Origin of the sequence: Streptomyces cacaoi, from assembly GCF_006539165.1 — a bacterium.
Taxonomy (GTDB): Bacteria; Actinomycetota; Actinomycetes; order Streptomycetales; family Streptomycetaceae; genus Streptomyces; species Streptomyces cacaoi.
In genome coordinates, this window is record NZ_BJMM01000009.1 from 55,911 (window position 1) to 171,253 (window position 115,343).

Consider the following 115,343-nt stretch of genomic DNA (forward strand, 5'->3'; position numbering starts at 1 on the left):
CGGACCGCGGCCGACGCCTACCGGCCCGTGGACAGGGAACGCGTCCGGCAGATCATCGGCGAGCCGCCGCAGTTCATCGTGGACAAGAAGGCGGACCACCTCGGCGAGCTGGCCATGCGGTTCATCGCGCACAGCACGTTCTTCCTCATGGCCACGGCCGACGACACGGGACAGATCGACAACAGCCCCAAGGGCGACCCGCCCGGCTCGGTCCGGGTGCTGGACCCGTGGACGCTGGCCGTACCGGACCGCCCCGGCAACAAGCTCGCCGACACCTTCGAGAACATCCTGCGCAACCCGGCCGTGGGCATGGCCTTCTTCGTGCCCGGCGTACGCGAGACGGTACGCGTCAACGGTGAGGCGTTCGTGACGGACGATCCCGAACTGCTGGACATGCTCGCGGCGGAGGGGAAACCCGCGGTGCTGGCCACCGTCGTCCGGGTGCGCGAGGTGTTCTCGCAGTGCGGGAAGGCGGTGATCCGGGCGAAGCTGTGGGAGGGCGACCAGCGGAGCCTGGCCGACGCCGTGCTGCTCGGCGGCGAGTTCGGCACCCTGGCGGTGACCGAACAGGCCGGCAAGATGAACGCGGCCCTCGGCGACCAACTCGACGGCCTCGGCGGCCTCCTGGAGCACGAGTACCGCCATGGGCTGTACTGAGGCCGTACGGACTCGCACCCCGCCCCCGGCGCGGTGCCGGCAACAAACCCCATGGGACGGTCGACGGTGAACAACCAGCGCCGGAAACGGCTCTCCCGCCGGCTGGCCGAGGCGGTCCTCGCGGGCGACGCGGCGCTGGTGGCGGCGCTCCTGCGGGCGGGGGCCGACCCGGCGCGCGGCCACGGCCGGGGCGCCACCCCGCTCTACACGGCCGCCGTGCACGGCGAGGCCGGTATCGCCCGGCTGCTCCTGGCGGCCGGGGCCGGGCCCGACACGGAGAGCGCGGGCGACGGAACGGAGGGCACGCCGCTGTGCGCAGCGGCGTGCTGGGGGCACACGGCGGTGGTGCGCGTCCTGCTGGAGTACGGCGCCGACCCGGACCTCCGCGAGGACCACGGCGCCGGCCTCTCGCCCCTCGACTGGGCGCACCACGGCCCGCACCCCGGCACGGTGGCCCTCCTCGTCGCGGCGGGGGCGAGGGAGACCACCTCCCGGTGACGACGGGCGGCACGGGGCCCGGGCCGCTCCCTCGCCCGGTCCCCGGCCCGCCCGGCACCCATGAGTTCAGGGTTTCCTGAATTCAGGATCATGTGTACTCTCGGGGCATGCTGGAACTCGCCGCCGACATCGACGTCCTGGCCCGGTTCGGCCGGGCGCTGGCCGAACCCCTCCGCTGCCGGATCCTCCTCGCCCTGCGCCGGGCCCCCGCCTACCCCGCCGAACTCGCCGAGGCCCTCGGTGTCTCGCGGACCCGGCTGTCGAACCATCTGGCCTGTCTGCGCGACTGCGGTCTGGTCGTCACCGTCCCCGACGGCCGCCGCACCCGCTACGAGCTGGCCGACGCACGCCTCGGGCACGCGCTGGACGATCTCCGGGCCGCCGTGGTGGCCGTCGAGTCGGGCCGCACCTGCCCGGACGCCGAGGAGAAGGGCTGCTGCTGAATGTCCGGCACGCCCGCGCTGCCCCCGGGGCCCGCCCGCCGTGACGTACTGGCCCGCCGGATACGGCTGTTCGTGGCGGCGACGATCACCTACAACGTGATCGAGGCCGTGGTCGCGCTCGCGGCCGGGTCCGCCGCCTCGTCCGGCGCGCTCATCGGCTTCGGCCTCGACTCCGTCATCGAGGTGTCCTCCGCCGCGGCCGTCGCCTGGCAGTTCTCCGCCGCCGACCACGCCACCCGGCAGGCCCGCGAGGCGCTCGCCCTGCGGATCGTCTCCTTCTCCTTCTTCGCCCTCGCGCTCTATGTGGGCGTCGACGCCGTGCGCACGCTGGCCGGCACCGGCGAGGCGGACCACTCCGTGACCGGCATCGTGCTGGCCGCCCTCTCCCTCGCCGTCATGCCGTTCCTCTCCGCGGCCCAGCGCAGGGCGGGCCGGGAGCTGGGCTCGGCCTCCGCCGTGGCCGACTCCCGCCAGACCCTGCTGTGCACCTGGTTGTCGGCCGTGCTGCTGGCGGGGCTGCTCGTCAACCTGCTGCTCGGCTGGTCCTGGGCCGACCCGGTCGCCGCCCTCGTGATCGCCGCCTTCGCCGTCAAGGAGGGCCGCGACGCCTGGCAGGGCAAGGGCTGCTGCGCGGCCCCCGGCCCCGCCGCACCGCCGCCGGGGACGGAGCGCGCCACCTGCGACTGCCGCCCCGGGCACGCCTGTTGCCCCTGACCCGCACAGCCGCACCCGCGCCGGGGCCGCCTGTCCGCCTGCCTGCCTGTCCGCCTGCGACCGTGCGCGCGACGTGTGCGCCGGGCCCGGGGCCGCGCCTGCGACGCCGGGCCGTGCGGCGGGAGTGCGCGGGTGCTGTCGTCAGGAGGGCCGGGCGGCAGGGGAGACGGTGCCTGCGGTGAGGCCGGCGGTGATGAAGGCGATGACGGTCCGGGTGTCCGGGAAGGGTGCCGTCTCCAGCGGAGACCTGGCCATGGGCCTGCCGTAGGTCTCCATGACGAGGGTGAAGGCCAGGCGGCAGCGCTCGGTGACCTCCTGCGGGCTCAGCTCCGTCAGGGCACGGCCGACCAGCACCTCGAACGGCGCGGGCCCGAACAGCGCGGAGACGTGCGGGAGTTGCCCCGTGGGCAGCGCCGCGCGGGCCAGCAGATGGCAGAGCATACGGCCGTCCCGGGTGGCGGCCAGCTCGGCGAACGGCTCGACCATGGCGGTCACGAGATCGTGCACGGCCGGCGCCGGGCCGGACGGCCGGGCCAGCTCCCGCATACGGTCCATCCACAGTGGCCGCAGCTCCTGTTCGAGGAGCGCGGTGACCAGCCCCTCCCGGGATCCGAAGTGGTAGTGCACCGCGCCCGGGTTGAGCCCGGCGGCGGCGTTCACCGCGCGGACCGAGACCTGGTCGGCCCCCTTCTCCAGGAACAGCCGCTTGGCGGCGGCGAGGAGGCGTTCTCTCGTGGGGGCGTCCGGGTGGCTCATGCACACATTGCACCACAGGATTCCGCCACCCCTATCGTCTTCCAATCAGTGATTGGTCTACGGTTGGCCGCATGACCGCCGTGCGGAGTCCGTAGGCACGGCCGGTGCCGCACGGCCGGACGCCGGGACGTCTACGGCTGGATCCCCGTCGTTCCCGTCGACCCCGCCGTCCTCGTCGTCCCCGTCATCCCTGTCGTCCTCCGTCGCCGGCCGGCCGGGCGGCCCGGGGCCCGACGGACCGACCCGATGGGCCGGTGGCCCGACGGTCGTACGGATCGCCGGAGCGGTACGGCCGGTCGGCCGGAGGGCGCCGCGCGGCAGCTGAACGCAAAGGAGAGCAGAAGTGGGCACCTTCGTCGTCACCGGATCCGCCTCGGGCATGGGCGCAGCGGGCGCCGAGCGGCTCCGCGCCGCCGGGCACGAGGTCATCGGGGTGGATCTGCGGTCCGCCGAGGTGAGCGCCGACCTCGGCACCGACGAGGGGCGGCGGCACGCCGTCGCGGAGGCGCTCGCGCTCAGCGGGGGCACCCTGGACGGGGTGGCCGCCGTCGCCGGTGTCGGCCCGTCCGTGCCGGACGCCGCCGCCGTCGCCTCGGTCAACTACTTCGGAGCCGTCGCCCTGTTGGACGGACTCCGGCCCGCACTGGAGCGGCACGGGGCCGGCCGCGCCGTGGTGATCACCTCCAATTCGGCCACGACCGTCCCCGCGGTCGACGAGACCCTGGCGGAGCTGCTGATCGCCGGGGACGAGGACGCGGCCCGTGCGCGGGCCGCCGCCGCGCAGCGCTCCCCGGCCGCGGCGGTACCGGGCAGCCCCTCCCTGTCCGCCTACGCCACCTCGAAGTTCGCGCTCGCCCGCTGGGTACGGCACACCGCCGTCACCCCGGAGTGGGCCCGCCGGGGCATCCTGCTCAACGCGATAGCGCCCGGCGCCGTACTGACCCCGCTGATGACCGGCGCCACCGGCGCGGCCGAGGACTTCGACCCCGACGCGTTCCCCACCCCCATGCCGCTCGGCACCTTCGGGCGGCCCGCGGACATCGCGTTCTGGATCGAGCAGTTCCTGCGCCCCGAGGCGCGCTTCACCACCGGTGCGGTGCTGTGCGTCGACGGCGGCACGGACGCCGCGATGCGCCCCGACGCCCAGCCGACGGCCATGAACCCCATCGGCCTCCGGCCCCGACGTGCCCCCTCGGCAGCCCGCTGATTCCCGCGGTTCCCGCCTGCTCGGCAGCTCCCGTGGCTCCGTGGCCCTCGTGAGCCCCTCGTGAACCTCACAGCACCCGAGTTCAGCTGAAGTACGCGCAGGTCAGCAGGTCAGCAGGTCAGCAGGTCGGCAGGTCAGCAGTACCCGAAGCATGCGAAACACCGAAGTGCCGCACCCCGTACGGAGGTTGGTATGACAGCGCCCGCACTCTTCGAGCCGGCCCGTCTCGGCCCGCTCACACTGCGCAACCGGATCATCAAGGCAGCGACGTTCGAAGGCATGACCAAGGGCGCCGTCGCCGGTGACGGGCTGATCGAGTTCCACCGTCGGCACGCCGCCGGCGGCGTGGCCATGACGACCGTCGCCTACTGCGCCGTCGCCCCCGAGGGCCGCACGGAACGCCACCAGATCTGGATGCGCCCCGACGCACTGCCCGGACTGCGCCGGCTCACCGACGCCGTCCACGCCGAGGGGGCGGCGGCCTCCGCGCAGATCGGGCACGCCGGGCCGGTCGCCGACGGGCGCTCCAACGGCCGCCCCGCGCTGGGCCCTTCGCCCATGTTCACACCGCAGGCCCTGGGCCGGGTGCGGCAGGCGAGCGAGGCGGACATCGCCCGCGTCACCCGGGCGCACGCCGATGCCGCGCTGCTGGCCATCGAGGCCGGATTCGACGCGGTGGAGATCCACCTCGGGCACAACTACTTCGCCAGCTCCTTCCTCAGTCCGAAGGTCAACAAGCGCAAGGACGCCTACGGCGGTTCGCTCGCGGGCCGCGCGCGGGTGGCGCTGGGCACGGCGCGGGCGGTGCGGGACGCGGTCGGCGACCGGATCGCCATCCTGGCCAAGCTCAACATGGACGACGGGGTGCCCGGCGGGCTGTGGCTGGACGAGAGCCTCCAGGTGGCGCGCCGCCTGGAAGCGGACGGCAGCGTGGACGCGCTCGAACTCACCGCCGGAAGCTCGCTGTTGAACCCGATGTACCTCTTCCGGGGCGACGCGCCGCTACGGGAGTTCGGCGCGGCCATGCGCAACCCCGTGGTGCGCCTCGGCGTACAGGCGGTGGGCAAGCACTTCATCCGCAGCTATCCGTACGAGGAGGCGTACCTCCTGGAGAGCGCCCGCCAGTTCCGGGCGGCGCTGGACCTGCCGCTGGTCCTCCTCGGCGGGATATCCCAGCGGGAGACCGCCGAGCGCGCCCTGGCCGAGGGCTTCCCGTTCGTCGCCATGGCCAGGGCGCTGCTGCGGGAGCCGGACCTCGTCGACCGGATGCGGCAGGACCCCGGCACCCGTTCGCTGTGCGTCCACTGCAACAAGTGCATGCCGACGATCTACTCCGGCACGCGCTGTGTCCTGGCGGACGACAGCGGACTCGGCTCTGCCGCGCCCCACGCACGCTGATCCGCCGGTCCCGGACGGGGGGCGGCGGGGACGGGCGAGGGGGCGGCCGGGGCCGTGCCCGGCGGGATCAGGACGGTACGGGCGAGGCCGCGGGCAGCTCCTTGTCGCCGCCGGGCTTCGTACAGCCCCGGTCGCCGGACTCCAGCTCCCAGCACGCCTTCACCTGCCGGGGGATCGGCGCGCCCAGCATGAACGTGAAGGCCGCGCGATTGGCGTCGTCCGGTACGACCTCGTCGTAGGTGCGGCCGTCCTCCCGGACGAGTTCGACGCGGTCGCCCGGCGTCGCGGACTTGATACGCGCCCACGCCGCGCGGCACGCGCTGCTGTACCGCACCTCCACATACGACTCCTCGGCCCGTTCGGCGGCCGACGTCCAGGCATCGCCGCCGCAGCCCTTGTCCACCGGGTCCTTGCCGTTGCAGGAGTCACCGTGGCACCGGGCCTCCACGTCCTCGACCGGCGCCTTGGACACCGCGGTTCCGCCGGTGCTTCCGCCTCCCGCGGGGGACGGCTCGTCCCGGGTCACCGCGAACGCGACGGTGGCGCCCACGACGACGAGGAACGCACCCGCCACGAGCACGGCGTTCCGCCTGCCCGGCCGACGCCGCGGCCCGCCCGCCCCGGAACCGGTACCGCGCCCCGGTTCCGCGGGCCCGCCCGAACTCCCGCCGCGCGCGGACCCGTTGGCGCCCACAGCGCAGTCGCCTTGCACTGGCCCACCGGACGCGCCGGACGCGCCGGACGCGCCGGACTCGACCGACGCATCGGGTTCACCGGGTCCACCGGGTTCACGGGGTCCGGAGAGCTCACCGGGGCCACTGGAGGCGACGGGCTCACCTGGCTCCGTGGATCTGCCTGTCCCGACCGAGCCGCCTGCCCCGTTGGGCTCACCGGCCCCGTCGGGCTCACCTGATCCGCCCGGCTCACCGGGCCCGTCGGTTCCGCCGGGCCCGGTGGTTGTGGTGCCGGTCCCGGAGTTCCGTGCGGTCTCCGCCAGCTCCCACAGGGCGACCATCCGCAGCGGATCCGTACCGGCCCGCACGGCGAGGGTCTCCACCGCCCGACGGGGCGGGAGTTGGCTGCCGTTGAGACAGCGTTCCCAGGACGACTTGCTGTAGGCGGTGACCGTGGCCAGCTGTGCGAGCGTGAGGCCCGCCGCGTCCTTGGCGCGGCGCAGTTCCTCCACCAGGCGCCGTACGTCGAGTTCGAGTGCCTCGGGTAGTGCCTTCCAGTCGCTCATCGCCCCCCTGATCCCCTTCCTCGGTCAGCTCGTCCGGTCGGACGGCCCGGCCGCTTCTTCCCCTGGCCCCTTCTGCCCTTGCCTCTTCCGCCACTTCGGCCGCTCAGCCCTTCAGTCCTTCAGCACTTCTGCGCTTCGGCCCTTCTGCGCTTCGGCACTTCTGCTCCTCGGCCGGGCCGGGCGGGTGCGCTCGCTCGGCCCGCACTGGTCCGCGCGGGCACCGGGCCGCTCCGCACGGCGGCGTCGTGACGATTGTCCCCGCGCACCGCCCAACTGTCCCCGTGGCGACGGACAGCGGTTACCGCGCGGGCCGGGGCGGGGGAGGATGGAGCCATGCCTCGACACACGGTGCGTGTCCTCGTCCTCCTGGCCGCGCTCGCGGCGACCGGCTGCGCCTCCGACGGCGGTGACGCCTCGTCCGACGGCAAGGCCGGTACCCCGTCCCCGGGCCCGACGGCGGATGTGGGCCACCTCCATGTCCGCGGCGGCGGCGCCCTCGCGGACGACTGGGACGACGAGGGGCTGCTCGGCGAGAACCTGCCCGTCCGCAGCGATCTGGCGGCCCTGTGGCAGACGGTCCTGTGGGCGGACGGGTACCTCGACAAGTCGCGTATCGACTGCCATTACTCCCGGGCGACCCGCCGGGCGACGCGCGCCTGGCAGAGCAACCACGCGCTGCCCGCCGACGGCATCGTCGGACAGCAGTCGTTCGGGAAGGCGGCGCGGCGGCTGGTGCGGCGGGACGGGCTGGTCGTCTTCGAGGGCAAGCGGCACGATGTGCCGCTCCGCCGGGCCGAGGACGGGCGGTATCTGGTGGAGGACGCGGGCCGGTACAAGCCGCTGCGGCGGGACACGACCACGCTCACGGTGTGTGCACGGGCCGCCCGTTGAACACCCCAGCCCCGTAGCCGGTCAGTCCGTCCAGGCGCGGTTGCCGGCGTCCACGCAGGAGTGCCGGCCCTCGATGACCGCGCACACCTGCACGTTCGAGCCGAGGTGGTCCGGAGCGGGGGCCATCGCCGTGCGCCCGGCACCCGAGCCCTCCCACAGCTGACCGGCACCGGGAGCGCTCAGCGAGATGCCGCGCACATCCTCGGCGGGTGTCACCGCGCCCCACACGGCGGAGCACGCGGCGCTGTGGAAGACGGTGATGCGGTGCGCCTTGATGCCGTAGCGGCCCACGGCGCGCTGGTCCGCCCGGCAGCCCGCGTCCTCGGGATCGCGCCCCGCGCACGCCGTGCCCCGGCACCGGGCGTGGTCACCGGCGGCCGGGCCGGTGGCGGGGGACGGCAGCGCGTACGGCCAGACCGGCCGTCCGGTCGTCCTGCCCGAGGCGTCCGGTACACACGCCAGCAGGACGAGCGACACGAGCGCGACCGCCCAGCGGAGCGCCCGCACCCTGCCGGTACCGCCGGACGCTTCGGCCGGGGCTCCGGAATCGGCGCCCGCGCCGGAGGCCGGGGCGGCGCCCGCGTCGCTTCCGGCACCGGCCCCGGAACCGGCTTCGGAACCGGCCCCGGAACCGGACCAGTTGGCGGCCTCCGCGCCCGTGCCGGGGCCGGTATCGGTGCCCGGCTCGGAGGAGTCGGGGGAGTCGGGGGAGTCGGAGGAGGCGGAGGAGGCGGCCGAGCGGGGTCCGGGCGTGGTGGCGTCCGGGCGCGGTTCCGTGGCCGTGGTCGTGGCCGCACGGTGCGTCAGCCCCCACGCCTCGTGCGCCGATTCCCACATCACATGCAGCCGGACCAACAGCTCACGCTCCGTGCCCGCGAACGTGGCGAGGGCTTCCACCGCCTCCCACGGCGGGAAGGTCACCGCACTCAGGTACCGCTGCCATGTGGACGCGCTGTAGGGCGTCTTGGCGGCGAGCGCGGTGTTGCTCAGACCGCTGCGGTCCTTCAGCTGCCGCAACCGCTCCACGAGCCGCCGCACCTCCGGCCGCACGTGTCCGGGCAGCGGACGCCGGCGTCCCATCAGTCGTCCTCCCCTCCCGGCGCCCGGTGGTGTGCACCCGGGTCCGCGCGCCTCCAGTGTCCCGTACCGCGGCACCCGGTCCGCCCCGGTGTCCCGCAGCGCTGTCACTCCGGAATGCATCTGCGCAGGTCACAGGTGTGGGTTTCCCGTCGTACCCCGGATCGGGAGCTTCGCGTTCCCCTTTCCGCGCGGGCGGTCCAGGCTGGAACAGCGGGCCGGGCCGGCACCCCGACCGGGACGGACGGGCCGGCCGCCGGGCAAGGACGGCACGACGCATCGGGGGGCACAGGTGCCAGAAGAACGACGGTTTCATGTGCGGGTGCTGGGACCGCTGGAGCTGGACCGCGACGGGGTGTCCGTGCCCCTGCCGAGGGGCGCCCAGCGCACCCTGCTGGCGACGCTGGCGCTGCGCCCCGGCCGGCCGGTCCCGGTCGGTGTGCTCGCCGAACGGCTGTGGGACGACCGTCCGCCCGCCAGCGCGCAGGTGACGGTGCGTAACCATGTCAAGCGTCTACGGCGCCTGTTGGACCCCTCGGGCCGGGCCCCCGCCGTCCACTTCGAGAACGGCGGCTACCGGCTCGATCTCGACGCCGACGCGCTGGACCTGCACCGCTTCCGGGCACGCACCGCACAGGCGGAGGCCACGGCCGACCCGGACGAGGAGGCCCGACTGCTGCGCGAGGCCCTCGCGTTGTGGCGCGGCCCGGCGCTGACCGATGTCACGAGCGACGCGCTGCACCGCGAGGTCGTCCCCGCCCTGGCCGAGGAGTACGCACAGGCGCAGCACCGGCGGATCAGCCTCGACATGCGGCGCGGCGCACACGCCGAAGTGATCACCGAACTGCGTCGGCTGGTCGGCGAGGACCCGCTGCGGGAGCGGTTCTGGGCGCTGCTGATCCGGGCGCTGCACCGCACCGGCCGACAGGCGGAGGCGCTCGCCTGCTACGAGGAGTGCCGCCGGGCCGTCGCGGACGCGCTCGGGGTGGACCCGAGCGCCGAACTGCGCGAGCTGCACCGCCGCCTGCTCGCCGACGGGGCCGCGCCTCCGCACCCGCCCGCCCGGACGAGTGCGCCGCCCGCGCACACCCGGACGCCCGCGCCCCCGTACGCGACGGCCCCGCGAGACACGGCACCGCGAGATACGGCACCGCCACACACGGCACCGCCACACACGGCACCGGACCGCCAGGCCCGATCGAATCACCGGGCTCAGCAGCCCCGACAGCTGCAACAGCCCCCACAGGTCCAACGGGCCCGGGCGATTCAGCAGCCCCGACAGAACCAGCAGGCCGGGCAGGCGCAACAGGTGCAGCCGGTCCATCAGGGGCGCCGGGAACGTCAGGAGCACGGCGAACACCGGCAACGTGCGGTACACGCCGTACCGGCGGCACGTGCGGCCCACCCGGCACCCGCGCTCCGCTCGGCGCAGTCGGCGCAGTCGGTGCCGTCGGTACGGCGGGCCGCCACCGCGTCGGCACAGCCGCCGGGAGGACCTCCGGCGAGCCCGGTGACGCGCCCGGCGGACACGCTGGTGCGTCCCGGTCAACTCCCGCCCGACGTACCCCACTTCACCGGCCAGGACCGCCTTCTCGCCGCGCTCGACGAGGGGTTCGCGCCCGCGCGGGGACGGCCCGCCGCACCCGCCGTGGCGCTGGTGGGCGAGGCCGGAGTGGGAAAGACCGCGCTGGCCGTGCACTGGGCGCACCGGATGCGCGGCTCGTTCCCGGACGGCCAGCTGTACATCGATCTCGGCGGCCACGGTCCGCACGCCCCGCTGACACCGGGCGACGCCCTCGCGATCCTGCTGGCCGGGGTGTACCCGGGCTCCCTGCCGGAGGGGACCGCCGCCCGCACGGCCCTGTGGCGCAGCGTCCTGGCGGACCGGCGGATGCTCGTCGTGCTGGATAACGCCCACGACTCCGGGCAGGTGCGCCCGCTGCTGCCCGGCGGTGACCACACCGTAGTCGTCACCAGCCGGAACCAGCTCAGGTCGCTGGTGGCCCGGGACGGCGCGCACCGTGTGCAGGTCGGCCGGCTGACCGCCGGAGCGGCGGCGGCCCTCTTCGGCGCGCTGGTCGGGCACCGGCGCTGTGCGGCGGAACCGGAGGCCGTCGCGGGCTTCGTGAGCAGCGCCGCCCGCCTGCCGCTGCTGCTGCGCGGCGCGGCGGAACGGGTGAACCGTCACCCCGGCGCCCTGTTGGCCGAGCTGTCCGGCACGGCACTCGACGGCCACGGGCGCCAGGACGGCCACGACGCCTACGACGGTTACCGGAACCACGACGCGTACGACGGCCACGAGGCTCATGATGCTGACGACGGTCACCGTGCCGACGAGAGCCACGGGAGCTGTGCGGGCCACGACGGTCACGACGGCCACGACGGTCGCGACAGCCGTCCCGCAATGTCGCGGCGAGCCGACGGCCAGGGCACGAGCGCGGCACAGGACGACCCGGACGAGGGCCACGGACGCCGAGCGGACGGGCACACCGGTTGCCAAGTACCTGGCGGAGGCGGCGGGTTGGGGCCGGATCCGACCGGCGGCGGAAGCGCCACCGGCGGGCCGCATGCGACGAGCGGGCCCGCGAGGGCGCCGGCGGGCGGGATGCCGACGGACACGGTGCAGGGGGCGGCACGGTCGCAGTCGGCTCCGGCGGGGGTTCCGCCGCTCGTGGCCCGGTCCTACCGTGCGGTGCCCGCCGAGGCGAGGCGGCTGCACCGGCTGCTGGCCGCGCGCCCGGGCAGAGGGATCGACGCCCGCGCCGCCGCGGCAGCCGCCGGCCTGCCGGTCCCGGAGGCCGCGCGGCTCCTGGACCGGCTGGCCGAGGTGCATCTGCTGCTCCAGCGGGCGCCGGACGCCTTCGAGCTCGACGCCCTGACCGCCGCCCGCTCCCGCCTCCGCACACCGCCACCCCGCCGTGCCGCGGTCGGACGCCCGCCGACCGGCGCCGCCACGGAGGGAGGCCCGGTGGCCGAACACACCGCGGCCGGACGCACGGTGGCCGAACACACGGCGGTCCGGCGCACGGTGGCCGAACACGCCGTGCCGGGGCACCCGTTGCTCGCCGCCGCGCCGGCACGGACGGTTCCCGGAGGCGGGATCCGCCCGCTGCCCGCCCGCGACGGCACGTCTCCGCAGCGGGCGGTCGCGATGCCGCACGACGGTGCCGGACGCTGAGATCCGAGGACGGGGGCGCGAAGGGAAGTTGCGGCTCCGCGACGGGTTCAGACGGTGAGGACGAGTTTGCCCTGGAGGTGACCGTCGTCGAGCAGCCGGTGTGCGTCGGCGACGCGCTCGAACGGGAACGTGCGCTGCACATGGACCCGGAGCCGCCCCTGTTCGACGAGGGCGACGAGACCGCGCAGGGCGACCGGATCGGGGTCCACAGCGATACCGCTGAAGCGTATGCCGGCCGCCTCGCACCGGTCCGCGAGCCGCTTATCGTCCTCGGAGGTCGCCGTCACCAGGTGGCCGCCGGGACGGAGCACGTCGAGTGACCGCGCGGCGGTGTCGCCCCCGATCGTGTCGAGCACGACGTCGACGCCGCGGACCGCCTCGGTGAAGTCGACAGCGCGGTAGTCGATCACCTCGTCGGCGCCGAGCGCCTCGACGAACTCCCGCTTGCCCGCGCCGGTCGTCGTGAGCACCTGTGCGCCGAGCGCCTTGGCGATCTGGATCGCGACATGGCCGACCCCGCCGCCACCGCCGTGCACGAGGACCCGATCGCCCTCGGTCACGCCGCCGATGTCGACGAGGCCCTGCCACGCGGTCAGCCCGACGACCGGCAGCGCCGACGCCTCGACGTGCGAGAGCGACGCCGGCTTGGGCGCCAGATGCAGCGCCGGCGCCGCCACGACCTCGGCGTACGCGTTCGCCGCCCGCGGGAACAGCGGCATGCCGAACACCTCGTCGCCGGGCCTGAACCGGCTCGTCTGCGCCTGTTCGACCACGCCGCTGATGTCCCAGCCGAGGACGAACGGGGGCCGGCCGAGCAGCGGGAACTCGCCGGCGCGCAGCCGCGCCTCCAGCGGGTTCAGCCCGATCGCCCGGACGCGGACGAGAACTTCGGTGGGGAGGGCCCGGGGCTCGGGTGCTTCCACGACGGTGAGCACCTCGGGGCCGCCGAGCGTCTGCTGGGTGATGGTTCGCATGATCTTCCTGACTTTCTCCGGGGAGACACCGAGGCTAGATTTCCGACAGGAACCGCCAGGTACCTTTGGCGCCATGAGCGGTTTCGGTCCCGGTGATCCCTTCCTTGCCGACTGCCCGGGGCGTCTGGCGGTCGAGTTGATCGCCGACAAGTGGACGGTGGTCGTGCTCTACGGCCTCAGCAGGGGCCCGGTGCGCCACGGTGAGCTGGCCGAGCTGATCGGCGACATCTCCCGCAAGATGCTCACCCAGACGCTCCGGCGGCTGGAGGCGCACGGCCTCGTCAGCCGCCACGCCTACGCCGAGGTGCCGCCCCGCGTCGAGTACGAGCTGACCCCGCTCGGGGCGACGCTGATCGAGCCGATCCACATGCTGACCGAGTGGGCGAGGGAGCACGGTGACGCGGTGCTCGACGCGCTCGACGCCGGTGCGGAGCCGTCCGCGCGCGCCGACCGAGGCCCCCGCCGGGACACATGACGGTGCGAAGCGGGCCACGGCACAGGCGACGCCGACGAGCCCGCGCCGACAGCTCCCGGCGCCGATGAGCCCCGGTGTCGACACGAGCCGCGCCGACGGGCTCCGGCGCCGACGAGCCTGGCGCCGATAAGCCCCTGCGCTGACGAGCCCCTGCGCCGACGAGCCCCTGCGCCGATAAGCCCCTGTGCCGACGAGCCCCTGCGCTGACGAGCCCGGCGCCGATGAGCCTGCGCCGACAGGTCCCGGTGCCGATGAGCCCCGGTGCCGGTGAGCCGAGCCGACGGGCTCCGGCGTTGACGAGCCGCGCTGACAAGCCGCGCTGACGGGCTCCGGCGCCGACGAGCCCGGCGCTGATAAGCCCCTGCGCCGATAAGCCCCTGCGCTGACGAGCCCCGGCGCCGTAGGCCCGCCGGGCGGGCCCGGATCACCGGGGGCGACCGCGCCGGTCGGCCCGCCGCAGTATCGGGCCCTCGGCGCCGGGCCCTTGGCGCCGGGACCCCGACACCGCGCCTCGGCGCTGGACTTCGACGCCGGGCCCCGGCCTCGTCCCCTCGTCCCCTCGTCCCCTCGTCCCCTCGTCGTCGGACCTCGGCCCGGGGCCGGGTGGCGCAGCCCCGGGCGCGGTTCCCCCGTGGGCGGGCCGGCGGCCGTGGAGTCCCCCGAGCTCCGTGGCCTGCCGGCGCCGCCGGGCCCCGGGTGCGGCAGGCCCCCCGTTCGCCCGCCGCCTGCCCGGCGCCCTGCCACCGCGACTGCCCGTCGGGTGCCGTGACGAGCACCGTGCCGAGGGCCCCCGTGCCCCCGGCCGGACCGGGTCGCGGTTGCGTCTTCGACGTTAGGGGGCGGCGGTAGCAGCCCCGTAGCACTCACGCGGGACCGTGCCTTTCCCGTGCGACGGCGCTGGACGGCCCCGGCCCCGGCCTCAGCCCCGGCCCCGGCCCCGGCTCCGGCTCCGGCTCACGGGCCTCCGGTCCGGCCGCACCGCCCCGATCACCCGGCCGGGCCCGCGCATGCCCCGCAGGAATGGCACAGGAACGGACGGATCTTGGACGCGCGCAGGGACACGGCCGTTCACTGGTGTGTGCCGCACGATGCGGAGATCGCGGCACGGGGCCCACCGATTCCCGCGGACCAACTCGACCGGTACCGCGGGGAGTCGGTCCGGCCGCGCGCCGCCGGTGCGCCCGGACGGTGCGGCGCGGCCGATGCCCGCCCCGCCCGCACGCCCGCCACAAGGAACGCACGCCTACCGGACCGGAGCCGGAGATGACCGACCAGCGCCTCATCGCCGTGGAAGAACACCTCACCACCCCCGCGTTCCTCCAGCGGGCCCACGCCCTGGACTGCTACCCCGGCGACCGTACCGAGGTGCGCCTCACGCGCGCGGTCGAGAGCGAGGACCCCACCCGGTCCCAACTCCTCGACCTCGACGCCCGCCTGGCCGTCATGGACGCATGCGGACAGGACATGGCCCTGCTCAGCCTCAATCCGCCGGGAGTGCAGCCCTACGGCCCGGCCGACGCGGTCCCGCTGGCCCGCGACGTCAACGACGCGCTGGCCCGGATCGTCCGCGACCACCCCGGCCGCTTCGGCGGACTCGCCACCGTCGCACCGCAGGCCCCCGACGAGGCCGCGGCGGAGATCGAGCGCGCGAAGCACACGCTCGGACTGCACGGCATCATGATCAACTCGCATACCGACGGGCACTACCTCGACGAGCCGCGGTTCGCCCCGCTGCTGCAAGCCGCCCAGGCACACCGCGTACCGCTCTATCTGCACCCGCGGGTGCCGAGCATGCTCGCCCCCTACGCTGCCCATGGCCTGTCCGGTGCCGTCTGGGGCTACGCGGCCGAGGCCGGGCTGCACGCCATGCGCCTCGTCATGAGCGGCACGCTGGACCGCTACCCGGACCTGAGCATCGTTCTGGGGCACCTCGGCGAAGGCATCCCGTTCCACTTGTCGCGCATCGACAACCGCTACGCCTTCGCCCGGCGCGTCTCCGGCGCGGCCACGCCCACCGCGCGGCTGGAGCTGACGCCCGGCGAGTACTTCCGGCGCAACTTCACCTTCACCACCAGCGGGATCGACGATCCCCACGTCCTGGAACTCGCGCTGCGCACGGTGGGCGACGACCGCATCATGTTCGCCGTCGACGCCCCCTACGAGGAGACGGCGGAGGCCGTCCGCTTCCTCGCGGCGGCGCCGCTCAGCGACACCCAGCGCGCGAACATCAGCCACCGCACCGCCGAACGCGTCTTCGGCCTGTAGGGACCCGTCTCCGTGCCGAAACGCTCAACGCCCCGCCAGGGACGGAGACTTGCTCACTTGCTGTCCACCCGTCCCAGCGGCTCCGGGTCCTCGTCCAGCGCGGTCACCGCGGCCTTCCACGCCGTCTCCTCGCCGAGCAGCGCGCCGCGCAGATAGGCGGTGGTGAGCCGCTGGAGCAGGGCGACCCGTGCCGGGCTCTCGTCCGTCGTCTCGGCGACCTCGTGGCCCGGGACGCCGCCGAGAGAGTGCTCGGCACCGAACAGCGTGAGCAGGCTCTTGCTGCCGGGGCTGTGGGTGTAGGGGTCGGTGAACCAGTCGGGGCCGCGGGTGGAGAGGGCGGAGTCGTCCCGGTCTCCGGCGACGACGAGCGCGGGGGCGGTCATGGCGGCGAACGACGGCCGCATGAAGGGGAGGTGCTCGGCCGCGAAGGGGGTGAGGGTGTCGCCCAGGCCGGGCGCGGCGAGCAGGACGCCCGCGGTGACCCGGGGGTCGGTCAGGTCCTCGCCGGGCACCCCGTCGGCGTCGAGGACGCGTGCGCCGAGCAGTGTGCTCGCCGTCTGGGCGCCCCAGGAGTGCCCGGCGACGGCGGCTCGGCCCGGGTCGGTGCGCCCGGCGAGCCCGGGCACGGCGGCTTCGAGCACGTCGAGGGCGTCGAGCACCCGGGCGAGGTCGTCGACGCGGATGCGCCATATCCGGGGCGTGCGGGGGTCGTCGGCGGGGAGGCCGAGCGTCCGGGAGTCGAGGTGGGTGGGCTGGACGACGACGAAGCCGTGCGCGGCCCAGTGGTCGGCCAGCGGGGCGTAGCCGTCCAGGGACCAGCCGAAGCCGTGCGAGAAGACGAGCACGGGCAGGCCCTCGCCGGTCGCGGGCGCCGACACCCGCACCTGGAGGTCCTCGCCCCGGCCCGGCGCGGGCAGGACGACCGGCTTCGCGGAGACCACGGTGGCGGGTGCGCCCGCGGCAGGGGAGGCGTCCGGCGCGGTGTGCGGGGTGTGCGGGGTGCCGGGGGTGTTCGGGCCGGGCATGGTGGTGCCTTCCGTTCGTGGCGGTGTCTCGTGGGGCGCGCTGCGTCCTCCGCTGTCCGTCGGCCGTGTCCTTCCGCAGGTACCTGGTGCCGTTCCCGACTGCCGTGTCCCCCCCCCGGGGTGTCTCCACTTCGGGAGGGGCGGCGGCGTGCGGGGGTCGGCGTGGGCCGGTGCGGCGGCGCGGTCGGCCCGGCCCCGGGGGCGTCCGGGCACACGTGGCCCGGGGCGCCGCCGGAGACGAGCAAAGCGGAACAGCGCTCCGGTAGGTTGTGTGAGAACTGTACGGAGCGTTGTTCCGCTTTGCAATGCCGGGCCGGCCGGGGCGCGGCGGAGGGGCGTCCCGGTGCGCCGTCCGGCTCCCGCGCTCAGTCCCCGTGGAGCGCCGTCCGCACCTCCTCGGACAGCTCGGGCGCGGGGGCCGGCACGGAGTCGAGGACGATCTCGTGCAGCACGCCCGTCCACGGGTGCGGCGGGCGGTAGGTGTCGTCCACGGGCAGCCCGCGGTCGTGGCCGACGCACAGCCCGGTGCCGCCGTGCTGGAAGACGAGGGGGAAGTCGCCGCCGAGCGGGACGGCCGCGACCGTGCGGCCGTCCTGGAGCAGGGCGAACTCCCGGGCCCGTGCGTCGAAGCGGAAGCCGATCCGGTGGCGGCCCGGCGGCAGCGGGTCGGGCGCCGTCACCCGGTCCAGGTCGCCGGCGCGGGAGCAGGCCAGGGTCAGCCGTCCGGCCAGGGCGTGCAGGACGAAGCCTCCGGTGCGGTCCCCGAGTGCGCACAGCACGCCCGCCGCCCCGTCCTGTGGGATCTCGGCGTCGGCGAGCAGGGTGAACCCGCCGGCCAGCGGCGGCAGCGCCTCGTCGTGCACCGGGCCGCCGCCCGGCCGGTAGACGGCGCGGCGGGGCTGCGGATGGCGCGGCGGTATGAGGGCGGTGAGCCGGTCCTGGAGGGTGTCGTCCAGGGGCAGGACGTTGTTGCGCTCCGCCTCGGCCTGCCACAGCTCCGTCAACTCGGCCACGACCTCGGGGTGTTCGCCGGAGAGGTCGCGTGCCTCGGCGAAGTCGTCGGAGAGGCGGAAGAGGGACCAGTGGTCGGTGGCGAAGTCGCGGCTGCCGAGCAGCAGCCGCTCCTCGTCCTGGACACCGCGCGAGACATGGTCGGTGGTGGCCTTCCAGTCCCCGTGGATGATCGAGCGCGAGCCCAGCATCTCGAAGTACTGCGTCGTGCGCGGGGCGGGCGCCCGCGGATCGTCGAACGTGGGCAGGAGGCTGCGGCCGTCGACCGGCTGCTGGGGTACGCCGTCCACGGTGTCGGGGGGTTCGACGCCGCACGCCTGGAGGATCGTCGGCATGAGGTCGACGGCGTGGGTGAGCTGGCCGCGGATGCCGCCGCGGTCGGTGATGGCGCGCGGCCAGTGCGCGATGAGCGGTGCGCGGGTGCCGCCGAGCCAGGTGTAGCGCTTCCACAGCCGCAGGGGCGTGTTGCCGGCCCAGGCCCAGCCCCAGGCGTAGTGCGGATAGGTGTCCGGGCCGCCCCAGTTGTCCAGCCGGGCGAGGTTGCGTGCGGTGGAGTCGCCCATGCGGGAGGAGAAGCGGTGCTCGTTGTCGGTGCCGAGCTGCCCGCCCTCGGCGCTGGCGCCGTTGTCGGAGAGGAACAGGATCAGGGTGTCGTCCAGCCGGCCGAGGCGTTCCAGGAAGGCGAGGAGCCGGCCGATCTGTGCGTCGGTGTGGGTGAGGAAGCCGGCGTAGACCTCCTGCATCCGCGCGAAGACGCGGCGTTCGTCGGCGCCGAGCGTCTCCCAGTCGGGGATCCACGGCGGGCGGGGCGGCAGTTCGGTGCCCGCCGGGACGGTGCCCTGGGCGAGCTGCCGGGCGAAGACCTCCTCGCGCCAGCGTTCCCAGCCGCCGTCGAACCGGCCGTGGTAGGGGCGCACCCACTCGGGCGCGACGTGGTGCGGGGAGTGCATGGCGCCGAACGGCAGATAGAGGAAGTACGGCTTGTCGGGTGTGGCCTGCTTCTGGTCGAGGATCATCCGCTGGGCCGTCGCCACCAGGTCCTCGCTGAGGTGGTAGCCGTCCTCCGGCCCGGCCGGAGGTTCGGTGTAGTGGTTGTCGCGGACGAGTTGGGGCGCCCAGTGGTTGGCGTCGCCCTGGAGGAAGCCGTAGAAGCGCTCGAAGCCGTAGCCGAGCGGCCAGCGGTCGAACGGGCCGGAGGCCGAACGCTCCCACCGGGGCGTGAGATGCCACTTGCCGACGGCCAGTGTCGAGTACCCGGCGTCCCGCAGGAGGCGGGGGAGCGGCGTGGCCGAGGGCGGTATCCGGGCGGTGTATCCCGGGCGGTTGATCGGCAGGTCCACCAGGAAGCCCATGCCGACGGCGTGGTGGTTGCGTCCGGTCAGCAGGCAGGCCCGGGTGGGCGAGCACATGGCGGTGACGTGGAAGCGGTTGTAGCGCAGCCCTCCGGCCGCCAGCCGGTCGATGTGCGGGGTGGCGATGTCCGAGCCGAACGCGCCGGTCTGTGCGAAGCCCAGATCGTCGAGGACGATGACGACGACGTCGGGGGCGTCCGGCGCGGGGCGCGGGTCCCGCAGATGCGCGGCGCCGGCGTCGTCCCCGCCGCCGGTGCGCGGGGCGGTCGGGCCGGGTGTGTGCGGCATGGGCTCTCCTCTCTGCGTGTGCGGCGGTCCGCCGTGTGCGGTGGGGCCGAAGCGGCGGTGCCAACCGCTGTGCACGGGCGCGGTGTTCACGCCTTGACACTCATTAAAGCAGCTGTTTTAGTCGCGGTGTCCGGGCGTATTCGCGCGCCTTCGCACACCGGGAGCCGGAGAAGATGTCCACCGAATTGCAGATCCTCTACGCGGGCGAACGGCTCTTCGCGAAGCAGGGGATCGACGCGACCTCGCTGCGTCAGATCAGCACCGCGGCCGGGCAGCGCAACACCGCTGCCGCGCAATATCATTTCGGGGACAAACGGAAGCTGATCGAGGCCGTCTTCCGTCATCGGCTCGGCGTCATCGACGCCCGGCGGCACGAAATGCTGGAATCCGCCCGGAAGGCGGGCCGTACCGCCGATCCGTGGGAGTTGACGGAAATCCTCGTACGGCCCCTCGCGGAACAGGCGTTGCGGCCCGGCAGCCACTATGTCCGCTTTCTCCAGCGCGTCTTCGAGTACACCGGGCTCGACGTGGCCGCGCTGCGGGAGATCGGCGGCGTCGACGAGGCGGTCGCCGTCGGCCGGTTGCTGGGCGACCGGCTGCCGCACCTGGCCGGCTCGCTGGTGCACCGACGGCACCGCTGGGCGGGGCAGTTGATCATCGCGGGCCTCGCCGATCTGGAGCGGCGGTCCGCCGAACCCGCGGACGGCGACGGCGCATCCGACACGACGGACCCCGAGGCCGACATCCTCGGTCTGATCGACGCGGTGACCGGGCTGCTGACCGCCCCCGTCTCCGAGCGATCCGCCGCCCGCCGCACCGCGCCGGACACCCCCGCGGCGGAGGCGGTCCGATGACGGGCGCTCCGACGGCGGGCCGGGCCCCCGGTGCCACGCCGGCCGCCCCCCGCACGGTCCGTCTCGCCTACACCGGCATCGGGCTGCTGATCGGGGCCGCGTGGCTGGTCGGCCGCGATGTGCCCCCGGTGGAGCACGCGTTGCGGCTGCTCGTCGTCGTGGTGGTGGTGCCCGCGCTGATGCGGCTGCTGCGCCGGTTCCGGGCGGTCGCCGTCAGCCATCCGCCGATGCGTCTGCTGATCGTGGCCAAGGTGCTGCTGGTCGCCGCCGCCCTCGGCCTCGATGTGCTGCTGGCCCGCTGGACCGACTGGGCCGCCGCCCTCACCGCCCTCGCGCTGGCCCTCGCCGTGGCACTCGGCGGCCCGGTGCTGCACACGAGGTTCCCGCCACCGGACGGGACGGCCTCCTCCACCGGGTGAGCCGGTCCGCGCGGTGCGGCCCCTCCCGTCCGTGAGCCGCACCCGTCGGGCATCGTGGAGGCGCCGGCCCGCCGGCCCGCCGGATCCCCGCGCTGCCGCGGGCGGCGGACGACGCACCGAGGAGGACGACCGTGACGCACGCCGAGCCCACCCCCGACGAGATGCGGCACCTGGAGCGAGCGGTGGAACTGGCCCGCGAGGCGCTCGACGCGGGAGACGAACCGTTCGGGTCGGTCCTCGTGGGTGCCGACGGCCGGGTGCTGGCCGAGGACCGCAACCGGGTGCGCACCGAGCAGGACCGCACCCGGCACCCGGAGTTCGCGCTGGCCCGGTGGGCGGCCGGCCGGCTCGGCCCGGAGGAGCGGGCCGCCGCCACCGTCTTCACCTCCGGCGAGCACTGCCCGATGTGCGCCGCCGCACACGGCTGGGCCGGGCTCGGCCGCATCGTCTACGCCCACTCCACCGAGCAGTTGACCCGGTGGCTCGACGCGCTGGGCGTCCCGCCGTCGCCCGTGCGCCCGCTGCCCGTCCAGGAGGTCGTGCCCGGACTGCCGGTCGAGGGCCCGGTACCCGCGCTCGCCGACCGCCTGCACGCGCTGCACCGCGCCCACCACCGGGGGGGGGATGGCGCCGACCGGGCGTGACGGCGACGCCTGCCGCTCCCCGGGCACGCCCCCGGGGGAGCGTGGTGGCCCGGGGCCCGTCAGCCGCCGGCGGGGGGACGGGCCATGAAGCCGCGTGCGGACAGCGGAGGAAGGCCCAGGCGGTCGCGGGTGTCCTCGTCGAAGTCGTCGAGGAAGTCGTGCAGCACATCGGCGAGCCGGGGCAGGGACGGGACGGCGAACAGGACCGGCTGGTATCCGGCCACCTGGTAGGGCAGCCGCACCAGGTCGGGGATGTCCCACGGCCGGATGTCCGCGTCCCGGAAGCGGTGCAGCTCACCGTAGGAGGACAGCAGGGCCGCGCCGTACGCCTTCGGCCGGCCCTCCTCCCACGCCACCCCGTACTCCAGCGTGTACCAGTAGACGCGGCTGATCAGGTCCAGCGCATCGGCGGACGCCACCCGCGCGGCGGCCCGTCCCACCGTCCGGTACAGCTCGGCGAACCACGGGTCGGCGAGATGGGTGCCGTGGCCGAACACGTCGTGCAGGACGTCGGGTTCGGGTGCGTAGAGCGGCACGGCGGGGTGGCGCACGTACTGCACGGCGTGGAACAGGCCGTCGGCCATGCGCCCGAGGAAGCGCTTGTTGGGCACGATGCCGCCGGCCAGGGTGAACCGGAAGCCCGACAGCGGCTGGAGGCGGTCGGAGACCTCCTCGTGCTGGGGCACATGGTCGGACGGCACCGGCGCCCGCTCGGCGGCCCGCAGTACGGCTTCGCACACCCGGCCGGGCTGCGTCTCGCGCAGGGCCGTGTGCACCGTGCGCCAGGTGCGGTGCTCCTCCTCGGTGTAGTCGACCCGGGGCGAGGGGGTGCCGGGCTCGTGCCCACGGGCCGGTGCGACCAGGGCGTTCCTGCGGCGCAGATATGCGGGGTCGGTGAATCCGGGGTGTTCGTCGGCCGTGCCGAGGCGGGTTCCCTCCGGGTCCAGCGGGGTCTGTCCCATCCAGTCGATCATGGGCCCAGTCTCCGGGCCCCCGGCGGCGGGCGCCGTTCCGGCGGAACCGGGACCACCTGCACGAGTGACCGGCGTCCTGCGCGCACGGCCGGACACCCCGGACGTGCCGCGTGGAGCGGTATTCGGCCATCCGTTCCCGGCGCGGCACACGTGCCGGACCGAGGCGTGCGCGGGCCGGAGGGAGAAGAACGAGCCACCGGGACGACCGGCCGTCAGCAGGCATCTTCTACAGTCCTGTAGGTTTTCGGCGTCCCCGTCCGCGACCGCTCGGGGAGGGCCCGTGCCGCGGCGGAAGCCCCGTGCGCCCCACCCTCCGCGACGGCACCGTCCCCGAGAAAGCCATGCCAGCAGAGCAGCTGCCACCCGCCGTGGGCCGCCTGGGTCCGCTGGCTGCCCGGTGCCGGCGGATCACCGGCGCGGGCTGGTTCGGCACGCTCGCCTTCGCGCTCATCCTGGGCAACGCGCTGCTGCTCGGCGTGGAGACCTATCCGGGCATCCAGGAGCGCTGGCACAGCCGGCTCAAGACCGCCGAACACCTCTTCGTCGCCGCCTTCACGGTGGAGATCCTGCTGCGCGCCGGCGCCTGCGCGGACCGGCCCCGGTCCTTCTTCCGCGACCCGTGGAACGTCTTCGATCTCGCGGTGGTGCTCAGCGCCTGTCTGCCCTTCGCGCAGGAGAACGCGACCGTGCTGCGCCTGCTGCGGCTCGCGCGCGTCCTGCGGGCCGCCCGGTTCCTGCCGCAGCTGCGCATCGTGGTGACCGCCGCCGTCAAGAGCCTGCCGGGGACGCTGAGTTTCCTGCTGCTGGGCGCGCTGGTGCTGTACCTGTACGCGATGACCGGCTGGGTGTTCTTCGCCGAGGAGGACCCGGAGCACTTCGGCTCCCTGGGTCGCGCGGGGCTGACGCTGTTCCTGCTGATGACGCTGGACGGCCTGGGCGACGCGGTCCGCACCGGCCTGGAGATCTCGCGCTGGAGCATCCTCTACTTCGCCTCGTATGTGCTGCTCAGCTCCTTCGTGCTGGTCAACCTGCTGATCGGGGTGGTGCTCAACTCCCTGGACGAGGCGCGCAGGGCGGAGGAGCGGGCCCACGCGGCGGGCGGCCGGCCACCGGAGGCGGGGGCGGAGGCCGGGACGGAGGCGGAGATCCGCGGCCGGATCGAGGCGGCCCGGCGGTCGCTGGACGAGCTGGAGCGCAGCCTCACCTCGGCCGGCCGGCCACCGTGAACGGGCGGCGGTGCACCCCCCGGCGGGGTGCGCGGAGCAGACCGGATCGGGGACGAGCGACGGAACGGAAGTGTGCGGTGAGGTTACGGGAACGGCTGCGGTACTGGTTCGACGGGACGATGGACCGCGGGACACCCGCGCTGATCGGCTGGCTCGGGCTGGCCTCCCTGGCGCTGATCGGCCTGGTGGCCACCCTCGTGGTGCTGCTGGACGGGGACGACACCGCGGCCAACGGCGGCTGGCTCGGCGTGGCCTGGATGAGCCTGCTGCGCACCCTCGACCCGGGCACCATGGGCGGGGACACCGGCCGCCCCGTCTTCCTCGTCCTGATGCTCGCCGTCACGCTCGGCGGGATCTTCATCGTCAGCGCCCTCATCGGTGTGCTGACGACCGGGCTCAACCACCGCATCGAGCGGCTGCGCAAGGGCCGTTCACGGCTGGTGGAGAGCGGGCACACGATCGTGCTGGGGTGGTCGGAGCAGATCTTCACCGTCGTCGAGGAACTGGTCGAGGCCAATCAGAGCGAGCGCAGGTCCTGTGTCGTCGTCCTCGCCGACCAGGACAAGGTCGCCATGGAGGACCAGCTCCGCGCCCGGGTGCCCGACACCGGCCGCACCCGCGTCATCTGCCGCTCCGGCGATCCGCTGCACCGGGCCGACCTGGAGCTGGTCAGCCCCGACACCAGCAAGTCGATCATGGTGCTGCCCCCCTCGGGACCGGACGCGGACACCCAGGTCATCAAGACCCTCCTGGTGCTCAACCACCGCTCCTGGCGCGGCGACCGGCCGCACGTGGTCGCGGCCGTCCAGGACTCGGGCAACCTCGCCGCCGCGCGCCTCGCCGCCGGCAGCCACGGGCTGGTGATCGACGCCGACGACATCGCGGTCCGGCTCATCGTCCAGTCGCACCGGCAGGCCGGTATCTCCACCGTCTGCAACGAACTGCTCAGCTTCTTCGGCAACGAGATCTACATCAGGCCCGAGCCGGAGCTGACCGGCAGCACCTACGGCGAACTGCTCGGCCGCTACGCGCTGGGCGTGCCCATCGGGATCCACACGGCCGACGGGCGCATCCTCGTCAACCCGGAGATGAGCACCGTGCTCGGCACCGGGGACCGTGTCATCGTCATCGCGGAGGACGATCTGCTCATCGAGCGGGCGCGCAGCGTGCCGCCGGTCGCCGAGCAGGCCATCGCCTCCGTGTCCGACCGGGCACGCGCGGCCGAGCGCACCCTGCTGATCGGCTGGAACTCCCGGGTCCCGCGCATCGTCGCGCTGCTGGACAGCTTCTCCGCGCCCGGCACGGAGCTGGACATCGCGGCACCGCCGGCGCCGGACGGCGAACCCCGCACGCTGGAGGGCGAGTTCCCCCACCTCGTCGTCGGCCACAAGCGGTGCGACCCGACGAACCGGCGGTCGCTGGAGGCGCTGGAGCCGGGGGAGTACCAGCACATCCTGGTGCTCTCGGACGAGGAGTCCGACCCCGAACAGGCCGACAACCGGACCCTGGTGACGCTGCTGCACCTGCGCGACATCGAGGAGAGGCTCGGCGACCCGTACTCGATCGTCACCGAGATGAACGACGACTCCAACCGCGAGGTCGCCCAGGTCACCAAGGCGGACGACTTCATCGTCAGCTCCAAGCTCATCAGTCTGATGCTGACCCAGCTGACCGAGAACCGGCATCTGTACGAGGTGCTGATCGACCTCTTCGACCCCGCGGGCTCGGAGGTCTACCTCAAGCCCGCCGCCCGCTATCTCCTGCCGGGCGCCGAGGCCGACTTCGCCACGGTGATCGAGGCCGCCCGCCGGCAGGGGGAGACCGCCATCGGCTACCGGCTGGGCCGCCACCGGGACGAGCCGCCCACCTACGGTGTCCGGCTCAATCCGCCGCGGACGGCGCCGCTGTGCCTGGGGGAGGAGGACCACGTCGTCGTCCTGGCCGAGGACGCCTGAACCACGGCCGCCGGCACGGGTATTGACACCCTCTTTGGTCTGGACCAGTTTGTGTGTGTCGCCCTCCACCCCCACACCGGGAGGCAGTTGTGGCACCACCCCCCTCCGGCCGCTTCCGGCCCCTGAGCCCCGCCCGCCCGCGGCGGCTACGCGGGCGCGGACCCCGACTGCGCGCCGCCGCAGCGGTGTTCGCGCTCGCGGCCTCCGCCGCGCTCACCGTCCCGGCCGCCGCGGCCCCCGCACCGCACCGGGCAGCGGACGCCCCGCGTGCGGTCGCGGGCGCATCGGGAAGTGCGGCCCTGCCGGAGCACGCCCTCGTCGGCTACCTCCACACGAGCTTCGCCAACGGCTCCGGCTACACCCGCCTCGCCGACGTCCCCGACGACTGGGACATCATCGACCTGGCCTTCGGCGAGCCCACCTCCGCGACCTCCGGCGACATCCGGTTCGGCCTGTGCCCGCAGTCCGAATGCCCGGACGTGGAGTCCGAGGAGGAGTTCAAGGCGGCCGTCGCGGAGAAACAGGCACAGGGCAAGAAGGTCCTGCTGTCCATCGGCGGCCAGAACGGCCAGGTGCGGCTCACCACCACCCAGGCCCGCGACACCTTCGTCTCCTCCGTCTCGTCGATCATCGACAAGTACGGACTGGACGGCCTCGACATCGACTTCGAGGGCCACTCCCTCTCCCTCGACGCCGACGACACCGACTTCCGGAACCCCACCACACCGGTGATCGTGAACCTGATCTCCGCCATCGAGTCCCTCAAGGCGAAGTACGGCGACGACTTCACCCTCACCATGGCCCCCGAGACCTTCTTCGTCCAGCTCGGCCACCAGCGCTACGGGCCGGGACCGAACGGCGGGGACGCCCGCGCGGGCGCCTATCTGCCCGTCATCCACGCGCTGCGCGACGATCTGACCCTGCTGCACGTGCAGGACTACAACTCCGGCCCGATCATGGGCCTCGACGGCCAGTACCACCAGATGGGCAGCGCCGACTTCCACATCGCCATGACGGACATGCTGCTGGCCGGCTTCCCCGTGGCCGGCGACGCCGACAATGTCTTCCCGGCGCTCCCGCCCGAGAAGGTGGCGATCGGCATGCCCGCGACCTCCCAGGCCGGCAACGGGTACGTACCGCCCGGCGAGGTGAACACGGCGCTCGACTGCCTCACCAAGGGCAGCGACTGCGGCTCCTACCAGCCGCACGGCACCTGGCCCGCGCTGCGCGGTCTGATGGCGTGGTCCGTCAACTGGGACCGCTTCAACGACTGGGAGTTCTCCAAGAACTTCACGGCGTACTTCGGCTGACGCCCGCTGCCCCGGCCGCCGCCCGGCCGCCGGGGCCCCGCGCCCGCCGTGGCAGACTGATCCCCCGATGAACCCGGTGCCCCTCGACTCCAAGGACCTCGCGCTCGTCCACCTCCTCCAGCAGGACGGACGGGCCAGCTACGAGGCGTTGGCGGCGGGCATCGGCCTCTCCCGGGCCGCCACCCGCACCCGTGTGCTGCGGCTGGTGGAGGAGGAGATCGTACGGATCACCGGCATCGTCCACCCGGCCGTCCTGGGCCGGACCGTGTGCGCCCACGTCGCGGTGGCCGTCGACGGTCCGGCGGCGCCCACGGCACACGCACTGGCCGCGCTGCCCGAAGCGGTCTTCGTCACGCTGGCCGCCGGCCGCCGGCCGGTGATGGCGGAGCTGCGCACCGAGAGCTTCGACGCGCTCGGCGCGCTGCTCGCCCGCCTCTCCCGGCTCCCCGGCGTCCGCGCCGTCGACACCACGCCGTACACCGCCGTCGTGAAGGACCCGTACCTGCCCACCGAACCCCCGGACGCCGTCGACCTGGACGAGACGGACCACGCGATCCTGCGTGCGCTCCAGTCGGACGGGCGGATGTCGTACGCGGTGCTCGCCGAGCGGGTCGGCATGTCGCCGGCCGCCGCACGCGCCCGGTCGCTGCGGCTGCTGGAAGCCGGCGTCTTCCGGGTCGCCGCGCTGACCCGCCCCGGCGTCGTCGGGCTCGGCCACCTCGCCGGCTTCGCGCTGCGCCGGGACGGCACCGGGCCCGGGGCGCGGGAGCTGGTGGCCGCCGACGCGGTGCAGTTCGCCGCCGAGTGCGTGGGCCGCGCCGACGTCATCGGCACGGTGGGCGGCGCCACCCTCGACGCGGTCCTCTCCGCGCTGGAGGAGCTGCGTGCCACCGAGGGCGTGCACTCCCTGGAGAGCTGGTTCCACCTCGAACTGGTCCAGGAACGCTACGACTCCGTCCCCCGCTGACGGCCCTCCCCCCTCCGCGGGACCGAACTCCCGCTGTCGCCCGGCACCTCCCGCTGCCGCCCGGCACCTCCCGCTGACGATCCGCTCGTGCGAGGGCCGTCCGTCCTGCCGAAAATTTGTCGACGGCTGCCCCTGGTAATTCATTCGCTCGATTCCTAGACTCGCCGCGAACGAAACGGTTGCGCATGCCACGCACGGCCATCGATGCGTCGGCGCGCTCGTCCTCTCCCCGCGCACCCCAGGAGCACCACCATGACTGCGGCCAGCACGCACGGCGCGCCCCCGAAGGAATCCGGCCGCGCCCGCACCCTCCTCGTCACCGGTGGCACGGTCCACACCCTCACCGCCGCCGGAGCCACCGAGGCGCTCGCCGTGCGCGGCGACCGCGTCGTGCACGCCGGGACGCGGGACGAGTGCCGTGCCGCGCTGGACGGACGCGTCGACGCACGGCTCGACCTCGCGGGCCGGCACATGCTGCCCGGCTTCGTGGACGCGCACTGCCACCCGGTGATGTACGGCCAGAACCTCGCCTGGGCGGATGTGCGCCCGGAGACCGTGCCGGACATCGACGCGCTGGTCGACGCCCTGCGCACGCACGCCGGGGCCCTGCGCCCCGAGGCGCCCGTACGCGGCTTCGGCTACGAGCACCGGCGGCTGGCCGAGGGCCGCCACCCCACCCGGCACGACCTGGACAGGGTGGCGACCGACCGCGAGGTGTACGTCATGAACGCCTCCGGGCACGGCGGCGTCGTCAACACCTACGCGCTCAACAAGTACGGCATCACGGCGGGCACGCCCGACCCGGCCGGCGGCCGCATCGGGCGCACGGAGTCCGGGGAGCCCAACGGCGAACTGTGGGACGGCGCCTGCGACCTGCTCACCGGCCCCGACGGCGTGAAGATCACCAACCACGGCCCCAACTTCCATCTGGACGACCCCGAGGACGTGATGCGCAGCCATCTGCTGCGCGCCCAGGAGAGGTTCCTGGCCGCCGGCGTCACCACGATCGGCGACGCGCAGGTCTCCCGCCGCGAGCTGGAGACCTATCTGCGGGCCCGGGACGCCGGCGCGCTGCGGATGCGTACCTCCGCCTACCTCACCTCGGCGCTGCTGGAGGACGCGCTCGCCCTCGGGCTGACCAGGACCCTCGGCGACGACACCCTGCGCATCCAGGGCGTCAAGCTGTACGCGGACGGCACGCTCGGCGGCTGGACCGCCTACTTCCCCGACGGCTACGCGGCCGACTGCTGCCACCACGGGCAGCTCTACCACTCCCCGGAGGAGTACGCCGAGTTGCTGATCCGGGCGCACCGGGCCGGGCTCCAGACCGCGACGCACGCCCAGTCCCCGTACGCGATCGGCATGGTCCTCGACACCGTCGAGAAGGCGCTCGCCGCCGCCCCGGCCGCCGGCCGGCGGCACCGGATCGAGCACTGCGGACTGCCCACCGACGCCGACATCGACCGCATGCGCGCACTCGGGGTGCACGCCGTGCTCCAGCCCCAGCACCATCTGCGCACCGGCGACGGCACCCTCACCGCGGTCGGCGACCTCGGCCACCGCTACAACCCGTGCGGTCTCCTCCGGCGCGCCGGGGTCGACTTCGCCCTCAGCTCCGACGCGCCCGTCGCCCCGCCCCGCCCCTTCGAGGCCGTGGCCGCCGCGGCACACCGGCGCACCGTCCTCGGCACCCGGCTCGGCACCCCGGAGATGCGGCTGGACGTGGCCGACGGGCTGCGGGCGCACACCGTCGGCGGGGCCCGCGCCCTGCACCGCGAACACGCCGTCGGCGCCCTGTTCGCCGGCGCGCTCGCCGACTTCGTCGTCGTGCCCGGGAACCCCTTCGCGGCCGAGGACCCCGACCGCCCGGCCGGTCCGATGGTCGACGAGACCTGGATCGGCGGCTCCCCGGCCTGGACCGCCTCGTCCTGAGCGCCCCCACCGCACCCGGCCGGCCCGCCGGCCCCGCCACCGCCCGCACGAGGATGCCCGGCGCGCCCGCGAAGGAGTACGACCGATGAGCACCACCGCCCCACCCCGTTCCGGCGAACCACCGGCGACCGGCACGCTCGAACAGCACGGCTACGACTTCATCCCCGAGTCCGAGCGCTACATGAGCCCCCGCCAACTCGGGCTCTTCTGGGCGGGGATCAACTCCTACCAGTTCTTCTTCGTCCTCGGGTCCGAGGCGATCGGGGTCGGGCTCTCCCTCGTCCAGGCCGTCGTGGCCGTGGTGCTCGGCAACGTGCTGTTCGCGCTCGTCGCCTACAGCTCGATCGCCGGGCCGCGCGCCGGGCTGCCCGCGCTGACGCTCAGCCGCGCCCCGTTCGGCGTGCTGGGCAACCGGGTCAACGCGCTGTTCACCTGGGCCATGTCGCTCGGCTTCAAGACGGTCAACGGGCTCCTCGGCGTCTTCGCCGTACTCGCCCTCTTCCAGCAGCTGGGCTGGCGGGAGCCGGGTGCGGCCGGGAAGATCCTCGCCACGCTGCTCGTGCTCGGCACCGCCATCGTCATCGCCGTCACCGGCCACCGGCTCCTGATCAGGGTGCAGCCGTACTTCGCCGTGGCGGTCGCCGCCGTCTTCGCGGTGCTGCTCGTGTGCACCCTCCCGGACGTCGACTGGTCCCGGCAGCCCGCCGGCGGGGCGCACGGCGGCCCGGCGGCCGTGCTGTCCGCCGCCGCGCTCGTCGCCTCCGGCTCGCTGTCCTACCTCGTCGTCTCGCCCGACTACGCCCGCTATCTGCCCTCCGGCACACCCGTGCGCAAGGTGTTCTGGCGGGTGCTGGGCGGCGGAGCGGGCATGGCGGTGTACCTCGGCGTCACCGGTGTCGTCGTGGCCACCCGCACCGATCTGTCGGACCCCGTCGCCGGGGTCCGACCCCTGGTGCCCGGCTGGCTGTTCGCGCTCTACATCGCCGCCTGCTTCCTCGGCTCCATCTCCAACAACGCCTCCGTCTTCTACTCCTCCGGACTCGCCGTGCAGGCCGTCGGAGTGCCCCTCCGCCGCTGGCTGGCCACCGCGCTCGACGCGCTGCTCGCCCTCGCCGCCGTCCTGCTGATCCTGTTCGTCTACGACTTCGAGACCGCGCTCAACGAGTTCCTCTCGCTGGTCAACGTCTGGGCCGGGCCGTTCGCCGCCGTCTGGATCACCGACGGGGTGCTGCGGCGGTGGCGGTACGACGCGCACGCCGTCCACACCGTCGGCCGTGACAGCCGCTACTGGGGCGTCGGCGGGGTCAACCTCCGGGGGATCGCCGCGCTCGCCTGCGGTATGGCCACGGGGCTGCTCACCATCGACTCGCCGCTGCTGCACAGCTGGTTGAGCACCCGGCTCGGCGGGGCGGACCTGTCCTGGATCCTGCCGATCGTGGTCTCCGGCGGGGTCTACGCCGCGCTGGCCGGGCGACGCGTACGGGGCGCTGCCGGCCGCACGACCGGTTGAGGGTCCGTCCACCGGCTCGACGACCCGGCGCCATGCTCCGGACGGCCTCCGTCTGAACGGCTACTGATACGCTTATGCCCCTCAGTGGCAATTCGTGGTCAGGGGTGTGCTGTGCAAGCCGTCATCGTGTCGTCGTTCGGAGGCTCCGACGTGCTCCAGGTCGTGGAGCGCGCCGAACCCGCGCCCGGACCGGGCCAGGTCCTGATCCAGGTGGAAGCCGCGGGGGTCGGCTACGTCGACGTCACGGCGCGCAACGGCGACTACCAGCCGCTCCCCGAGCCCGGCTTCGTCCCCGGCGTCGAGGCGGCAGGCACCGTCGTCGCCGTCGGTGCGGCGGTGGACGAACGCTGGGTCGGCCGGCGGGTCTTCGCGCTGGGCAGGAACGGGGCCTACGCCGAAGCGGTCGTCGCCGACCTGTGCGACGTCGTGCGCCTGCCGGACGGCGTCGGCGCGGTGGACGCGGTCGCGCTCGGGGTGAACGCGCTGGTCGCGCACTTGGCCCTGCGCAGGGCGCACGTCGAGGAAGGCGAGCGGGTGCTGGTCAGGGGCGCCGGCGGAGGCATCGGGCTGATGGCGGCCCAACTGGCCGCCGCGTCCGGGGGCGTGGTGACCGCGATCACGTCCTCGCCCGAGCGGGGAGAGCGCCTCCGGGGCCTCGGCGTCACCCATGTCCGGGACCGCACGGCGGGCCGGGACGGCGGTGCGGAAACCTACGACGTCGTCGTCGACCCGGTCGCGGGGGCGGAACTCGGCCGCCATATCGAGGCGTTGCGGCCCAACGGCCGGTATCTGCTGGTCGGAGCGGCAGGAGGGGCACCGGCCCCCGACGCCTTCGCCGGCATCATGACCACCTACCACAACTCGCCCAGCCTCTTCGCCTTCAGCCTCAACTCCGTCGACGCCGCCACGGTCGGCCAGGCGGCGGCCGAACTCTTCGGGCGAGCGGACCGGGGCGCGTTGCGGGCGGTCGTCGAGGAACGGATCCCGCTCGCCGAAGCGCGCCGCGCGCACGAGCGCCTCGAATCGACGCCGGTGTTCGGAAAGATCGTGCTGCGCCCCTGACACGGCCGGCCCGCCGCACGCACCTCGCCCCGGCTCCCGCTGGTCGGGGCCGGGGCGAGGCGGGCGAGGGCCCGGGTCAGCGCTGGGCGTGGGCGCGCTCGAAGGTGGTGAAGGAGGACTCCAGGCGCCACTGGGCCGCGGCCTTCGGGCTGTCGGCCAGAAGCCGGCCGCAGGCGCCGCCGGGCCTGCCGGCGCCGGGGCGTTCGGTCGCGCAGGCCGTGGTGGGCCGGTAGCCGTCGCGGGTCGGGTTCCCGCGCCACAGGCTGCGGCCGGGCAGGAAGGCGTACTCCAGCGAGGCGCGCGCCAGGTCCTTCAGCTCGGGGTAGCGCAGCCGGTAGGTGGTGGACGCGTACTGGTACTCGTGGCTGATGTCGGTGCGGGAGATGCCCGGGTCGTCGGTGGCGAGTACGACGGGGACGCCGTGGGCGCGGTAGGTGTTGAACGGGTGGTCGTCACCCTTCACGCCGAGGATCTGCGCGTTGCTGGTCAGCGGCACCTCGACGGCCGTCTCCCGGCGTGCCATGGTGCGGGCCAGCTGCCGCCAGTTCTTCTCGTGGACGAGGTCGACGCCGTGCCCGATGCGCTCGGCCTTCGCCACGTTCACCGCCTCGTCGATGTGGAAGGACAGGTCCTCCGGCTTGACCAGCCCGGGCCACAACTCCCCGGCGTGCAGGGTGATGTGGGCCTTCGGGTACTGCTTGCCCAGGTAGTTCAGCATCCGCATCTGGAGCCGGTAGTTGCGCAGCGCGCTCTCCCCGTCCTCGGGCTGGACGAGGTTGACGGCGACGAACCGGGAGTCGCGTTCGGCCAGCCGCAGGCCGAGCGCGATCTGGGTGAAGACGCGCTCCGGCGAACTGCCGCGGGATACCTGGGAGATCCACCGGACGGGCATCCGGCAGGCACGGCCGGGGTGTCCGGAGTCGCAGTGTGCCGCGGTGCGGAACTCGGCGTCGGTGCGGTCGGCCTCCTTCCGGGCCTGCGCCACCAGCCGGTCCAGCTTGCCCCCGGCGAGGAGCTTGCGGTGCATCCGTGCCGGGTCCGGGTCCCAGCCGACCTCTTCGGCGAGCTTCTTCGCGCCGTCGGAGGCGGGGGTCGCCATCGTCTCCAGGTAGGACTGGTTCTGCTCGGCGGCGTGTTCGGCGACCTGCGCGAGGAGCTTGCCGGGGTGGCGCCAGGTCACCTCGCCGAACTTGCCGAAGGCGGCGAAGAAGTGGTCGTGCCCGGACTCGCCCTGCGGGAAGTCCTCCATGGACCAGGCCCGCACCAGCTCCTTGTGGAACGCCTTGTCGGTGCGCGCGTCCGCGGCCGGGCGTGCGCCGTTCCTGCACGGTGGCTGCACCGCCGTCATCGTCTTCTTCTCGATGCACAGCCCGTCCTGCGCGGCGAGTTCGATGAGGTATTCGGTGGAGACGGCACCGGAGAGGTGGTTGTGCAGGTCGCCGCCCTTGGGCAGCTTCCGGAAGAAGTCCCGCAGCCGGCCGGGGTCCTTGCGGGCGGACTCCAGATAGGCGGCGGTGCGCGCCTCGGCGGAGCCGGCGGGCGGCCGGGCGGCGGGCCCGGCCCTGTCCGGGCGGGGCCCGTCGGGCTGGGCGGAGGCCGGCAGGGCGGACAGCGCGGTCAGCAGACAGAGTGCGGCGGCGCCGGCCGGGTACAGCATCCGGCGGCGGCCGATTCGGGATCGATGAGTCACCCCAGCATGATCAACGGATCGCGCGCCGTGCGAAGGCGGTCGCGGTGACGTCACTCGATCGTGGGATTGTCGTGGGAAGCGGTGGTCAGGTGTCAGCCGTCGCTTCCCGGGACGGACGAGCCCGGCTCCCGGCCCGGCGGCCGGCCGGGGTCGGCCGGCCGGGGCGGCGGGGGCACGGGGCGCTCCACGGGTTCGTCGGCGGTCAGCGTGAACTTCTCCCCGTGGTGGACCACTTCGAGCTGTTCCCCCACGCGCAGGCTGTAGCGCGCCGTGTCCTCGGTGACCTCGACGTGCAGGGTGCGGCCGCGCACCAGCACGGTGAAGGCGAGCCGGGAGAGCGCGTCGGGCAGCCGCGGGGCGAACCCGAGCCCGCCGGTGCCGGCGGCATCGGACGCCCCCTCGGCATCGGAGGTGTCGTCGGCTGAGTCGTCGGAGGGGCCGGGCTCGTACTGGCGCATCCCGCCGAAGCCGAGCACCAGCGCGATCCAGGTGCCGGCGAGCGAGGCGATGTGCAGCCCGTCGCGGGTGTTGTGCTCCAGGTTCGCCAGGTCCATCAGCGCCGCCTCCCAGGTGTAGTCCCAGGCGAGGCGCAGATGTCCGGTCTCCGCCGCCAGCACGGCCTGCCCGCAGGCGGACAGGGAGGAGTCGCGTGCGGTGATCGGCTCGTAGTAGGCGAAGTTGCGGGCCTTCTCCTCGGCCGTGAACGCCTCCGGGCAGGTGAGCATGGCCCAGACGAGGTCCGCCTGCTTGACGACCTGCTTGCGGTAGAGGTCGAAGTACGGGAAGTGCAGCATCAGCGGGTACTGCTCGGGCGAGGTGGCCTCGAAGTCCCAGCGTTCGAAGCGGGTGAAGCCGGCCGACTGCTCGTGCACACCGAGGGTCTCGTCGCGGTGCACGGCGATCCGCTCGGCGGCGTCCCGCCAGGCGCCCGTCTCCTCGGGGCCGACGCCCAGTTCCCTGGCGCGCTCGGGATGGCGCAGCGCGGCCCGTGCGGCGGCACGCAGATTCTTGCGCGCCATCAGATTCGTGTAGAGGTTGTCGCGGGCGACGGCGCTGTACTCGTCGGGCCCGGTGACGCCGTCGATGTGGAAGACGCCGTCGGCGTCACGGTGGCCGAGACCGTGCCACAACCGCGCAGTCTGCACGAGGAGTTCGAGGCCCTGGCCCCGCTCGAAGCCGTCGTCGCCGGTGGCGGCGGCGTACCGCAGGACGGCCTCGGCGATGTCCGCGTTGATGTGGAAGGCGGCGGTGCCGGCCGGCCAGTAGGCGGAGCACTCGGCGCCGGTGATGGTGCGCCACGGGAAGGCGGCGCCGGACAGGCCGAGTTGGGCGGCGCGCTCCAGCGCGGCGGGGAGGGTGTCGTGCCGCCAGCCCAGGATGGGGGCGACCGTCTGCGGCGCGGTGTGGGTGAGGACACGCAGTACGTACGACTCGGTGTCCCAGAAGCAGTGCCCGTCGTAGCCGGTGCCGGTCAGGCCCTTGGCGGGGACGGCGCGCCGCTCGGCACGCGCGGCGGCCTGGAGCACATGGAAGAGGGCGAAGCGCACGGCCTGCTGCACGGTGGCGTCGCCGTCCACCTCGACGTCGGCGCACTGCCAGAAGTGGCCGAGGTGCTCGCGCTGTTGGGCCAGCAGTCCGTCCCAGCCGGTGCTGCGCGCCGCGGCGACCGCGCCTTCGACCTGGTCGCGGATCGCGGGCAGCGAGCGCTGCGCCGACCAGCCGTAGGCGACGAACTTCACCAGGCGCAGCGGGCTGCCGGGCCGCAGCGTCGCCGTGACGACGAGCCGGCTGACGTCGGCTTCGCTCTCGGCGGCGCGGACGGTGTCCTCGGGGCCCTCGACGAGATGGTCGGCGGCGACGCCGACCCGCAGCCCGCTGTGGCCGGTGCGGTGCACCAGCCGCAGCCGGGTGTCGCGTGCGAAGTCCTCCTCGGGGCACAGCGGGGTGTCGAGGACGGCGGCCACCCGCGGGTCGTCGGCGGGGGAGGGGAGCGGCTCGTTGGCGACCAGTTCGGACTGGAGCGCCACGGTGACCGGGCCGCCGACGGGCTCCACCCGGTACTCGATGGCGGCGACGGCCCGCTGTACGAAGGAGACCAGCCGGCGGGAGGCGATCCGGACCGTGCAGCCGGCCGGTGAGGTCCACTCCAGGGTGCGGCTCAGCACGCCGGTGCGGAAGTCCAGCACGCGCTCGTGCCGGGCGAGATGGCCGTAGCGCAGATCGAAGGGTTCGTCCTCGACGAGCAGCCGGATGATCTTGCCGTCGGTGACGTTGACGACCGTCTGCCCGGACTCGGGATAGCCGTACCCGGCCTCCGCGTAGGGCAGCGGATGCACCTCGTGGAAGCCGCCCAGATAGCAGCCGGGCAGCCCGTGCGGCTCGCCCTCGTCGAGGTTGCCGCGCCAGCCGATGTGCCCGTTGGACAGCGCGAAGAGCGACTCGCTCTGCGCGAGCACGTCGAGATCCAGCTCGCTCTCGCACAGGCGCCAGGGTTCCGTGGTGTAGCAGTGGTGGGTGATCACCGGCGGTTCTCCAGGAGTTCGGCGAGATCGGCCACGACCAGGTCGGCGCCGTGCGCCCGCAGCGCCGCCGCCTGGCCCGTACGGTCGACGCCCACGACATGGCCGAAGCCGCCCGCGCGGCCGGCCTCGACCCCGGCCAGCGCGTCCTCGAAGACCGCGGCCTGCTCCGCCGGGACGTCCAGGGCGCGGGCCGCCGCCAGATAGCCGTCGGGTGCGGGCTTGCCGCGCAGGCCCTTCTCGCGTGCGGTGTTGCCGTCGATACGCACCTCGAACAGCTCCTCGATGCCGGCGGCGGCCAGTACCGCGCGGCAGTTGGTGCTGGAGGAGACGACCGCGCGGCGCAGCCCCGCGTCCCGGGCGGCCCGTACGTAGTCGACGGAGCTGTCGTAGCGGTCGACGCCCTGCTCCCGGAGCAGGCGCAGCACCAGGTCGTTCTTGCGGAGGCCGAGGCCGGTCACCGTCTCCTCGCCGGGCCCGTCCTCCGGGGTGCCCTCGGGCAGGGTGATGCCGCGGGCGGTCAGGAAGGAGCGGATGCCGTCGGCGCGGGGGAGGCCGTCGACGTAGGCGTCGTAGTCGGCGACGGAGTCGAAGGGTGCGAAGGTGTCGCCGGTGCGTTCGGCGCGGCGGCGCAGGAAGTCGTCGAACGTCTGCTTCCAGGCGGCCGCGTGGACGCGGGCGGTTCGGGTGAGGACGCCGTCGAGGTCGAACAGACAGGCGCGCACATGTTCGGGGAGCCCCAGCATCTTTCCGACAGTAGGTCAGCACGGGGCGGTGGCCCGGCGGTCCGGGGAGCGTGTCGTCCCGCACGGGCCGGGGACATATGCATCCGGAAACACTTGCAAAAGGCAAGAAAAATTACCTATAGCGGGCACCAATTCCCCGGAATCTCCTGCGTGTCACCGCTCGGGCCGAGTGAATCTGGTCCGGAAAGCGGAGCCCGTGCCCCGCTCGACGGATGGGCGGCGCACGGGCGCATCCGGGGAAGGAGCGCGAGCCGTGGCGCGACGGACAGGGCGCAGCAAGGCAGGGGACGCCGGGGGACCCGCGGACACCGGGGGCGGCGGGGGCGCCGGCCGGAGCACGAGGAGAGCGCGGTCGGCCGCGAGTGCCGAACGGGCCGCGGCTGCCGCGTCGGAGCGGCTGCTCGCGGTCGCCGGAGCGCTGCGCGGCGTTCCCACGACAGGCGATCTGCGGGCCGTCTACCGCACCGACCAGCGCGTCAACGACGAGCCGTACCGCGACCGGTGGGCGCACGACAAGGTCGTCCGCTCCACGCACGGCGTCAACTGCACCGGCTCCTGCTCGTGGAAGGTCTATGTCAAGGACGGGCTGATCACCTGGGAGACGCAGGAGACGGACTACCCCTCGGTCGGCCCCGACCGCCCCGAGTACGAGCCGCGGGGCTGCCCCCGGGGCGCCTCGTTCTCCTGGTACACCTACTCGCCGACCCGGGTGCGGTACCCGATGGTGCGCGGCGTGCTGGTGGAGATGTACCGCGAGGCCAGGGAGCGGCTCGGGGACCCGGTCGCCGCCTGGGCCGAGGTCACCGGCGACCCGGAGCGGCGGCGCCGCTACCAGTCGGCCCGCGGCAGGGGCGGCCTCGTCCGGATCGGCTGGGACGAGGCGCTGGAGATCGCCGCCGCGGCCCATGTGCACACCCTCGTCGCACACGGGCCGGACCGGATCGCCGGCTTCTCGCCGATCCCGGCGATGTCGATGGCCTCGCACGCCGTCGGGGCCCGCTTCCACGCGCTGATCGGCGCGCCGATGCTCTCGTTCTACGACTGGTACGCCGACCTGCCGATCGCCTCACCGCAGGTGTTCGGCGACCAGACGGACGTGCCCGAGTCGGGCGACTGGTGGGACGCGGCCTATCTGATGCTGTGGGGCTCCAATGTGCCCGTCACCCGCACCCCGGACGCGCACTGGATGACGGAGGCCCGCTACCGGGGCCAGAAGGTCGTGGTGGTCTCCCCGGACTACGCGGACGCGACGAAGTTCGCCGACGAGTGGCTCCACCCGCACCCCGGCACCGACGCGGCGCTGGCCATGGCCATGGGGCACGTGCTGCTGCGGGAGTTCCACGTCGAGCGGCAGGTGCCGTACTTCACCGACTACGTCAAGCGGTACACGGATCTGCCGTTCCTCGTCGAGCTGGAGGAGCACGAGCAGGGCGGCTTCGTGCCCGGCCCGTTCCTGACGGCCGAGCGCGCGGGACAGCCGGAGGCCCCGCGGTCCGGCGGGCCCCGGTCCGGTGAGCCCGAGCCCGGCGGTCCGCGGGCCGGTGACGCGGAGGCCCGGTTCCGGCCGGTGCTGCTGGACGCCGCGAGCGGGCGCGTCGTCGTGCCGAACGGGACGCTGGGGGACCGCTGGTCGGAGCAGGGCAAGGGGCGCTGGAACCTCGACCTCGGCGGGGTGGACCCGCTGCTCACCCTCTACGGAGGCGAAGACGGAGACGGAGACGGAGACGGAGCGGGAGGCGGCGCGGGCGGTGAGAGCGTCGAGCTGCTGCTGCCGCGGTTCGACGAGCCGGGCACGCTGCGCCGCGGCGTCCCCGTACGGCGGATCGCCGGCCGCACCGTCACCACCGTTCTCGATCTGCTGCTCGCCCGGTACGGCGTGGGCCGCCCCGGGCTGCCCGGCCGGTGGCCCGAGGGCTACGGCGACGCCGGGGAGCCCGGCACGCCCGCCTGGCAGGAGGCCCTCACCTCGGTGCCAGCGGGCGCGGCCGTGCGGGCCGCACGGGAGTTCGCACGGACGGCCGAGGCCACCGGCGGGCGCTGCATGATCGTCATGGGCGCCGGCACCAACCACTGGTTCCACTCCGACACCGTCTACCGGTCGTTCCTCTCCCTCCTGCTGCTGACGGGCTGCCAGGGCGTCAACGGGGGCGGCTGGGCGCACTACGTCGGGCAGGAGAAGGTCCGCCCGTACGCCGGGTGGCAGCACCTCCAGTCCGCCGCCGACTGGGTCCGTCCCAGCCGGCAGATGGCCGGCACCCCGTACTGGTACCTGCACACCGACCAGTGGCGGTACGAGAGCCACGGCGCGGAGACGCTCGCCTCCCCGCTGGGGCGCGGGCTGTTCACCGGGGCGCACACCGCCGACCTCGTGGCCCGTTCGGCCCGGCGCGGCTGGATGCCCAGCTACCCCACGTTCACCGGCAACCCGCTCGACCTCGGTGCGCGCGCACACGCCGCCGGACGCCCGCCGGACGAGTGGGCCGCCGACGAACTCGCCGCCGGGCGGCTGCGGTTCGCCTGCCAGGACCCGGACGACCCGGCCAACTGGCCCAGGGTGCTGACCGTGTGGCGCGCCAACCTCATCGGCTCCTCGGCCAAGGGCAACGAGTTCTTCCTGCGCCACCTCCTCGGCGCGAGCGACAACGCCGCGGCCGAGGAGGCCGCCCCGCGGGACAGGCCCCGCGAGGTCACCTGGCGCGAGGCCCCGCGCGGCAAGCTCGATCTGCTCCTCGCGCTCGACTTCCGGATGACCTCCACGACGCTCATGGCCGACCTGGTGCTGCCCGCCGCCACCTGGTACGAGAAGCACGATCTCTCCAGCACGGACATGCACCCCTACGTGCACGCCTTCTCGCCCGCGATCAGCCCCCCGTGGCAGGCCCGCACCGACTTCGAGATCTTCCACGGGCTCGCCGCCGCGCTCGGCCGGCTCGCCCGCGGACGGCTGGAGAAGACCTACGACCTGGTCGCCACCGCGCTCCAGCACGACACCCCGGACGAGACCGCGCACAGCCCCACCGCGCCGGGCCCGGGCGAGCGGGAACGGCCCCGCTGCACCCTCGTCGAACGGGACTACACCGCCGTCGCCGACCGGCTCGCGGCGCTCGGCCCGCTGGTGGAGGAGCGCGGCATCACCGTCAAGGGCGTCACCGTCGGCGCCGGGCCCGAGGTCGAGTGGCTGCGCGCCCGGTGCGGCAGTGCCGGCGACGGGGCCGCCCGGGGACGCCCGTTGCTGGACACCGATGTGAAGCTGTGCGAGGCCGTGCTCGCGCTCTCCGGCACCACCAACGGACGGATCGCCGCCGAGGGCTTCCGGCGGCTCGCCGAACGGTGCGGGCCCGGCAGCGGATTGGAGGCGCTGGCCGAGTCCGTCGCCGAGCGCCGGGTGGTCTTCTCCGACACCCAGCACGGGCCCGTGCAGGTCGGGGCCAGCTTCGAATGGTCCGGCAAGGAGGCGCCGGACCGGCGCTATGCGCCCTTCACCGTGAACACCGAGCACCGCAAGCCCTGGCACACCCTCACCGGCCGCCAGCACTTCTACCTCGACCACGCCTGGGTGGCCGAGCTGGGCGAGCAACTGCCTGTCTACCGGCCGCCGTTGGGCCCGTCCGTGGTGGGCACGGGAACGGGCCGGGGGAGCGGCGCGCGGGAGGTGACGGTGCGCTATCTGACGCCGCACTCGAAGTGGTCCATCCACTCCGAGTACCAGGAGAACCTGCTGATGCAGACCCTCGCCCGGGGCGGGCCCGTCATCTGGCTCTCCCCGCAGGACGCCGAGGCCATCGGCGCGGCGGACAACGACTGGCTCGAAGCCGTCAACGCCAACGGCGTCGTCGTCGCCCGCGCCGTCGTCTCGCACCGTATGCCGCCCGGCACCGTGTTCATGTACCACGTCCAGGAGCGCCTGGTGAACGTGCCGCGCTCCGAGACGACCGGCCGGCGCGGCGGCGTCCACAACGCGCTCACCCGGCTGCTCATCAAGCCCAGCCACCTCGTCGGCGGCTACGCCCAGCTGTCGTTCGCGCCCAACTACTACGGGCCCACCGGAAACCAGCGCGACGCCGTCACCACCATCCGGCGCCGCACCCGGAACGTGGAGTACTGAGATGCCCGACCGAACCCGCCGCACCCGGCGAGACCAGCGAGACCAGCGAGACCGACAGAACCAGCAGGAACAGAACCGGCAGGACCAACAGGACCAGCAGGGCGGGCAGAAGCGGAACGCCCGGCGGTCCCGGCGGAGCCGCCGCCCGGCCGCGCCCCGCGTCATGGCCCAGGTGGCCATGGTGATGAACCTCGACAAGTGCATCGGCTGCCACACCTGCTCCGTCACCTGCAAACAGACCTGGACCAACCGCGCGGGCACCGAGTACGCGTGGTTCAACAACGTCGAGACCCGGCCCGGCCAGGGCTACCCCCGCCGCTACGAGGACCAGGACACCTGGCGCGGCGGCTGGCAGCTCAAGCACGGGCGGCTCGTCCCGCGCGGCGGCGGCCGGGCCCGGCGGCTCGCCCGGCTGTTCGCCAACCCCGAACTGCCCACGCTGGACGACTACTACCAGCCGTGGACCTACGACTACGACAACCTCCTCTCGGCACCGCTCGGCGAGGACGTGCCCACCGCGCCGCCCCGCTCCCTCGTCGACGGCCGCCCCACGGCGGTGACCGGCGGCCCCAACTGGGACGACGACCTCGGCGGCGGCCCCGACGCGCTGGCCGGCGACCCCGTGCTCAGCCGGATCGGCACACAGGTGCGGCTCAGCTACGAGCAGACGTTCATGTTCCATCTGCCGCGCATCTGCGAGCACTGCCTCAACCCGTCCTGTGTGGCCGTGTGCCCCTCCGGCGCGCTCTACAAGCGGGTCGAGGACGGCATCGTCCTCGTCGACCAGGACCGCTGCCGCGGCTGGCGGATGTGTGTGAGCGGCTGCCCGTACAAGAAGGTGTACTTCAACCACCGCACCGGCAAGGCCGAGAAGTGCACGCTGTGCTATCCGCGTATCGAGGCCGGTGAGCCCACCGTCTGCTCCGAGACCTGTGTGGGCCGGCTGCGCTACCTCGGCGTACTGCTCTACGACCCGGACAAGGTCGGCGAGGCGGCCTCCGTCCCCGACGAACGGGACCTCTACGCCGCCCAGTTGGACTGCTTCCTCGACCCGCACGACCCCGCGGTGGCACGCGCGGCCGAGGAGTCCGGCATCCCGCACGACTGGGTCACCGCGGCCCGCGACTCGCCCGTGCGCAAGCTCATCTGCGACTACCGCGTCGCCCTGCCGCTGCATCCGGAGTACCGCACCATGCCGATGGTCTGGTACGTCCCGCCGCTGTCCCCCGTGGTCGACGCGCTCACCGCCGACGGCTTCGACGGGGAGGAACCGGCCGCGCTCTTCGGCGCCATCGACACCCTGCGCATCCCGCTGGAGTATCTGGCGGAGCTGTTCACCGCCGGGGACACCGGGCCCGTCGAGGCCGCCCTGTGCCGACTGGCGGCGATGCGCGCCCATATGCGCCGCGTCAATCTGCGCGAGCCGCGCGATCCCGCGCTCGCCCGCGGCGTCGGCATGGACGAGGACGGCATCGAGGCGATGTACCGGCTGCTGGCGCTCGCCAAGTACGAGGAGCGCTACGTCGTCCCCACCGGCTACAGCCACTCCGGCCCGGCGGGCGCGGCGGCGGAGGCCGGATGCAGCCTGGAGGCCGACGGCGGCCCCGGCATGTACCCGCAGGGGCCGCCGGACGCCGACGCCTTCCACGCCCCGCTCGGAGCCCCGCTCGGCGGACCGCCGCCCGGGGCCGTGCCGCCGCAGCCCGCGCCCGCGACCGACCCCACGGGGCGGAGCCTGCGCGGCCGGGTCAATCTGCTCGACTGGAACGGCGAGGGCCGGCCCGACGGGCTCTTCCCGCGCCGCCGGGAGAGCGGGGGGAAGGACGCATGAAGGCCCCCGGACTCCCCGAAGCCGTGAAATCGGCCAGAGCCCCGAAGTCCCCCAAGGGGCCCGGGGTGCGCCGCGCCCTGCACGCCGCCACCGGACTGCTGCTCTCGTACCCGGGCGAGGACCGGCGGCGCACCCTGGCCGAGGCCACCGCCGCGCTGCACGGCCTGCCCGGCGAAGGGCCCGCGGCCGTACGGCGGTTCTGCACCGCCATGGCCTCCGTGCCCGACCGGGAAGCCGCCGAACAGTACGTCGCGACCTTCGACCGCAGCCGGCACCGCACCCTCCACCTGACCTACTGCACCGACGGCGACACCCGCCGCCGCGGCGCCTCCCTCGTCCGGCTCGCCCAGCTCTACCGCGCACACGGCTGGGAGCCGGCCGACGGCGAACTGCCCGACTTCCTGCCCGTCGTCCTGGAGTTCGCGGCCCGCTGCCCCGACGCCGGCCTCGACGTGCTGTGCGCACACCGCGCCGCGCTCACCGTCCTCGACGACGCGCTGACCGCGTACGGCAGCCCCTACGCCGCACTGTCCGGCGTCGTCCTCGGCACGCTGCCGCGCGACCGGAACGCCGACCGTGCGGCGGCCCACGCCCGGCGCCAGGGCCCGCCCACCGAGAGCGTCGGCCTCACCCCCTACGGCGCACCCGGCGGCGCGGCCACCACGGCGCCGGGCCCCGTGCCCCTGCCGCCCCCCGCCTTCCCGCCGCGGGACCGCACGGCGGGGCGGGAGCACCCCGGCGCGGGTCAGCCGCCCGGCAGCCCGCGAGGAGCCCGCCGATGACCCACCATCTGCACATCGCCCTGTGGGGCGTCCTGCCCTATCTGGTGCTCGCCGTCCTCGCCGGCGGCACCGCCTGGCGCTACCGCTACGACCGCTTCGGCTTCACCACCCGCTCCAGCCAGCTGCACGAGTCGCGGCTGCTGCGCATCGGCGGCCCGCTCTTCCACTACGCGCTGTTCCTCGTCGCGGGCGGGCACGTCATGGGGCTGCTGGTGCCGGAGTGGCTCACCGAGCGGCTGTCCGTCCACGAACCGCTCTACCACGCCGTCGCGTTGACGGTGGGCGGCACCGCGGGGATCGCCGCCGTCGCCGGTCTGGCCGTGCTCCTGTACCGGCGGCTACGGGTGCCCGCCGTGCGCAGGGGCACCTCACGCAGCGACCGGCTCGTCCACCCGCTGCTGGCGCTCGTCCTGCTGGCCGGGCTGACCGCCACCTTCTCCTCGTCGGTCTCGGCGCACCACCCCTACGACTACCGCCTCGGCGTCTCCGTCTGGTTCCGCAGCCTGTTCACCCTTGACCCGGACACCGCGGCCATGGCACACGCACCGCTCGTCTACCGGGTACACGCGCTGCCGGCCATGGCGCTGTTCGCCGCCTGGCCGTTCAGCCGGCTCGTGCACGCCCTCACCGCACCGCTGGGCTATCTCACGCGCCCGTACCTCGTCTACCGCTCCCGGGCCCGTACCACGCCCTACCGCCACCCGGCGGCTCCCCTGGAGCGGCGACCGCCACGCTGAACACCCGCCCGCCGCCCGCCCGTTCACCGGTTTTCCCCGGCCGGACGGGCGGCGCCCGGACACCTCCGCGCCCGGGCCCCGCGGGTACGCCCGGTCGTGTGCGCGCGGGCCCGCGGGTACGCCAGGCCGTGTGCGCGCCCGCCCTGCACGTGTGCCCGGCCGTGTTGCGTGCGTGGGGCTCAGCCCGGACCCGCGCCGCTCATGATGCCGCGGGTACGCCGCACCTCCTCGCCGGGCCCGGTGCCCGGACCGCCCGCCGCCCGGCTCAACGCCCGCAACCCGGCGACGAGTTCGGCACGCTCCCGGCCGGGGATCAGCGCCACCCAGCGGGCGATCTCCGCCCGTCTGCGGGCCAGCGTGCGCTCGACCAGCCGCGCCCCGGCGCCGGTCAGCCGCAGCACCACCTCACGCCGGCAGTCCGGGTTGATCTGCCGGTCCACGAAGCCGGACCGCTCCAGCCGCTCCGTCATACGGGTCGCCGTCGACGGATTGACGCCCAACGTCCCCGCCAGCGAGGCCAGTTTGACCGGGCCGCCCGTGTGCAGCACGACGAGGGTGCGTAACTGGGCCAGGGTCAGCGACTCGTCCTCCGCCCCCAGCGCACGCGCCGACACCTCGATCATCAGCTGTGACGCCTCCATCACGGCGAGCGCCACCTCCTCGGCCTCGTCGGCCAGTTCACCCGCGGGTTCGTCGTGCACCATGACGCACGTTTATACCTGCCGGTACGCCTCCCGGCCCCCGGAAGCGCACACTCCGTGTACCGGAGCGTGCACGCCCTCAGCCCCGGACGGCGTCCGCGAGGAGACCACCGACGCCGACCGCACCGAGCCCGGCCACCAGCCCCGCCGCCACGTTGAGGACCGCGAACAGCCTCGCGCCGGACTCGGCCAGCCGCAGCGTCTCGTAGGAGAACGTCGAATACGTGGTGAGCGCGCCGCACAGCCCGGTGCCGAGCAGCAGCTGCACCGGATGCGAGGCCGCCCCGTGCGTCACCGCGCCGGTCAGCACCCCCAGCAGGAGACAGCCGAGCACGTTCACCGTGAACGTCCCCCAGGGGAAGACGGTGTCGTGCCGCCGCTGCACCGCACGGTCGGTCAGATAACGCAGCGGCGCTCCGAGCGCGCCACCGACGGCCACCAGCAGCCAGTTCACCGCTCCCGCCCTCCGTCCCCGCCCGCGCGGCGGACGATCTCGCACGCGTCGAGCGTCACCAGCCCGCCGGACACCAGCTCCTCCAGCTCCGGCAGGAAGGCGCGCACCCGCTCCTCCTCGTCGACGACGACCACCGCCACCGGCAGATCCTCGCTCAGCGACAGCAGCCGCTGCGTGTGCACGAGCGAGGACGCACCGAACCCCTCGACGCCGGTGAACACCGAGGCCCCCGCGAGGCCCGCGCGGTGCGCCCGGTGCACGATCTCGGTGTACAGCGGCTTGTGGTGCCAGGTGTCGCTCTCACCGATGTAGACGGTCATCCGCAGTGCCCTGCCGGTCCGTTCACCGGTCCGTTCCGTCATCTCCGCCTCCAGGCCATCACCCGGCGTGTCAGCCATGCCGCGCTCCACGCGGCGGCCAGCGCCGCCGCGAGCGTCACCGTCAGATACACCAGCGCCTCCCTCGTGTGCCCGGCGGCCAGCAGCGTGTCGGTGTCGCCGGCGTAGGTGGAGAACGTGGTGAAGCCGCCCAGTACGCCGGTGCCGAAGAAGGGCCGCAGCAGCGGATGGACGGTCCGCAGCGAGCCGACGACGACCATGAAGACCCCGATCACCGCGCAGCCGACGGCGTTCACCGTGAGCGTCGCCCACGGGATGCCGCCCGCCGCCGTCGGCCACGCCGACTGCACGCCGTAGCGCGCCGTCGCACCCAGTGCCCCGCCGAGCGCGACCACGCCGGCGACGGGCACCTGCGCGCGCCACGGTGCGGGCCGCCGCGGGGGAGGGGAGGCGGGAGCGCCGTCGGAGGGGCGGGGCCGGTGCGCTTCGGGTGCGCCGCGCTCGGGGCCCGGGTCCCGCCCGGCGTCCCCGCCCGGCCCGGCGCCCTGCGGACCCGAACCGGCTTCCTCCGGGCCCGACCCGTCCCGCGCGCTCGGCTGTACCCCAGGGCGCGGCTCGCTCCCCCTCTGCGGCTCGTCCGCCGGAGAGGGAACGCGGGGGCGGGGCTCGGGTCGGGGCTCGGGGTGGGGTCGCATCTGCACGCACGTCTCCTACTCGCAGGGGCGCCCGGCCGTCCGGGCGCGCTCGTCGCAAGCAGGGACCGTTGGCGGCGTCGGCGCCGCGGTTCGGGTACGGCGGGCCCCACCGCCGTGCGACGCCCGGGGCGTCGCGCCGCCCAGGTTACCCGCCCGGCCGCTCGCCGGCTTCCCGGGCCTGCTCGGACCGGTCCCGGGTGGCACACACACGCGCCCGTGCGACGGCCAGGGCGCTGCTGATGTCCCGCGTGGCGGTGGCGACGCACAGGGTGTACGAGACGTCCTCCAGCTCGCGGCGTTCCCCGGTGTCGGGACTCCGGCCGCCGGTCTGCTGCCGGAGCGTCTCGTACCGGTCGACGAGGCGCTTGAGGGTCTCTGGATGGGCGAGCAACGCGGGCCTCCGGTGGTGCGGGTGTGCGAGCGGGCCGTCCGGTGTACCGGCCCGGCCGGCTCGCGGTCCGCCCGCCGGGGTAGCCACCGGCTCCCGGCGACAAACCCGCAGGCACAACCGCCCGGCGTCGTGCGGCGGGTGGCCGGGCCGGGCGGTTGTCGGCGCGGCTGCCTACGCTTGGGGCGTATGAGCGAACACGCCGCGTACACAGACGGAGCCGGAGACCCCTCGGGCGCTGCCGGTGCAGGGGACGCCGGGGGCGGGGGCGACGCCGTGGCCCTGGCCACCAGGCTGGCCGAAGAGGTGCTGTACCCCCGGGCGGGCGAGGTGGACACCGGGCAGCGCCGACTCACCGACAATCTGGACGAGTTGGCCCGGCACGGCCTCTACGGGGGGCTGCTGCCCGCGGAGGCCGGCGGGCTCGGTGTCGATCTGCCCACCGCCGCCCTGCTGGGGGAGATCCTCGCCAGCGGCTGCCTCAGCACCACGCTGACGCTCGGCCAGCACCAGGGGATCACCGCGACGGTGGCCGGTCAGGCGGATCCCGAGCTGCGGGCGCGGTGGCTGCCCGGGCTGGCACGGGGGGAGATCCGCAGCGGCGCCGCCTTCACCGGCGCCATCCCCGGACCGCCCCGGCTGACCGTCCGCCCGGCGCCCGGCGGCTACCGGCTGGACGGCACGGCGCCCTGGGTGAGCGGCTGGGGCATGGTGCAGGTGCTCGGCACGGCGGCCAGGGACGCGGACGACAACATCGCCTGGCTGCTCGTCGACGCGGAGGAGGGGCCGACGCTGCGGACGACCCCGCAGCGGATGCTCGCCGCCAACGCCTCCCGCACCGTCACCGTCGAGTTCACCGGTCACCCGGTGCCCGCCGACCGGCTGGTCACCACGACCACCAGGGCCGAGCACACCGCGGGCGAGCCGGTCACCAAGCGGCTCAACGGCGCCCTCGTCCTCGGAGTGGCCCGGCGGGCCGTCCAGTTGCTCGACGAGGACCACTGGTGGTCCGAACTCGACGCCTGCCGCGCCGAGTTGGACGACCTGTCGGGGATCGACGCGGCCCGTGCGCACGCGGGCGAGTTCGCCGTGCGCGCCGCGACGGCCGCCGTCGTCCAGGGCGCGGGACGGGGCATCCTGGACGACGCCACCCCGCAACGGCTGCTGCGCGAGGCCGGGTTGATGCTGGTGTTCAGCTCCCGCCCGGCGATCCGGGACGGCCTGCTGGAGCGGCTGCGGGGCTGAACCCGCCGCGCGGAGCGGCCGGTTCAGCCGGGGAACGTGCCCGTGGCGCGCAGCCGGCTGCGGCGTTCGGCGTAGGCGAGGTCGTCGCGCCACAGCCGGGCCGCCGTGGCCCGCATGAGCGGGCGCAGCAGGGGCGCGGCGCCGCGTGCCACGGCGAAGCCCGGCCGGTCCGAGGTCGCGACGACGGCCTCGAACACCGCGGTGCGCGGGCGGCCGTCGGCGCCCGCGCCCAGCGGCGTGGCGTGGGTCTCCACCACCGAGCCGCGCCCCTCGCCGTGCGTGACGCGCATGACCACCGTCCGCGGTCCGGGGGCCGTGAACCGGGCACGGACCGGTACCACCAGGCGCTTGCCCGCCCGGAACGAGACGTCCACGACGAAGCAGTCCTCGCCCTCCTCGTCACCGGCCCCCGCCCCGCCTGTGCCGCCGCCTCTGTCGGCGCCCCGGGAGTCTCCGCCGCCGGCCCCCGCGCCGTCGCCCGGCAGGCGCTCCGGGGGTGCCGCCACGACGGTCAGATCGACGAACGAGTACGGGTGGAACCAGGCGCCGTGCCACGGGTCGAGCCGGTTGGCCACCACGTCCTCGGGGTCGCACACCCCCGTGCCGCGGTACACGGCGCACACGGACGCCGACGGGTCGGGGCGCTCCGGCACCACCGGCGCGGCCAGCGGCTCCTCCCCGCCCACGTCGTCCAGCCGCACCCACACCAGGGCGCCGTCGTCGTGCACCGGGAGCGGCTGCCAGCCCGCGAACGCCCGGCCGTCCAGGGCGAGTCCGTGCCACCGGCACACCAGCCGTCCCCGGCACACCGGGCTCTCCGCCAGCGGTGCGCCCAGGTGCGGGCAGACGCCCGGGCCCGCGACGAGCCGGCCGTCCGGGTTCCGCCACACGACGACCTCACGGCCCGCCGGGCGCGCGCCGAGCGGACGGCCGGCGGCCAGCTCGCGGTGGGCGCCGACGACGAACCAGTTGCCCGCCGGCCGGGCACGCGCGCGCCGCAGCGCGGCAGCGATCAGGCCGGGGCGCGCCTCGCGCCAGGTGGGCCGCTGCTGTTCCCAGGCGCGCGCGGGGCGCCACCGCAGCGGAAGACGGCCTCCGAGGCCGAAGTCACGTCGGGTCACCGGGCCTCCTCGGGGCCCGCCGGGCGCCGCGCCGGCGTCGTCCGGGGCGCCGGCCACGCGGGCGTTCCGGGCCGGTACCGGGCCGCCGTGCAGCGCACCAGCCCGTCCAGCGCGACGACGGCGCGCCTGTGCCGGGGCACGGCGCAGCGGCGGTGCAGCACGGGATAGCCGTCGGCCGCGACGGCGTCGAGGATGCCCCGGTACAGCACGAACGCGGCGCGGATGCACGGCCGGGAGACGGGATCGAGCATCGCCAGGCCGGGCGCCGCCTCGCGGTAGACGCCGCGTACGAGGTGCTCGGCGGCGCGCAGCGCCGCGGTGATCCGGGCGTCGGTGCGCCCCGTCGTCCGGCTCCAGCTCAGCAGGGCGCGGTCGACGCCGTGCGCGTGCAGCAGGTCTTGGGGCAGATAGACGCGCCCGCGGTCGAGGTCCTCGCCGACGTCCCGCAGGAAGTTGGTCAGCTGGAAGGCGACACCGAGCGCCGCGGCCGGTGCCTCGGCCTCCTCCCGGGGGACGGTCGTGCCCAGGACCGGCAGCATCTGGAGGCCGATGACGGCCGCCGAGCCGTGCATGTAGCCGAGGAGATCGGCGTAGGTGGCGTAGTCGGTGACGGTCAGATCGCTGCGCATGGAGTCCAGGAAGTCGGTGAAGTGCCGCCGGGGGATGGCGTACCGGGCGGCCGTGTGCGCGACCGCCGTCACCACGGGCTCGGTCGGCGCGGACCCGGCTGCCACCGGCCCGGCCGCCGCCCCGGGCTCCGCTGCCATCGCCGGATCGGCTCCCACCGGATCCGCCGCCTCCACCCGGCCCGTTGCCTCCGGGGCCCGGGACGCCGTCGGCTCCGCTTCCGGCCCGCCGGGCAGCGCCCTGTCGAGCTGGACCGCCAGCCGGGCGAGCGCCGCGCCGCGCGCCCCGTCCGGTGCGCCGTCCCCGAGCGGCGCACCGGGGGCGTTCCCCGCGTGCCCGGCGTGCCCGGCGGATCGGCCGGCCCGGGTGCTCCGGGCGGTGCCGGCGTCTTCGGCGGTGGGGTCCGGGGTGGTCGCGCCGACGGTGCCCAGCGGGGCCACGGTGTCCGAGGGGCCCACGGCGCCGACGCTGTCGACGATGTCGTCGGCGTACCGGGCGAAGCCGTACAGCGCGTGCACGGCGGGCCGGCGGTCCGGCGGGAGCAGCCGGGTGGCGAGGAAGTAGGTGCGCCCGTGCCGGGCGTTGAGGGCGCGGCACCTGCGGTAGGCGTCCCGCAGCGCCGGATCGGTGATGCCGGCGGCGTCCAGCTCCCGGCCGGTCATCGGGCGGCACCCGCCGTGGCGTGCCGCGCCGCGCCGGTGATGTGGCGCGCGGCCGGTGCCGGGCCTCCCGTGACGCGGGCCGCCGCCAGCTTGCCGGACAGCAGCACCGTCGGCACCCCCACGCCGGGCGTGGTGCCGCAGCCCGCCAGGACGGCGTTGTCGACGCCGTCGACCAGGTTGCGGGGCCGGAACGGGCCGGTCTGGGCGAAGCTGTGCGCCACCGAGAACGGCGTGCCCGCCGTGTACCCGTGCGCGGTCCAGTCGGCCGGGGTGACCAGGCACTCCTCCTCGACGGACGAGCCGAGCCCCGCCAGGCCCCGCCGCTCCAGCTCCCGCAGCAGGGCGTCCCGGTAGCGGGGGCCCAGGGAGCGCCAGGCCACCGGGCCCGGGCCGATGTCGGTGTTCGGGCAGGGTGCGAGCACCTGGTGGAGGTGGCGGCCGGGCGGTGCGAGGGCCGGGTCCGTCGCGGTGGGCCGGGTGATCAGCAGGGAGGGGTCGCTCATCAGCCGTCCCGCGCGGGTGAGTTCGTCGAACGTGCGGCCCCAGGCCCGGCCGAAGGAGAGCGTGTGGTGGGCGAGCTGCGGCCAGGTGCGGTCCGTCCCGAGGTGCAGCAGCACGGCGGACGGGGAGTGCCGCAGCCGCAGCAGCCGCACCGGGCGGCGCCCCAACAGACGGTAGGCGGTGGCCAGTTCGCAGGTGAGGACCACCGCGTCGCAGGGGATGCGGCCCTGGTCGGTGACGACAGCGGTGACCCGGCCGCCGTGCCGCTCCAGCCGGGTGACGGTCCGCCCGAGCAGCAGCGCGGCACCGGCGTCGCGTGCCGCGTCGGCCATCGCCCGGGGCAGCGCGTGCACACCGCCGCGCGGGAAGTGGACGCCGTGGACGGTGTCCATGCAGGCGATGACGGCGTAGGCGGCCAGCGCCCGGGACGGCGGCAGCCCCGCGTACAGCGCCTGGAAGGTGAAGACCCGGCGCAGCCGCTCGTCGCGCAGGAAGCGTCCGACGCGGGCGTCCCAGCGGCCGAAGCCGCCCAGTACGGCGAGCCGCGCCAGATCCGGTGTGAGCAGGGAGAGCGGCGAGTCGAAGTCGGCGTCGATGAAGCGCCGCATCTGCACCGTGTACAGCTCCCGCAGCCACGCGCGCAGCCGCCGGTACCCGGCGGCCTCGGCGGGCCCGGCGAAGCGGGCGACCTCGCTCTCCATGGCCGCCGCTTCCGAGTGGACGTCGAGCCGGCTGCCGTCCGCGAACAGCGCGCGGTAGGCGGGGTGGAGCGGAACCAGGGAGACCCGGGCGCGCAGGCTGTCGCCGACGGCGGCGAACGCCTCGTCGGCGAGGTCCGGCATGGTCAGGACGCTCGGCCCGGTGTCGATCCGGTAGCCGCCCCGCTCGTCGACGCCGGCCCGGCCGCCGGGCACCGGGGCCCGCTCGACCAGCGTGACCCGGCGCCCCGCGCCGAGCAGATGCAGGGCGGCGGAGAGCCCGGACAGGCCCGCGCCGACGACCACGACCCGGTCGGTGGGCCCCGGCAGCCGCCGGCTCACCGGGCGCTCCCTTCCCCGCCGTCGGCCGGGAGCCCGGCCGACGACCGCATCAGCGCCCGCAGTTGCCCACCGGCCGCCGGCTCCGCGCGTGCCGCGGCCAGCTGCCGTTCGCCGTCCGCCACCAACTGCTCGATCTTCTGCTCGACCGCGCGGCGCGCGCCGGTCTCGTCGAGGACCGCCCGCAGCCGGGCCACCTCGGCGTCCGGGAAGCCGCCGGGTCCCGGCCGGCGGCGCAGCAGGGCCAGGTCCGCCCGCCGCCCCTGCGCCCGGGCACGGGCGCAGGCGACGGCGAGGAGGTAGGTGGGTTTGCCGTTGCGCAGATCGTCGCCGGCCGGCTTGCCCGACGTGCCCGGGCCGCCGAACGCGTTGCGCAGATCGTCCCGCAGCTGGAAGGCGGTCCCCGCGAGGCGGCCCGCCGCGCACAGGGCTCCCGTGACGACGGGGTCCGCGCCCGCGAGCGCCGCGCCGAGCCCCAGGGGGCGTTCGACCGTGTAGCGGGCGCTCTTGAGGCAGGCGGTGCGCACGGCCTCGTCGGGGGAGCGCCCGGCGGTGGACTGGCCGCGCAGATCCAGATACTGACCGGCGATCATCTCGGTGCGCAGCGCCCGCCACAGGGCGCGCACCGCCTCGTCGGCCGCGGGCGAGGGCCCCGGGCAGGCGGCCAGGTCGTCGGCCCACACGAGGGCCAGATCACCGGCCAGCACCGCGGCGGCCGCACCGAACGCGAGCCCCGCCGGCGGCCGCTCGGGACACCGGGCGGCCAGCTCGGTGTGCAGGGCCGGGCGGCCGCGCCGTACCGGCGACCCGTCCATGACGTCGTCCTGCACGAGCGCGCACACCTGGATCAGCTCCAGCGCCGCCGCCAGGCGCAGGGCCGCCGCCGTCCGGCCGTCGTCCTCCGGGGCGCCGCCGGAGCCGGCGCAGGCCCGCATCCCCCACCACAGGAAGCGTGCGCGCAGGCGTTTGCCGCCGCACAGGGCGAAGCGGGCCAGCCGTTCGGCGACGCCGGACCCGAACACCGGGTCCAGGCGGGTGGCCTGGGCGACCCGGTCGCGCAGGACGGACTCCAGGACGCCGTCGACCGCCGCCGCCACATCGGCGTCCACCAGGGCCGGGGCGGACACCGGCGCCTGCCGGGGCCCCGGGCCGCGCTCGTCCCGCGGGCCAGGCCGGGGCCGGCAGGACACCGGCGCGCCGGGTGCGGCGGGCGGGGGGTGCCCGGGGGAGGAACGGTCCGTCTTCCTGGCGGGGCTCATCCGGCATTCCTCTCGTCGGCGGGGACGGGGAGCCCCCTGTCCCTTCCCTGGCCCGGCCGCCCGGTGGAGCGGGCGCGGGACCGTTCACCCGGTCGCTGCGGCGCGGCGGCCGCATTCCCCGGCGCGGGGAAGTGCGTACTGCGGAACGGCGGGACGGACAGGGGGACGGCGGCGGAACGGGCGCCGGACGGACGCCGGGACGGACGGCGGCGCGGGAGCGACGCCGCGGCGCGGAACACGGCAGGCTGCGCGTCGGAGACGGAAGCCCGCGTACCGGTGGTGCGGTGGGCGAGCGAGCGACGGAGGCGGGATGCACGACGAGGAGACAGGGCACGGGCAGGGACCGGCCGGAGAAGCGGCGGGCGGCCTGGCCTGCCTGGTGACCGGCGCCACCGGCTACATCGGCGGCCGGCTGGTGCCCGAACTGCTCGGCGCCGGCCACCGGGTGCGCTGTCTGGCCCGCACCCCCGAGAAGCTCCGGGACATGCCGTGGGCCGACCGGGTCGACGTGGCCCGCGGCGATGTGACCCGGCCGGAGACGGTGGGCGCCGCCATGCGGGACATCGACGTCGCCTACTACCTGGTGCACGCGCTGAGCAGCGGCCCGGACTTCGAGGAGACCGACCGCCGCGCCGCCCGGATCTTCGGGGAGCGGGCCCGGGCCGCCGGCGTACGGCGGATCGTCTACCTCGGCGGGCTGACCCCGGAGCGGGTGCCCGAGCGGGAGCTGTCACCGCATCTGCGGTCCCGGACCGAGGTGGGGCGGATCCTCCTCGGATCGGGCGTGCCCACGACGGTGCTGCGGGCCGCCGTCATCATCGGCTCGGGCTCGGCCTCGTTCGAGATGCTGCGCTATCTGACCGAGCGGCTGCCGGCGATGATCACGCCGAAGTGGGTGCACACCCGCATCCAGCCGGTGGCCGTCCGCGACGTCCTGCGGGCCCTGGTGGGCAGCGCCCGGATGCCCGCCGAGGTGAACCGGACCTTCGACCTCGGCGGCCCGGACGTGCTGACCTACCGCCAGATGATGCGCCGGTACGCGGCCGTGGCCGGGCTGCCCCGGCGGGTGATCGTGCCGGTGCCGGTGCTCACCCCGCGCCTGTCGAGCTACTGGGTGGGCCTGGTGACGCCCGTCCCGCAGCAGATCGCCCAGCCGCTGACCGAGTCGCTGCGGCACGAGGTCGTCCGCCGCGAGCAGGACATCGAGCGCCATGTGCCGAGCCCGCCCGGATACCCGCTGACGTTCGAGGAGTCCGTCTCCCTCGCCCTCGAACGCATCCGGGAGGCCCGGGTCTCCACCCGCTGGTCCTCGGCCTCGGTGCCCGGCGCCCCCAGCGATCCGCTGCCCACCGACCCGGACTGGGCCGGCGGCAGCCTGTACACCGACCGGCGGGAGCTGACCGTGGACGCGCCGGCGGACGCGCTGTGGCGGGTGATCGAGGGCATCGGCGGCGAGAACGGCTGGTACTCCTTCCCGCTCGCCTGGGCCGTACGCGGCCGGCTGGACCGGCTCGTGGGCGGCGTCGGGCTGCGCCGCGGACGCCGGGACGCCACCCGGCTGCGGGCCGGCGACTCGCTCGACTTCTGGCGCGTCGAGGAGATCGAGCGCGGACGGCTGCTGCGGCTCCGGGCCGAGATGCGGCTGCCCGGCCTGGCATGGCTGGAGATGTACTGCCGGGCCGAACCGGACGGCCGGGCCCGGTACAGCCAGCGCGCGCTCTTCCATCCGCACGGGCTGCTGGGCCACGCCTACTGGTGGAGCGTCTCCCCGTTCCACGCCGTCGTGTTCGGCGGCATGGCTCGCAACATCGCGCGCACCGCCGAGCGGACCGCGCCCCGGCACACCCGCGACCGGCAGCCCGCCTCCGACGACGGGCACCCCTGACCCCGCGCCCGTCCACCGTCCCGCCAGCCCCCTTCCCCCGAGGAGCCGCCGTGCAGACAGCCGTCGTCCTGTTCACCTCCGATCTGCGTCTGCACGACCATCCGCCGCTGTGCGCCGCGCTCGCCGCCGCGGACCGCGTCGTACCGCTCTTCGTCCGGGACGAGGCCATCGCCGCCACCGGGTTCCCCGCGCCCAACCGGCAGGCGTTCCTCGCCGACTGCCTCGCCGCGCTGGACGCCGGGCTGCGCGAGCGGGGCGGCCGGCTGGTCGTGCGCTCCGGCGACGTCGTCGAGCAGGTGTGCCGCGTGGCCACGGAGACCGGAGCCACCGAGGTGCACATGGCGGGAGACGTCAGCGGATACGCACAGCGGCGCGAGGAGCGGCTGGAGCGCGCGCTCGCGGCGGACGGCCGCGCACTGCGCGTCCACGACGGGGTGGTCACCGCGCTCGCACCCGGCGAGGTGACGCCCGCCTCCCGGGACCACTTCGCCGTGTTCACCCCGTACTTCCGCAAGTGGCGGGCGCAGCACGGCCGCGGCGTGCGGTCCGCGCCCCGCCGCGTCCCCGTCCCCGAGGACGTCCGCTCCGAACGGCTGCCCGCACGCCGCCGCCTCTCCGGTGTCTCCCCGGGCCTGGCGCCGGGCGGCGAACAGGAGGGGCGCCGGCGGCTGGCCGCCTGGCTGCGCGACGGCCTGGCCTCCTACGCCGGACGCCAGGACGACCTCGGCGACGACGCCACCTCGCGCCTCTCGCCGCACCTGCACTTCGGGACGCTCTCCCCGGTGGAGGTGGTGCAGCGGGCCGGCCGCGGCGGCGGCCCGGGCGCCGAGGCGTTCGTCCGCCAGCTCGCCTGGCGGGACTTCCACCACCAGGTCCTCGCGGCCCGCCCCGCCGCCTCCCGCGAGGACTACCGCACCCACCACGACAGATGGCGGCACGGCCGCGCCGCCGAGGAGGAGACCGCCGCCTGGCGGGAGGGCCGCACCGGCTACCCCGTCGTCGACGCCGCGCTGCGCCAGCTGCGGCACGAGGGCTGGATGCACAACCGCGGCCGGCTGCTCACCGCGAGCTTCCTCACCAAAACCCTCTATGTGGACTGGCGCGTCGGAGCCCGGCACTTCCTCGAACTGCTCGTCGACGGGGACATCGCCAACAATCAGCTCAACTGGCAGTGGGCGGCCGGCACGGGCACCGACACCCGGCCGAACCGCGTCCTCAACCCCCTCGCGCAGGCGGCCCGGTACGACCCGCAGGGCACCTATGTGCGGCGCTGGATCCCCGAACTGGCCGGGCTGGAGGGCCGCACGGTGCACGAACCGTGGCGGCTCGCCGCGGACGAACGCGCCGCCCGCGGTTACCCCGGGCCGATCGTCGACCTCGCCGACGCCAGGACCCGCTTCGAGCACGCCCGCGGCACCGGCCGGGGACGGCAGCCGTGAGCACCCCGCACCGGCACTTCGGCGACCAGCTCGGGCCGCACTTCACCACTCCCCGGGACGGGGCGCCCGGCCGCGCCGTCACCGCGTGGTTCCGCCGCAACTTCGTCGACGGCTGCGACCGGGTGATGCCGCCCGACGTCCTCGGCATGTCCCGGTACGCGGACGGCGGGCGCATGACGACGACGTCGTACACCACGGGCGGCGCCCACATCGACCGGACGAGCGATCTGCGCGGCCCCTGCGCGTACCGGCCGACGGAGCGCACGGCACCGCGCGCGTGCCCCTGCACCAGCGGGTACTGGGCCTGCCCGCACCGCCACCGCGAACGCTTCGCCCACCACCCGAGGACGGCGCGGGCGGTGCACAACCTCGACCGGCTCTCCGGCCCGGACGAGGCACCGCGGCACGAGCGTTCCCGCGGCGACGCCCCGCCGTGATCCACCGGACCCGCCCGGCCGGGGAACCGCTCCGGCCCCTGCGCTTCCGGTCCGTGCCCCGCCGTGGCGACCGCGCGGCGGGGGAGCGTGCTCCGGCCCGCGGCCTCTCGGGCGGGTCGCCGTCCCCGGCCGTGCGGGCGTGTGTTCCGGCCCGGTCCCGGCGCGCGGCGAACCTACGATGCGGAAACCTGCGCCCGGCCGGACGGAGAACCCGCCGGTGGCCCCGGGCGGAGGCGTCGGCGGAAGGAGCCGTGGCATGAGCGTGCAGCACCCCGCCGGGCGCGGACCGCTGGCCGGCCGGCCCGCCCGCGGCCCGCGCGGCAGCGCCGCCGAGGCGCCCGACTCCCCGGCCGGGGGCGGCGATCCGGTGGGGGTGCGGCACCCGCGGCCCGCCCGCACCGGCCCCCGCCCGGCGGCGACCGGGATCGCCGTCATCGGTGCCGGAGCGGCCGGCCTCACGCTCGTCGACGCGCTCACCGCGCCCGGCCGCCTCCCGGCGCCACCGGTGGTCCTGATCGAGGCGACGCCCGGGCCGCTGCGTCCGCCGCCGCGCACCTGGTGCTTCTGGCAGGAGGGCGCGGGCCGGTACGACGCCGCTGTCGGTGCCGCGTGGCAGCGGCTGCGGCTGCACGACACCGCCGGCCGCGCCGTGGAGCGCGACATCGCGCCGCTGCGCTACAAGATGGTCCGCTCCGACGACTTCGAGGCGCTGGTCTCCCGCCGGCTCGCCGCCCGGCCCGGGGTGCGCCGGCTGGCGGCCGACGTCGACGCCGCGGCCGGACTCCCGGGCGGCGGCGCCGAGGTGCGGGCCACGGCGGCCGACGGCTCACCCGTCACGGTGCGCGCCCGCTGGGTGTACGACTCCCGCCCGCCCGACCCCCTGCCGGCCGGCCGGACGGGGCTCCTCCAGCACTTCCGGGGCTGGTTCGTACGCACCGACCGCCCCCGCTTCGAGACCGGGACCGTGGAGCTGATGGACTTCCGCACCCGCCGGCCCGCACACGGCCTGTCCTTCGGCTACGTCCTGCCGACCGGGCCGTGCACCGCGCTGGTCGAGTACACCGAGTTCTCCCGCCGGTTGCTGGACGACGCCGCGTACGAGGAGGCCCTCGGGCACTACTGCCGCGAGGTCCTGCGGCTCGGCGGGTTCACCGTTCGGGCGCGCGAGACGGGCGTCATCCCCATGACGGACGCGCCCTTCGTCCGCCGCGCCGGGCCCGCCGTCTTCCGTATCGGCACGGCCGGCGGCGCCACCCGTCCCTCCACCGGCTACACCTTCGCCACGATCCAGCGGCAGTCCCTCGCGCTCGCGCGGGCCGTGCGCGCCGGCCGGTCGCCCGTGCCGCCGCGCCCGCACCCGGCCCGCGCCCGCGCGATGGACGCGGTGCTGCTGCGTGCGCTGGACTCCGGCCGGATCGACGGGCCGGAGTTCTTCGTCCGGCTCTTCCGGCGGGTGCCGCCCGGCCGGCTGCTGCGGTTCCTGGACGGCCGCAGCACGCTGGCCGAGGAACTGGCCATCGGCGCCCGGGTGCCGGTGCTGCCGATGCTGCACTGCGCCGCGGAGCTTCCCCTCCTGCCCCGCCGGACCCCGCCCGGCCCCCGCATCCCGACGAGGCCACGGCACGGGATCCCCGAAGGCCCGGAAGGCCCCGAAGGCTCTGGAGTCCCCGCAGGCCCCACAGGCCCCGAAGGCCCTGAAGATTGTCAAACCCCGGAAGTACCCGCCCCGCAGGAGGAGTTGTGAGGGTTCCGCCGTACGGCAGCCGGCGCGTTCCGGTGGGCCCCCGGGACCGCCGGGCCCGTTTCCTGCCGCCCCCGCCGGGGCGTGCCCGGCTCACGGACGATCCGCCGGCGGTGGCCGTGGCGGGCGGCGGCATCGCCGGGTTCGCGGCGGCGACCGTGCTGGCCGAACGCGGTGCCCGGGTGACGCTGTTGGAGCGCGAGACGTCGCTCGGCGGGCGGCTCGCGGGCCGGCCCGTGCGGCTGGCGGACGGCAGCCGGGCGACGATGAGCCGCGGTTTCCACGCCTTCTTCCGGCAGTACTACAACCTGCGCGCACTGCTCCGCCGCGTCGACCCCGGACTCGGCATGCTCCGGCCGCTCCCGGACTACCCGCTGCGGCACAGCAGCGGGCTGTGCGACAGCTTCCGCCGGGTGCCGCGCACCCCGCCGTGGAGCGCCGCCGGGTTCGTCGCGCTCAGCCCCAGCTTCGGCGCCCGCGACCTGCTGCGGATGGACCCCGTGGCCGCGCTTCCGCTGCTCGACGTCAGCGCCGCCCACATCCATCGGGCGCTCGACGACACGAGCGCGCACGACTTCCTCGGCTCCATCCGGTTCCCCCGGGCGGCCCGGCATCTCGCGTTCGAGGTCTTCTCCCGCAGCTTCTTCGCCGACCCGCGCGAACTGTCGGCCGCCGAGATGGTGTTGATGTTCCACATCTACTTCCTCGGCTCGTCCGAGGGGCTGCTGTTCGACGTGCCGGACGAGCCCTTCCCCGCCGCCCTGTGGGATCCGCTCGCCGGTCGTCTGGAGGCCCTGGGGGCGCGGGTGGAGACGGGCACGCCCGCCGAGCGGGTCGAGCCGCTGCCGGACGGGGGGTTCGGCGTCGTGGCGGGCGGTGCCGACCGGCGCTTCGACGCCGTGGTGCTGGCCCTCGACACCGACGGGCTGCGCGGCCTCGTCGCCCGCTCACCGCGGCTGGGGGATACGGCCTGGCGCGAGCGGGTGGGACGGCTGCGCACGGCGCCTCCGTTCTTGGTGTCCCGGCTGTGGCTGGACCGGCCGGTGCGGCCGGAGCGCCCCGGCTTCCTCGGCACGAGCGGGTACGGCTCCCTCGACAACGTGAGCGTTCTGGACCGCTGGGAGGGCGAGGCGGCCCGCTGGGCGGCCCGCAGCGGCGGCAGCGTCGTCGAGCTGCACGCCTACGCGCTGCCGGAGGACACCGAGCCGTCGGCCGAACAGGAGCTGCTGCTGGGCCAGTTGCACCGGGTGTATCCGGAGACCCGCGCCGCACGGGTGCTGGACGCCCGGCACGAGTGGCGGGCCGACTGCCCGGCGTTCCCGGTGGGCGGCCACCCGGACCGGCCGACGGTGCGCACCGGCGTCCCCGGCCTGGTCGTCGCCGGGGACCTGGTGGCGACGGGCCTGCCGGTGGCCCTCATGGAGCGGGCCGCGACCTCGGGCTTCGCCGCGGCGAACGTCCTGCTGCACCGGTGGGGCGTGCGCGGGGAGCCGCTGTTCACGGTGCCCGACGGCGGCCGGAGCCGGGCCCTGCGGGCGCTGGCCCGCTGGGGCCGCGGCCGCACGGGCAAGGAGAGCACCACCGCCCCGGCACGCATCTGACCGCCCCTCCGCGCCCGGTCGGCCGCCCTGCCTGCGCCGGGTCGGCGCCGCACGCCCGCGCCGGGGCGGACCCGTACGCCCGCCCGGGCGCAGGCGGGCACGTCCCGGGCACGCACCCGCGCGCGTCCGTCGGCACCCGGGCACACGAGGCGTCCGCACACCGACGGTCCGTACGACGCGCCGGCGACGGGCCGCACACTGCTCAGACGACGAGCGGGGTCGCCCCGGCGGCGAGCCTCACGCCGTCTCGGCGACGAGTTCGTCCACGCGGTCGAGCACCTTGTCGAGGACGGCCAGCCCCTCCCGCGCCTCGGCCTCGCTGACCGTGCACGGCGGAACGACGTGGATGCGGTTGGAGTTGGTGAACGGCAGCAGGCCCAGTGCCTTGGCCTGCTGCACGGCGCCCGCCATGACGGAGCTGCTGCCGCCGGTCGGCGCCACCGGGGTGCGCGAGCCCTTGTCCGTCACCAGCTCGACGGCCCAGAACACCCCGCGCCCGCGCACCTCGCCGACGGTGGGGTGCCGCTCGGCCAGCGCGCGCAGCTCCGGGCCGATGACCTGCTCGCCCAGGCGGCGCGCGTGGCCGTTCACGTCGTCGCGTTCCATGACCTCCAGGGTGGCGACGGCCGCGGCGCAGGCGAGCGGATGCCCGGAGTAGGTGAGCCCGCCGGGGTAGGGGCGGTGGGCGAAGTGCTCGTCGACGCGGGGGCCGACGGCCACCCCGCCCAGTGGGACGTAGCCGGAGTTGACGCCCTTGGCGAAGGTCAGCAGATCGGGTACGACGCCCTCGTCGGCGGAGACGAACCAGGCGCCGGTGCGGCCGAAGCCGGTCATGACCTCGTCGACGACGAGCAGGATGCCGTAGCGGTCGCACAGCTCCCGCACCCCGGCCAGATAGCCGGGCGGCGGCACCATGATCCCCGCGGTGCCGGGGATGGCCTCCAGCAGGACGGCGGCGATCGTCTGCGGGCCCTCCAACTGGACGACCTGCTCCAGGTGTTCGAGCGCCCGCTCGCACTCCTCCGCCTCGGTCGTGGCGTGGAAGCGGCTGCGGTAGAGGTACGGGCCGAAGAAGTGGACGACGCCGGCCGCGGCTCCGTCGTTGGCCCAACGGCGCGGATCCCCCGTGAGGTTGATCGCGGTGTCGGTGCCGCCGTGGTACGAGCGGTAGCGGGTGAGGACCTTGGGCCGGCCGGTGGTGAGCCGGGCCATGCGCACGGCGTGCTCGTTGGCGTCGGCCCCGCCGTTGGTGAAGAAGATCCGGTCCAGTGCGCCCGGGGTGCGTTCGGCGATCAGCCGCGCGGCCTCGGAGCGCTGGTCGTTGGCGTACTGCGGGGCGATGGTGGCCAGCCGGTGCGCCTGGTCGGCGATGGCTGCGACGACGTCCGGGTGCTGGTGGCCGATGTTGGTGTTGACCAGCTGGGAGGAGAAGTCCAGCAGCCGGTTGCCCTCGCCGTCGACGACGTGGGAGCCCTCGGCCGCCGTGACGACCATGGGGCTGATCTCGGCCTGGGCCGACCAGGAGTGGAAGACGTGCGCGCGGTCCAGCGCGTAGGTGCGGGCGGCGGAGCCCCGGGCGGCGTCCGGGCCCGCGGCGGACGCGGCGGAGACGGGAGACGGCGCGGCGGAGGGGGCGGCAGGGGCGGAAGGGGTGGACGGGGCGGACATGGTGGCTGCTCCTTTGTCCCGGCGGGTGGCCGGATGTGCCGGGGCCGGGTGCGCCGGGGCCGGACCGCCCGGGGGAGTCCGGGCGTCCGGCGCCCCGGCGTACGGCCGGGTCAGGCGTTCTGCGGGAATCCGAGGTTGAGGCCGCCGTGACTGGGGTCGAGCCAGCGGGTGGTGACGACCTTGGCCCGGGTGAAGAAGTGCACGCCCTCGGTGCCGTGCGCGTGGGTGTCCCCGAACAGGGAGCTCTTCCAGCCGCCGAAGCTGTAGTACGCCATCGGCACCGGGATGGGCACGTTGATGCCGACCATGCCCACCTCCACCTCGTTGCGGAACCGGCGGGCCGCGCCGCCGTCGTTGGTGAACACGGCGGTGCCGTTGCCGTACGGGTTGTCGTTGACGAGCTGGAGCGCCTCCTCGTAGGTGTCGACGCGCAGCACGGACAGCACGGGGCCGAAGATTTCGTCCTGATAGCAGCTCATGTCCGTGCGGACGCCGTCGAGCAGGGTCGGGCCGAGCCAGAAGCCGTCGGCGGCGCCGTCGGCCCGCACCGTCCGGCCGTCCACGACGAGCTTCGCGCCGTCCCGTTCGGCCGCGTCCACGTAGGAGGCGACCTTGTCCCGGTGGGCGGCGGTGACCAGCGGGCCCATGTCGCTGCCGCGGGTGCCGTCGCCGGTGACCAGCGAGCGTGCCCGCTCGGCGATCTTCGCCACCAGCTCGTCGCCGACGCCGCCCACGGCGACGACGGCGGAGACGGCCATGCAGCGCTCACCGGCCGAACCGAAACCGGCGTTGACCATGGCGTCGGCGGCCAGATCGAGGTCGGCGTCCGGCAGCACCACCGCGTGGTTCTTGGCGCCGCCGAGCGCCTGCACCCGCTTGCCGTGCGCGGTGCCCTGCGCGTACACGTACCGGGCGATCGGGGTGGAGCCGACGAAGCTGATCGCCTTGACGTCCCGGTGCTCCAGCAGCGCGTCGACGGCGGTCTTGTCGCCCTGGAGGACGTTGAACACCCCGTCGGGCAGCCCCGCCTCGGCCCACAGCCGGGCCAGCCAGAGCGCGGAGGACGGCGCCTTCTCGCTGGGCTTGAGCACGACGGTGTTGCCCGCCGCGATGGCCAGCGGGAAGAACCACATCGGCACCATCGCCGGGAAGTTGAACGGCGAGATGACGCCGACCACGCCGAGCGGCTGGCGTACGGAGTTGACATCGACGCCCGTCGAGGCGTTCTCGGTGAACCCGCCCTTGAGCAGGTGCGGCATCCCGCAGGCGAACTCCACGACCTCCTGGCCGCGGGTGACCTCGCCGAGGGCGTCCGAGAGGACCTTGCCGTGCTCGCTGGTGATGATCTCGGCCAGCTCCTGACGGCGCTCGTTGAGCAGTTCACGGAAGCGGAAGAGGACCGAGACGCGCTTGGTGAGCGAGGTGTCGCGCCAGGCGGGGAAGGCCGCCTTGGCCGCGGCGATCACGGCCCGGGCGTCCTCGGCGCCGGCCAGCGCCACCCGGCCGGTCACCTCGCCGGTGGCCGGATTGGTGACGGGCGCGGTGTTCCGGCTCGTGCCCGCCAGGACTGCGTTGTCCGCCCAGTGCCCGATCTGCGGCTGCCCGGTGTTCGCCACGGCGACTCCTCACGCTCTGTGCTCGCTGGCCGGCAGCCCGGCGCGGCCCGGCTGCCCTGTGTGCCCAGCCTGACAGCTGCCCGGCCGACGATCTGTACGACTATTCGAGGAGTTCTTTACACTGCGTCGGTGGTTCCGACAGTCCGCGAAGTGCTCGCCCTGCCCGTGCTGGCGGCCGGCCGCCCCCGGGTGGTGGGCGCCGCCGCCCATCTCGACCGGCCCGTGCGCTGGGTGCACATCAGCGAGGCGGCCGACCTCACGGACCTGCTGGAGGGCGGTGAACTCGTGCTGTCCACGGGCCTGCCGCTGACCGGCGACGAGGCGGGGACGGCGGCCTATCTGCGGATGCTGGGCGAGCAGCGGGTGGCCGGGCTCGTCGTGGAGCTGGGCACCCATCTGGTGCGGCTGCCGCGGCGGCTGGGGACGCTCGCCGACGAGGCCGGGGTGCCGGTCGTCGCGCTGAGCGAGGAGATCCGGTTCGTCGAGGTGACCCAGCAGGTGCACCAGCTGATCGTCGCCGACCGGTACGCCGAGGTGGAGTTCGCACGGACCACGCACGAGGTGTTCACCTCCCTCAACATCGCCCGCGCCTCCACCACCGACATCGTCACCCGCGCCTCCGAGATCCTCGGCGCCCCGCTCGTCCTGGAGGACCTCACCCGGCACGTGCTCGCCTTCTGCACGGCGGGCACCCCGGCTGCCCGGCTGCTCGACCACTGGGCCGAACGCTCCCGGCTGCACGGCACGGACGTGCGGGGGGACACCGGGGAGACCGGGCACGGCGGCGCCGCCGGTACCGGGGACGAGCGGGCCCGGGGAGCCTGGTCGGCCGTTCCCGTGGGGGTCGGCAGCGAGCGCTGGGGCCGGCTGGTGCTGCCCGCCGCCACGGCGGAGCCGTCCCGGGCGCGCATGGTCCTCGAACGCGCCGCCCAGTCCCTCCAGTTGCACCGTATGCTCCAGCAGGAGCGGGACGCGCTCCTGGTGCAGGCGCTCGGCGGGCTGCTGGACGATCTGCTCAGCGGCCGGGTGACCGACGAGGCGGAGGCGCTGGCCCGGGCCGGCGCGCTCGGCCTGGTACGCAGCGCCGCCTATGTCCCGCTGGTGGTGCGGGCCGTGCGGAGACCCGAGGCGGACGCCCTCACCCAGGGCGAGCGGGACCGCCAACTCCTCACCGCCGTACGGCAGTCGGTGGCCGCCGCCGGGCAGACCGCGATCGTCTCCATCCGCCGCGAGGGCACCGTCGCCGTCGTTCTGACCTGCGCGGGGCCCTACGGCGAGCAGCGCACCGAGGCGGTGCTGGGCGCGGTGTGCGAGGGGCTGCGCGGCCGGGCCCCCGGCTGGGTGGCCGGCACGGCTCCGGCCTCGACGGGGCTGGTCACCGCGGCGCGTGGTCTGGCCGAGGCGGAACACGTCGCCGACGTCGGCGTCACCATGCCGGGCACGGACCGGCTCTACCGGTCAACGGACGTGCGGCTGCGCGGGCTGGTGGCGCTGCTGCGCGACGACCACCGTGTGCAGGGCTTCGCCGAGACGGAGCTGGGGCGGCTGCTGGAGCACGACGCGCGTACCGGCGAGGGGCTGCTGGAGCTGCTGCGCGCCCATCTGGAGGCGGGCGGCGCCAAGACGGAGACGGCCCGCCGCACCGGGCTGAGCCGGCCGACCCTCTACAGCCGGCTGCGCGCGCTGGAGCGGGTGCTCGGCGTCTCCCTGGAGACGGCCGAGTCCCGCACCTCGCTGCACACGGCCCTGATGGTCCTCGACGCCCGTGCCGCCGGGCCCTACCTCGGGTCGCGGTCGAACAGGGACCTGGACCACAGATAGCCGAGCACTGTCAGCCCCAGGCACCAGCCCACGGCCGCCCAGCCGTCGGAGCCGATCCCGGTGCCGAGGAGCAGGCCGCGCAGGGTCTCGATGGCCGGGGTGAACGGCTGGTGTTCGGCGATCGGCCGGAACCAGCCGGGCATGGCGTCGACCGGCACGAAGGCGCTGGACAGCAGCGGCAGGATCATCAGCGGCAGCGCGTTGTTGCTGGCCGCCTCCGCGTTCGGACTGGCCAGCCCCATGCCGACGGCGATCCAGGTGAGCGCCAGGGAGACGAGCGTCAGCAGTCCGAGCGCCAGGAGCCATTCGACGGCGGTGGCGTCCGTGGCGCGGAACCCGATCGCCACGGCGACGGCCCCGACGAGCGCGACGCTCGCCACACATTGCAGGACGCTGCCGACGACGTGCCCGACGAGTATGGAGCCGCGGTGGATCGCCATCGTCCGGAAGCGGGCGATGATGCCCTCGGTCATGTCGGAGGCGACGGACACGGCGCTGCCGATCGTGGTGCCGCCGACGGTCAGCAGCAGAATGCCCGGCACGAGATAGGCGAGGTACTCCGACCGGTCGGCCCGGCCGCCGCCGATGCCGGCGCTCATCACGTCGCCGAAGACGTAGACGAAGAGCAACAGCAGCATGACCGGCGTGAGCAGCAGATTGAGGGTGAGGGACGGATAGCGCCGCGCGTGCAGGAGGTTGCGGCGCAGCATCGTGGACGAGTCGCGTGCGGCGAGGGACAGAGAACTCATCGGGCCGTCTCCTGGGACCGGGAAGGGGAGTCGGGCTGGGGCCGGAAGGGGGACCGGGAACCGGGCGGGGGCCCGGCGGACCGGTCGGCGGGACCGGCCGGGGCGGGATCGTCCGAGCCGGTCAGGGCGAAGAACACGTCGTCGAGGTCGGGGGTGTGCACGGTCAGCTCGTCCGCCTCGATGCCGGCGGCGTCCAGCCAGTCCAGGAGGGAGCGCAGTTCGCGCTGGCTGCCGTCGCTGGGGATCCGGAGCGCCGGCGCCTCGTCCCCGGACGCGCCGCCCTGCGCTCCGGTGAGCCCGGGAAGACCGGCCTCGCGCAGGGCGTCGGCCGCCGCCCGGTACGCCTCCGGGTCGGTGAACCGGAGCCGGACGTGGCCGCCGGGGACGATCCGCTTCAGCTCGTCGGCTGTCCCCTCGGCGGCGATCCTGCCGTCGTTCAACACCGCGATGCGGTCGGCGAGTTCGTCGGCCTCGTCCAGGTACTGGGTGGTGAGGAAGACGGTGACGCCGTCGGTGACCAGCTCGCGGATGATCTGCCACATGGCATGGCGGCTGCGCGGGTCGAGTCCCGTGGTCGGCTCGTCGAGGAAGATGATCCGCGGGCTGCCCACCAGCGTCATGGCGATGTCCAGGCGCCGCCTCATCCCGCCGGAGTAGCTCTGGGCGGGCTTCCGGGCGGCGTCGACGAGGTCGAACCGCTCCAGCAGCTCCGCGGTGACGCGCCGCCCGGTCCGCCGGGGCAGATGGTGCAGATCCGCCATGAGCAGCATGTTCTCCTCGCCGGTGATCAGTCCGTCGACGGCGGAGAACTGCCCGGTGACGCCGATCGCGGCCCGTACGAGGCCGGGTGAGCCGGCGAGGTCGTGCCCGGCGACCCGGGCCTGTCCGCCGTCGGCACGTATGAGCGTCGAGAGGATCTTCACGGCGGTGGTCTTGCCGGCGCCGTTCGGCCCGAGCAGCGCGAACACGGAACCGGCGGGGATGCGCAGATCGATGCCGTCCAGGACGGTCTTGTCGCCGTACGACTTGCGCAGTCCGACGGCGCAGACGGCGTCCGGTGGCGGATCACCGCGCCTCTTGTCGAGCATGGGCATGACAGATTCGGGCATGAGGTTCTCCGTCTCGAAGGTGTGCGAAGGCTGAAGCAGTCGGTGCGGCACGGGCCCGGTCGAACGAAGGGCGGGGCCCGGCAGAGCACCGGGAGAGGGGGAGAAGGGGAAGGGGAGGCGAGGGCGCTCAGGCCCGGGCCCGGCGGATGTCGATGTTGCCGTACCGGGTGCGGGCGCGGACCTGGACGGTGTCCTCGCTCTCCGCCGGCGACTCGGACGCCGCGAGCGTGTTGCGCACCTGCCCGGAGCGTGAGCTGACGTCGAGCCAGGCGGCGGTGCCCTCGCGGACGCCGATCTCGATGGCGCCGAACGCGGTCTCCAACTGGACGGAGCCACGGGCCACTTCGCCCACCCGCAGCGCACCGTGCGCGGTGATGGCGGTGACCGGGCCCTCGGCGCGCCGGATCTCGATGTCGCCGTTGGCGCCGCGCACCCGCAGCTCGCCCGTCGCGGCGTCCACGGTCGTGGTGCCGTGCGAGTTCTTCAGCACGGCCGGACCGTCGAGCAGGCCCGCGCGCATGCTGCCGGAGCTGGTGGTGATCTCGGCCTCGCCCTCGACCCGGTCCACGCTGATCGAGCCGTGCGACGCCTTCAGCTGGAGCGGGCCGGTCGTGCCCAGGCGGACATCGCCCGTCGCGGTCTTCACCCGGGTCCGGCCGAGGCGTCCCTCGCCGAACACCTGGACCCAGGCGCCGGTCATGTCGATCCGTGAACCGGTGGGCAGTTCGACCGTCACATCGACGGTGCCGGTCCGGCCGAGGCCGAACAGCTGGGCCTTGGGCGTGCGAATGGTCAACTCGCCGCCCGTGCAGGTGACTTCGGTCTGCTCGGCCGCCCGGACGTCCGGGTCACGCTGCGGGTCGCGGGGGCGCACCTCGACGACCGTGTCGAGCCGGTCGCTCGCGGTGAACTCGATGGACCCGGCGTCCACATGGGCCGTGGCCGAGATGGGTCGGGGAGTGTCGAAAAGAGGCATGGCTGTCCCGTCCTCAGAGGTCTTCGGGACGTCCCCGCTGGTGGGACGTTGAGTGGATGGAGTGGGCCGGTGGGCGCGGTCAGCGCACCCAGCCGGTGAAGCTCTGCCCGACGGTCCGGGTCCGTTCCGCCGGGTGCGCCCGTGCACCGCCGTCGACCGCCGCCGAGACGGCGCGTACCAGCCAGGCGTTGACCGACAGGCCCTCGCGGGCGGCGGCCTCCTCCGCGCGGGACTTGAGGCGGGCCGGCAGCCGCAGGTTCACCCGGGCGGTGCCGCCCTCGTCGCCGTCGGCCGGTGCCGGGAACTGCTCGGTGGGTGCGGCCGGTTCGGCGGTGCCGCCCTCGTCGCCGGACGGTGGTGTCACCACGAAGTCGGGGTCGAGCCCGCGCAGCCGTACGTCGACCGAGCCGGGGGCGAGTTCACGGGTGATCTCGTCCATCGCGGCGGAGAGCACGTTGAGCATGGTCAGCCTGCTCGCCGACTCCAGGGGAGCGGTGAGCCGCTCGGCCAGCTCGCGGGCTTCCTGGCCGCCGGCTTCGGCGGCCACCGCGAGTTCGCGGCGGAGGTGGTCGACATACGGGGTGAGGTCCATAGAGCCATCATGGCGCCAATATGGCACCAAGCGCAACCCCGTATGGCGCCGTCCCGTGCCGGAATCTGAGGGCACGCCTCCCACCTGCGGAAATGCGACGGGGGGTGGGTGCGATGGTGCCGCTTCCGCCTGCGATGTGGCCCTGTCGTGTGCCAGTTGTGCATTGAGTTGGCACCACGCGGTGCCAGTTGGTGTCCGCTGGTGCCGCCGCGGTGGCGCCGCGTGATCACAACCCTCGTCGCGATGGCCGATAGCTTGAGTTATAGTCTCTAACGAACGCGATGAAAGTTAGCAGGAGGGTGTCATGGCAGAGACGAATCCCACGGCGGACGGCGGCGACGGACTCCACGTCGTCCTCGGAGCCGGCCCGGCGGGCACCACGCTCGCCGAGGAACTGGCCCGCCGCGGGCACCCGGTCCGGCTCGTGAACCGCACGGGCGAGGGGGGGCCCGTCGCGGGTGTCGAGCGGCGCAAGGGGGACGTCGGCAGCCCGGAGGGCGCGCTGGCGGCCGTCGAGGGGGCGTCCGTCGTCCACCACTGTGTGAACGTCGCCTACCAGCACCAGGTCGAGGTGCTGCCCGGCGTCCAGGAGGCCGTGCTGGAGGCCGCCGCACGGGTCGGTGCGCGCCTGGTGGTGCTCGACACGCTGTACCCGTACGGCGAGACGGGCGGCGAGGTCATGACCGAGGAGACGCCCTGGCGGGCCACCTCGGCGAAGGGCCGGATGCGGGCCGAGCTGGACAGGCGGTATCTGGAGGCGCACCGCAGCGGCCGGGTCCCGGTGACCCTCGGCCGCGCGGCCGACTTCACCGGCCCCCGCGTCCTCAACTCCACACTGGGCGCGGCCGTCTTCCCCGGGGCGCTCACCGGCGGTGAGGTGCTGGCGTTCGGCGACATCGATCTGCCGCACAGCTACTCCGACATCCGCGACGTGGCGGCCGGGCTCGCCGTCCTGGCGGAACGGCCGGAGAGCGACGGGCGGGTCTGGCACCTTCCGGTGGCGCCCGCGCGGACCACGCGGGAGATCCACCGGCTGATCGAGGAGCAGGCCGGCCGGCCGCTGAACGTGACCGTCCTGGACGAGACGCGCCCCTTCGGGCCCTTCGACCGGACGTTCATGGACTCCTACGCCGAGATGTTCTACCAGCACACCGAGCCCCAGATCATGGACTCCACCGCCTTCGAGGAAGCCTTCGCCGTCCGGCCGCACACGCTGGAGGACACCGTGCGCGCGACCCTCGACTGGTACCGGAACCTTCCGCCGAACGGCTCCTGACCGGCGGGCGGTTCGCCGGATGTGCCCCGTGAAGGGGTGAAGTGGGCCCTGGGTGGCCCGGGTTCACCGTCCGGCGTGCCGGAGAGCCGCATCTCCCTTGCGTATGCCGGGAGTTCGCGTCGGCTTCGCCCGGCCGCACCCGGTGCGTGGTTGCCCCGCGCGGCCCCCGCCGGGTATTACTCCGAGGTAACCGACGGGGCTCCGCGCCCCCTCCGGCCCGTCGCCGCCTCGCCCCAGGGAGAAGCATGAAGCCGATGAAGCTGTCCGCCACCGCGCTGCTGGCCACCGCCCTCGTGGCCTGGCCCGCCGCCTCCGCGCAGGCGGCGGCGCCCGAGCCCGCCGCGGGCGGTGCGCCGCAGCTGCGGGTGCTCAGCTACAACGTCTTCCTGATGAGCAAGAACCTGTACCCCAACTGGGGCCAGGACCACCGGGCGCAGAAGATCGCGGCGGCGGACTTCTTCCGCGGCAACGACGTCGTCGTCCTCCAGGAAGCCTTCGACAACTCCTCCTCGGACGCGCTCCTGCGCGACGCCGCCGGCGACTACCCCCACCACACGCCCGTCGTCGGCCGCGGCAAGGACGGCTGGGACGCCACCGGCGGCAGCTACTCCCCGCTCACCCCCGAGGACGGCGGGGTGGCCGTGCTCAGCAAGTGGCCGATCGTGCGCAAGGAGCAGGTCGTCTACAAGGACGCCTGCGGCTCGGACGCCATGTCCAACAAGGGCTTCGCCTACGTCGAACTCGACGTCGACGGCACCAGGGTGCACGTCGTCGGCACCCACACCCAGTCCACCGACCCCGGCTGCTCAGCGGGCGAGGCGCAGGCCGACCGGGCCCGGCAGTTCCGGCAGATCGACGCCTTCCTGGACGCCAAGAACATCCCCGCGGACGAGGAGGTGCTCGTCGCCGGGGACATGAACGTCGACAGCCGCAGCCCCGAGTACGACTCGATGCTGCGCGACGCCGGGCTCGCTCCCGCCGACGCACGCACCGGCCACCCCTACTCCTTCGACACCGAACAGAACTCCATCGCCGCCGACCGCTACCCCGACGACCCCAGCGAGAACCTCGACCACGTACTGCACCGCGCCGGCCACGCCCGCCCCGCGACGTGGAACAACAAGGTCGTCCGCGAGGAGACCGAGCCCTGGACGGTGCGCAGCTGGGGCAAGGAGTACACCTACACCAACCTCTCCGACCACTACCCGCTGATCGCCGGGGACGTCTGAGCAGTCGGCCGGTCGGCCGGTCGGCCGGTCGGCCGGCCCGTCGGCCCCTCGGCCCGGCGCCCGTGCACCCGCCACCCGGCTGCCGCCCCTGCCGCCGCACGACAGGCGGGCACGGGCGGTTCCGCCCAGAATGGGGGTGGTGGCCCCGCCCGCCGCGCCGCCCGGCCACCGCCGGGCCCGGCGCGGCGGGCCGTGCGAGCCGGGAGGCAGCGATGCAGCGCTTCGGTGAACCCGACGGCGGGCCCACCGCACGGAGCGCACCCCAGGTCGCCGCGCACGTCGCCCTCGCCGTCAACGGCATGGGCAGCTTCACCTGGGACATCCCCTCCGGCGTGATGCGCTACGACGACGCCGGCCTCGCCGTCCTGGGCTTCCGGCCCGGCGAGTTCGACGGCCGGCTGGCCACCCTCGGTGAACGGATGCTGCCGGAGGAGATCCCGGCCATCACCGCGCAGGTGGACCGCGCGCTGCGGGAGCGCTCCGGCTTCAGCCTCTACTTCCGCATCCGGCACGGCGACGGCTGGCTGCGCTGGACGCACACCCAGGGCAACGTCGTCACCGACGAGGACGGCCGGCCCGCGCAGGTCATCGGGATCATCCGGGACGCCAGCCAGGAGCTGCGGGCCTTCGACCGCACCGAGGAACTGCGCCAGGCCCGCAGCGACCGGCGCCGCCAGGCCGACATCGTCCGGCACATCACGGAGGCGCTCGCCCCCACGGTCACCGTCGACGACGTCGCCGATGCGCTCACCGGGCCCGGACTGCTCGCACGGCTCGGCGCCTCCAGCATCGTCCTCGGCCTGGTCGACGGCGGTCGGATGGCGCTCGTCGGTTCCAACGGCGTCCCCGGCGAACTCATCCGCGACTTCCATCTGAAGAACATCGGCGAACCGCTGCCGCTCACCGAGGCCGTCCGCACCCGCGAGCCCGTCTTCATCACCGACCGTGACACCTTCGTCGAGCGGTACCCGGGACTGCGGCCCTACCTGCGCCGGTTCTCCGAGGCCACCTCGGCCGTCTACCTCCCGCTCATCGCCCAGGGCACCGCCATCGGCGCCCTCGGACTCACCTACGACGGCAAGGCCCGCTTCACCCAGGACGAGCGCACCGTGCTGACGGCGCTCAGCAGCACCATCGCCCAGTCCCTCCAGCGGGCGCTCCTCTACGACCAGGAACACGAGCTGGCCGCCGGGCTCCAGACGGCGATGCTGCCCGGCCGGATGCCGCAGGTGACCGGCCTGTCCCTGGCCACCCGCTACCGGCCGGCGCGCGCCCGGGGCGGCATCGGCGGCGACTGGTACGACGCCATCGCCCTGCCGGACGGCCGTATCGCCGCCGTCGTCGGGGACGTACAGGGCCACGACGTGACGGCCGCCGCCGTCATGGGCCAACTCCGTATCGCCCTGCGCGCCTACGCCGCCGAGGGACACCCGCCGACCACCGTCATGGCACGCGCCTCCGCCTTCCTCGCCGAACTGGACACCGAACGCTTCGCCACCTGCCTCCTCGTCCTCGTCGACCCCGGCACCGGTGCCACCGTCACCGCACGCGCCGGCCACCTGGAGCCGCTCGTACGCCACCCCGACGGCACCTGCGCCTGGCTCGACACCCCCGGCGGGCTCCCGCTGGGCCTCAGCAGCCTCGGCGCCGAACCCGCCCACCCGACGACGGAGACCGTGCTGGAGCCGGGCTCCACGCTGCTGCTGTGCACCGACGGGCTCATCGAGGCCCGCGCCAAGGACCTCGACCAGGGCCGCGCCCAGCTCCTCGACGCGGTGCACACCGGCCCCGCCGGGCCCGAACCCCTCGCCGACCATCTGCTGCACACCATGGGCGGCTGGACCGGCGGCGAGGACGACGTCGCGCTCCTGCTGCTGCGGCGCTCACCGCACCGCCGGTCCTCCGCGCCGCACATGGCGGCCACCGTCACCGCCGCCGACCCCGACTCCCTCCAGGCCGCGCGGCTGGCCCTGCGCGCCGCGCTGCACCGCTGGTCGCTGGAGGAACTCGGCGACACCGCCGAACTGCTCGCCAGCGAACTCGCCACCAACGCGCTCCTGCACACCGACGGCGACGCCACCCTGACGGCCCGGCCCGTGCACAACGGCGGGCGCGCCCTGCGTGTCGCCGTCACCGACACCTCGCCCGTCTCGCCCCAACGCCGGGCCGCCACCGAGCAGTCGACCACGGGGCGCGGCCTCGTCCTCATCGAGGAGCTGGCCACCGACTGGGGCGTCGAACCCCGCGGCACCGGCAAGAGCGTCTGGTGCGAGATCACCCCGCCCACCTGCTGAGCCGCGCCCACCTGCTGAGCCGCGCCAAGTTACCGAGCCCCGCCCGCCAAGTTTGCCGAGCCCCGCCCGCCCAGCTGCTGAGCCGGGCCCGCCCAGTTGCTGAGCCCCGCCTGCCCGTCGGGTCCGCCCGGGTGCCGAGCCCGGTCCGAACGAGCCGACGCGCGGTTCCGCCCGCCGAGCAGCCGACGCGGGGCCCGGAGCCCCGAGACCCCGAAGCCCCGAGGAACCGGAGAACCGGAGACCGGAGGCCCCAAGCCGGGTGCGGAGCGCGCTACTCGCCGGGCGGCGGGGTGAAGGCCACCTCCAGCACCCGGCCGCCCGTGCGGACGCGCAGCCCGTCCCGGGCCAGCCGCGCCGCCGGATCGGCCACCGGGTCCGCCTCCCACCACAGATGCACGGCCGAGCCCAACAGCACCGGATCCAGCCGGGGTTCGGCACGCCCCCAGCCGCGCCGTGCCGCGGCCTCCAGCGGCCCGCCCGTCCGCAGCCGCAGCAGACAGCGGTTCGGGCCCAGCGCGGCCACCGCGACGTTGGCGAACTGCTCGGCGAGCCGCTCGTCCACCCAGTCCACGGCGGCGTGTTCGCCCTCGACGACGGTCCGCGCCAGGACGAGCGCGCTCCACTTCCGCTGCTCGTTGGCGTCCCGGTCGGTCACGGCGAAGAACCCGCCCGCCCGGTGGTGCAGCCGGTCACCGACCGGGCGGCGGCGGATCTCGACCGTTCCGTCCGGCAGGACACCGCCGTCCACGTCGTAGGCGACCGGGGCGGCGCGGTGCAGCCCCGCGGGCGGCGGCACCGGGCGCGGCTCCGGACCGTCGGCGGGCGGCCGCACCCCCTTGTGCTCCAGGAAGGAGTACATCGTCTCCTGGAGGATGCGGCCCGCGCGGCCGCGTGCGCCCAGCTGCCGGTCCGCGATCTCACCGTGCAGCCCCGGGTCGAACCGCGCGGGCCCGGCCCGCAGTTGCGCGTACAGATCGCCGTCCGGATCCAGCCGGGGCGCCTCGTGGGCGAAGGCCGCGGTGGGGGAGTGCGGATCGAGTTCGTCCAGGCCGGTGGCGGCCAGCAGCGTCACCCGGCCCTGGGAGGCGCTGTAGAAGGTGGTGCTGCCGTGGTCCCCGACGATCAGATCGGCCGCGACGATCGCCGCCCGCCAGCCCTCCTCGGGAGGGACGATCACGAGCCCGGCGTCGACGGCTCTCGCCAGCCGGGACAGCACCTCGCTCGTGCCGTGCCGCGCCCACACATTGGGATGCAGGACGGCGGCGACGGCGAACTCGTCGACGGGGAGGGACGTCACCAGCCGCTCCGGCAGCTCCGGGCAGCGGCCCAGCAGGGAGTGCTCGCTCCAGGTGGAGTGCACCACCACGAGCCGGCGGTGCCCCTCGACGCCGAAGCAGGCCCGGTAGTGGTCCCGCCGGCGCCGGCTGGCGGTGATCCGGTCGAAGCACCAGTCCCCGACCACCAGGGCGCGCGGAGCGGCCGGCGGGCACGTCCGGGCCAGCCTGTCCCGCTGCTCCTCGTGCGAGACCCCGATCGTGGCCGGCACCACCTTGCCGCGGTGCATCAGCTCCCGCGCCGACAGCCCGGCCGGGGAGACCGCGTCACCCGTCGTCTCCGGCACCAGCCGGTTGTAGCCGGCGCCGTGCGGCAGCACCATCAGCGGGGCACGCAGACCGTGCATCGACGCGTTCACCGTGCACGCCACGGCCAGCTCGAAGCGCCGCCTGGTGGCCGTCCGCCACGGCAGCACCTCGACGCCGAGCCGGGCGAGATAGTCGTCGAGACCGTCCGTGAACACCGAGCCCGGATTGACCGTCCAGGAGATCTCGATGCCGTCCTCCGGCCGCAGCAGCGTCAGCACATCGCGCAGCCGGGTGGCCGAGGTCAGCGTCCGGGCCACCGCCAGAACCCGCGCCTTCGGCTCCGGCCAGGTGTTCCAGCGCTCCCGCGCTGCCCGTCGCGGCGCTCGGCGGAGGAACGGCAAGGGACTCTCCGGTGACGACTCGGGGATGGGCCGACGGGCGTACCGCGCCGGGCGGGTCGAGGCGATCGTACTGAAGGGGACGCCGCTTCGACGGAGCCACCCGCCCGGGCCCGGCCCTCGGCTCACCGCGCCCGCGGCCCGCCCCGCCCGCCGTCCGTCTCCCGCCCGGCGTCCGCCGCCACGGCCTCCCGCAGCCGCGCCGCCTGCTCCAGGCCGGAGCGCCGCAGCCGGTCGTCGCTGACCTCGTCCGCCAGCTCCGCCGTGAGATCCAGCGCCTGCTCCAGCTTGGCGTACTGGCCCAGCTCCGCGGCCCGCACGGCGGCGTCGACGGCGCACACCACGGCCGCGTCGGCGTCCCCGCCCGCCCGGTGGGCCCGGGCCCGCACCAGCTGCGCCCGCATCTGCATCAGCGCGTCGTCGGCCGGGCCCGCCATCGCCTCGTCCAGCACCGTCAGCGCCTCGCCCGCCCGGCCGCAACCCACCAGCGCTTGCGCGAGGTTGTAGCTCTGCACCACCACACCGTGCGCGTCGCCCTCGTTCGCCCGCAGGGCACGGGTGAACAGCTCGGCCGACTCCTCGGCGCGCCCCGTGCCCAGGGCGATCAGCCCGCGCGTCTCCCACACCACGCCGTGCAGCCGCCGCTCGTCCACCAGGGGCAACAGCTCCTCGGCCGGGGCGATCTCCGCCCCGGCGCGCTCCCACTCGCCCAACTCGTAGTGTGCACGAGCCAGTTGGTTGCGCATCCGGATCTCGGCGTCCGGCCGGGCACTCCACTGCGCCGCCGTGATCCCCAGCCGGTGCGACTCGATCCAGTCGCTGTAGTGCTTACGGCTGTGGTAGAGCGCCCACAGCGACTCGCACAGCTGCCACACGGCGTCGTGCTCACCCAGCTCCGCGGCGGCCCGGAGCACCGCCAGCAGATTGGACCGCTCCGCCTCCAGCCACTCCAGCGCCTGCGCCCGGCCCGTGAACGGGCAGGTGCCCGCCGGATCGGGCTGGAGCCGCAGCCTGCTGCCGAACGTCGCGTGGTCGGCGTGCGCGGCACGCGTCACACAGAAGCCGACGAAGCCCCGCAGCGCCGCGGTGCGCCGCTCGGCCGGAACGTGCTCGCGCGCGTGGCGGCGCGCATGGGCCCGCACCACGTCGTGCAGCCGGAACCTGCTCACCTCCGGGTCCCTCGGCGACGCGTGCCGCAGCGCCAGATGCGCGGTCAGCAGCTCGCCGATCGCCTCCGGGCCGCCGGGCGCACCGGCCGCCTCGACCGCCTCCCGGGTGAACGTCGTCCCCGGGTAGCAGCCCAGCGTCTCGTACAACTCCCGTGCCGCGTCCGGGAGTTCCCGTACCGCCCGGTCGAAGACGGCCTCGGCGGGCACCTCGTCGTCCACCGACCACCGCGCACCGCCCGCGTCCGGGCCCTCGGCCGCGTCCAGCTCGCGCACCGCGTCCTCCAGCGTCAGATGGGACCGGGACACGATGCGGTGGCCGGCGGCCCGCAGCGCCAGCGGCAGGCCGCCGCACAGCCGCACGAGCCGCTCGGCGGTGCCCTCCGCCGCGTCGTGCCGCCAGCAGCGCACCAGCTCCGTGCCGGCCCGCTCGTCCAGCGGGTCCACCGTCAGCTCCGCCGCACCGTCCAGCACCAGGGACGGCAGCCGGCGGCGGCTCAGCACCAGCAGACGGGCACCGCCCGGGCCGGGGAACAGCGGCCGGGCCTCCGGCGCGTGCTGCACGTTGTCGAGGACGATCAGCAGCCGGCGGCCCGCCGTCGCCGTACGGAACAGCGCGGCCCGGGACGCCGGCGTGGCGGGCATCCGGTCACCCGCGCCCAACGCCACCAGGAAGTCGGCGAGCACCGCGCTCACATCGACGGCGCCGTCCCGCCGCCCGTCCTCCAGATCGGCGTACAGCTGGCCGTCCGGGAAGCGCTCCGCCACCTCCTCCGCCCACCGCGCCACCAGCTGGGTCTTCCCCACGCCGCCGAGCCCGGAGACCGCCACGAGCCGGTTCGCCTCCAGCGCCGACGTCAGACCGCTCAGCTCCGCCGTCCGGTTGACGAACGGGACGGTCGCCACGGGCAGTTGGCGCGGCACGGGCAGCGGGCCCGCCTCGCGCGGGACGACCGTCAGGCTCTCGATACGTTCCGCCTGCACCACCGAGCCGTGCACCACCGCATGCCCCGCCAGCGTGTTGTGCGCCGGGCGCCGGTCCCGGCCGCCGGATGTGGTGCCGCCCGCCACCGCGGCATGCGGCCCGGGCGATGCCCCCGACAGCCCACCGTTCCCGGCACCCTCCTGACCGTCCACGCGTGCGCCTCCCTGCCCTCGCCGCCACCGTGACGCGGAAACCGCCCCCGCGCCTGCCGGCCCAGCGTATTGCCTGCCGCGGGCCGGTGGGGAGTTCGCCCGTCGCCCGGGGGCCGGCCCCTGGCGGGGAGCCGCGGTGCGTGGCGGGTGCGCGGCGCGGGCGCGCGGTGCGTGTGCGTCACCGGGCGCGGTGTGTGCGCCACCGGGCGGGTGGGGCGCAGGGACGCGGGGGGCGCGGGGTCGCGGGTGCGCGGTGCAGGTCGGGTGCCCGGTGCAGGCCGGCTGCGCGGGGCGCCGCGGCGGAGGGCTACCGCTCGGGTGGGTGTTCGGCGACGACGTTCACCCCGTCCACGCCGTCCACGCCGTCCACGCCGCCCACCCACGGCACCGTCGCATTGGCGAACCGCACGGCCCGGCCGCGCCCGGGGAAGCCCGGGTCGGGCAGCGCGAGGCCCACCCGGAACCGGCCGTGCACCGGCAGTTCCAGCGTGCCGCGCACCGTGCTCGGCCGGGGCCCCGGCCGCCCCGCCGCCCGGGTGCCCGCCCCTTCCGCCGTGGCCTCCGCCCGCTCCTGCGGCAGCCAGTGAGGCCAGTCCGCAGCGAGCCGCGTCCCGGCCACCGTCCGCCCCGCCTCGTCCAGCGCGACCAGCAGCAGCGGCCGTGGCTCCTTCGGCGCGGCGAAGCCCCGGTTCACCACGTCCACCTCGACGTCGAGCCGCCGGCCGGTGCGTGCCGTGCGGGCCTCCAGCACCTCGATGCGGTAGCCGAGATGGTCACGCAGATACTCGAACTGCGTCCGGGCGACCCGGTGTCCGCCCCGTGTGCGGAAGTACCCGTCGGAGACCGGCAGCCGGGCCTCCCGCACCTCCCGCTCGGTGAGCGCGGCCCGCTTCCAGGCGGGCACCGTCACCGTCGCGTTGTGCACGAGCGAGAGGGTGTCCCAGCGCAGCGTCTGGAGCCGGCGGGCCGCCGCGAGCCCCGGGATGACGGTGCTCCACGCGTACGGATCCTCGCTCTGCCCCTTGTCCCAGGGCATCTCGCCGTCCATCGCCGCCGTCGGCCCCACGTCCAGATACCGGGGCCAGCCCGGATTGTCCGGGACGTAGTAGTCCCACTCGCCCTCGCCGAGCGTCACATAGTCGTTGTGGAAACCGACCCGGTCGAGCAGGCCCCGGTCGGTGATCATGTCGCGCTTCTCGGCGTAGCGCACCTGGGTGTGGGTGCCCCGCGGCAGCGCCTCCACGAGGGAGGACATGACGGCGGTGACCGCCTCCGGATGGTTCTCGTGCCCGTGGTGACTGCCGTGCCACTCGCCCCAGGTGCCCAGGAACCCCGCCTGCCAGACGGCCACCACGTCGCTGTTGCGCGCCACCACCGGGGCCAGCTGTGCGATGTGCCGCTGGATGTCCTGCACGGTGTACCGCCGCGCCTCCCGCACCCCGTCGTCGTAGGCGAAGCGCAGCACCGCCGCGTAGCCCTTCGTCCGCAGCCCGCCCAGCACGCTCTCGATACGCGCGAGCGCCCCCGGCGGCAGCTCCTCGGTGGCGTACTCCCACAGATAGAAGTACAGCTGGGTGAGGTTCGCACCCGGCCCGTACTTCCGCTCCAGCAGGCCCAACGTGCCGGCCGCGTCCGGGGAATGGTCCTGCTCGTTCGGCCACGGACTGGTGAGGTCCGCCGCGTTGTACGACATCTCGTAGCGGAAGCCCCGCCGCGGATTGGCCACCGGCTCCCGCCCCCGTGGATCGTCCGGCCGGATCCCCCGGTGCCGGTGGTGCCGCCACCCCGGACTCTCCGCCCCGGCCACACCGCCGCCCCACCCCAGGGCCACCCCCGCGGCGGCCCCCGCCCCCGCACCCAACGCCGCCCTCCTGGACAGCGGTTGAAACCCGCCCGGCCAGCCCGTCATCCGGACCCCTCCTCCACACTGGTGCCGCCACCGTGCGCCTGACGCCTGCCGAGTCTGGCGCCGCGGGCCCCGCGGGGCCATGGACGCGAGCGCGGGAGGGGTGGACTTTTCACCCGGCGGACGCGGGGCCGACGCTGCGGCCTCCGGGCTCCGCGACCTCGGCCGTGGAGTGCACTGGATCGCCGGCGGGAACCGCCGGCACCCGGGTTCAGCCGGACGGCGCGGGCGGGGACCACACGCCGGACCACTGCGCGGCGCCGTACTCCTCGTACCGTGCCACCTCCGTGAACCCGAGCCTGACCGCCAGTCGCATCGCGCGGTCGTTCTCGACCCGGGTGCGGAGCACGACCCGCTCGCCGGGGAGCGCGTCGGCGAACCAGCCCAGTGCCGCCGTGCACGCCTCGGTGGCGTAGCCGTGTCCCCACGCCTCCGGCAGGAAAAGGTAGCCGAGTTCGGCCTCTCCGGACTGGGTTCCGGGGCCCCGGCGTTCCGCGTCGCGGTGCTCGAACGTGACCATGCCGATCAGCGTTCCGTGGAGAGCGACCACGAACACGCCGGGGCGCCGCCCGGGCACGTCGGGGACCGAGCGTTCGAGCTCGGTACGCGGCCGAGAACCGCCGATGTGCGCGCCGACCTCCGGCGAGGCGAACAGCTCGATGAACGGGGCACGGTCCCGGGCCTCCGACTCGCGGAGCACGAGCCGTGCGGTCCGCACGGGGGCGGGCGGCCAGGCGACGGATCCGAGTTTGGTCACGGCGGGCAACCTAGCGCACGCCCGGCCCCGATCGATCCCGACCGGTCCCGATCAGCTCTCCCCGCGGCCGCGGGACGCGGATCTAGGCTGCTCCCATGACCGGCAGAGCGCATGGCATACGCATCAGGCCGGGTGGCCGGGCCGACGTACCGGTGGTGCTGGGGCTGCTCGACGCCGCGGTGGTCTGGATGAACGCGCGTGGCAACACCGAGCAGTGGGGCACGACGCCGTTTTCGGACAGGCCCGGCGGAGTGGCGCGGGTTCAGCGGTATCTGACGGAGAACACGGTTCGTATCGCGGAGCGGGACGGGGCAGCTGCCGGGGCGCTGGTGCTGGATCACGGGCCCGACCCGCAGACGCCCGTCGCACCGGCCGGAGAGCCCGAGCGGTACGTCCGGCTGCTGGTCTCCGACCGCCGGCAGACGGGCCGGGGCATCGGTGCGGCGCTCCTGGACCACGCCGTCGAGGAGATCCGGCGTGCCGGTGTGGCGCTGCTCCGGGTCGACTGCTGGGCCGGAGGCGGGGGCGAGCTGGTGGCGTTCTACGAGCGCAACGGCTTCGTTCGCGCGGGGGAGTTCCTGGTCGGGGAGTGGCCGGGGCAGGTGCTGGAGCGGCGGGTCGGCTGACGTCCGGCGGAACCGGAACGCCGGGGAATGCCTGTGCGCCACGGCCCGGTTCGTCCTCCCGCCGGGCGCCGCTCAGTTCCCCGGCTCGTCCGGCCTGTGCGGTCCGTCCGGGGTCAGGCCGTGGCGGTGGACCGCCGAGGTGAGGAGGGCGTCCGCGATGTTGCGCAGGGCGGGGGCGCCCGGGACGGGGGCGTCGGCGGCCATGCCTCTGCCGGGGCGGAGCGTGGGCGTGGCGTTGACCTCCAGGAGGCGGGGCGTGCCGTCGGGGGTGAGGCGGAAGTCGGCGCGGGCGAAGTCGCGGCAGCCGAGGGCGTGGACGGCGGTCAGTGCCGCCTCGCGCAGGGCGGTGTCGACCGGTTCGGGCAGCCGGGCGCGGGCCCGGTCGACGGAGGTCGTCGAGCGCCCCGACTTGATCGCCTGGTCGAACACGGCGTGGCCCGCGGTGTCCTCGGGCGCGGCGAAGACGTACTCCATGGGGTCGAGGGCGCCGCCGTGCCCGTTGTCGGCCGCCTCCAGATAGCCGACGGTCATGTCCCGGCCGGTCACGAACTCCTCGACGAGGACCCCGCCGGGGTAGCGGGCCAGCAGTTCGTCGGCCGTGCGGAGCGCCTCCCGCGGGGTTTCGGCCACGGAGTCCTGGGTGATGCCCGTCGACCAGCCCTCCGCGTCGGGCTTGACGATGAGCGGCGGGGTCAGCGCGGACAGGTCCGCCTCACGGGCCCCGCGGGGCGCCCCGCCGGGGCGGCGCAGGAGGACCCACTCGGGGGTGTCCAGACCGGCCCGGCGCAGCACCAGCTTGGTCAGATGCTTGTCGAGCGCGGTGGCCAGTACATGGGCGGGCGAGCCGGTGTGCGGCAGGCCCAGATCGTCCAGCAGGGCCGGATACAGCAGTTGGCGCATGCCGCCGCGGTGGCCCTCCGCCACGTCGAGGACGAGGTCCGGGCGGCACGCGGTCAGCCCGTCGGCGATCCGGCCCACCGGCCCCGAGACCTCCACCGGGAGCACCTCGTGGCCCAGCTGTTCGACCGCCGTGCTGATCGTGTGCAGGTCGGTTGCGGACAGCGAGCCGGGGGTGGGTGCGTCCGGGGAGTCTTCGTTGTACGCGAGGGCGATGCGCATGGGGGCTCCCGGCTCGGTGCGGTGGGTGGGGCAGGCCCATGCATCGCCCTCGGGCCGGGGGGCCGAAACATGCCGTGCGCCGGTGTGCCGCCTCGTCCACCTCGCCTCTGTGGGGCCTCTGCGGGGCCTCTGCGCGGCCTCCCGCTCCGGCCCTGTTCTCCGCTGTCCCCCCGTGGCCCCTTCCGTTCAGGCGTCGCGCCAGGGCGCTCGTCCTCAAGCGCCGGACGGGCTTGGTTTTGCCTGCTGATGTCTTGTTGGTGTTGCTGTTCGGTGTCGCGCCGGGGCGGTCGTCCTCAGGTTTCGGACGGGCTCTGTGCGGGTTCGCCCGGTGTGGCAGGGGCCTTCTCCGACGGCTGCGGGCCCGGCCGGTGGGTTCGGTGGGGCAGGTGGTTGGAGAGGAGGTTGAGGGTGAAGGCGGTGAGGGCTGTGCAGGTGATGGCGTTGCCGAAGACGATGCGGAGGGCGTCGGGGAGGCGGTCGTAGATGTGCGGGGCGGTGACGGGGACCATGCCGGCGACGAGGGAGACCGCGATCACCAGGAGGTTGTGGGTGCCGTCGAAGTCGACGCGGCGGAGGATGCGGATGCCGACGCCGGCGACGATCGCGAACATCACGAGCGCGGCGGAGCCCACCACGGGGTCGGGGAGCGAGGCGATGACCGAGCCGAGCCGGGGGACGCAGCCGAGTACGACGAGGAGGGCTCCGGCCACGGCCGTGACCCAGCGGCTGCGTACGCGGGTCATCTCGACGAGGCCGAGGTTCTCGGCGAACACCGTGTCGGGGAAGGAGTTCATGGCCCCGGCGAGGATGCCGGAGAGGCCGTCGGCGGCCAGGCCGCGGCCGAGGTCGCCGGGGGTGAGGGTGCGGTCGGTCATCTCGGCGACGGCGATCATGCTCGCGGTGGACTCCGTGAAGATCACCAGCATGACGACGCACAGGGAGGCGACCGCGGCCGGCGGGAACTCCGGCGGGCCGAAGTGGAACGGGCCGGGTACGCCGAGCCAGGCGCCGTCGCCGGCGCCGGAGAAGTCGGCGTAGCCGAGCGGTACGGCGGCGGCCGTGCCGGCCAACAGGCCGATGAGTACGGCGACTTGGCCGAGGAAGCCGCGGAAGAGGCGCATCAGGACGACGATCAGGGCGAGGACGCCGCCGGCGAGGAGGAGCCGGGACGGTGCCGCGTAGCCGGGCGAGGACGGGTCGTCGCCGGCGACCATGTCGGTGCCGACGCCCAGCAGCGACAGGCCGATCACGGTGATGACGCTGCCGCCGACCACGGGCGGGAAGAGACGGGTCAGCCGGGCGAACGGTGCCGCGACGAGCAGGCCGAACACCCCGCTGGCGAGCATCGACCCGTACACGGCGGGCATGCCGTACTGCTGCGCGATCAGGATCATCGGGGCGACGGCGCTGAAGCCGGCCCCGGCGACGATCGGGAGTCGGACGCCGAGGATCCGGCCCACGCCGATGCTCTGGAGCAGGGTGATGACGCCGGCGACGAGCAGATCGGCGTCGATGAGCAGGGCGACCGTCTCGTGCGGCAGGCCCGCCGCGGCGCCGAACATCAGCGGTACCGCGATGGAGCCGGTGTACATCACCAGGACGTGCTGGATGCCCAGCAGGAGGAGCGGGCCCCAGGCGGGGCGCAGATCGACGGGGTGGCGGGCGTCTTCCACGGGGTGGACCTCTCCGTGCGGCCCGGAGCGCGGCCGGGCGCCGGGGAGGTGCGGCGGCCGGCGGCGGGGGCGTGGGGGCTGCCGTGGGCCGGCGGGGAGGGGCGGCCCGGCGGTCCGCGGCACGGGGGCCGCGCGGCCGGGGAGGGAACCCCCGCCGCGCGGCCGGGCTCTCGCGTCGTCGGGAGCGTCCCGGCGCGTGGCCCTGCCGGCCGCCGGGGTCCGGTCCGGGGCGTCCCGGTGGCGTCCGGCGGCCGGTCCCGGAGTGCCGCGGGGAGGGAACCCCGGTGGCGGCGGGCCGGCGGTGCGGTGCCGGATGGCGCGGTGCCGGACGGTCGTGTGCCGGCGGTCGGGGTGGTGCTCAGCGGTCGGCGGTGTCGGTGGCGGTGAGGAGCCGGGCGCTCTCCCGGGTCGCGTCCTCGTTGGGGCGCAGGGCGCGGGAGCCGGCCAGCTTGGCCGAGATGTGCTCGCCGATGGCGATGGGCGGGTAGAGCGGTTCGGTGTTCCGGGGTACGCAGCCGGGCAGCGGGCTGATGACGGCGTCGTGGTTGCCGTCGTGGAAGTAGGCGGCGGACCTGCGGCGTATCAGCCGGCCGTCCGCGTCGGTGGGCGGCAGCACCCGGTGCAGGGTGGAGCGCCAGCGGTCGTTTGTCCAACGGGCCAGCGCGTCACCGAGGTTGACCAGCAGGGCGCCCTCCTCGGGCAGCACGTCGTGCCACCGCCCCTCGGGGCCGAGGATCTGGAGGCCGGGCACCCGGTCGGCCCACAGCACGGTGACGATGCCGTAGTCGGTGTGCGCGCCCATGCCCATCCGGTCGCGTTCGACGTGGGTCTCGCCGTCGGGCAGCGCGTAGTTGTTCATGCGGAGCACGTCGACGGAGCGGTCGGTGCAGGGGCGGAAGAAGTCCTCGTCGAGGCCGAGGGCGTGGGCGAAGATCCGGGTCAGCAGCCGGGCCAGCCCGCCGGCGTGGGCGAACCAGGACTCGACGGCCTCGCGGAACCCGGGCGTGAGGTGCGGCGCCGGCCAGCGGTTCGCGGGGAAGTACGCGGTGGGCAGTGCGCTGCTGGGGTGTGCGGTGCCGTCGACACCGACGTTGAACGCCTCGAAGAGGTCCTCGGGGGAGGAGACGCCGAGGCTGAGGCTGAGCTTCTCGGCCTTGGGCGGGGTGTAGCCGCGGTTGACGTCGGGCGGTGCGCACAGTGCCCGCTTCTCCTCGGGGGGCAGGGAGAAGAAGGTGTCCATGGCCGTGGCCAGGTCGTCGGCGACCCGGTCGGGGATGCCGTGGCCGGTGATCTGGAGGAATCCGACGGTGCGTGCGGCCTCGTCCACGGCGGTGGCGAGGGCGGTGCGTTCGGCCGCGCTGCTCGTGGCCCAGTGCGATACGTCGATGACGGGCACCCGGAACCGGTCGTCGGATGACGGGAGTTCGGCCATCGCGGTGCCTCCTTCCGTGCGGGTGGGGGACGGGGAGTTCTCCGCCGACGGTGCCTGACACGGTGGCCGTGGTGGCGTGAACATGTAAATAACCGGGTGTGTGTTCTGGTCGACCGGCCAAACCCCGCCCCGCCCCGCGCCCCTACTCCTTGGTGGAACCTCCAACTCCGGCCGCCGCACCGGCCCGTGCGCCGGGGGACTCACCGCCCCGGCTGCCGGATCCCGCACGCCCCTGCCGCCCCGGCGGCACGAACAGCCCCTCGGCCCGCAGCAGCGGCAGCACGCCCTCGCCGAACCAGTACGCCTCCTCCAGATGCGGATACCCGGAGAGCACGAACTCCTCGACGCCCGCCCGGTGGTACTCCCCGATCAGCCCGGCCACCTCCCGGTGGCTGCCGACCAGCGCCGTGCCCGCGCCGCCGCGCACCAGCCCGATACCGGCCCACAGCCCGGGACGGATCTCCAGCCCGTCCCGGCTGCCGCCGTGCAGCGCCAGCATCCGCCGCTGGCCCTCCGACTCGCTGCGCGCCAGGCCCCGTTGGGCCGCGGCCACGGCCTGCGCGTCGACGCCGTCGAGCAGCCGCGCCGCCTCCGCCCACGCCGCCTGCGAGGAGTCCCGGCTGATGGTGTGCAGTCGCACCCCGAAGCGCACACGGCGGCCCCGCGCCGCGGCGAGGGCCCGCACCCGGCCGATCTTCTCCGCCACCTGCTCGGGCGGCTCGCCCCAGGTGAGATAGACGTCGCAGTGCTGCCCGGCCACCGGCAGTGCGGCGGCCGACGAGCCCCCGAAGTACACCGGCGGGACGGGGTCGGGCAGCCGGGTCAACCGGGCACCGGACACCCGCAGATGGGCGCCCTCGTGGTCGACGCGCTCCCCGCGCCACAGCGCCCGCACGATGTGCAGGAACTCGGCGGTGCGCGCGTACCGCTCGTCCTTGCCGAGGAAGTCCCCGTAGGCGCGCTGCTCCTCGCTCTCCCCGCCGGTGACGATGTTGAGCAGCAGCCGGCCGCCGGACTGCCGCTGGTAGGTGGCGGCCATCTGGGCGGCCAGCGTGGGGGAGAGGAACCCCGGCCGGAAGGCGACCAGGAACTTCAGCCGCTCGGTGTGCCGGGTGAGCATCGCCGTGGTGAGCCAGGCGTCCTCGCACCACGCGCCGGTGGGGGTCAACGCGCCGGTGAAGCCGAGCTGTTCGGCGGCGCGGGCGATCTGCACCAGATAGCCGATGTCCGGCGGCCGGTCGGCGCCGCTGCCGGAGAGCGGGGTGCCGTGCCCGCCGCCGACGATGCGGCGGCTGTCGCCGCTGGTGGGCAGGAACCAGTGGAAGGTGAGCGACATGGTGACTTCCTTCGGACGGGAGCGGGTGGGGACGTGCCGGGTTCAGGCGGCCCGGAGGGCGCCGGCGGGGGCGGCGGACAGCACCGCCGACAGCTCGGCCACGGCTTCCTCGACGCCGGTGCGCGCCTCCGGGTCGAGGACGGCCGTGCCCTGCGGGTCCCGGGCGATGTGCCGGTCCAGCACGAACCGGCCGCGCAGCACCCGGTCGGCGCCCAGCGCGGTCAGCACCGGGCGCAGCGCGTAGTCGAGCGCGAGGACATGGGCGGGGGAGCCGCCGGTCGTCAGCGGCAGCACCGCCTTGTCCCGCAGCGCGTCCTGCGGCAGCACGTCGAGCAGCGCCTTGAGCAGCCCGCTGTAGGACGCCTTGTGGACGGGGGTGCCGACGACGACCGCGTCCGCCCGGGAGACGGCCTCGACCGCCGCGCGCAGCACGGGGTCGGCGGTGTCGGCGTGCAGCAGCGCAGCGGCCGGCAGGTCGCGTACGGCGAGGTGGCGCACCCGGTGCCCGTCGGCGGTGAGCCGGGCACCGACGAGGCGCAGCAGCGCCTGGGTGCGGGAGGCGGCGGACGGGCTGCCGGCGAGGGTCAGCACGGTGGCGGCGTGCACGGCGGACATGGCGGCTCCTGGGATCGGGCTCGGCGAAGGGGCTCGGCGAAGGGCGGGGACGGGGCCGGTCCCGCGCGGGACCGGCCCCGGAGGTGTGCGGTCGGGGCAGGGGTCAGGCGGCGGCGTGCGGGGTGTAGTGGGCCGCTTCGTCGCCCTCGATCACCCGGCTGGTGCGGCCGTCGACGCCGACGGGGACGTCGCCGGCGACGGTGACCCGGTGCAGCCGGCGCGGCAGGTCGTCGTAGTCGTCGGGCGCGTAGTGCTGGGTGCTGCGGTTGTCGAAGACGACGAGGTCGCCGGGGGCCCAGCGCCAGCGCACGGTGTTCTCCGGGCGGGTCACATACGCCTGGAGGATGCGCAGCAGATCGCGGGACTCGTCGGCGGACAGGCCCTCCAGACGGTGCGCGAACCCGCCGATGAACAGGCCGCGTTCGCCGGTCTCGGGATGGACGCGGACGACCGGGTGGGCCGTGCGCCACTTCCGTGAGACGAAGATCCGGCGGTGCTCGGCCGCCTTCTCACCGCGGGGCGGGGACGCGGGCCGGGCGTAGTCGTGGTCGTTGCTGTGCTCCGCCCACAGCCGGTCGGCCAGCTCGCGCAGCGGCCCGGGCAGGTCGGCGTACGCCGCGGCCGTGTCGGCGATCAGGGTGTTGCCGCCGTACGGGGGGACGACGAGGCTGCGCAGGGTGCTCACCTTCGGCGGTGTCCGTACGAAGGTGACGTCGGTGTGCCAGTGGTTGGCGCGTACGCCCTGCTCGCTGTCGACGGGCAGGATGTGCGGCTCGCCCTCCACCGAGGGCACCGTGGGGTGGGCCGTGGTCAGCTCGCCGAACTGCGCGGCGAACCGTGTCTGGTCGGCGTCGGTGAGGTCCTGGCCGCGGAAGAACAGCGCCTTGTGCTCCAGCAGCGCGGCGTTGATCTCCTCGACGAGCGGGGGTTCCAGCGTCTCGGAGAGGTCGACGCCGAGGACCTCGGCGCCGATCCGGCCGCCGACGCGACGGACGTCGAATCCGGTGGTGGCCATGGGGGTTACCGCCTTTCGGTGTGGTCGGGCCCGCGGTCCCGCCGCTCGCCGGGGGCCGCCCGGCGGGGGCGGCCCGGGCGTCGCGGGCCGCGGGGGTACGGGGAGCAGGGGTGGGTCAGACGGTGCGCCGGGTGACACGCCGTTCCACGGCCACCAGCGCCTGGTTGAAGCCGACGCCGAGCGCGGAGACGGTGAGGATCGCGGCGTACATCTGCGGAATCGCGAAGTTGAGCTGCGAGTTGTTGATGAGGAAGCCGAGCCCGGCCTTGGCGCCCACCATCTCGGCGGCGATCAGCACCAGGATCGCGGAGGCCCCGGCGAGCCGGACGCCGGTGAAGACGGCCGGCAGACAGGCGGGCAGGATCACACGTTGGAACAGCCGCACCGGCGGCAGGTTCATCGAGCGGCCCAGCTTCAGCAGCGTGGGGTCGACGGTGCGCACGGCGCCGATGGTGTTCAGCAGGACGGGCCACACACAGGCGTACAGCACGATGGTGACCTTCGAGGTCTCGCCGATACCGAGCAGCAGCACGAAGACCGGCAGCAGCGCGAGCGCCGCCGTGTTGCGGAACACCTCCAGCAGCGGCCCGAGGAAGGCGGCCACCGGCCGGTACCGGCCGATCAGCAGCCCCAGCGGCACGGTGACGACGACGGCCAGCGAGAAACCGGTCAGCGAACGGAAGAGGCTGGCGCGCACGTCGTCCCACAGCCTGCCGTCCCGGAGCAGCTCCCACCAGGCGGTGGCCACCTCCGAGAACGGCGGCAGGAACACCCGGTCGGCCAGGCCGAGGCGGGGCGCGGTCTCCCACAGCGCCAGCAGCAGGGCGAGCGCGGCGGTGCGGGTGAGCGCGGCGCGGGCGGCGGCGGCCAGGCGACGCGGCAGCGTGCTCTCCCGCGGCCGGTCCGCGACGGGCGGCGGGGCCGGGCCGGGGCCCGGGGCGCCGGGAGGGGCCGGGCGGGTGTCCGGGCCGAGTGCCGTGGTCATGCCGCGACCGCCTCCCGCTCCAGCGTCCGTGCCCGGTCGATCTCGTCGTGCAGCAGCTCCCACACCTGGCGCCGGTGCGCGGCGAACCGGGCGCTGGAGCGCGGATCGCCCGGCTCGCCACGGGCGTCCAGCTCGATATCGACGACCTCCTTGACCCGGCCCGGCCGGGAGGTGAGCACGGCGACCCGCTGCCCCAGCAGCACGGCCTCGTCGATGCTGTGGGTGATGAAGACGACCGTCTTTCCGGTGCGCTGCCAGATGCCCAGCAGCTCGTCCTGGAGGGTCTCCCGGGTCTGCGCGTCGAGGGCCGCGAACGGCTCGTCCATCAGCAGCACCTCCGGGTCGCAGGCGAGGCTGCGGGCGATCGCCACCCGCTGCCGCATCCCGCCGGACAGCTCGTGCGGATACCGGTCCTCGAAGGCACGCAGGCCCACCAGCTGGAGGAACTCCCGTGCGCGCGCCGCGCGTTCGCGGCGCGGCACCCCGGCGGCCTCCAGTCCGAACTCGACGTTGGCGCGGGCGGTGCGCCAGGGCAGCAGCGCGTACTGCTGGAAGACGGTGCTGCGCTCGGGCCCGGGCCCGGTGACGGGCTCGCCGTCCAGCAGCACCCGCCCGCTGCTGGGCCGCTCCAGGCCGCCCAGCAGATCCAGCAGGGTGGACTTGCCGCAGCCGCTCGGTCCGACGACGACGGTGAACTCGCCCGCCGCCACGTCCAGTTCGACGTCCTGGAGGGCGACGGTGGGTGTGCGGGCGCCGCGGCGGCCGGACGGGCGGCCCGGGTAGCTCTTGCCGACCCGGTCGAGCCGGATCCTGGGCACGGCGGAGGCCGTGGCCGTGCCCGTCGAGTGGCCCGTGCCCGCTGTCGCGGTGGCGGCCGTTCCGGCGCCCGGCGGGGCGGTGGCGGTCGAGACGGTGGCCGCGGGGTGCGCGGTCGCCGTCGTCGCGGAGGTGCTCGCGGTGGTCGAAGCGGTGGTCGAAGCGGTGGTCAAGGTGGTCAACTCCCGGCGGGGTAGCGGTTGTAGTCGTTGGTGAAGATCCGGGACAGGTCGGGCGTGCCGCCCCGGATGTCGCCGCGCCGCTCCAGCCAGCGGGCCCACACCGCCAGCTCGCGTGCGGCGATCCGGCCTCCGGTGCCGTCGACCCCGTAGGAGCGCCAGTACCGCAGCGGGTCGAGGTCCTCGTTGCGGCGGCGGGCCCGGACGATGCGCTCCATACGGGCGACGACCCGGTCGCGCGGTGTGCGGCGGGACCACTCCAGGGCGCGGGCGACCCCGGTGACGAACGTCTCGGCCACCCTCGGATGGGCGGCCAGGAAGCGGTCGGCCATCACATACGTCCCGGCGCTGAACGAGCCGAGCAGCCGGTGGTCGTCGCTCAGCGCCCGCAGGCCCCCGTGCTCCAGGGCCTTGTCGCGCAGGATGTCGCCGAGCACCGCGGCGTCGATCTGCCCCTTGCGCAGGGCCTGTTCGGTGTTGACCGGGGGGAGTGCCAGCCGCTCGACGGAGGCGGCGGCGTCCCGCTCCAGCCCCGAGCGCTCCAGAAAGGTGTCGAGGAAGGCTTCGGAGTGCGCGCCGAGCGTGTTCATCGCGACGCGCTTCCCGGTCAGATCGCGGGCGTCGCGCAGCGGGCTGTCCCGCAGGACGTACAGCCCGTTGTACCGGGCGCGGTCCACGCCGTAGTAGCTGATGACGGCGGTGACGGGCGCCTCGGCCGCGGCCATCTTGACGACGGCGCCGTTGAACGCGCCGCCGAAGTCCACATCGCCGGCTGCCGCCGACTGGATGTCCTGCGGGCCGCTCGTGGTGTTGCCCACCCAGCGCAGCCGTACGTCCCCCAAGTAGCCCAGGTTCTCGGCGAGTTCGGCCGGGGTGACGGTACCGGCCCAGCCCTGGTAGCGCAGCGTCGTGGGCGGGATGCCGTCGCGGCCGCTCGCGGTGCCGCAGCCGACGGCGGCGGCACCGCCTCCGACGAGGGCGAGGAAGGCGCGGCGGGTGCGGGTGGATGGCGGCACGGGAACGCTCCGTGGGTTGCGGACTGCGGACTGCGGACTGCGGACTGCGGGTTGCGGGTTGCGGGTTGCGGTCGCTTTGTGGAACAGGCAGACAAAGGCGGTGCGGGAATTCCGGGTACGCGGAGCGCGAGGAAAGCGCACCGGCACAGGAATTCCGTCGGGTCGGCGGAGGAAAAGGGCACGCGGGAACTTCGGAACGCGGCGTCGGGAATTGCCCGTTGCGTTCCGTGTCCGGGTGCGGAGGCCCGCGCGGGAGAATGTCAGCCGCTCAGTGAAAGGCGGGAAGTGTGCGCGGGAGAAAAAGGAGCCGCGAGCGGCTCAGGAGCCGGCGAGACACCGGGAGGAGGTGCAACGCCGCAGGTCGACATGGAGGCGTGCGACGAGTACGGAATGCTGGCTCACAAGAGAAAAGCATGGCAGCGCGGGCTGCTGAACGTCAACGCCGCTGCCCCCTTTTCTCATATTCCGGATGCCGCCGGAGTCCGCTCGTGTATTCCGTACCGAACCGGAAAGCGCGGCCCCGCGAGCGGGCCCGGAGAAAAGGGGGCCGGGTCTGCGTCGTGTCATGGCGACCGCCTCGTCGCGCACAGGCCGGGGCGGCCGGTCTCGCGCAGATAGTGGCCGCCGATGTGGCGCAGCCCGGGGGCCGAGCGGCGGTGTGCGGTGAGGGTCCGTGCGTTGCGCCAGAACCGGTCCAGGCCCGGCGCCTCGGCCAGTTCCAGCACCCGCGCGGTGGCCTCCAGTGCGGTCCGGCTGGTGAACTCCTCGGCCGCGCAGACCTGGACGGCGACGTCGAACTGCTCGTCCACGCCGAGCGCGGCGCCCGCCGTCAGCGCGTCGGCCGCGGCGTCCGTCGCCCGCTCGACGACCGCCGCCGCGGTGTGCGCGGAGGCGGCGAGTTCCCCGTAGGCGACCAGCAGGTCCGGATCGCCGCCCGCCGCCCAGCCCTCCGCGCCGGTCCCGGCGGCCCCGCGGCTGACATCGCGCGCCTCGGCCAGCGCGCCCTCGACGGTGCCGAGCGCCACATGGGCCAGCGCGAGCCGCAGCACGGGGGAGGCGAGCGCGGTGGACGGTGCCGTCGACTCCTCGTCGTCCGGAGCGGTGCCCAGCACCTCCCGGGGCGTGAGCGCCACCCGTTCGAAGTCGACGGTGCCGGCGCCCGCGACGCGCTGACCCAGCCGCTCCCAGACGGGTTCGACCGCGACCCCGGCCCTGTCCCGTGGCACCCGGACGACCAGGACGTCGCCGCTGCCGGTGCAAACGGCGTCGACCAGCAGCTGGTCGGCGACGGCGGCGCCCGCGCGGACGGCCCGCCGCCCGTCGAGCAGATAGCCGGAGCCGTCCGGGGTGAGCGTCAGATCGTCGGGGCGGGCGCCGTCCGTCACGGTGCGCAACTCGCCCGCCCACAACCACTGGCGGCTCGCCGCCGTCCGCTCCAGCTGCGTCGCCCGGTGCCGTGTGCCGAAGAACCGGCCGCTGCGGGCGAGCACGTGGTGGCGCGCGAGCAGCTCCCCGAGGGAGCTGTCGGCGGCGGCGATCTCCCGGACGACGGCGCAGCCGGTGCGCCAGTCGGTGCCGTACGGGCCGCACGGCGGCCCGAGCCGGCCGGGCAGCCCCGCCTCGCGTATCCGCTCGGCCTCCTCGGCCGGCGGTTTGCCGTCCCGGTCCCTGGCCACCGCGTCGGACGCCAGATCGTCCGCCAACTCCTGGGCGACGCGCAGCAGTTCACGGGCTTCCTGGTCGCCTCGGCGGGCCCGGGACGCCCGGGCACGGGAGGGGGCGGACGGGCCGGAGGGAGCGGCGGCCCCGGAGAGGCCAGGCCGGACGGAGGACTCGAAGGGCTCGAAGGGCTCGGAGGGCCGGGAGGGCTCGGAGGGCTCGGGCGGCCCGGGGGTCCGGTGGGGCGCCCGGGGTGCGGGGTGGTTCCCGTGCCGGTTCACGCGGTCGGGGTCCGGGGAGCGGAGGGTGCGGGGGCCGCCTCGCTCACCGGTGTGTCGCCCTGCTCCGGCGCGGGGGCGTTCCGGGTGCGCCGGTGCTCCCTGAACGAGTGACCGAGCGCCGCCGCCCACAGCACATAGACGAGGGCGTAGACGGTCCACTGGACGCCGTCCCCTGCCCCGACCCAGTCGCTGCGCAGCAGTGTGCGGACGTTGGTGAGGACGATGAGCCCGCCCACGGCCGAGCCCAGCAGCCGGGGCGGCACATGGCGCACCAGCCAGGCGGCGAGCGGCGCGGCGACGAGCCCGCCCGCCAGCAGCGCGAGGACCCAGGCCGCGTCGACGCCCTCGGAGCCGAGCCCGACGAGGAACCCCGCGCTCGCGGCGAGCGCGACGAGGAACTCGCTGGTGTCGATCGAGCCGATGACCTTCCGCGGCTCCAGCCGTCCGCTGGCCAGGATGGCCGGGGTGCCCACCGGGCCCCAGCCGCCTCCGCCGGTGGCGTCCAGAAAGCCGGCCACGATGCCCAGCGGGCCGAGGAACCGCTTGCGCAGCGGCTTGCCGAGATTGCCCGTCGGCAGGCCGAGCAGGGTGAAGCGGCCGAGCACGTAGAGGCCGAGGCCGAGCAGGATGACGGACATGGCGGGCTCGGCCAGCTCCGTGGACAGGCCCGACAGCACGGTGGCGCCGACGAACGCGCCCACGGCGCCGGGCACTCCGATCTTCGCGACGACGCGCCAGTCCACGTTGCCGAACCGCCAGTGCGCCGCACCGGACACCAGCGTCGTGCCGATCTCGGCCAGGTGCACGGTGGCGGACGCGGCGGCCGGGTTGGTGCCGACGGCCAGCAGGAGCGTGGTGGAGGTGACGCCGTAGGCCATGCCCAGGCTCCCGTCCACGAGTTGGGCACCGAGCCCGGCAAGTGCCAACAGGATCAGCGTTCTCACGGCCACCTCACTGAAACCCTAGTATTCCTACTGGTTAGGTAGGGATATTGGTGCCGTGTGGACGCCTGCGGCAAGGGTGTGTCCGGATCGCGGACGGAAACGTCTCTCCATCCGGGACGTCGCAGGTCAGCCCGTCAGCCCGTCAGCCCGTCGCGCGGGCAGGGTGTCGCTCGTCGGGCCGCTCCGGGCTGTTCGGGCCGCCGCACCGGGGCCGTCGCCCAAGGTGTGACCCCGGTGCGGCCGTTCGAGGAGTGGTCCGGGTGCGGACGTTCAAGGGGCGGCCCGGGTGCGGCCGTTCGAGGAGCGGTCCGGGTGCGGGCGGTTCAGGGGTTGGTCCAGGCGGCCGGGTTCTCGGTGAGGGAGCACACACCGCTCGGCAGCCGCCCGGAGGCGACATCGGCCAGCGACACCCCTTCGAGGATCTCCCGGACGTTCGCCCGCAGTGCGATCCACAGCGGCAGCAGCGACTCCGCCGCACCGCTGTAGGACAGCTCGGGAGGGCGCACACCCCGCACGGACACCAGCGGGCCGTCGACCGCGCGCACCACATCGGCGATGCTGATCCGCTCCGGTGCGCGGGCGAGCCGGTACCCGCCGTTGATCCCGCGCTGGCTGACGATCAGGCCGCCGCGCCGCATGTCGTTGAGGATGCCTTCGAGGAACTTGTGCGGGATCTCCTGTGCCTGGGCGAGCGCTTCCGCCTTGACCGGTTCGGCCTTCCCGGCCGCTGTGAGCTGCAACGCGGCACGTACCGCGTAGTCCGCCCTGGCTGAGATCCGCATACCGGCATTATCCCGTACGGCACGTCGGCGCCCAGGGGCAGGGGAGTCGCGCAGGGGGCGGCGAGGGGCGAGCCCGGCGTCAGGTGGGCCCGTCGGCGGGGTGGTCCCCGGTGGTGCCGTCGTGGCCCAGCAGCCGGACGAACGCGCGGAACGCCGCCGGCATGTCCACCGCTTCCGGATCGAGCAGCCACTGGTACTGGAGGCCGTCCATGACCGCGACCAGCAGCGGGGCCGTCTCCTGCGGGGTGAGCCCCGACGGCAGCCGCTCGCCGAACTCGGCCCGCAGTGTGGCGGCGAGGCTCTCCCGGACGGCGGCCGCGCGCCGGGTGAAGTAGTCCCGCGCGGGATGCCGCGCGGTCACGCTCTCGCCCAGCAGGGCGGAGAACGCCTGGACGATGCCGGGCCGCATCGCGTTGTACTCGACCAGCGAGGCGTACAGATCCAGCCGCCACGGCTGTGCGCCACGGGCCCGCGGGCCGCCGGTGTCCCACTCGTCCCGGGCCTCCAGCGTGGCGATCAACAGCGCCTCCTTGGTGGGGAAGTGGTGCAGCAGCCCCTGCTGGGTGATGCCGACCCGCTCGGCCACCGCGGCCAGCGAGGCGCCCCGGTAGCCGCGCTCGGCGATCACCTCCAGCGCGGCCTGCACGATCCGGGCCCGCCGGTCCTCCCCGCGCGCGGCACGCGCCGCGCCCTGCCGTGCCGTCCGCCGCACCCCGGTGTCCGGCGTGTGCCGCGCCCCCGGCCGCTTCCCAGTCACGGCGACGAGCCTAGCCGAGCCCTCCGGCCGTAGGTAACGAAAGCGCAACTCTCCCTACTGTGCGACAGGTTGACGGCGGCAGGATGGGGCGCGCCACGATCCGCCCCGCTCGCCCCCAGGAGGCAGGCCATGACGATCGACGAGACGGTCGTCGAGAACGCGCTCGCGCGGCTCGACCTCGACGCCAGAACCCGGCTGCTCGCGGGCAACGACATGTGGTCGCTGCCCGCCGAACCCCGCATCGGACTGCGCGCACTGGTCATGTCGGACGGGCCGGTGGGCGTGCGCGGCGTGCGCTGGAGCGCGGACGATCCCTCCGTCGCGCTGCCCAGCCCCACGGCGCTCGCCGCCGCCTGGGACCCCCGGCTGGCCCGCCGCGCCGGGCATCTGCTGGCCCAGGAGGCCCGCCGCAAGGGCGTCGACGTGCTGCTCGCGCCGACGGTCAATCTGCACCGCTCCCCGCTCGGCGGGCGGCACTTCGAGTGCTACTCCGAGGACCCGCTGCTCACCGGCGCCATCGGCACCGGCTATGTGACCGGGGTGCAGGAAGGCGGGGTCGGCACCACCGTCAAGCACTTCGTCGCCAACGACGCCGAGACCGAGCGCTTCACCGTCGACAACCTGGTGTCCGAGCGGGCGCTGCGCGAGCTGTATCTCGCGCCGTTCGAGGCGATCGTCCGCGACGCCCGCCCCTGGGGTGTGATGGCCGCCTACAACGCGGTCAACGGGCCGACGATGACCGAGCACCGGCAGCTGCTGCGCGACGTGCTGCGCGGTGCGTGGGGCTTCGACGGCTTCGTGGTGTCCGACTGGATGGCCGCCCGCTCCACCACGGGCGCGCTCGCCGGCGGGCTCGATGTGGCCATGCCCGGGCCGCGCACCGTCTACGGCGCGGCGCTCGCCGCGGCCGTGCGCGCGGGCGAGGCCGACGCGGACGAGGTCGCCGAGGCCGTGCGCGCCGTGCTGCGGCTGGCCGCACGGGTCGGCGCGCTCGACGGGACGGGCCCGGCCGTCGCACCCGAAGCGCTTCCGCCGACCGTCGACGGTGCCGCGCTGGCCCGGGAGATCGGCCACCGCTCGGCCGTGCTGCTCCGCAACGAGAACGGTGTGCTGCCCCTGGACCGGCCCGGCAGCGGGGAGGCCGGCGCCGTCGCGCTCCTCGGTGCCGCCGCGCGGGACGCCCGGGTGCTCGGCGGCGGCTCGGCCCAGGTCTTCCCCGCCCATGTCGTCTCCCCGCTCGACGGGCTGCGCGCCGCCCTCCCCGACGGCGCCCTGCGCTACGCCGTCGGCGCCCACCCCAGCGACGAACTCGCCGCCGCCGAGGCCGGGTTCACGCTCGGCGCCGTCTGCCGCGACCGCGACGGACACGTCCTCGGCCGCACCCCGCTGCCCAGCGGCGCCGTCCAGTGGCACGGGACGGACCTGCCCGACGGGGTGACCCGCGAGCAGCTGCACACCGTGGAGATCACCGGCACCTTCACCCCGCGGGAGAGCGGGCAGCACAGCTTCGGCACCCGCGGCGTGGGCGCCTTCCGGCTGACCGTCGCCGGACGGACGCTCTTCGACGGCGACCAACGGCCCGACGGCGGCGATGTGTTCGAGGCGGTCTTCGGTACGCCCGTCGAGCACGGCCGCCTCGAACTGACCGCGGGCGAACCCGTCGAGGTGTCGCTCGTGCACACCGTGCCCGACACCAGCGCGCTGCCCGTCGACGCCACCGTCCTCGCCCTCGTCCACCGCGAGCCGCGCCGCCCCGCCGAGGAACTCCTCGCCGAGGCGGAGGCGGCGGCGCGGGCCGCCCGGACGGCCGTCGTCGTGGTCTCCACCACCGAACGGGTCGAGAGCGAGGGCTTCGACCGTGCCGACCTGCGGCTCCCCGGCCGTCAGGACGAACTCGTGCACCGCGTCGCGGCGGCCAACCCCCGCACGGTCGTCGTCGTCAACTCCGGCTCGCCCGTGGAGATGCCGTGGGCCGACGAGGTCGCCGCCGTCCTGCTCACCTGGTTCCCCGGCCAGGAGGCGGGGGCAGCCCTCGCGGACGTGCTGCTCGGCGACGAGGAGCCCGGCGGCCGGCTGCCCACCACCTGGCCGGCCCGGCTGGCGGACGCACCCGTCACCCGCGTCACCCCCGCCGACGGCCGACTCCCCTACGAGGAAGGCGTGTTCATCGGCTACCGGGCCTGGCAGCGGTCCGGCGCGACGCCCGCCTACTGCTTCGGGCACGGCCTCGGCTACACGGACTGGGAGTACGAGACCCTCGACTGGCAGCCGTCCGACGCCGAGGCGGAGCTGGGCACCGCCACCGTGCGGGTGCGCAACCGCGGGGCGCGGGCGGGTCGCGAGGTGGTGCAGCTCTATCTCGCCGCGCCCGCCGACGACACGGTGGAGCGGCCCCGCCGGGTGCTGGCCGGATTCGCGGAGGTCCGGGTGCCGGCCGGGGGTTCGGCGGAGGTGGCCGTCGCCGTGCCGCGCCGGGCCGTCTGCGTCTGGGACACCGCGCGGCAGGACTGGCGTGCGGTGCCCGGTGCGTACACCGTCGAGGCGGGGCGCTCCGTCGACGACCTGCGGTTGCGTGCGGAGGCCGTCGTCGCCGGGTGACTCCTGCCCCGGCCGCCCCTTCCCGGATTCCGCGTCGGCGACGGTGACCGCCGGCCCTCGCGGACGGGGTGCTCCGGCGCGCAGCGGCGACGGGAGGAGACCGGGGTGCGGACGGGGCGCACCCCGACGGGCGTCAGGGCCGTGCCCCGACGAAAGTCAGGGCACGGACGGGCCCTTGGTCCACTGCCCCCGCCCACGGGCCGTTCCTAGGTTGTCGGGAGACGGCGCGGGCCCCGGGATGCCGGGACGCCACCGCGCCGGCCGACCCGTCCCGACGCCGGAAGAGGCACCGCCATGCTCACCGCACCCACGGCCGCCACGGTCACCGCCACCACCGACTCCTACACCGTCTCCGTCGCCGTCACCGAGGAGGAGGTGCACGCCGCCCAGCGCCTGCGCTACCGCGTCTTCGGCGAGGAGCGCGGCGCCTCGCTCACGGTCTCACCGGACGGGCGGGACACCGACGAGTTCGACGCCGTCATGGACCATCTGATCGTCACCGAGCGCACCGGCGGCGAGGTGGTGGGCACCTACCGGCTGCTGCCTCCCGGACGCACCGGAAAGCTGTTCTCGGAGACGGAGTTCGACCTGCGGACGCTGCCGGCCGAGGTGCGCGCCACGATGGTCGAGGCCGGGCGGGCCTGTGTGCACCCCGCCCACCGCTCGGGTGCGGCGATCAACCTGATGTGGGCTGCGCTGGCCCGCTACGTCCTGCTGTCCGGGCACCGCTACCTGGCCGGCTGCGCCTCGGTACCGCTGACACCGGACGAACAGGCCGCGGCGAACGCCTGGTTGCTCGGGACGACGAGACACCAGTCCCCGCCGGAGCTACGGGTGCGCCCGCTCGACCCGTGGGTGCCCGCGCAGGCCCTCGACGCCCGGCCGGACCCGGCGTCGCTGCCGCCGCTGCTGCGCGGCTATCTGCGGGTGGGCGCCTGGCTGTGCGGGGCACCGCAGCACGAACGGGCCTTCGGCGACGCCGACTTCTTCGTCCTCCTCGACACGGAGCGGATGAACCCGCGCTACCGCCGCTACTTCCTCGGGGACGCGCTCGGGGCCGGTGCGTGAGCGCCCATGTGCCCACGCGGGAGGCTGCCCCCGGCCCCTGGGCGGCCTGGTCGCCGTGCACCGCCGCCTGCGCCGGGGCGGACGGCCCGCCCGTCCCGTGGCCACGCGCCGTCCGCCGGGCCGGCGCCTTCGCCGGGGTGCTGGCGGGCGCGCTGGCGGACGGTACCCGGCTGGGCCGGCCGGACCTCCTGCGACGGCGGGCCCGCCAGGTGCTCGACGCGCTCGGCGTGCGGCTTCGGACGCGGAGCACCGCGCTGAGCGCGGGCGGCCGGACGGGCACGCTGCTGGTCGCCAACCACATCTCGTGGCTGGACGTCCTCGCCGTCCTCGCCGTCGAACCGGTGGCCGTGCTGGCGAAGCGGGAGATCGGGACATGGCCCGTGGCCGGCCGGCTGGTGCGCGCCGCGGGCACCCTGTTCATCGACCGGGAGCGACTGCGCGAACTCCCCGCCTCCGTCGGGGAGTTGACGGACCACCTGCGGGCGGGGCGCTCGGTCCTCGTCTTCCCGCAGGGCGTCACCTGGTGCGGGGGAGCGGGCGGCGCCTTCCGCCCGGCGGCCTTCCAGGCCGCGCTCGACGCCGCCGCTCCGGTACGGCCCCTGACCCTCGGCTACAGCCGCGCCTCCGTGCCCAGCACCGCCGCCGCCTTCGTGGGCGAGGACACCTTCGGCGCCTCGCTGGCCCGGGTGCTGCGCACCGACGGCCTGACCGTCTCGCTGCGTGCGCATCCGCCGCTGCTGCCGGAGCCCGGCACGGACGACCGGCGCGCCCTCGCGGCCCGGGCGCACGCCGCGGTGGCCGCCATGGAGGACGGAGCCCGGCGGGCCGACGGCGCCCGCACCGGGGCCGGCGGTCGCACCGGCCCCGCGGCCCGTGCGGGCCGCGCCGACCCCACCGGGCACGGCACCGGCACCCGGGCCGCCCACGGAGCCCGCGCCACCCGGACGGGCCCCGATGTCTGAGCCGGAGCTGCTGCGCGGGCTGGCGCTGCTGCCCCACATCCCCTGGCCGGACGCGCGGTCGGTGACCGGATCGTCCTGGCTGTGGGCCGTGGTGGCGCTGGTGGCGGCGCTCGATGCCGTGCTGCCGTTCATGCCCAGCGACATGACGGTCGTTACCGTCGCGGTGTTCACCGGGTTCGACCCCGGCCGGCTCGCGCCGCTGATGGCGGTGGCCGCCGTCGGCGCGTTCGGCGGCGACCTGCTCGGCTACGCGCTGGGGCGGCGCTTCGGGCCGGCGGCGCTGCGCCGTCTGCTGCGCGGCGACCGCGCGCGGCGGCGCCACGCGTGGGCGCGGGAGCTGGTGGAGCGGCACGCCCTGTGGCTCGTGCTGGTGAGCCGCTGTCTGCCCGGGGCCCGGGCGGCGTGCGTGCTGAGCCTGGGCGGCCTGCGGTTCCCGTTCCGCAGGTTCGTCGTCCTGGACGCGTGCGCGGCGGCGGTGTGGGCGGTCTTCCTCGGCCTCGTCGGGGCGGCGGGCGGCACGGGATTCCGCGACGACCCGCTCCTGGCCGTCCTGTCGGCCATGGGGCTGTCCCTGCTGCTGGCCGAGAGCGCGCGCAGGCTCCGGGGCGCCGTCCGTGCCCGGCGCGGGCGGGCCACCGTGCGTGCCCGGCCCGCGCCGGAGCAGGCAGGGCGGACGGACGGGCACAGGCACCCGGTCGGGCCCGGCGGCGGGTCAGGAGACCGGTGCCTCGACGCCGGACCCGGGGGCGGGGAAGGCGACCGGTGCGCGAGCGGGAGCGGACGCTGAACGTCCCGCACCGCCGTGCGCCCCGCAGCCCCGGCTCAGCCCACGTACCGCCGGGCCGTCGAGGTGCGCTGGGCCTCCTCCAGCGCGGCGAGCCGGTGTTCGACGCGCGGCGGGACGGGGCGCCGCTCGGCGAGCACCCAGGGCAGCCCGGCCAGCGCGTGCCCGAAGGCGCGTGCGCTGGCGGCGTCGCGCGGCACGGTGCGCGCCAGATGCCAGGTGCGGCGGACAGCGGCGGGCAGCGGGCGGCGCAGCCACGTGTACCAGAGGGTGTTGCGCAGCCCCTGGACGCGCCGTCCGGTGGCGTCCCGGGCGGGGGAGGGCGCGTGGTGGACGGTCAACTCCTCGCGGTAGGCGAGCCACCAGCCGGCCACCGCGAGGTCGGTCGCGAGCAGCTCCTCCTCGCCGCCGAGCCACAGCCGCGGCGAGAAGCCGCCCGCGGCACGGAACGCGGTCACCCGCAGACACGTCGCCGCCGCCAGGAACGAGCCCAGTGCGGGCCCAGGCAGCCAGTCGGGCCCGGGCACGGGCGAGTCGCGCAGCTCGGCGACGACGGGGTCCTCCGTGCCGTCCGGTTCCACGACGATCCGTGCGACGACACCGGCGAGCGCGGGGTGCGCGTCGAGGACGCCGGCCGCGGCGCTCAGCGAGCCGGGCTCCCACCAGGAGTCGTCGTCGCAGAACGCCACGTACTCCGTGGTGACCTGGCGCACCGCGAGATTGCGTCCGACGGCGCCGGTGTTGCGCCCGGGCGTCAGCAGCGTCATCTCCGGGTGGGCGGCGCGGACGGCGGCGGCCGTGCCGTCGCGGGAGGCGTTGTCGACGACGATCACCGGTGGCCGCTCGGGCAGCCGCGCCAACAGGCCGAGCGTGCGCAGCAGTTCGTCCCGCCGGTCGCGGGTGATGACCACGACGGTCACCCGGGCGTCCGGCGCGCGCTTCACGAGGCGGCCTCCACGCGCCGTGCCGCCGCCTCGACGGCCGGGGGCAGCGGACGGCGCAGCCGGACTGCGGCCGGCAGCCGGGGCAGCAGCCCGCGCACCGCACGCCGTGCCCCGCCGTCCCGCACCGCGGCCGCGCAGGACGCCGCCGTACGTGCCAGCGCCACCCGCAGGGGGCGGCGCAGCCAGGCGATGAGCAGTTCGTTGCGGTGGACGAGGGCCGCACGTCCCGGCCGGGGCGTATCGGCGGGGGCGTGCCGGGCGAGGACGTCCGGGCGGTGCACGACGCGCCAGCCGGCGGCCCGCAGATCGTAGGCCAGCAGCGTCTCCTCGGCACCGAAGAACAGCAGCGGATGGTAGCCGCCGGCCGCCAGGTACGCCTGTCTGCGCACCACCGCGGCGCAGCCGAGGAAACCGAGCACGTCACGTCCGCCCGCCGCGTCCGGACCGCCGTCGCCCAGGGGCGAGTTGGCCAGCACCGAGTTGAGCGGGTCGGGGGCGCCCCCGGAGCCGACGGTGATGTTCGCCGCGATCAGCCCCACGCCGGGGTGTGCGTCGAGGACGCGGGCCGCGGCGCTCAGCGAGCCGGGCTCCCACCAGGAGTCGTCGTCGCTGAACGCCACGTACTCGGTGCGCAGCGCGCGCACCCCGTCGTTGCGGGCCAGCGCGCCCCGGTTCACCGGGAGGCGGAGCAGCTCGACGCCGGGGAAGGAGCGCAGCACCATCTCGGGCGTGCCGTCCCCGGAGGCGTTGTCCGCCACCAGGATGCGCGGCTGCTCGGGCAGCGCCCGGAGCCGCTCCAAGGTGTGGGCGAGCGACTCCCGCCGGTCACGGGTGGCGATGACGACGCCGAGCCGGTCGCGCAGGCTCCCGGACGCAGGGCCCTGTTCCTGGGGTCCCTGGGGTCCCTGAGCTTCCTGGGATTCCTGGGCTTTCCGGGATCCCTGGAATTCCTGGGGGCCCTGGGATTCCTGGGGCCCCTGGGCGGGTTGCATGGCGCCTCACCTTCGTTCCGGCCGGGCCTGCCGGTGCGCGGGCCGGAAGGGGGGCACGGCGGAGCCGCGCCGCGTGGCTCCACCGTGCCGGGGCGGCTGCCGCGGCGGCGGCCCGTGGTCCGTACGGCCCGTCAGCGGTCGAACATCTCCTTCTCGACCTGGTCCGGGCCCTCGATGCGGTCGCTCCTCAGACGCGAGATCCGGTCGACGACCTCGTCCTGGGCCTTGTTCCTGCGGGCCACATCGGTCAGGGTCTTGCGGTCCGTGGGGTACGAGGCGCCCTTGAGTGCCTGCTGTACCTCGATCGGGTCGACATCGCTCATGGTGGCTCCCGGGTGGGTGCGGGGATCGTCCGGGGCGGCGCGTCTCGCGGGCCCGGCGGCCGGAGCGGAGGCGGTGAGCCGGGGCGCTCCCTGCGGGGCCCGGTGCTCCCGTGGTCCGCCCCCGTTGACTGGTCCCATGGTGCGACCGGCTCCGGGCGGTCGCAACGCGGACGCCCGCCCCCGCCCGGGATGCGGGCAGGGGCGGGCGTCCGCGCGGAAGCGGGTCGTCCGGCTCAGGCGGTGGCCGGTTCGGGCTCCGGGGCGGCGGTCGCGGCGGGCGCCGGCTCGCGGCGCGGCCTCAGCCGGGCCAGCGGCGACCGCTGCTGGAGGAGCTGGGCCGCACCCGTCACCGCGACGATGGCGAGACCGCCGACGATCAGACCGCCGCGGGCGCCGGCGAACTCCATGAGCGCACCGAGCAGCGGCGGGCCCACGAGCCCCCAGCCGGTGCTCGCGCTGCGCCACACGCCCAGCACACGGCCGCGCATATGGCTCGGCGGCTCGGTCTGGAGAACGGTGGTGCCCGCCGTGTCCGAGACGGACTCGACCACGGCCATCGGCGCGACCAGCAGCATCAGGATCAGCAGCGACGGCGAGAGCCCCGCCACGGCCTGGAGCAGCGCCCCGGCCGCCGCGAGCACGGCCACGTGCTTCACGGACGGCTTGCGCAGACAGCCCGCCAGCACCGCGCCGATCATGCCGCCGACGGCCAGCACGGTGGAGACCGAGCTGAACGAGCCGGCGCCCGCGGCGAGCGGACCCGTGACCAGGACGGCCAGCGTCAGCTGGTAGTTGCGGCCGAAGATCGCGGAGATACCGGTGATCGTGGCCAGCGCGACCAGCCGCGGGTTGCGCAGGAAGTACACCAGGCCCTCGCGGGTGCCGCCGGGCCGCCGGGCGGCCCGTCCCGCGGCGGCCGGTGCCGGGGCGGCGGGCGCGGGCCCGGCTGCCTCCTGCGGTTCGCGGTCCTCCTTCGGCGCGAGCTTCAGGAACGGGATGACGGCGGCGACGGCCAGGAACGACAGCCCGTTGACCAGGTACGCGGACGCCATGCCGAACCAGGCGACGGCGGCACCGGCGGCGGCCGTACCGATCAGCCGGCCGGCGCTGTGCACCACGGAGCCCAGCGCGATCGCCGAGGGCACGTCCTTGCGCTTGACGAGGTCGTTGCCGAGCAGCGAACAGGCCGGGTTGTCCACCGTGGCGATGGAGCCGGTGACGGCGGCGAGCACCATCAGCAGCGGCACGTTGAGCATGCCCAGGGCCACGAAGGCGGCGGTGGCGAACGCGACGACACCGAGCGCGGCCTGGCTGACGGAGGCGGTCAGCTTGCGCGGCCAGGAGTCCACGAGGCTGCCGCCGACCAGGCTCAACAGGAGCCCGGGCGCGGCCTGCACGGCCAGCGAGAGACCGGTGGTGGCGGCGGACCCGGTGATCTGGAGCACGAGCAGGTTCTGCACCGTCAGCTGCATCCAGGTGCCGACGTTGGAGACGAGGTTGGCGGCCGACCACCACCGCATGCTGCGGTAGCGGAGCGAACGCCAGGGAGAGCGTTCCTGTTTGGCTGCGGGGTCCGCGGCCGGCCGCCCGCGCCCGCGTACGGGCAGCGGCAACCGGTCGCGAAGCGGTGTGCGGGTCCGGCGCCGGGGCGTGTCGGCGCCGGACCCGGCGGGCGAGTGGTGCGGCATGGACCAATCCGGGCAGCGGCGGGTGGGGTGCGGGCACGGGGCGGAGGGGCCGGCCCCGGAGACGGTGGGCGGGGCGGCCGGGGGCCGGGCGCGGACGGCGCCCGGCCCCCGGTGCGGACCCCGGCCGGTGCACAGTGCGGCCGGCGGCGAGGTCCTTTCCTCATGCCCGCCAGCCATGTTCACAGACGGTCTCCGTCGACCCGGTGGCCGTCGGCCCCACCGGCGCCGCCCGCCGCCCTGTCCGCCCCCGCTGAGCAGGGAAGAACGGTGCGACGTGGCCTTCCTCACGGGGGTCGTCGCCGGCCGCGCTCCGTCACCGAACGTCCTCGACCGACCGCGCTGTACAGCGGTCGACGACACAGCGTGTCCAGTCGAACAACCGCCTGGCGCCCGGCACTTCGGCCCACGGGGACGGATCTCCCGGACACGCTCAGCAGCGCACGGGAGCTCCAGGTTGCGGCGGACGGGAACCCACCTACCGTGGTGAGGGCGGGAACACATATTCGCCCAGCCGGAAGCCGGATCCCGGACCGGCGGCAGCGATCACCGTCAACTGCATCCGGGCCCTGTGACAGCGGTCGGCCGGTAGTCGGCCGGTCACAGCCCGCCCCCGCGACGGGGCCTCGCCTCCGAGCCCCTTCGAGAATCTCCCGCGGAGCCGTCCCGGCTCCCCCGTGCCATCCGGCACGGTGCACGTGAGGAGCGCGCCCATGGAGGTCCCTGCCTCTTCCCCCGTGGATCCCCCCGCGGTTTCCCCCGCGGCCCGCACGTCCGAGGCCGCGCCCCGGTCCTTCCGGCACGCGCTGGTCACCGGCGGAGCGGGATTCGTCGGCTCGCACCTGTGCACCGCGCTGCTCGCGGAGGGCTGCGAGGTGACGTGCGTCGACGACTTCTGCACGGGACGCCGGCAGAACGTGGCCCACCTCGCCTCCCACCCCGGGTTCACGCTCATCGAGGCCGACATCTGCCGCCCGTTCGACATCGCCCCCGGGGCGCGACCGCCCGACCTCGTCCTCAACTTCGCCTCGCCCGCCTCCCCCGCCGACTATCTGCGCAGCCCCCTGCACACCCTGCACACGGGCAGCTCCGGCACCTGGCAGGCGCTTCAGCTGGCACACCGGTACGGCGCGCGGCTGGTGCACGCCTCGACCTCCGAGGCGTACGGGGACCCGCAGGAGCATCCGCAGAGCGAGCGCTACTGGGGCCACGTCAACCCCGTCGGGCCGCGCAGCGTGTACGACGAGGCGAAGCGGTACTCCGAGGCGCTGGCCACGGCCCGGGCCCGCGTCGACGGCACCGACGTCGGCATCGTGCGGCTGTTCAACACCTACGGCCCGCGGATGCGCGGCTACGACGGCCGGGCCGTGCCCACCTTCATCCGCCAGGCGCTGGCCGGGGAACCGCTGACCGTGACCGGCGACGGACGGCAGACCCGCTCCCTCGCCTACGTCGACGACACGGTCCGCGGCATCCTCGCCATGGCGCGTTCCGAACTCCTCGGCCCCGTCAACATCGGCAACCCCACCGAGATCACCATGCAGCAACTCGCCGAGCTGATCATCGAGTTGACCGGTTCGCGGTCCGGGCTGCGGTTCATCGAACGGCCCGGCGACGACCCCGCCGTGCGCTGCCCCGACATCACCCTTGCCCGCGGGAAGCTCCAGTGGGAGCCGCAGACCGGGCCCGAGGAGGGCCTGGCCCGCACGATCGAGTGGTTCCGCCGGCACGCCACCGGCTGAACCGCGGCCGCCCTGCGAGCCCCGCACCCCCTGCGAAAGGCGCGACACCATGCGCGTACTCGGCATCAACGCCCTCTTCCACGACCCGGCAGCGGCGCTCGTCGTGGACGGGCACACCGTCGCCGCGGCCGAGGAGGAGCGGTTCTCCCGGCGCAAGCACGGCAAACGGCCGGTGCCGTTCGCCGCCTGGGAGCTGCCGCGGCAGGCCGCGGCCTGGTGCCTCGCCGAGGCCGGGCTGCACCCGCGGGACCTGGACGCGGTCGCGTACTCCTTCGACCCGGCGCTGGCCGAGCCCGCCGTGGACATGGGGCTGGACGACCCCTGGGACCCGCTGCGGCTGACCTACGCGCGTGAGGCGCCCGCCTTCCTCGCCGACGCGCTGCCCGGACTGGACGCCGAGAAGGTGCAGTTCGTGCCGCACCACCTCGCGCACGCCGCCTCCGGTGCCTTCGCGGCGCCGCAGGCCGAACGCTGCTCGGTGCTCGTCGTCGACGGGCGGGGCGAGGCCACCTCCCATCTGGCCGCGCGCCGGTACGGCCACGCCGTCGAGCCGCTGCACGGCCAGCAACTCCCGCACTCGCTGGGCCTGGTGTACGAGGAGCTGACCGAACACCTCGGCTTTCTGCGCTCCTCGGACGAGTACAAGGTCATGGCGCTCGCCTCCTACGGCAAGCCCCGGATGCACGCCGACCTCAGCCGGTACGTCCACCCCACCGGGGACGGCGGATTCCGCGCCACCGGGGTGCCCTGGCACGAGTTCTGCCCGCCGCTGCGGCCCGGCGCCGAGTGGACCAGGGACCACGCAGACCTGGCCGCCTCCGCGCAGAAGTGCCTGGAGGACACCCTCCTCGACATGGCCCGCTGGCTGCACGGCCGCACCCACGACGAACTGCTCACGCTCGCCGGCGGAGTCGCGCTCAACTGCGTCGCCAACTCCCGTATCGCCGCCGAGAGCCCGTTCTCCCGCGTATGGGTGCAGCCCGCTGCGGGGGACGCCGGCACCGCGCTGGGCGGCGCGCTCGCGGTCGCCGCACGCGGCGGGGACACCACCGCGCCCATGCCGGGCGCCGACCTCGGCCGCGGATGGAGCGACGAGCAGCTCGCCGCGTACCTCAGCACGGCCCGCGTCCCCTACGAACGCCCCCCGGACGTGGCCGCGACGGTCGCCCGGGCCCTCGCCGACGACGCCGTGGTCGCCTGGTTCCAGGGGCGCTCCGAGTACGGGCCGCGCGCCCTCGGCCACCGCTCCTTGCTGGCGCACCCCGGGCGGGCCGCGAACCTGGAACGCCTCAACGACGTCAAGGGGCGCGAGCAGTTCCGCCCGGTGGCGCCCATGGTCCTCGCCGAGCGCGCCCGGGAGATCTTCCAAGGGCCGCTGCCCAGCCCGTACATGCTCTTCGTGCACGACGTCGACCAGGCGTGGCGCGACCGCATCCCGGCCGTCGTGCACGTCGACGGCACCGCCCGGATCCAGACCGTCGACCGCGACCACGAACCCCTCGTCGCGCGCATGCTGGAGCACTTCGAACAGCTCACCGGCGTGCCCGTCGTCGTCAACACGAGCCTGAACACCGCCGGCCGGCCCATGGTCGACGACCCGCGCGACGCGCTGGAGTGCTTCGGCTCGGCCCCCGTCGACCTGCTCGCCATCGGCCCGTACGTGGTGCGCCGCGGCGGCTTCTTCGGTGCCCCGGCGCACGGGGAAGGAGGACGCCCGTGAACAGCGCACACCCGGATCCGGCGCCGCCGGACCCCGCGTACGCCGTCGTCGTCCCCACCCTCGGCAGGCCCTCGCTCGCCGGGACGCTGCGGGCCCTCGCGGCGGCGGGCGCACCGCGGCCCCGGCGGATCGTGCTCGTCGACGACCGGCCCGCCCGGGAGTGCGACCCGCTGCCCGTCACCGTGCCCGAGGAACTGGCGCCGCTCGTCACGGTCGTGCCGGGCGCCGCCGCCGGGCCCGCGGCCGCCCGCAACGCCGGCTGGCGCGCCGCCGACGAGGAGTGGATCGCCTTCCTCGACGACGATGTGCTGCCCGGCCCCGACTGGGCGCGGCAACTCGCCGCCGACCTGGCAGCGGCCGGCCCCACGACCGCCGGCACCCAGGGCCGCATCACCGTGCCCCTGCCCGCCGACCGCGCGCCCACCGACTGGGAGCGCACCACCGCGGGGCTGGCCGGCGCCCGCTGGATCACCGCCGACATGGCGTACCGGCGTGCCGCGCTGGAAGCCGTCGGCGGCTTCGACGAACGCTTCCGGCGCGCCTTCCGCGAGGATGCCGACCTCGCCCTGCGGCTGCTCGCCGCCGGATGGCGGCTGACCACCGGCCGACGGCACACCGTGCACCCGGTGCGCCCCGCCGACCGGTGGGTCTCGGTGCGGGCCCAGGCCGGCAACGGCGACGACGTCCTCATGCACCGTCTCCACGGCCCCGATTGGTGGCGCCGGGCGGGCGCGGCGCGCGGCAGACTGCCGCGGCACCTCGCCGTCACCGCGGCGGCCTGCGCCGCGCTCGGCGGTCTCGCCGCCGGACGGCCGCGCACCGCGTCGCTGCTGGGCGGCCTGTGGCTGCTGGGCACCGGCGAGTTCCTGTACGCGCGGGTGCGGCCCGGCCCGCGCACCCGCGAGGAACTGCTCACCATGGCCGTCAGCAGCGTGCTCATCCCGCCCGCCGCCACCTACCACTGGTCCCGCGGCTGGGGACGGCACCTGCGCACACCCCGCGCGGGAGAGGCCGGAAGGACCGGAGAGGCCGGCGGGGCCGGAAGGCCCGAGGGAGCCGGGACGGCCGGGAGAGCCGGACGAACAGGAAGGGCCGGAGAGGCCGGAGAGGCCGGAGAGGCGGTGGCGGCATGACCCGCCCGGCGCGCACCGCGGCGCCCCCCGAACCCGCGCCGCGCACGGCACACACCGCCGGAACCTGGCAACAGCCCGAGCCCGGCGGCCCGTTGCTGCGCCGCGCCGCACCCGCCGCGTCCCCCGGAGCCTCCGCCGTCCCCGCCTCCCCGGCCGACGGCTCCCGCCCGGCGGCCGTGCTCTTCGACCGCGACGGCACCCTCGTCGAGGACGTCCCGCACAACACCGACACCGACCGGCTACGACCCCGCCCCCTCGCGCGCACCGCGCTGGACGCGCTGCGCGCCGCCGGTGTGCCCCTCGGCGTGGTGACCAACCAGCCGGACCTCGCCCGGGGCGCCCTCACCGTGCGCCAACTGGAGTCCCTGCACGAGCGGCTGGAACTGCTGCTCGGGCCGTTCGCCGTGACCGCCGTCTGCCCGCACACCCCCGAACAGGGCTGCGGCTGCCGCAAACCCGCGCCCGGCCTCGTGCACGCCGCCTGCCGGGCCCTGCACGTGCCGCCGCGCCGCGCCGCCGTCGTCGGGGACATCGGCGCCGACCTGGAGGCCGCCGCCGCGTGCGGCGCCCGCGGCGTCCTCGTCCCCACCGAGGCCACCCGGGCAGCGGAGATCGACGCCGCACGGCACACCGCGGACAACCTCGCGCTCGCCGTACGCCGGCTCCTCGGCCGCGACCGGCGGACGGGAGGCGGCTGATGACCGGCCCCCGCACCCTCGTGGTCCGCCTCGACAGCGCCGGCGACGTGCTGCTCGCCGGCCCCGCCGTGCGCATGGCCGCGGCCGGCTCCAGCCGTGTGACGCTGCTGGCCGGGCCGCTGGGGCAGACCGCGGCCGAACTGCTGCCCGGCGTCGACGAGGTACTCGTCCACGACGCGCCCTGGGTGGGCCGCGCCGCGCCGCCCGTCGACCGGGCCCGCACCGACGCGCTCGTCGACGCCCTCGCCGCGCGCCGGTTCGACCGCGCCCTGATCCTCACCTCCTACCACCAGAGCCCGCTGCCGGCCGCCCTGCTCCTCAAGCTCGCCTCCGTGCCCTGGACCGCCGCCGACAGCGAGGACTACCCGGGCTCCCTCCTGGAGCTGCGGCACCGCAGGGCACCCGGCCGGCACGAGGCACGGGCCGCCATGGACCTGGCCGCCGCGGCCGGCTTCGCCCTGCCCGACGGCGACGACGGCCGGCTCGCCATCCAACCCCCGCCCGACACCCGGCCGTTGACCGGGCCCGCGCCCTACCTCGTGGTGCACCCCGGCGCCTCGGCGCCCGCCCGGGCCTGGAGCGAGCAGCGTGCGGCCCGGGCCGTCGCCGCGCTCGCCCGCGCCGGGCACCGGGTCGTCGTCACCGGCGGCCCCGCCGAGAAGGAGCTGACCGCCGCCGTCGCCGGCGAGCACGCCCTCGACCTCGGCGGGCGCACCGCGCTGCACGAACTCGCCGGGGTGCTGGCCGGTGCCCGGGCCGTCATCGTCGGCAACACCGGGCCCTCCCATCTGGCCGCCGCCGTCGGCACCCCCGTCGTCTGTCTCTTCTCGCCGGTCGTCCCCGCCGTCCGCTGGGCCCCCTACGGCGTCCCGCACGTGCTGCTCGGCGACCAGGAGGCGCCGTGCGCACGCAGCCGCGCCGTGCACTGCCCGGTGCGCGGCCACCCCTGCCTGGACGCCCTCGGCGACGCGGAGGTACTCGTCGCCGTCGACCGGCTGCTGTCCACCGCCCGCAGCACCTCGGAGGCCCGCGCATGAAGATCCTCATCTGGCACGTGCACGGCTCCTGGACCACCGCGTTCGTCCAGGGACCGCACACCTGCCTCGTCCCGGTGCTGCCCGACCGCGGCCCCGACGGACGCGGCCGGGCCGAGACCTTCCCCTGGCCGGACTCCGTGCACGAGGTGACGCCGGAACAGCTCGCGGACGAGGACGTCGACCTGGTCGTCCTGCAACGCCCGCACGAGGAGGAGCTGGCCCGGCGCTGGCTCGGCGGTCGCCGCCCCGGCCGCGACGTGCCCGCCGTCTACCTGGAGCACAACGCGCCCGACGGGAACGTGCCCGACACCCGCCACCCGGCAGCCGACCGCGACGACCTCGTCCTGGTGCACGTCACCCACTTCAACCGGCTGTTCTGGGACGCCGGGAGCACCCGCACCACCGTCATCGAGCACGGCATCGTCGACCCCGGCCACCGCTGGACCGGTGAGCTGCCGCACGCCGCCGTCGTCGTCAACGAGCCCGTACGGCGCGGCCGGTTCGTCGGCACCGATCTGCTGCCGGACCTCGCCGCGGCCGCGCCGCTCGACGTCTTCGGCATGCGCACCGAGGGGCTCGCCGGCCATCTGGGGCTGCCGCCCGGACGCTGCCGCTCCCACGAACTGCCCCAGGAGGAGCTGCACTCCGCGATGGCCCGGCGCCGCTGCTATCTGCACCCGGTGCGCTGGACCTCGCTCGGCCTGTCGCTCCTGGAGGCCATGCATCTGGGCATGCCCGTCGTCGCGCTCGCCACCACCGAGGTCACCGAGGCGGTACCGCCCGGCGCCGGCACCGTCTCCACCCGCCCCGAGGTCCTGGCCGAAGCCGTCCGCGCCTATGTCCACGAGCCCGCGGCCGCCGCCGAGGACGGCGAACGCGCCCGCCGGGCCGCCCTGAACCGGTACGGGCTCAAACCCTTCCTGCACAGCTGGGAGCAGCTCTTCGAGGAGGTGACCCACGCATGAGGACCGGGTCCAAGGAACGCCTGCGCATCGCGCTCGTCTCCGAGCACGCCAGCCCCCTGGCGGCGCTCGGCGGCGCGGACGCCGGCGGTCAGAACGTCCATGTGGCACGCCTCGCCTCGCTGCTGGCCGACCGGGGACACCGCGTCACGGTCCACACCCGGCGCGACGCCCCCGACCTGCCGCAGTGCGTCCCGCTCGGGCACGGCGTCGACGTCCACCACGTGCCCGCCGGGCCGCCCAGGCCCCTGCCGAAGGACGAACTGCTGCCGTACATGGGCATGTTCGGGGCGATGCTGTCCGCGCAGTGGGCGGCGGAGCCGCCGGACGTGGTGCACTCGCACTTCTGGATGTCCGGGCTGGCCACCCTCCAGGCCGCCCAGGACCGCGCCGTGCCCTTCCTGCACACCTACCACGCCCTCGGCACCGTCAAGAGGCGTCACCAGGGGGCCGCCGACACCAGCCCCGGCGAACGCATCCCCTGCGAGCGGGCCGTCGGCACCTCCTGCCACCGGGTCGTCGCCACCTGCCGCGACGAGGTCGAGGAGCTGACGGCCATGGGCGTCGACCCCGGCCGCGTCGCCGTCGTCCCCTGCGGCGTCGACCCGGACGTGTTCGCCCCTGTCGGCCCGCGCTGGAAGCGCCCCTCCCGGCGGCCCCTGCTCGCCCAGATCGGCCGCCTCGTCCCCCGCAAGGGAGCCGCCGTCGCGCTGGCCGCGCTCAGCCGGATCCCGCACGCCGAGCTGGTGATCGCCGGCGGGCCCACCGGCCAGGCGCTCTCGCACGACCCGGAGGCGCGCCGGCTGCGCGAGCTGGCCGGGGAGCTCGGCGTCGCCGACCGGGTGCATCTCACCGGCGGGCTCGACCGGGAGCAGGTGCCCGAACTGATGCGCGCCGCCGACGTCGTGCTGTGCCCGGCCGACTACGAGCCCTTCGGCATCGTCCCGTTGGAGGCCATGAGCTGCGGCACGCCCGTGGTGGCCAGCGCGGTCGGCGGCCAGCGCGACACCGTCGCACACCGCGGCACCGGGCTGCTCGTCCCGCCCCGCGACCCGGCGGCCCTCGCCGAGGCCGTCTCCGGGCTGCTGGCCGCGCCCGAACGCCGGCGGGCCTACGGCGCGGCCGGGCGGCGCCGGGTGCTCTCCCGCTACCGCTGGGCACACGTCGCCGACCGGACCGAGGCCGTCTACCGCCAGGTGCTCGCCGAGTCCGTCCCCGGCACGGCACCGACCCCCGCCACCCTCGCCGCCCCATGAGGAGGCCCGCCCCGCACCGAACCGTCCCACCGGGCAGCGGCCCCGCGAGGCGCCCGTCCCGCAGGCGGCAGCCCGCAAGGCAGCAGCCCCGTCCGGGAGAGGCCGCACTCCGCGTCCCCGCGGACGGCCGCACGCACCGTGAACGGCGGCCGGTCGGCCGGCCGCACCGAGGAACCACCGTCCCCTGAAGGGCAGTACGCCCCGTGAAGGAGGGAGGCCCCCGGGCCCGCACCGGGAGGCCGTCACCATGCTTCCTGTCGACCCCGCACACGAACACTGCCGCGCCCTGGAGGCGGCCCTCGCCGCCTTCCGGGAACAGCACGCCGCACGGGTGACCTCCTGGGGAGAGCAGCTGGCCGCCGCGCTGGCCGGGGACGCCCGGCTGCTGGCGGCGGGCAACGGCGGCAGCGCCGCACAGGCCCAGCACCTGACGGCCGAACTCGTCGGCCGCTACCGCTCCGAGCGCCGCCCCTACTCCGCCATCGCCCTGCACGCCGACACCTCCGCCGTGACCGCCATCGGCAACGACTACGGCTTCGGCAGCCTCTACGCCCGCCAGGTCACCGCGCACGGACGGCCCGGCGACGTGCTGCTCCTGCTGTCCACCTCGGGCCGCAGCGAGAACCTCACCTGCGCGGCGGCCGCGGGCCGCGAGGCCGGGCTGCGGGTGTGGGCGCTGACCGGCCCGGCTCCCAACCCGCTGGCCCGGCGGGCCGACGAGGCCCTGTGCGTGGAGGCGGACACCACCGCCACCGTCCAGGAGGCCCATCTGGTCGCCGTACATCTGCTGTGCGAGGCGTTCGACGTGGCACAGGACGCGCAGCACGCCCTGCCACGGGACGTCCGGGAACTGGTCCGCGACGCCGAACAGGCCGCGGACGCGGGCGCGGACACGGGCGCGCCCGCGGACACGGGCCCGGCCCCGGCCCGCACCGGACGGTCGCCGGGACCCGGTGGAGAGCCGCTGGCTGTGGGGGAGTCCGTGTCCGCCGGGGAGTCCCCGGGCGCATCGGGGCGCCGGTCGCGCGCGCCGGGCCGCGCCGGCGAAGCCGTACGCGCCGCCGACCCGGGCGGGCCCGCCCGC

Annotated in this window: 92 protein-coding genes and 1 pseudogene (2 of these 93 cut by a window edge); 47 read left to right on the top strand and 46 right to left on the bottom strand. The window is 75.1% G+C overall.

Features of this window, described 5'->3' with window-relative positions; translation table 11 throughout:
- The 4 genes from SCA03_RS11365 to SCA03_RS11380 all read left to right on the top strand — a co-directional run.
- A protein-coding gene (locus SCA03_RS11365) for an MSMEG_1061 family FMN-dependent PPOX-type flavoprotein (protein ID WP_030881162.1) crosses the window boundary here: on the top strand, window positions 1-657 show its 3' portion. Its footprint begins 45 nt before the window's first position; 657 of the gene's 702 nt are visible here — the last part of the coding sequence; its start codon lies beyond the left edge, outside the window; the stop codon is at window positions 655-657.
- Window positions 658-708: 51 nt separating this feature from the next.
- A complete protein-coding gene (locus tag SCA03_RS11370) occupies window positions 709-1,155 on the top strand; it encodes an ankyrin repeat domain-containing protein (protein WP_212767293.1) in 447 nt (148 codons plus the stop codon).
- 107 nt (window positions 1,156-1,262) lie between these two features.
- The gene (locus SCA03_RS11375; RefSeq protein WP_030881168.1) at window positions 1,263-1,598 is read left to right on the top strand and encodes an ArsR/SmtB family transcription factor; all 336 of its coding nucleotides are present in this window, start codon (window positions 1,263-1,265) and stop codon (window positions 1,596-1,598) included.
- A complete protein-coding gene (locus SCA03_RS11380; protein ID WP_030887926.1) occupies window positions 1,599-2,312 on the top strand; it encodes a cation efflux transmembrane domain-containing protein in 714 nt (237 codons plus the stop codon).
- A gap of 141 nt (window positions 2,313-2,453) precedes the next feature.
- Here SCA03_RS11380 and SCA03_RS11385 read toward each other — a convergent pair whose 3' ends face one another.
- Entirely contained in the window at window positions 2,454-3,068 is a 615-nt protein-coding gene (locus SCA03_RS11385; RefSeq protein WP_030881172.1) for a TetR/AcrR family transcriptional regulator, read from the bottom strand.
- A 343-nt stretch (window positions 3,069-3,411) separates the two neighbouring features.
- Between SCA03_RS11385 and SCA03_RS11390 the strand changes: the two genes are divergently transcribed.
- Window positions 3,412-4,275 (top strand): SDR family oxidoreductase, encoded by an 864-nt coding sequence (locus SCA03_RS11390; RefSeq protein WP_086814949.1) that lies wholly within the window; start codon window positions 3,412-3,414, stop codon window positions 4,273-4,275.
- Window positions 4,276-4,467: 192 nt separating this feature from the next.
- Entirely contained in the window at window positions 4,468-5,673 is a 1,206-nt protein-coding gene (locus SCA03_RS11395) for an NADH:flavin oxidoreductase (protein ID WP_086814948.1), read from the top strand.
- 67 nt (window positions 5,674-5,740) lie between these two features.
- On the opposite strand, the gene SCA03_RS11400 is transcribed toward SCA03_RS11395, so the two are convergent.
- Window positions 5,741-6,913 (bottom strand): helix-turn-helix domain-containing protein, encoded by a 1,173-nt coding sequence (locus SCA03_RS11400; protein ID WP_141275349.1) that lies wholly within the window; start codon window positions 6,911-6,913, stop codon window positions 5,741-5,743.
- Between the two features lie 333 nt (window positions 6,914-7,246).
- Here SCA03_RS11400 and SCA03_RS11405 point away from each other — a divergent pair, with 333 nt between their 5' ends.
- The gene (locus SCA03_RS11405; protein ID WP_078874792.1) at window positions 7,247-7,804 is read left to right on the top strand and encodes a peptidoglycan-binding domain-containing protein; all 558 of its coding nucleotides are present in this window, start codon (window positions 7,247-7,249) and stop codon (window positions 7,802-7,804) included.
- A gap of 21 nt (window positions 7,805-7,825) precedes the next feature.
- On the opposite strand, the gene SCA03_RS11410 is transcribed toward SCA03_RS11405, so the two are convergent.
- Window positions 7,826-8,884, bottom strand: a complete 1,059-nt coding sequence (locus SCA03_RS11410) for a helix-turn-helix domain-containing protein (protein ID WP_158102233.1) — start codon at window positions 8,882-8,884, stop codon at window positions 7,826-7,828.
- Window positions 8,885-9,203: 319 nt separating this feature from the next.
- Between SCA03_RS11410 and SCA03_RS11415 the strand changes: the two genes are divergently transcribed.
- Window positions 9,204-12,059: a BTAD domain-containing putative transcriptional regulator gene (locus SCA03_RS11415; protein ID WP_158102232.1), complete on the top strand. Its 2,856-nt coding sequence runs from the start codon at window positions 9,204-9,206 to the stop codon at window positions 12,057-12,059.
- Window positions 12,060-12,106: 47 nt separating this feature from the next.
- Here SCA03_RS11415 and SCA03_RS11420 read toward each other — a convergent pair whose 3' ends face one another.
- Window positions 12,107-13,033 (bottom strand): NADP-dependent oxidoreductase, encoded by a 927-nt coding sequence (locus SCA03_RS11420; RefSeq protein ID WP_086814077.1) that lies wholly within the window; start codon window positions 13,031-13,033, stop codon window positions 12,107-12,109.
- Between the two features lie 73 nt (window positions 13,034-13,106).
- Here SCA03_RS11420 and SCA03_RS11425 point away from each other — a divergent pair, with 73 nt between their 5' ends.
- Both SCA03_RS11425 and SCA03_RS11430 read left to right on the top strand, forming a co-directional pair.
- Complete coding sequence (locus tag SCA03_RS11425; RefSeq protein WP_030887912.1) at window positions 13,107-13,508, top strand: winged helix-turn-helix transcriptional regulator; 402 nt, start codon at window positions 13,107-13,109, stop codon at window positions 13,506-13,508.
- 1,263 nt (window positions 13,509-14,771) lie between these two features.
- Window positions 14,772-15,773 carry an amidohydrolase family protein gene (locus SCA03_RS11430; protein WP_030887909.1) on the top strand — a complete coding sequence of 334 codons (1,002 nt, stop codon included), beginning with the start codon at window positions 14,772-14,774 and terminating at the stop codon, window positions 15,771-15,773.
- A 53-nt stretch (window positions 15,774-15,826) separates the two neighbouring features.
- On the opposite strand, the gene SCA03_RS11435 is transcribed toward SCA03_RS11430, so the two are convergent.
- Both SCA03_RS11435 and SCA03_RS11440 read right to left on the bottom strand, forming a co-directional pair.
- On the bottom strand, window positions 15,827-16,798 hold the full coding sequence (locus SCA03_RS11435; RefSeq protein WP_107428925.1) for an alpha/beta hydrolase family protein: 972 nt from the start codon (window positions 16,796-16,798) through the stop codon (window positions 15,827-15,829).
- Between the two features lie 365 nt (window positions 16,799-17,163).
- Entirely contained in the window at window positions 17,164-19,449 is a 2,286-nt protein-coding gene (locus SCA03_RS11440) for an arylsulfatase (RefSeq protein WP_086814075.1), read from the bottom strand.
- Between the two features lie 173 nt (window positions 19,450-19,622).
- Between SCA03_RS11440 and SCA03_RS11445 the strand changes: the two genes are divergently transcribed.
- The 3 genes from SCA03_RS11445 to SCA03_RS11455 all read left to right on the top strand — a co-directional run bounded on the left by SCA03_RS11445 (window position 19,623) and on the right by SCA03_RS11455 (window position 21,366).
- Window positions 19,623-20,303 (top strand): TetR/AcrR family transcriptional regulator, encoded by a 681-nt coding sequence (locus SCA03_RS11445; protein ID WP_086814073.1) that lies wholly within the window; start codon window positions 19,623-19,625, stop codon window positions 20,301-20,303.
- Window positions 20,300-20,722 (top strand): hypothetical protein, encoded by a 423-nt coding sequence (locus SCA03_RS11450; RefSeq protein ID WP_030881208.1) that lies wholly within the window; start codon window positions 20,300-20,302, stop codon window positions 20,720-20,722. The genes SCA03_RS11445 and SCA03_RS11450 overlap by 4 nt, the downstream gene beginning before the upstream one ends.
- A gap of 161 nt (window positions 20,723-20,883) precedes the next feature.
- On the top strand, window positions 20,884-21,366 hold the full coding sequence (locus SCA03_RS11455; RefSeq protein WP_086814087.1) for a nucleoside deaminase: 483 nt from the start codon (window positions 20,884-20,886) through the stop codon (window positions 21,364-21,366).
- A 59-nt stretch (window positions 21,367-21,425) separates the two neighbouring features.
- Here SCA03_RS11455 and SCA03_RS11460 read toward each other — a convergent pair whose 3' ends face one another.
- Entirely contained in the window at window positions 21,426-22,340 is a 915-nt protein-coding gene (locus SCA03_RS11460; RefSeq protein WP_030881228.1) for a phenylalanine 4-monooxygenase, read from the bottom strand.
- Between the two features lie 341 nt (window positions 22,341-22,681).
- Between SCA03_RS11460 and SCA03_RS11465 the strand changes: the two genes are divergently transcribed.
- The 7 genes from SCA03_RS11465 (at window position 22,682) to SCA03_RS11495 (ending at window position 32,302) form a co-directional block, all read left to right on the top strand.
- Entirely contained in the window at window positions 22,682-23,566 is an 885-nt protein-coding gene (locus SCA03_RS11465) for an ion transporter (RefSeq protein ID WP_051846168.1), read from the top strand.
- A 77-nt stretch (window positions 23,567-23,643) separates the two neighbouring features.
- The gene (locus SCA03_RS11470) at window positions 23,644-25,521 is read left to right on the top strand and encodes a CASTOR/POLLUX-related putative ion channel (RefSeq protein WP_211293489.1); all 1,878 of its coding nucleotides are present in this window, start codon (window positions 23,644-23,646) and stop codon (window positions 25,519-25,521) included.
- A 122-nt stretch (window positions 25,522-25,643) separates the two neighbouring features.
- A complete protein-coding gene (locus SCA03_RS11475) occupies window positions 25,644-26,831 on the top strand; it encodes a chitinase (RefSeq protein ID WP_371863920.1) in 1,188 nt (395 codons plus the stop codon).
- A gap of 67 nt (window positions 26,832-26,898) precedes the next feature.
- A complete protein-coding gene (locus tag SCA03_RS36960; RefSeq protein WP_086814069.1) occupies window positions 26,899-27,798 on the top strand; it encodes an Lrp/AsnC family transcriptional regulator in 900 nt (299 codons plus the stop codon).
- 252 nt (window positions 27,799-28,050) lie between these two features.
- On the top strand, window positions 28,051-29,730 hold the full coding sequence (locus SCA03_RS11485) for an amidohydrolase (RefSeq protein ID WP_141275351.1): 1,680 nt from the start codon (window positions 28,051-28,053) through the stop codon (window positions 29,728-29,730).
- An 85-nt stretch (window positions 29,731-29,815) separates the two neighbouring features.
- Window positions 29,816-31,240 (top strand): purine-cytosine permease family protein, encoded by a 1,425-nt coding sequence (locus tag SCA03_RS11490; protein ID WP_141275352.1) that lies wholly within the window; start codon window positions 29,816-29,818, stop codon window positions 31,238-31,240.
- Between the two features lie 126 nt (window positions 31,241-31,366).
- Window positions 31,367-32,302: a quinone oxidoreductase family protein gene (locus tag SCA03_RS11495; RefSeq protein ID WP_212767144.1), complete on the top strand. Its 936-nt coding sequence runs from the start codon at window positions 31,367-31,369 to the stop codon at window positions 32,300-32,302.
- 76 nt (window positions 32,303-32,378) lie between these two features.
- Here the strand turns inward: SCA03_RS11495 and SCA03_RS11500 are convergent, their stop codons facing one another.
- The 3 genes from SCA03_RS11500 to SCA03_RS11510 all read right to left on the bottom strand — a co-directional run bounded on the left by SCA03_RS11500 (window position 32,379) and on the right by SCA03_RS11510 (window position 37,257).
- Complete coding sequence (locus SCA03_RS11500; RefSeq protein ID WP_030881243.1) at window positions 32,379-33,959, bottom strand: adenosine deaminase family protein; 1,581 nt, start codon at window positions 33,957-33,959, stop codon at window positions 32,379-32,381.
- Window positions 33,960-34,084: 125 nt separating this feature from the next.
- Window positions 34,085-36,514 carry a glycoside hydrolase family 65 protein gene (locus SCA03_RS11505; RefSeq protein WP_086815596.1) on the bottom strand — a complete coding sequence of 810 codons (2,430 nt, stop codon included), beginning with the start codon at window positions 36,512-36,514 and terminating at the stop codon, window positions 34,085-34,087.
- A complete protein-coding gene (locus SCA03_RS11510) occupies window positions 36,511-37,257 on the bottom strand; it encodes an HAD family hydrolase (RefSeq protein WP_169729638.1) in 747 nt (248 codons plus the stop codon). Before SCA03_RS11510 ends, SCA03_RS11505 begins: the two co-directional genes overlap by 4 nt.
- 397 nt (window positions 37,258-37,654) lie before the next feature.
- Between SCA03_RS11510 and SCA03_RS11515 the strand changes: the two genes are divergently transcribed.
- The 4 genes from SCA03_RS11515 (at window position 37,655) to narI (ending at window position 44,712) form a co-directional block, all read left to right on the top strand.
- Window positions 37,655-41,362, top strand: a complete 3,708-nt coding sequence (locus SCA03_RS11515; protein WP_086815598.1) for a nitrate reductase subunit alpha — start codon at window positions 37,655-37,657, stop codon at window positions 41,360-41,362.
- Between the two features lie 163 nt (window positions 41,363-41,525).
- Window positions 41,526-43,193, top strand: a complete 1,668-nt coding sequence (gene narH / locus SCA03_RS11525) for a nitrate reductase subunit beta (protein WP_086815599.1) — start codon at window positions 41,526-41,528, stop codon at window positions 43,191-43,193.
- Window positions 43,190-43,975, top strand: coding sequence for a nitrate reductase molybdenum cofactor assembly chaperone (narJ, locus tag SCA03_RS11530; RefSeq protein ID WP_141275353.1), 786 nt, complete (start codon window positions 43,190-43,192; stop codon window positions 43,973-43,975). The genes narH and narJ overlap by 4 nt, the downstream gene beginning before the upstream one ends.
- Window positions 43,972-44,712, top strand: coding sequence for a respiratory nitrate reductase subunit gamma (gene narI, locus SCA03_RS11535; RefSeq protein ID WP_086818459.1), 741 nt, complete (start codon window positions 43,972-43,974; stop codon window positions 44,710-44,712). Before narJ ends, narI begins: the two co-directional genes overlap by 4 nt.
- A 179-nt stretch (window positions 44,713-44,891) precedes the next feature.
- On the opposite strand, the gene SCA03_RS11540 is transcribed toward narI, so the two are convergent.
- The 5 genes from SCA03_RS11540 to SCA03_RS11560 all read right to left on the bottom strand — a co-directional run bounded on the left by SCA03_RS11540 (window position 44,892) and on the right by SCA03_RS11560 (window position 47,291).
- Window positions 44,892-45,416, bottom strand: a complete 525-nt coding sequence (locus tag SCA03_RS11540; protein ID WP_037850050.1) for a MarR family winged helix-turn-helix transcriptional regulator — start codon at window positions 45,414-45,416, stop codon at window positions 44,892-44,894.
- A gap of 76 nt (window positions 45,417-45,492) precedes the next feature.
- Complete coding sequence (crcB, locus tag SCA03_RS11545) at window positions 45,493-45,867, bottom strand: fluoride efflux transporter CrcB (RefSeq protein WP_030887859.1); 375 nt, start codon at window positions 45,865-45,867, stop codon at window positions 45,493-45,495.
- The gene (locus tag SCA03_RS11550; protein ID WP_030881259.1) at window positions 45,864-46,229 is read right to left on the bottom strand and encodes a DUF190 domain-containing protein; all 366 of its coding nucleotides are present in this window, start codon (window positions 46,227-46,229) and stop codon (window positions 45,864-45,866) included. Before SCA03_RS11550 ends, crcB (SCA03_RS11545) begins: the two co-directional genes overlap by 4 nt.
- Window positions 46,226-46,615: a fluoride efflux transporter CrcB gene (crcB, locus tag SCA03_RS36115; protein WP_170297956.1), complete on the bottom strand. Its 390-nt coding sequence runs from the start codon at window positions 46,613-46,615 to the stop codon at window positions 46,226-46,228. Before crcB (SCA03_RS36115) ends, SCA03_RS11550 begins: the two co-directional genes overlap by 4 nt.
- A 430-nt stretch (window positions 46,616-47,045) precedes the next feature.
- On the bottom strand, window positions 47,046-47,291 hold the full coding sequence (locus SCA03_RS11560; protein WP_030881264.1) for a DUF5133 domain-containing protein: 246 nt from the start codon (window positions 47,289-47,291) through the stop codon (window positions 47,046-47,048).
- 186 nt (window positions 47,292-47,477) lie between these two features.
- Between SCA03_RS11560 and SCA03_RS11565 the strand changes: the two genes are divergently transcribed.
- On the top strand, window positions 47,478-48,533 hold the full coding sequence (locus tag SCA03_RS11565) for an acyl-CoA dehydrogenase family protein (RefSeq protein WP_078874788.1): 1,056 nt from the start codon (window positions 47,478-47,480) through the stop codon (window positions 48,531-48,533).
- A 23-nt stretch (window positions 48,534-48,556) separates the two neighbouring features.
- Here SCA03_RS11565 and SCA03_RS11570 read toward each other — a convergent pair whose 3' ends face one another.
- From SCA03_RS11570 to SCA03_RS11590, 4 genes are read right to left on the bottom strand one after another with little or no spacing between them, the layout of a single operon-like run.
- Window positions 48,557-49,654 (bottom strand): DUF5914 domain-containing protein, encoded by a 1,098-nt coding sequence (locus SCA03_RS11570; protein ID WP_086818044.1) that lies wholly within the window; start codon window positions 49,652-49,654, stop codon window positions 48,557-48,559.
- Window positions 49,651-50,943, bottom strand: coding sequence for a phytoene/squalene synthase family protein (locus SCA03_RS36120; RefSeq protein ID WP_086818043.1), 1,293 nt, complete (start codon window positions 50,941-50,943; stop codon window positions 49,651-49,653). Before SCA03_RS36120 ends, SCA03_RS11570 begins: the two co-directional genes overlap by 4 nt.
- A complete protein-coding gene (gene crtI / locus SCA03_RS11585) occupies window positions 50,940-52,484 on the bottom strand; it encodes a phytoene desaturase family protein (protein ID WP_086818042.1) in 1,545 nt (514 codons plus the stop codon). The genes SCA03_RS36120 and crtI overlap by 4 nt, the downstream gene beginning before the upstream one ends.
- On the bottom strand, window positions 52,481-53,608 hold the full coding sequence (locus SCA03_RS11590; RefSeq protein ID WP_230988597.1) for a polyprenyl synthetase family protein: 1,128 nt from the start codon (window positions 53,606-53,608) through the stop codon (window positions 52,481-52,483). The genes crtI and SCA03_RS11590 overlap by 4 nt, the downstream gene beginning before the upstream one ends.
- 442 nt (window positions 53,609-54,050) lie before the next feature.
- Between SCA03_RS11590 and SCA03_RS11595 the strand changes: the two genes are divergently transcribed.
- The 5 genes and pseudogenes from SCA03_RS11595 to SCA03_RS11615 all read left to right on the top strand — a co-directional run bounded on the left by SCA03_RS11595 (window position 54,051) and on the right by SCA03_RS11615 (window position 60,843).
- Window positions 54,051-55,625 (top strand): SDR family oxidoreductase, encoded by a 1,575-nt coding sequence (locus tag SCA03_RS11595; RefSeq protein ID WP_086818040.1) that lies wholly within the window; start codon window positions 54,051-54,053, stop codon window positions 55,623-55,625.
- A gap of 50 nt (window positions 55,626-55,675) precedes the next feature.
- Complete coding sequence (locus SCA03_RS11600; protein WP_086818039.1) at window positions 55,676-57,064, top strand: cryptochrome/photolyase family protein; 1,389 nt, start codon at window positions 55,676-55,678, stop codon at window positions 57,062-57,064.
- A gap of 65 nt (window positions 57,065-57,129) precedes the next feature.
- A pseudogene (locus SCA03_RS11605) lies at window positions 57,130-57,501 on the top strand (cryptochrome/photolyase family protein); the annotation flags it as partial.
- Window positions 57,502-57,757: 256 nt separating this feature from the next.
- Entirely contained in the window at window positions 57,758-59,245 is a 1,488-nt protein-coding gene (locus SCA03_RS11610) for a lycopene cyclase family protein (protein ID WP_141275354.1), read from the top strand.
- Window positions 59,242-60,843, top strand: a complete 1,602-nt coding sequence (locus tag SCA03_RS11615; RefSeq protein WP_170298296.1) for an FAD-dependent oxidoreductase — start codon at window positions 59,242-59,244, stop codon at window positions 60,841-60,843. The genes SCA03_RS11610 and SCA03_RS11615 overlap by 4 nt, the downstream gene beginning before the upstream one ends.
- 237 nt (window positions 60,844-61,080) lie before the next feature.
- On the opposite strand, the gene SCA03_RS11620 is transcribed toward SCA03_RS11615, so the two are convergent.
- Window positions 61,081-62,511, bottom strand: a complete 1,431-nt coding sequence (locus SCA03_RS11620) for an aspartate aminotransferase family protein (RefSeq protein ID WP_141275355.1) — start codon at window positions 62,509-62,511, stop codon at window positions 61,081-61,083.
- A gap of 110 nt (window positions 62,512-62,621) precedes the next feature.
- Window positions 62,622-64,127 carry a CoA-acylating methylmalonate-semialdehyde dehydrogenase gene (locus SCA03_RS11625; RefSeq protein ID WP_030887817.1) on the bottom strand — a complete coding sequence of 502 codons (1,506 nt, stop codon included), beginning with the start codon at window positions 64,125-64,127 and terminating at the stop codon, window positions 62,622-62,624.
- A gap of 129 nt (window positions 64,128-64,256) precedes the next feature.
- On the opposite strand from SCA03_RS11625, the gene SCA03_RS11630 reads away from it, so the two are divergent.
- Complete coding sequence (locus tag SCA03_RS11630; protein WP_051857164.1) at window positions 64,257-65,948, top strand: PucR family transcriptional regulator; 1,692 nt, start codon at window positions 64,257-64,259, stop codon at window positions 65,946-65,948.
- On the opposite strand, the gene SCA03_RS11635 is transcribed toward SCA03_RS11630, so the two are convergent.
- The 4 genes from SCA03_RS11635 to SCA03_RS11650 all read right to left on the bottom strand — a co-directional run bounded on the left by SCA03_RS11635 (window position 65,906) and on the right by SCA03_RS11650 (window position 69,374).
- Entirely contained in the window at window positions 65,906-66,697 is a 792-nt protein-coding gene (locus SCA03_RS11635; RefSeq protein WP_030887811.1) for an ABC transporter permease, read from the bottom strand. The genes SCA03_RS11630 and SCA03_RS11635 overlap by 43 nt on opposite strands.
- Entirely contained in the window at window positions 66,694-67,806 is a 1,113-nt protein-coding gene (locus SCA03_RS11640; RefSeq protein WP_078874085.1) for an ATP-binding cassette domain-containing protein, read from the bottom strand. The genes SCA03_RS11635 and SCA03_RS11640 overlap by 4 nt, the downstream gene beginning before the upstream one ends.
- 127 nt (window positions 67,807-67,933) lie before the next feature.
- Window positions 67,934-68,782, bottom strand: a complete 849-nt coding sequence (locus SCA03_RS11645) for a DUF4097 family beta strand repeat-containing protein (protein ID WP_030891462.1) — start codon at window positions 68,780-68,782, stop codon at window positions 67,934-67,936.
- Between the two features lie 79 nt (window positions 68,783-68,861).
- Window positions 68,862-69,374: a toxin-antitoxin system HicB family antitoxin gene (locus tag SCA03_RS11650; RefSeq protein WP_030891465.1), complete on the bottom strand. Its 513-nt coding sequence runs from the start codon at window positions 69,372-69,374 to the stop codon at window positions 68,862-68,864.
- Between the two features lie 304 nt (window positions 69,375-69,678).
- On the opposite strand from SCA03_RS11650, the gene SCA03_RS11655 reads away from it, so the two are divergent.
- The 3 genes from SCA03_RS11655 (at window position 69,679) to SCA03_RS11665 (ending at window position 74,173) form a co-directional block, all read left to right on the top strand.
- A complete protein-coding gene (locus SCA03_RS11655) occupies window positions 69,679-70,650 on the top strand; it encodes an NAD-dependent epimerase/dehydratase family protein (protein WP_086818138.1) in 972 nt (323 codons plus the stop codon).
- Window positions 70,651-70,895: 245 nt separating this feature from the next.
- Window positions 70,896-71,879: a sphingomyelin phosphodiesterase gene (sph, locus tag SCA03_RS11660; RefSeq protein ID WP_230988598.1), complete on the top strand. Its 984-nt coding sequence runs from the start codon at window positions 70,896-70,898 to the stop codon at window positions 71,877-71,879.
- Between the two features lie 212 nt (window positions 71,880-72,091).
- Window positions 72,092-74,173 (top strand): SpoIIE family protein phosphatase, encoded by a 2,082-nt coding sequence (locus SCA03_RS11665; protein WP_141275356.1) that lies wholly within the window; start codon window positions 72,092-72,094, stop codon window positions 74,171-74,173.
- 271 nt (window positions 74,174-74,444) lie between these two features.
- Here SCA03_RS11665 and SCA03_RS11675 read toward each other — a convergent pair whose 3' ends face one another.
- From SCA03_RS11675 to SCA03_RS11690, 4 genes are all read right to left on the bottom strand, one after another.
- Window positions 74,445-76,157: a hypothetical protein gene (locus tag SCA03_RS11675; protein WP_086818411.1), complete on the bottom strand. Its 1,713-nt coding sequence runs from the start codon at window positions 76,155-76,157 to the stop codon at window positions 74,445-74,447.
- Between the two features lie 122 nt (window positions 76,158-76,279).
- On the bottom strand, window positions 76,280-78,457 hold the full coding sequence (locus SCA03_RS11680) for an ATP-binding protein (protein ID WP_141275357.1): 2,178 nt from the start codon (window positions 78,455-78,457) through the stop codon (window positions 76,280-76,282).
- Between the two features lie 307 nt (window positions 78,458-78,764).
- Window positions 78,765-80,183: a DUF4874 domain-containing protein gene (locus tag SCA03_RS11685; RefSeq protein ID WP_141275358.1), complete on the bottom strand. Its 1,419-nt coding sequence runs from the start codon at window positions 80,181-80,183 to the stop codon at window positions 78,765-78,767.
- A 391-nt stretch (window positions 80,184-80,574) separates the two neighbouring features.
- Window positions 80,575-81,120, bottom strand: a complete 546-nt coding sequence (locus SCA03_RS11690; RefSeq protein WP_086817911.1) for a GNAT family N-acetyltransferase — start codon at window positions 81,118-81,120, stop codon at window positions 80,575-80,577.
- 95 nt (window positions 81,121-81,215) lie between these two features.
- On the opposite strand from SCA03_RS11690, the gene SCA03_RS11695 reads away from it, so the two are divergent.
- Window positions 81,216-81,746: a GNAT family N-acetyltransferase gene (locus SCA03_RS11695; protein ID WP_086817910.1), complete on the top strand. Its 531-nt coding sequence runs from the start codon at window positions 81,216-81,218 to the stop codon at window positions 81,744-81,746.
- Between the two features lie 72 nt (window positions 81,747-81,818).
- Here SCA03_RS11695 and SCA03_RS11700 read toward each other — a convergent pair whose 3' ends face one another.
- From SCA03_RS11700 to SCA03_RS11760, 13 genes are all read right to left on the bottom strand, one after another.
- The gene (locus SCA03_RS11700) at window positions 81,819-82,865 is read right to left on the bottom strand and encodes a D-alanine--D-alanine ligase family protein (protein WP_086817909.1); all 1,047 of its coding nucleotides are present in this window, start codon (window positions 82,863-82,865) and stop codon (window positions 81,819-81,821) included.
- A gap of 293 nt (window positions 82,866-83,158) precedes the next feature.
- Window positions 83,159-84,538 (bottom strand): nucleobase:cation symporter-2 family protein, encoded by a 1,380-nt coding sequence (locus tag SCA03_RS11705; RefSeq protein WP_051846137.1) that lies wholly within the window; start codon window positions 84,536-84,538, stop codon window positions 83,159-83,161.
- Window positions 84,539-84,896: 358 nt separating this feature from the next.
- Complete coding sequence (locus SCA03_RS11710; protein WP_086818395.1) at window positions 84,897-85,970, bottom strand: isopenicillin N synthase family dioxygenase; 1,074 nt, start codon at window positions 85,968-85,970, stop codon at window positions 84,897-84,899.
- Window positions 85,971-86,112: 142 nt separating this feature from the next.
- Window positions 86,113-87,306, bottom strand: a complete 1,194-nt coding sequence (locus SCA03_RS11715) for an LLM class flavin-dependent oxidoreductase (RefSeq protein ID WP_086818394.1) — start codon at window positions 87,304-87,306, stop codon at window positions 86,113-86,115.
- A 42-nt stretch (window positions 87,307-87,348) separates the two neighbouring features.
- Complete coding sequence (ssuE, locus tag SCA03_RS11720; RefSeq protein ID WP_030884625.1) at window positions 87,349-87,921, bottom strand: NADPH-dependent FMN reductase; 573 nt, start codon at window positions 87,919-87,921, stop codon at window positions 87,349-87,351.
- A 103-nt stretch (window positions 87,922-88,024) separates the two neighbouring features.
- The gene (locus SCA03_RS11725; protein ID WP_086813829.1) at window positions 88,025-88,936 is read right to left on the bottom strand and encodes a TauD/TfdA dioxygenase family protein; all 912 of its coding nucleotides are present in this window, start codon (window positions 88,934-88,936) and stop codon (window positions 88,025-88,027) included.
- 115 nt (window positions 88,937-89,051) lie between these two features.
- Window positions 89,052-89,921: an ABC transporter permease gene (locus SCA03_RS11730; protein ID WP_141275359.1), complete on the bottom strand. Its 870-nt coding sequence runs from the start codon at window positions 89,919-89,921 to the stop codon at window positions 89,052-89,054.
- Window positions 89,918-90,739 carry an ABC transporter ATP-binding protein gene (locus SCA03_RS11735; protein ID WP_030884633.1) on the bottom strand — a complete coding sequence of 274 codons (822 nt, stop codon included), beginning with the start codon at window positions 90,737-90,739 and terminating at the stop codon, window positions 89,918-89,920. Before SCA03_RS11735 ends, SCA03_RS11730 begins: the two co-directional genes overlap by 4 nt.
- A 176-nt stretch (window positions 90,740-90,915) precedes the next feature.
- Window positions 90,916-91,932, bottom strand: a complete 1,017-nt coding sequence (locus SCA03_RS11740) for an ABC transporter substrate-binding protein (protein ID WP_030884636.1) — start codon at window positions 91,930-91,932, stop codon at window positions 90,916-90,918.
- Between the two features lie 563 nt (window positions 91,933-92,495).
- Window positions 92,496-93,872 carry an acyl-CoA dehydrogenase family protein gene (locus SCA03_RS11745; protein WP_230988599.1) on the bottom strand — a complete coding sequence of 459 codons (1,377 nt, stop codon included), beginning with the start codon at window positions 93,870-93,872 and terminating at the stop codon, window positions 92,496-92,498.
- Window positions 93,869-94,816 (bottom strand): sulfite exporter TauE/SafE family protein, encoded by a 948-nt coding sequence (locus SCA03_RS11750; protein ID WP_030884643.1) that lies wholly within the window; start codon window positions 94,814-94,816, stop codon window positions 93,869-93,871. Before SCA03_RS11750 ends, SCA03_RS11745 begins: the two co-directional genes overlap by 4 nt.
- Before the next feature lie 323 nt (window positions 94,817-95,139).
- On the bottom strand, window positions 95,140-95,598 hold the full coding sequence (locus tag SCA03_RS11755) for an RrF2 family transcriptional regulator (protein WP_030884646.1): 459 nt from the start codon (window positions 95,596-95,598) through the stop codon (window positions 95,140-95,142).
- Window positions 95,599-95,677: 79 nt separating this feature from the next.
- Window positions 95,678-96,310: a TetR/AcrR family transcriptional regulator gene (locus SCA03_RS11760; protein ID WP_086816592.1), complete on the bottom strand. Its 633-nt coding sequence runs from the start codon at window positions 96,308-96,310 to the stop codon at window positions 95,678-95,680.
- 174 nt (window positions 96,311-96,484) lie between these two features.
- Between SCA03_RS11760 and SCA03_RS11765 the strand changes: the two genes are divergently transcribed.
- The 4 genes from SCA03_RS11765 (at window position 96,485) to SCA03_RS11780 (ending at window position 101,770) form a co-directional block, all read left to right on the top strand.
- The gene (locus SCA03_RS11765) at window positions 96,485-98,953 is read left to right on the top strand and encodes a glycoside hydrolase family 3 protein (RefSeq protein ID WP_086816594.1); all 2,469 of its coding nucleotides are present in this window, start codon (window positions 96,485-96,487) and stop codon (window positions 98,951-98,953) included.
- Between the two features lie 294 nt (window positions 98,954-99,247).
- Complete coding sequence (locus SCA03_RS11770; RefSeq protein ID WP_086816596.1) at window positions 99,248-100,021, top strand: GNAT family N-acetyltransferase; 774 nt, start codon at window positions 99,248-99,250, stop codon at window positions 100,019-100,021.
- Between the two features lie 8 nt (window positions 100,022-100,029).
- Complete coding sequence (locus SCA03_RS11775) at window positions 100,030-100,983, top strand: lysophospholipid acyltransferase family protein (RefSeq protein WP_176602529.1); 954 nt, start codon at window positions 100,030-100,032, stop codon at window positions 100,981-100,983.
- Window positions 100,976-101,770, top strand: coding sequence for a DedA family protein (locus SCA03_RS11780; protein ID WP_086816599.1), 795 nt, complete (start codon window positions 100,976-100,978; stop codon window positions 101,768-101,770). Before SCA03_RS11775 ends, SCA03_RS11780 begins: the two co-directional genes overlap by 8 nt.
- A 35-nt stretch (window positions 101,771-101,805) precedes the next feature.
- Here SCA03_RS11780 and SCA03_RS11785 read toward each other — a convergent pair whose 3' ends face one another.
- The 4 genes from SCA03_RS11785 to SCA03_RS11800 form a co-directional block, all read right to left on the bottom strand.
- On the bottom strand, window positions 101,806-102,711 hold the full coding sequence (locus SCA03_RS11785) for a glycosyltransferase family 2 protein (protein ID WP_086816601.1): 906 nt from the start codon (window positions 102,709-102,711) through the stop codon (window positions 101,806-101,808).
- Window positions 102,708-103,703, bottom strand: a complete 996-nt coding sequence (locus tag SCA03_RS11790) for a glycosyltransferase family 2 protein (RefSeq protein ID WP_086816603.1) — start codon at window positions 103,701-103,703, stop codon at window positions 102,708-102,710. Before SCA03_RS11790 ends, SCA03_RS11785 begins: the two co-directional genes overlap by 4 nt.
- Window positions 103,704-103,834: 131 nt before the next feature.
- Entirely contained in the window at window positions 103,835-104,026 is a 192-nt protein-coding gene (locus tag SCA03_RS11795; RefSeq protein WP_030884668.1) for a DUF2795 domain-containing protein, read from the bottom strand.
- Window positions 104,027-104,259: 233 nt separating this feature from the next.
- On the bottom strand, window positions 104,260-105,714 hold the full coding sequence (locus SCA03_RS11800; protein WP_350986435.1) for an MFS transporter: 1,455 nt from the start codon (window positions 105,712-105,714) through the stop codon (window positions 104,260-104,262).
- A gap of 710 nt (window positions 105,715-106,424) precedes the next feature.
- Between SCA03_RS11800 and SCA03_RS11805 the strand changes: the two genes are divergently transcribed.
- The 8 genes from SCA03_RS11805 to SCA03_RS11840 all read left to right on the top strand — a co-directional run.
- Window positions 106,425-107,453: an NAD-dependent epimerase/dehydratase family protein gene (locus tag SCA03_RS11805; protein ID WP_086817836.1), complete on the top strand. Its 1,029-nt coding sequence runs from the start codon at window positions 106,425-106,427 to the stop codon at window positions 107,451-107,453.
- Window positions 107,454-107,502: 49 nt separating this feature from the next.
- Entirely contained in the window at window positions 107,503-109,173 is a 1,671-nt protein-coding gene (locus tag SCA03_RS11810) for a carbamoyltransferase family protein (protein ID WP_030884674.1), read from the top strand.
- A complete protein-coding gene (locus tag SCA03_RS11815) occupies window positions 109,170-110,306 on the top strand; it encodes a glycosyltransferase family 2 protein (protein ID WP_086817837.1) in 1,137 nt (378 codons plus the stop codon). The genes SCA03_RS11810 and SCA03_RS11815 overlap by 4 nt, the downstream gene beginning before the upstream one ends.
- Window positions 110,303-111,004 carry a D-glycero-alpha-D-manno-heptose-1,7-bisphosphate 7-phosphatase gene (locus SCA03_RS11820; RefSeq protein ID WP_086817838.1) on the top strand — a complete coding sequence of 234 codons (702 nt, stop codon included), beginning with the start codon at window positions 110,303-110,305 and terminating at the stop codon, window positions 111,002-111,004. Before SCA03_RS11815 ends, SCA03_RS11820 begins: the two co-directional genes overlap by 4 nt.
- Window positions 111,004-112,041, top strand: coding sequence for a glycosyltransferase family 9 protein (locus tag SCA03_RS11825; protein WP_086817839.1), 1,038 nt, complete (start codon window positions 111,004-111,006; stop codon window positions 112,039-112,041). Before SCA03_RS11820 ends, SCA03_RS11825 begins: the two co-directional genes overlap by 1 nt.
- Window positions 112,038-113,006, top strand: a complete 969-nt coding sequence (locus SCA03_RS11830) for a glycosyltransferase (protein WP_086817840.1) — start codon at window positions 112,038-112,040, stop codon at window positions 113,004-113,006. Before SCA03_RS11825 ends, SCA03_RS11830 begins: the two co-directional genes overlap by 4 nt.
- Window positions 113,003-114,259, top strand: a complete 1,257-nt coding sequence (locus SCA03_RS11835; protein ID WP_086817841.1) for a glycosyltransferase — start codon at window positions 113,003-113,005, stop codon at window positions 114,257-114,259. Before SCA03_RS11830 ends, SCA03_RS11835 begins: the two co-directional genes overlap by 4 nt.
- A 247-nt stretch (window positions 114,260-114,506) precedes the next feature.
- A protein-coding gene (locus SCA03_RS11840; protein ID WP_230988600.1) for a D-sedoheptulose-7-phosphate isomerase crosses the window boundary here: on the top strand, window positions 114,507-115,343 show its 5' portion. The gene runs 3 nt beyond the window's last position; 837 of the gene's 840 nt are visible here — the first part of the coding sequence; the start codon lies at window positions 114,507-114,509; its stop codon lies beyond the right edge, outside the window.

Coding starts and splice junctions, on each gene's coding strand:
- SCA03_RS11370 (WP_212767293.1), top strand. CDS start 709: ATGGGACGGTCGACGGTGAACAACCAGCGCCGGAAACGGCTCTCCCGC.
- SCA03_RS11375 (WP_030881168.1), top strand. CDS start 1,263: ATGCTGGAACTCGCCGCCGACATCGACGTCCTGGCCCGGTTCGGCCGG.
- SCA03_RS11380 (WP_030887926.1), top strand. CDS start 1,599: ATGTCCGGCACGCCCGCGCTGCCCCCGGGGCCCGCCCGCCGTGACGTA.
- SCA03_RS11385 (WP_030881172.1), bottom strand. CDS start 3,068: ATGAGCCACCCGGACGCCCCCACGAGAGAACGCCTCCTCGCCGCCGCC.
- SCA03_RS11395 (WP_086814948.1), top strand. CDS start 4,468: ATGACAGCGCCCGCACTCTTCGAGCCGGCCCGTCTCGGCCCGCTCACA.
- SCA03_RS11400 (WP_141275349.1), bottom strand. CDS start 6,913: ATGAGCGACTGGAAGGCACTACCCGAGGCACTCGAACTCGACGTACGG.
- SCA03_RS11405 (WP_078874792.1), top strand. CDS start 7,247: ATGCCTCGACACACGGTGCGTGTCCTCGTCCTCCTGGCCGCGCTCGCG.
- SCA03_RS11410 (WP_158102233.1), bottom strand. CDS start 8,884: ATGGGACGCCGGCGTCCGCTGCCCGGACACGTGCGGCCGGAGGTGCGG.
- SCA03_RS11420 (WP_086814077.1), bottom strand. CDS start 13,033: ATGCGAACCATCACCCAGCAGACGCTCGGCGGCCCCGAGGTGCTCACC.
- SCA03_RS11425 (WP_030887912.1), top strand. CDS start 13,107: ATGAGCGGTTTCGGTCCCGGTGATCCCTTCCTTGCCGACTGCCCGGGG.
- SCA03_RS11430 (WP_030887909.1), top strand. CDS start 14,772: ATGACCGACCAGCGCCTCATCGCCGTGGAAGAACACCTCACCACCCCC.
- SCA03_RS11435 (WP_107428925.1), bottom strand. CDS start 16,798: ATGCCCGGCCCGAACACCCCCGGCACCCCGCACACCCCGCACACCGCG.
- SCA03_RS11440 (WP_086814075.1), bottom strand. CDS start 19,449: ATGCCGCACACACCCGGCCCGACCGCCCCGCGCACCGGCGGCGGGGAC.
- SCA03_RS11445 (WP_086814073.1), top strand. CDS start 19,623: ATGTCCACCGAATTGCAGATCCTCTACGCGGGCGAACGGCTCTTCGCG.
- SCA03_RS11450 (WP_030881208.1), top strand. CDS start 20,300: ATGACGGGCGCTCCGACGGCGGGCCGGGCCCCCGGTGCCACGCCGGCC.
- SCA03_RS11455 (WP_086814087.1), top strand. CDS start 20,884: ATGCGGCACCTGGAGCGAGCGGTGGAACTGGCCCGCGAGGCGCTCGAC.
- SCA03_RS11460 (WP_030881228.1), bottom strand. CDS start 22,340: ATGATCGACTGGATGGGACAGACCCCGCTGGACCCGGAGGGAACCCGC.
- SCA03_RS11465 (WP_051846168.1), top strand. CDS start 22,682: ATGCCAGCAGAGCAGCTGCCACCCGCCGTGGGCCGCCTGGGTCCGCTG.
- SCA03_RS36960 (WP_086814069.1), top strand. CDS start 26,899: ATGAACCCGGTGCCCCTCGACTCCAAGGACCTCGCGCTCGTCCACCTC.
- SCA03_RS11485 (WP_141275351.1), top strand. CDS start 28,051: ATGACTGCGGCCAGCACGCACGGCGCGCCCCCGAAGGAATCCGGCCGC.
- SCA03_RS11490 (WP_141275352.1), top strand. CDS start 29,816: ATGAGCACCACCGCCCCACCCCGTTCCGGCGAACCACCGGCGACCGGC.
- SCA03_RS11500 (WP_030881243.1), bottom strand. CDS start 33,959: ATGCTGTACCCGGCCGGCGCCGCCGCACTCTGTCTGCTGACCGCGCTG.
- SCA03_RS11510 (WP_169729638.1), bottom strand. CDS start 37,257: ATGCTGGGGCTCCCCGAACATGTGCGCGCCTGTCTGTTCGACCTCGAC.
- narH (WP_086815599.1), top strand. CDS start 41,526: ATGGCCCAGGTGGCCATGGTGATGAACCTCGACAAGTGCATCGGCTGC.
- narJ (WP_141275353.1), top strand. CDS start 43,190: ATGAAGGCCCCCGGACTCCCCGAAGCCGTGAAATCGGCCAGAGCCCCG.
- narI (WP_086818459.1), top strand. CDS start 43,972: ATGACCCACCATCTGCACATCGCCCTGTGGGGCGTCCTGCCCTATCTG.
- SCA03_RS11540 (WP_037850050.1), bottom strand. CDS start 45,416: ATGGTGCACGACGAACCCGCGGGTGAACTGGCCGACGAGGCCGAGGAG.
- SCA03_RS11550 (WP_030881259.1), bottom strand. CDS start 46,229: ATGACGGAACGGACCGGTGAACGGACCGGCAGGGCACTGCGGATGACC.
- SCA03_RS11565 (WP_078874788.1), top strand. CDS start 47,478: ATGAGCGAACACGCCGCGTACACAGACGGAGCCGGAGACCCCTCGGGC.
- SCA03_RS36120 (WP_086818043.1), bottom strand. CDS start 50,943: ATGACCGGCCGGGAGCTGGACGCCGCCGGCATCACCGATCCGGCGCTG.
- SCA03_RS11595 (WP_086818040.1), top strand. CDS start 54,051: ATGCACGACGAGGAGACAGGGCACGGGCAGGGACCGGCCGGAGAAGCG.
- SCA03_RS11610 (WP_141275354.1), top strand. CDS start 57,758: ATGAGCGTGCAGCACCCCGCCGGGCGCGGACCGCTGGCCGGCCGGCCC.
- SCA03_RS11620 (WP_141275355.1), bottom strand. CDS start 62,511: ATGTCCGCCCCGTCCACCCCTTCCGCCCCTGCCGCCCCCTCCGCCGCG.
- SCA03_RS11635 (WP_030887811.1), bottom strand. CDS start 66,697: ATGAGTTCTCTGTCCCTCGCCGCACGCGACTCGTCCACGATGCTGCGC.
- SCA03_RS11640 (WP_078874085.1), bottom strand. CDS start 67,806: ATGCCCGAATCTGTCATGCCCATGCTCGACAAGAGGCGCGGTGATCCG.
- SCA03_RS11645 (WP_030891462.1), bottom strand. CDS start 68,782: ATGCCTCTTTTCGACACTCCCCGACCCATCTCGGCCACGGCCCATGTG.
- SCA03_RS11650 (WP_030891465.1), bottom strand. CDS start 69,374: ATGGACCTCACCCCGTATGTCGACCACCTCCGCCGCGAACTCGCGGTG.
- SCA03_RS11655 (WP_086818138.1), top strand. CDS start 69,679: ATGGCAGAGACGAATCCCACGGCGGACGGCGGCGACGGACTCCACGTC.
- sph (WP_230988598.1), top strand. CDS start 70,896: ATGAAGCCGATGAAGCTGTCCGCCACCGCGCTGCTGGCCACCGCCCTC.
- SCA03_RS11665 (WP_141275356.1), top strand. CDS start 72,092: ATGCAGCGCTTCGGTGAACCCGACGGCGGGCCCACCGCACGGAGCGCA.
- SCA03_RS11695 (WP_086817910.1), top strand. CDS start 81,216: ATGACCGGCAGAGCGCATGGCATACGCATCAGGCCGGGTGGCCGGGCC.
- SCA03_RS11700 (WP_086817909.1), bottom strand. CDS start 82,865: ATGCGCATCGCCCTCGCGTACAACGAAGACTCCCCGGACGCACCCACC.
- SCA03_RS11710 (WP_086818395.1), bottom strand. CDS start 85,970: ATGGCCGAACTCCCGTCATCCGACGACCGGTTCCGGGTGCCCGTCATC.
- SCA03_RS11715 (WP_086818394.1), bottom strand. CDS start 87,306: ATGTCGCTCACCTTCCACTGGTTCCTGCCCACCAGCGGCGACAGCCGC.
- ssuE (WP_030884625.1), bottom strand. CDS start 87,921: ATGTCCGCCGTGCACGCCGCCACCGTGCTGACCCTCGCCGGCAGCCCG.
- SCA03_RS11725 (WP_086813829.1), bottom strand. CDS start 88,936: ATGGCCACCACCGGATTCGACGTCCGTCGCGTCGGCGGCCGGATCGGC.
- SCA03_RS11730 (WP_141275359.1), bottom strand. CDS start 89,921: ATGACCACGGCACTCGGCCCGGACACCCGCCCGGCCCCTCCCGGCGCC.
- SCA03_RS11755 (WP_030884646.1), bottom strand. CDS start 95,598: ATGCGGATCTCAGCCAGGGCGGACTACGCGGTACGTGCCGCGTTGCAG.
- SCA03_RS11765 (WP_086816594.1), top strand. CDS start 96,485: ATGACGATCGACGAGACGGTCGTCGAGAACGCGCTCGCGCGGCTCGAC.
- SCA03_RS11770 (WP_086816596.1), top strand. CDS start 99,248: ATGCTCACCGCACCCACGGCCGCCACGGTCACCGCCACCACCGACTCC.
- SCA03_RS11780 (WP_086816599.1), top strand. CDS start 100,976: ATGTCTGAGCCGGAGCTGCTGCGCGGGCTGGCGCTGCTGCCCCACATC.
- SCA03_RS11790 (WP_086816603.1), bottom strand. CDS start 103,703: ATGCAACCCGCCCAGGGGCCCCAGGAATCCCAGGGCCCCCAGGAATTC.
- SCA03_RS11795 (WP_030884668.1), bottom strand. CDS start 104,026: ATGAGCGATGTCGACCCGATCGAGGTACAGCAGGCACTCAAGGGCGCC.
- SCA03_RS11800 (WP_350986435.1), bottom strand. CDS start 105,714: ATGCCGCACCACTCGCCCGCCGGGTCCGGCGCCGACACGCCCCGGCGC.
- SCA03_RS11805 (WP_086817836.1), top strand. CDS start 106,425: ATGGAGGTCCCTGCCTCTTCCCCCGTGGATCCCCCCGCGGTTTCCCCC.
- SCA03_RS11810 (WP_030884674.1), top strand. CDS start 107,503: ATGCGCGTACTCGGCATCAACGCCCTCTTCCACGACCCGGCAGCGGCG.
- SCA03_RS11820 (WP_086817838.1), top strand. CDS start 110,303: ATGACCCGCCCGGCGCGCACCGCGGCGCCCCCCGAACCCGCGCCGCGC.
- SCA03_RS11825 (WP_086817839.1), top strand. CDS start 111,004: ATGACCGGCCCCCGCACCCTCGTGGTCCGCCTCGACAGCGCCGGCGAC.
- SCA03_RS11830 (WP_086817840.1), top strand. CDS start 112,038: ATGAAGATCCTCATCTGGCACGTGCACGGCTCCTGGACCACCGCGTTC.
- SCA03_RS11835 (WP_086817841.1), top strand. CDS start 113,003: ATGAGGACCGGGTCCAAGGAACGCCTGCGCATCGCGCTCGTCTCCGAG.